The sequence below is a fragment of the Spinactinospora alkalitolerans genome (assembly GCF_013408795.1).
GTDB classification, from domain to species: Bacteria; Actinomycetota; Actinomycetes; order Streptosporangiales; family Streptosporangiaceae; genus Spinactinospora; species Spinactinospora alkalitolerans.
The window spans coordinates 3,362,378-3,476,947 of record NZ_JACCCC010000001.1 but is presented as its reverse complement, the minus strand read 5'-3'; the positions used below and the strand labels follow the sequence as shown (position 1 = coordinate 3,476,947).

Genomic DNA, 114,570 nt, shown 5'->3' with positions numbered 1-114,570 from the left:
AGGCGGCCGCCCCTTCGGTGGGGACACGTGAGTGGGAGTCCAGGCAGCTGCGCCAGCACCTGGCCAACTACCTCCCGGACAGCTTGATTCCGCGACTCTTCGTTCCCGTGAGCGAACTCCCGCGGACCATCAGCGGAAAGATCGACCGCCGGGCTCTCCCGGCGCCTTCACCCGCATTAGAGAGTCCCGTCCGTGAGCACACGGCACCGCGATCCTGGACGGAGAAGGCACTGGCGGAGATCTGGAGCGGACTCCTTCCCGAGCAAACCTTCGGTGTGCACGACGACTTCTTCGAATTGGGAGGATACTCGTTGCTCGTCATGCAGCTTCTGTCGAGAGTGCGCGGTGAACTGGGTGCCCCTATCCACCTGCGTGATTTCCTCGTCTCACCTACCATCGAATCGCTCGCCGGGCAGGTTGATCGGGCTTTGGAAAGCCAATAAGGATAGCAGGGGTCGGGAAATGCCGAATCCGGTCAAAAAATCGAAACTCGCGTCCCCGCCCTCAGAGAAGGCCCGTGAAGTCCGGGCTTCCCGGAGGAGGAGGTATGGTTGCCAGTCGCGTTCTCGGTGGGGAGATTACCCCCCTCCGTCGCACCTGGTCAGGCAGCGAACGCGAGGTGGAGCGGGGAGCTCGCCCAGGACTCCTGGCGCACGGTGCGGTGAAAACACAGAATCCCCATTTCCACAACGCATCCGCGGAACAGCGGGTCTCCTCCTGAACGAGGAACCAAACCGAACAGGACGGTGCCTGCCCGGCCGGATCGGCACCGGTCGAACCGGTCCTCGGATTTTCTAATGGCAGGCCCGGACGAGGAGAGTACGCGCGAGCCGCGCGTCGACCGCCTGGGCGGCGTATTCTACCGCTTCTGGAGCGCCGCAACCTCCAGCAACCTCGCCGACGGCATGCTGCTCACCGCGATGCCCCTGGTTGGCGCACTCCTTACCGACGATCCGCTCCTGATCTCCGGGCTGGTGGCGGCTCGTTTCCTGCCGTGGCTCCTGTTCGGCCCGTTGTCCGGAGTGCTGGTGGACCGGGTGGACCGGGCCCAGGCGATGACGGCCGCCGCCGCGCTGCGGGCCACGACCATGGGCACGCTCGCCGTGCTTGTCGCCATGGACCTCGCCACCATCTGGGTTCTCTACGCGGCCATGTTTCTCATCATGTCCGGCGAGACGGTCTACGACATCGGCGCCCGCTCGCTACTTCCGCGGCTGGTGCGCGCACACCAGCTGGACCGCGCGAACAGCAGGCTGGAGGGAGGGCGTGTGGTCACAGAGGACTGCGCCGGCGCACCGCTGGCTGGGTTGCTGTTCGCCACGGCCGCCGCGCTTCCGCTGGCCTCCGCTGCCGGTGCCTACGCTGTGGCCGCGCTACTGCTGCTCGGTATCCCACTGTCCATGCGGCGCCCGCCGGCCCCCGAAGGCACCACCGATGGGCCACCGCCCGTGTCCCGCCGAAGCGTGGGGCAGAGCCTCCTCGACGGAATCCGGTACGTACTCGGCACGCCGATCCTGCGCGGCCTCCTGATGTTGAACGTGACCATAATGCTCAGCCTGCAGATGGGAATCGCCGTGCTGGTCCTCTTCGCCCAGCAGCGGCTTGGGGTGCCGGCCTCGCTCTACGGGGTGTTTCTCGCCGCGATGGCCATGGGCGCCTTCCTCGGCGCGACATGTGTATCCCGGCTGGTCGCAACATTGGGCCGGGCCGCGGTGATCCGCAGCGCGCTTCTGGGGATGGCGGGGGCCATGCTCGCATTCGGCCTGGCCCCGAACGCCTACGCCGGAGCACTGTGCCTGGGGCTGTTCGGGTTTGCCATCACCACCACCAACGTGGCAAACACGGTGATCCTGCAGACCATGATCCCGGACGAGCTGCGCGGACGGACCATTGGCGCGTACCGGATGCTGGGATGGGGCCTCGCCCCGATTGGGGCACTGACGGGGGGACTGCTCGGCCGCCTGGACTTGAGTCTGCCCTATGTGGCGGGCGCGTCGCTCGCACTGCTCGCGGTGCTGACGCTGTGGTCGCTCATCGGCCGCGCGGCGCACCTGGCCAACGAGATGGGCACGGCACGCCCGGCGGGCGATGCGGCCTGACCGGGAACTCTGTGACGAAGCCTGAGCGACCCGCAGGTGTAGTGAGAACTGGGGCGGCTGATCAAGAGAACCAGGAAGAATCATGGAATTCGGAGAGTTCGTGCCCGCGTGGCGCCGGCTCGGGCTGAACGCGAAGGCAGTTGGAGTAGCGGAAATTCCCACGGATCTTATTGGAGTATGCAGTGGGTACGTGGGGTGTGGAACTTTTTGATGGTGACACCGCGCTTGACCTTCTGGACGGGCTCGGGCCGCCGGCGGCCGCGGAGCGGCTGGAACACGTGGTGCGGACGCTGGAACCGGCCCTGGTGAATGCGCGACCGGAGCCGGTGAGGACTCTCCCTGAGGAGGTGGTCGCCGCTGCGGCGGCGATCGCGGCGAACACGCTCTCGGAGGAGCGGTTCTCGTGGAACGAGGAGGCGTCGGGGGTCACGGAGTGGCTGGCGAGGCCGGTGCCGCTCCAGGTGCGGAGCCTGGCGGTCGAAGCGCTCGATGCGGCCCTTCCCGCCGATGGCTGGTGGTGGCGGAGTTGGGGCGATGACGTGGACAGGGAGCAGGCGAGAGCGGCGCTTGAGAAAGTCAGGGCTGCTCTGCGGAAGCAGTGATGCTCTGTGGAAAGTTCTCCGTTCGTACTGCGGATGAAGCGTCCGAATCCGAAAGCGGATTGACCGGTCGAACCGGTTTCCCTTGAGAGGTGGGAACCTGCTTACCGCGGTGAGTGGTCCGAAGAGATCCCGTCGAGGGTGGCGGCGGCTGCCGGGATTGCGGGTGTGCAGCAGATTGAGGACGCCGACGATACCGCGGTACTCGATGGTGCGGCCTGTCGGGAGCGGGCGGAAGCCGCGGGTCTCGCTCCGTGCAGCGGTGTGGCCTGGGGGGTGTGGGGTTATGCGGTGGTGAGGCCTGTCTGCCGGAGCCGGTCCTGGGCGTGCACGTATCCCTGGGCGGTGAACAGGCCCTCGGCGGTGTCGGCGTAGAGCTGGGGGATGCCGTGGGAATCGCGGTACACCGTCACCGGGGCGCTGAGCCCGGGCAGCGCCAGTTCCCCGTCGTAGTCGGGAAACGGTCGCTGAACAGTGAAGACAGCGACTCCGGCTGCGACGAGGACCAGGACGGCGAGTCCGGCGAGCAGGCCCGGCGCCCAGCGCTTGGGGCGGGATCGAGGAGTGGACATGGGATGACCTTAGGGGCGCCCGGCCACGGTAGAACCCGTTGCAGATACCGCTTCCGCAACACCGGCCGGTCCCGGACGCTTCCGGCGGGTTCCCGGACACATGCCGGCGAATGCCGCAGGGCCGGGCCGGTAGGGGAGTAAGCCCTCCCGGGAGCTGTCCGGCCGTCACCGAGGGCCGTTCAAGGGCTTGGTGGTGAACGAACGTCGTAGCGGGTTTATGGCTGTGTTTTGATGCTTGGCTATGTCTGTGCGTCGCTGGAGTTCTCAGATGGCATGGAGGCCAGAGCGTCGAGTAGGAGTCCGGAAATTACCTGCCCGGCGTGCAGGATGTCGGGCCGCTGACCGATGACGCTGCGCAGAAGCCGGGCGGAGGCCACGGTGGCCACTACGGCGCCGCGCTGGTTCAGGCGCGCGTGGAGTTGCTGGTAGAGCCCATCGAGGTTCGCAATGGCCTCGATGAGGGTGTCGCGGTCGGGATGGCCGGCTTCCCCGACCATGTCAACGATCTCACGGGCCTGCTGAATGCACTGGGGAACCGTTCGAAGGGCCAGTGCGCATTAGTGTCGGCCAGGTGCTTGATGTGGAGTTCGATTGACGGGGACTCGCTTTCCGCCAAAGGCGGGTAGGTGATCTCTGGTTCGGTGCGGGTCGGGAAGCTGTGCGGGGTGCGGAGACCAGAGGGGCGGGGCGCAGCCGCCGCGGGGCGGCTGGTGGTCATCGTGTCCATGTCCAGGATCGCGTGGAAGACCGTCCTGGTGAGCGCGGGCACCCCGCCGACGAGGTGCGCTTCGTCCGGGATCTGACGGTTGACGGAACCGGCCGGCCAGCCGATCGATGAGTTCCGGGTCGTGCGGAGGTCTACAGCCTGCAGGACCGCTGGCAGACTGACACGCTCGTACTCGAAGGAGACGCATGGCAAAGCTCATCTACTCGATGGTCACCTCGCTCGACGGCTACGCCGAGGCGGCGGAGGGCGACCTCGGCACCGGGGCCGAGGACCAAGAGGTGCATATCTTCATCAACGATCTCTTCCGCCCCGTCGGCACGTACCTCTACGGCCGACGGATGTACGAGACGATGGTCTACTGGGAGACCGCGCACACCGAGCCCGACCAGCCGCCGCACATCCTGCAGTACGCCCGCGACTGGCAGGCCGCGGAGAAGATCGTGTACTCCACGACGCTTGAGTCGGTGTCCAGCGCGAAGACCAGGATCGAGCGGACCTTCGACCTGGACGCGGTGCGCAAGCTCAAGGCCGAGGCTGATCACGACCTCACCGTCGACGGCCCGAACCTCGCGGCCCAGGCGATCGCGGCCGGCCTGGTGGACGAGTACCACCTGTTCATCACCACGAGCGTGGTCGGCGGCGGCAAGCGGTTCTTCCCCGACGGCGTGCGCCTTGATCTCGAGCTGGTCGAGGAGCGTGCCTTCGACAGCGGACTGATCTACGCGCGCTACCGGACCCGCTGAGCCGCACCGGTTGGTCTCACCTGCCGGCGGCCGGGCCGGGGCAGGTGAGACCGAGCCGCAGGCGAGGAGCGGGGCGCCAGCGCGTTAGGCGTGTCCTGTAAGTCGGTGCGCAAGCCACAACACGACGGCCGCGATGATGATCTCCGACCGGTAGGAGGCCACTCGCTTCGCGTAGCGGGTGGCCAGGGCGCGGAACTGCTTGAGCCGGTCGAAACAACGTTCGACGACGTTGCGCTCCGCGTAGATCTCAGCGTCGAAGCGTGGTGGGCGGCCGCTCCGGGAGCCCTTCGCGCGGCGGCGAGCGATCTGATCGCTCTTCTCCGGGCTGGTGAACGCGATCCCGCGCTCGCGCATCGCCGCGCGGGTCGAGGGATGGGAGTAGGCCTTGTCTGCCAGCACCCGCTCAGGTCGCTTTCGAGGCCGCCCGGGCCCGTCACGGCCGACCGCGATCTGGTCGAGCAGTGGCAGCAGTTGTGGGTTGTCCCCGGCCTGGCCCGGGGTGAGGATGATCGACATCGGCAGGCCGCGGCCGTCGACAGCAAGGTGGATCTTGCTGGTCAGCCCGCTGCGGGACCGTCCGAGGGCTTCTCCGTCGACGGCGAGTTCCTCGACCCACTCGGTGGCGCAGTCCCCTTTTTCCGGGCCCCGGCGGAGTGCTGGTGGGCCCGGACTGAGGCCGAGTCGATACTGAAGGTCCACTCCACGTTGCCGACGGAGTCGTCCTTGACGATGACCTGGTCGAGGATGCGTTCCCAAGTGCCGTCCGCGGTCCAGATCCGCAGCCGTTCGTGCCCGGTCTTCCAGGGTCCGTAGCGCTCAGGTAGATCTCGCCACGGGGCGCCGGTGCGGAGTTTCCACAGGATCGCGTTGATCACCTGGCGGTGATCACGCCACCTGCGGCCTCCGCTTTCCCGCGGAGGCAGCAGCGGCTCGATCTGTGCCCAGGCCTTGTCTGTCAGCTCACCGCGCCCTACCACTCGGCCATGATCACTGACCCCAGGTCGGAACCCTTACAGGACGCGCCCTAGGACCAGGCATCTGCCCGGGTGCCTGCCGTCTCAGCGCCCGCGGGGCGGCTTGAAGTGCGCCGAGGCCGGGTCGCACCCGGCGACCAGGTCCGGTAGTCCTCGATCTCGTCCTCGCGGCCCAGCTGCAGGCAGGAGTGGACGACGTGCAGGGTGAACAGAGGTCGCGTCCGGGTCGGCGGCGCAGCTCATGGGCCGCGTGGTGCACGCCGTAGGCGCTGAACCGGGCCGACATGCGCCCAGAGCGGCCGAAGACCAGCGCCGGTTCCGAGTGGTGGAAGAACGTCCAGCTCCTACCGGCGCGGGACCCGCCGAGCTCGGCGGCGTATCCGTGGAAGACGCGGTGGTCGTCGCCGCGGCGTGCTCGGACCGGTGACGCCGACAGTTCGGTCACGGTGCCGGGAGAGGGTCGGCCGGGGCCACGCACGAGGTGCGGATCGCTCCCCGCCACTTCCACTTTATATCTGATTCGCGCGTCTCATGAGGAGCTGAAAATTGCTCCATACTTGCTGCTTTGCGAATCGACTCGACGAACGACGGGGAAACGGAATTGCGCTACGTGCTGGGTTTCGAGCATATCGACGCGACGAATGTCGCAGACGTCGGTGGGAAGGGGGCGTTTCTGGGCGAGCTCTCGCGGATCGCCGGTATCCGCGTGCCGGACGGCTTCTGCGTCACGACGGGCGCCTTCCGGCGGATCGTTGCCGAGGTACCGTCGATCGATACTCGGTTCGACCTGCTGTCGCGCGTGGAACCGGACGACCGCGCGGCGATCCGTACCCTGAGCGCCGATATACGCCGCAGCGTCGAAGGCGTCGCGGTGCCCGACGACCTTGCGGCGGCGATCAGCGAAGCGCTCACCCGGCTCGGGGAGCACGCCTCCTACGCGGTGCGGTCCAGCGCGACCGCCGAGGACCTGCCGACTGCGTCCTTCGCCGGCCAGCAGGACTCGTACCTGAACATCACGGGTCCGGCGGCGATCCTTCGGCACGTCCGGCGGTGCTGGGCCTCGCTGTTCACCGAGCGGGCGGTGACCTACCGTATCCGCAACGGCTTCGACCACCGGAAGATAGGTATGGCCGTGGTCGTACAGCAAATGGTGTTCCCGGACGCGGCCGGGACCCTGTTCACCGCGGACCCGGTGACCTCGAACCGCAAGACCGTCACCGTGGAAGCCGGTTGGGGGCTCGGCGAGGCGCTCGTCTCCGGTCTGGTCTCCGGTGACGTCTACACGGTGCGCGACGACCAGGTCGTCTCCACAGCGATCGCCACCAAGCCCCGGTTCGCGCAGGCGTCGCCGGGAGGCGGTACCCATGACGCACCGATCGAGCCGAAGCGGCAGACGCAGTCGACTCTGACAGAATCACAGGTCGTGCGCCTGGTGCGGCTGGGTCGGCGCATCGAAGCGCACTTCGGCCGGCCCCAGGACATCGAATGGTGTCGGGTCGGCGATGACTTCCACATCGTCCAGAGTCGGCCGATCACCACCCTGTTCCCCGTCCCCACGACCGATGACCAAGAGAACCACGTCTACGTCTCTGTCGGTCACCAGCAGATGATGACCGACGCGATGAAGCCGCTGGGGCTCTCCCTGTGGCAGCTGACGACCCCACGGCCGATGCACGAGGCGGGCGGACGGTTGTTCGTCGACGTCGCCCCCGCCCTGGCGACGCCCGCAGGCCGCGCGAGCCTCGTGGAGACCCTGGGGAGCTCCGACCCGCTGCTCGGGGACGCGCTGCAGACCGTCCTCGACCGCGGCGACTTCCTGCGCACGCTGCCGGAAGAAGATTCCATCGCCGCACCCGCCGGTGACGCACCCGCCCCGATCGCGGCCGATCCCGACGTCGTCAGCGAGCTGATCCGACGCAATGAGGCCTCCGTCGCCGCCCTGCAGCGCGAGATCCGGAATCTGTCCGGGCCGGCGCTGCTCGACTTCATCCGGGCCGACATCGCAGAGCTGAAGCGCATCCTTTTCGATCCGCAGAGCCTTCAGGTGATCATGGCGGCGATGGAGGCGAGCCGGTGGCTCAATGAGCACTTGGAGGCGTGGCTGGGCGAGAAGAACGCGGCCGATGTGCTCACGCGATCCGTCCCCCGCAACGTCACCTCGGAGATGGGGCTGGCGCTTCTCGACGTGGCGGACACCATCCGGCCGCACGCGGACGTCGTGGTGTTCCTGCACCGTGTCGTGGACGAAGGCCGGGAGGGCGACGGCTTTTTGAACGAGATGGCCGGGCTGGTCGGCGGACCGGAGGCACGTGACGCCATCCGAAGCTACCTCGACACGTACGGAATGCGCTGCGTGGGCGAGATCGACATCACCAGAATGCGCTGGAGCGAGCAGCCCGCCGCACTCGTGCCCGCCATCCTCGGCAACATCAAGAACTTCGAGCCGGGCGAAGGCGAGCGGCGCTTCGAACGGGGGCTCCGGGAGTCACGACGGAAGGAACAGGAACTGATGGCGCGCTTGCGCGCCCTTCCCGACGGCGAGGGCAAGGCCGAGGAGACCAAGCGGATGATCGACCGCGTCCGCACCTTCGCCGGATACCGGGAGTACCCCAAGTACGGCATGGTCAGCCGCTACTTCGTCTACAAGCAGGCGTTGCTGCGGGAAGCCGACCGCCTCGCCCGGTCCGGCGCCCTGCGTGAGGACGAGGACATCTTCTTCCTCCGGTTCCAGGAGCTGGAAGAAGCCGTGCGAACCAACGACGTGGACGCCGAACTCATTCTGGAAAGGAGGGAGACGTTCCGGTCGTACGAGGCGCTCACCCCGCCCCGGCTCCTCACATCGGACGGCGAGGCCGTCACCGGCCGGTATCGGCGTGACGACGCCCCGCCCGGCGCGCTGGCCGGCCTCCCGGTCTCGGCCGGGGCCGTCGAAGGCCGTGTCCGTGTCGTCACGGATATGGCGCAGGCCGACCTTGAGGCGGGCGACATCCTGGTCACCGCCTACACCGACCCCAGCTGGACCCCCCTGTTCGTCACCGTCGCCGGACTGGTGACGGAGGTAGGCGGACTTATGACGCACGGGGCGGTGATCGCGCGGGAGTACGGTCTGCCGGCTGTCGTGGGTGTGGAGCAGGCCACCCGGAGAATCCGGGACGGGCAGCGGATCCGCGTTCACGGAACCGACGGGTACGTCCAGATCCTCGCCTGAACCGCCGCATCGGCCCCGGGACCGCCGGACAGGGCGCGAATCGCAATCGGTGACGGAGGTGTTCTCCCGAACGCGGCCCAGTCGCACGGCGGAGTGATACGTCTACTGGTCGAAGACGCGTTCGACGACAGCGGCGTTCTCCTTCGACCCGGCGCGGCCGATGGCGAGGACGGCCCGGGTGATGCCGGAGTCGGTGAGGGCGACGCGCTGACCGGTCCACACCGGGCCGGCCTCCAGCATCGCCGCGTAGGCGGGGTGGGGGGCGTTGCGGGTGAAGCGGCGCAGGATCGCCTCGGTGGAGGCGGTGCCCGACCGGATCGCGGTGGCGTACTTGACCATCTGATCGGGGTAGTCGCTGGCCTGCCCGATCAGTGCGCTCATCCGCTCCAGAGCATCGGGGCCGATCCGATCGGCTACCCGGGCCGTCATCTCCTCCTCGGCCCGGCTCAACCCGGCCCGCACGGTCCGCTCGATGCGGGACTTCTCCGGCGGCTTGATGCGCTCGGAGGGGGCGGTACCGGAGCATCCGCTCACGGACTCGCTCGAAGGAGCGCTCCTCGGCCCACACGTCCTCGGCCGGCAACAGCGTGATCTTGTCCGCGTCGGCCACCGAGCACTCCCGAAAACCGGTGGCCGGTGGCCCGGCGGATCTCGGAGCGATTGCGCTTGCCCGACCGGCCCTGCCAGTCGTAGAAGGCGACCTCGGAGGCCCCGCCCCCGACCTGGAAGGCCACGTGCGCCACGGCGTTGTCGGGCACCTCGCCCCGCCCGCGGGGAACCGGCCGCGCCAGAGCAGGAACCGCAGCACCACGGCGAAGACGAGCCGGGTGGGCCCGCTCTTGTTGCGCAGCAGCGCCAGGCCGTCGGTGTCCAGGGCGAACGCGTCCAGCAGCTCGTCCAGGTCCAGATCACGCGCCACCCGAACCGCCCTTTACGCCGCCATCCCCGCAATCGGGTCGTGCACGTGGCCATCGTGGCGGCGGCAGGGGCCGGGTGTCCGGAGAACCTCTGAGTTACCCGCGGGTCAGTTGGTACCTGGTGACACGCTCCTTACCGGCACCCCGGTTCCTGGGAGGCTTTGGCGTGTTGGGCGCTGCTGGAACTCATCGATAAGTGCTCTCCTCAGACACCGACATAGCCATTCGGTTCTGTTCGTGTGAAGTGACGTCGTTTGTCGGCGAACGGTGACGGCAGCCGCATCGTGGCGGATCGGTGCCGGTGAATTTCGACGTCACGTGGTTGCTTGTGGTGGGGGCCGGGGCGTGCTCTGTATGAGGGAGCGCCGATGTCACCCATGTCCAAGGTCGAGCTGTATGCCGCGATCCGCGACCTCGGAGAGCGTGATCTACCTCGCGATGAGCCCGACCCTGCTGCGCCGCCTGACCCACCCCTCGCTCTGACCCTTTTCAGACGTCCTCTACTGAGCTTTTCGTTAGTTCTGTGGGCGCGAAGTATGGATCTTCAGGCCGGTGTGGGCCAGGAACGACCAGGCAAGCCGCTCCTCCTCACACACCCGGTTGATCCCGGCCTCGGCGGCATCGGCAACGTCGGCCAGATGTTCCCCGGCCACATTGGCCAGCTCCCGTGCCTTGATGGCCGACCACAGCATCTCCACCGGGTTGAGCTGGGGAGCATAGGCGGGCAGCCGCTCCAGGGTCAGCCAGTCCTGCCGCGCCGCCCAGTCCCGCATCGCATGGCTCCAGTGCGCCCCGAGCCCGTCCCAGACCAGTACCACCGGCTCACCCCGGTAGAACCGCTTGAGTTGTTCGAGCACCTCGATCAACGCGACGGTGTCATAGGTCCCCGGGCGCAGGTCGAAGCACAAGCGCGCTCCGCGGCATGCATCGGCGGCGTGGTAGCCCAGCGCGGCGGCCATGCCGGCACGTTTCCAGTTCAGCCGGTGCCTCAGCGCGGGCGTGCGTCCGCGGGGAGCATAGGTTCGGCGCACGACCGGCAGCAGCGACACGCCCGATTCGTCAAAGAACACGATCCATGCCCGGTTTTCTACGGCCCCCTTTTAATGCGCGGCCACTCGTGGGCGACCCACCGGGCGATCTCGGACTCATCGCGTTCGGCCGCCACGCGCTGGGGACGCTGCAGGCTCCAGCCCAGCCGCACGGTGAGCAGCCGCCAGACCGAGGCCCGCGCCAGCGCCACGCCGGTAGTGCGCTCCACGACACGCCCTACCCGCTCCAGGGTCCAAAGTTCCGATTCGAATCCGTGGGCCACAGCGCCCTGCTCCAGCACGGCGCGCACCTGTTCTACCTGCGCATCGGCCAGCTTGGGTGGCCGCCCGGTGGCCGGGCGGCGGCGCAGCGCCGCGGTTCCGCCTTGTTCCCATCGGCGCTTCCAGCGCCGCACGCTTTCCGGTGTCACGCCGAGTATCCGGGCGATCTCAGTTTGAGGGCGGCCTTGTTCCAGCAGTTCGGCGGCGCGGACGCGCCGGGCCTCGGCCAGTTGCGGGCGCCTCAGCGCCGGGACGGCTTCTGCGGGGGTGCCGGATCTGGTAGCGAGGGGCATGGCTTCAGGGTCCTACGATCGCCTTCTTCGCGCCCACAGAACTAACGAAAAGCTCAGTAGTAGGCGGGGCGACAGCGCTATCGACCGACGTCCGAGCGAGCCGCCGCGCTGGTCAGCGTGGAGGACTCGCGCCGGCTGATGATGCCGTCGGAGCGGAGGGTCTTGGCCGCATCGGCCACGTGACTGACGAATTCGCCGTGATTCGACCAGTCACCATCACCCAGGATCCGGTGGTTGATGGTGCACGAGCCTGCGACAGTGCGGTTCTCGACGCCGCTGTCCACGTCACCGAAAACGACGGTTGCCGGCTGTGGATCGACGCAGACGTCGCTGACATCGTCGGCCACCACGAAGCGCCATTTCCCCGAGCCGACCTTGTAAACCGCGTAGCCGTCACGCGCATCGACGAAGTCGGCCTCGGGGGACGCCGCGACATGCTCGGCGCTTCGACCGAGGAGAGGCACATGTATCTCACCGGTTGCGTTGGGCGGAACGACAACCTCCAGGTCCAGGCCGCCTTCACCGTCGCGGCGCCAATTTGAGGCGACCTCGCCCCGCACTGTCTGAGTGCTGGCCTCGGCATGGTTCAGCCCACTGGGAATGTGCGGCTTGATCCTCGCTGTCGCATACCCCGGTTCAGCGGCGGTGATCCCGGCCAGGTCGGCGAACATCCAATGGCCGATGGAACCGAAAAAGTGGTGGTTCAGGGATCGGGTGTCGGCATGCCAGTGTTCCTGGAGTGACGTGCGTCCGAGTTCGATCCAGTAGCCCCAGCTCGGCTCCTCGGTCTGCGTCGCCACCGCGTAGGCCACGTCGATCTCACCGTGGTGAGTGAGGACGGGCAGCAGATAGCGGGTGCCGACGACACCCGTGTCGAGCCGGTTGCCGCGGTCCCGGATGTCGGCGACGAGGTTGTCGGCGACCTCGTCGACGTGTTTCTCGGGAACGAGCCCGAAGGCCAGCGGCAGGATGTTCGACGTCTGCCGGTACTCACTCACACCGGGTGTCTGATACAGCCCGCCCTCTTTGTCGAGGAACGCCGTGTTGAAGGCGTCGCGGATCTCGCCTGCACGGGTCCGGTATGCCGTTGCCTGCTCGGTGTCGTTGAGGATCTCCGCGGTATCGGCCAGCCAGCTCGCCATGCGGTAGGCGTGGGCCGTCGAGCTCAGCACCGGGCCCTCCGGCGGGTTTCCGCCGGGAGCGAGCCAGTCGCCCAGGCCGACAGGGTACAGGCCGTCGGCGTCGGCCCGGGACTCCAGCCACGAGAAGTAGCGCTGCATCCCGCCGTAGTGGCGTTCGAGGACTCCGACGTCGCCTTCCATTTCGTACAGGTTGCGCGACAGCACGAACAGGGCCACGTCCCACGCCGGGGTGGGGCCTTGGACGGCCGGCCACCCGGGGGCGCCTTCGTAGCTCCAGCCGGGAGTCGGCACGATCGTGGGAAGTTCCCCCGAGGGGCGCTGCGCGTCCAGCATGTCGTCCAGGAATTTCCTGTGGAACCGGCTCGTGTCGAACTCGTAGCTCATGGTCGTGGCCGTCAGTTGCGCGTCGCCCGTCCATCCGGCCTTCTCGTAAACGGGGGTGTCCGTGGGGACGTGCTGGTGGTTGTTGAGCAGGGCGCGGCGTGTGTTGCCGCGGATGGTGTTGAGCAGCTCGGAGCCGCTGTCGAAGTGGCCGATGGACTCGAAGTCGTTGTGTGTCCGCCGACCCTGGACGGTCTCCGTCGTGGGTTCGGACGGCAGGCCGCGGACCTCCACGAACCTGAACCCCTTGTAGGTGTAGGAGGGTTCCCAGACTTCCGGGCCACCGCCTCCGCCGAGAACATAGGTGTCGGTCTGGGCGCGCGGAACGTCGTGGAAGTTGCCGTACTGCGGGACCGTTACGAGACCGTCGTCCCCGAGCCGCTCCCCGTAGCGCATGGTGACCTCGGTTCCGGGCTCTCCGTGGACCTTCAGCCGGGCCCACCCCGCGATCTGGACTCCGAGGTCGAACACGTGCACGCCGGACTCGGGCTCGGTGATCTCGACGGGGGTGAGTGTCTCGGTGACACGGATCGGCTCGTGCGGCCGGGCTCGCAGACTGCCCGCAGGGCCGTCCGACGGCTCCGCCGACTCCCACGCGTCTACGCCGTCGTAGTCCGGTCCGCTCCAACCGGGCTGTTCGCGCCGTGCGTCGTAGGTCTCGCCGACGAAGACCTCGTCATACCTGGTCGGCCCGTCGTCGCTCGTCTGCCACTCCTCGTTCGACGTGATCGTGGTGGTCGAGCCGTCGGGGTGGGTGATGACCAGCAGGGCGCGGAGTTCGGGATCGGACCACCAGGGCGCGCTGTTCCAGTTCCAGGAGTTCTCGGTGCTGATGCCGTAGAATCCGCGGCCGAGCTCGACCCCGATCGCGTTCTCGCCCTTGTTCAGGAGCTTGGTGACATCGTGGGCCACGTAGAAGGCGGTGTCGCTGTAGTCGGTCTGCCCGGGATCGAGTACCGATGTTCCCACGCGCCGGCCGTTGATGTGCGCGACCGAGTATCCGAGGCCGCTGAGGTAGAGGCGGGCCTTGGCGATCGGTCCGTTCGAGTCGAACTCGTGCCGAAAGCGCGGCGCGGGCGGGTGGTCGGCGTCGGGACCTTGGTTGGTCAGGTCGCGGCTGATCCAGTCGGCGCCCTTCCAGGCGGCGTCGTCGAACAGCCCTGTCTCCCACCAGCTGGGGGAGCTCCATTCGGTCTTGGCGCCGGTCGCGTCCCACACGCGGACTCGCCAGTGGTAGCGCGTGGCGGAGTCCAGGTTCGGTCCGGCGTAGGGGATCTGCGCAGAGGCGTTCTTCTTGACCTTGCCGGAGTCCCATATGTCCGCGTCGCCGTCGACCAGGGCCGATTTCGAGCTGGCCACCTGCACCTGGTACGCGGTCTGTCGGACGCCGCGCTGCTCGGACTTCAGACGCCACGACAGTCGTGGCTGCGCGGCGTCGATACCCAGGGGTTTCGGGGCGTCCTCCACTCTCAGGTCGATCGGTGACACCTTGGTCGCCGCTGCGATGACCGGGGCAGCGTTCATGGGGGCCACGAAGAGTCCCAGCGTCAGCACGAGTGCGAGCGTCATCGGTAGCGGTGGGCGTTTCAACATCGGCCTCTCCCGAATGGGGGTGGGGGACGCCGTCGGCTGGCGGTGCACTGGCGGGCACCGGTTCTCCGACGGCACTGCGGTGAGGTCGGTCGTGGGAGTGAGGGCGGGTGATCTCAAGCCCGGCGGTTGTTGGCAGTCGTGGTGGCCGACGTCGCCGATGTGACTCAGGAACGCGGCGATGTCGGGGGCAGCTGCGCACGGTTGCTGAGTGGCGGTGAGGTGCGTGGAGGAGTTGAAACGTTTTATATTTTGGCGAAAACTTAATATCGATCACATTGCGGCGTCAACCCCTGCGTAACGGTCGTCCCCTCGGCGAAGGTGCAGGGAATGAGGTGCGTCTCGAATGAACGCCAGTGTGGGGGCAGTGACGCGCGGTCGCGGTCCACCTTGGCTCGGGTCGGTACTCCCTCCTAGAGTTGGCGTCAAAACAACTTGAAACGCTTCGATTTCCCGGGAAGGGTGAGAGCCATGGCAGCACCGAGGAATTACCCGATGAGCTGCGCGAACGTGCGACCCGGATGCACGCGGACGACTACTGTCGGGTTGGATCGCGCTTGATGCCTCACGCCTCCAGGCAGCTCAGCGCCTGCATGGCCTCGCGCTCCATGCGCGAAAGATCGCAGAGGACCGTTCCGGCCTGTACGAGGCATTGCGCCTCGCCTGATTCACCGGCCTTCTTGATCAGTGCTGCCACTTCCGTCCACAGGGTGGCTGCCTCGGTGTACAGCGTGTGGCCGGTGCGCAGGTGGCTGCTGTCGAGCAGCTCGGTGCATTCGGCGAGGAAGTCGCGGTAGAGGTTGCGGAACAGGGCGCCACCTGTGCCGGCCTCCTCCATCAAGAGGGCGGCCTGCGGCAGGTCCCGCTGCGGGGTGTCGGTGCGCTGGAGCCATGTGCGTACCAGCTTGCCGGTCTTCTCGATGCCTCGGTGGCCCAGGTTGGCGATGGGCGGGTTGAGGAAGGCGTCGGCGCAGGCGGTGATGGCGGGAACGATCTGACCCTGTGGGGAGGGCGGGTTCCTTGGAGTGGTGAGGGTGAAGGAGCGGTGCTTGGCGGCCATCGGGCCGCGTGCGGCTCTGGCCTGGGCGAGGCTGGTCAGGCTGGTGGTTACCGCTCCACCTTGCCGGTCGGTGTCCACCAGGTAAGCGTCGTACTCGTCGTAGCCGCACATGGCGACGACATGGCCGCCGAAGTGCACCTTCGACCCGAAGTAGTCCAGGTAGTAGCTGTCGAGCTGCAGCCCGACCGGGTGCCCGGCGTCGATGGGAACCGTCACGTTCTCCCATGCCCTGCGGGGCGAGGTGGTCTCCTGGACCAGTAGTTCCAACCCGAGTATGGCGGCCAGGTTTCTGGTGAGGTCGAAGGGCTTGACTCGCCCCCCGAGGAAGGGGAAGCCCATGTTCTTGCTGTCCCAGTAGATGAAGGACAGGCCGGAGCCGAGACCGAAGAGCATGGGCTCGGACAGATCGAGTCCTTCGTGCCGCAGCAGCACCCCCAGTGCTGTCGTCTCGCAGTGCTGTGTACCGCGGGCATCGATGTCTTCTACCGTGATCATGCCGCGTTCTCCTCGAGAGGGGGACCAGCCGGGTCATCAGTTCCTCTTGCGGTGCCTCTGCCGGTCCGACGAGGTATGCCTCACGTACGGGCGCCTGCGGGCGCAGTCCACGCTCGTGGATGGCGGCGAAGAGGGCATTGTAGGCCAAGGGCGGCTGGGTGTAGGTCCCGATGTGCACGGTCTCGGCCACGGGTCCGCCGGGCAGCACCTCAAACTCCAGGCCGGGCGTGCCTTCCCCCTGCGGTGTCTGCGCCCCGACGGCGATTTCAATGCGACTACTCCATTGATCACCATGCTGGTCGCAGCCCTGGCCTTGACCAGCGAGCGGCTGACCCGGCATCGCAGTCTCGGCTTGGGCCTGGGATTTCTCGGGGTGGTCACCATCATCGGACCGTGGAACGGCCTCGGAGCAGGGCACAGCCTGACTGCGCAATTCGCCTGTTTGGGCGCGACCAACGCAGCCGCTGTCACTCACCTGTCTCCGGTCGTCGGGGCCGTCCTCGGAATTGTGCTGCTCGGCGAACCCCTTAGGTGGTATCAACCTCTCGGCGCGGTGCTGGTCATCCTCGGGATCATGGCAGCGCACGGACGCCTTCCCTGGACGCGTTCACGCCCATCCCGCCGCCAGCCCTCGACCAAGGACCAAGACATGATCGCGTCGTAACCGCTGGTCCGGGTCCACAGCGATCTGGAACGCCGCATCGGCATGAGCCCGTGCCCGCATCTGCTCCGCGCCAAGGCGCCTCTGGAGCAGATCCTGCGCGCATCGATGAGGGGTCGACCGTCGACGAGCAGCGGATGCGGAACGAGGAGGTCGAGCAGATCGCCCCCGGAACGCTTCGGCGTGCGGCTGCAGGTCCAATCCATCGAGTCCGTGCGGCCGAGTCCGTAGCCGTGCGGCTCATTCTCCAGCCGGTTGGTCGGGCTGACTCGTGTGCCACAGCACCTCGAAGAGGTTGCGCTGGGTGTCGGCGTACTCCTGGCTCTCGATCATCATGGCGAAGTTCTCGCCGCGGGAGGAGAGGGCCGCCACCGTCCGCTCCCCGATGATCATGGTCATGGTGAACACCATCCCCGGAGGGGCGAACCGGGTCTCCCGCAGGTCGACCGCGCTGGAGTGCCAGTCGTCGGCCAGGTCCTTTTCCGGCGAGCGCACCACCTTCAGCCACAGGCCACGCTCTCGTCGACCGGCGATGTACTCCTCCATCGCCCGATGCCCCGGCACGGTGAACAGGTCCCGCATCGACAGGATGCCGAGCAGCGGGTTGGACCAGTCGAGGGTCTCGAACAGCGCCCTGCGGATCCCGGAGGCTCCTTCCAGATAACGTGCCCGGGGATGGGCGCTGCTCTTGGCCCGCATCGCCTGCAGCCGAGGCATCAACGCATCCAGGGCCCGCTTGCGCTGCTGCCATTCGTCCAGCAGCACCTGCGGGTCGTTGGCCGTGAGCACGGTCCGCGTGCGTCGGCCTCCCCCGGCGCGGTCCCCTGTCTCGGTGACGGTGATGAACCCTCGCCGGGCCAGGCGCTTGGCGATGTCGTAGCCGTTGGTGCGCGTAAGGTCCGCCGACTGGGCCGCTTCGGCGACGGTGGGTCGGTCGAGATTGAGTACGGCCAGGTAGAAGCGAGCCTCCTTCGGGTCCAGACCGATCTGCTCCAACTCCTCCAGCATGCCCGGACCCTTCCGTCGACGATCCTCGACAACATAAAACCATATCTCCAAAACACAACATATTGACCATCGTGGCCTGGATATTTATGGTGTTCGCCAGTCGTAAAGGCGAAAGAATTGTTGTCGAGATTCGTCGACAATAACGTTTTCGGCGTTGTTTTGTCGATGCCACATCTCCGGTTCTCTTGAGAAGGGCAGGGAAGCCATGGCCGACAGGGGTCTACCCGCGCTCACGGTGGCCGCGGTGCAGGCGGCTCCGCAGTTCCTCGACGTCGAGGGAACGCTGGACAAGCTCGACCATCTCGTGGGGGAGGCGGCGGGCAACGGGGCCGAGCTCGTCGCCTTCGGGGAGAGCTTCGTCGCGGGCTTTCCCGTCTGGGGAGGAGTGCTGCCGCCCATCGAGCAGCACGGCCTGCACGAACGGCTCGTCGCCTCGTCTATCACCGTGCCCGGTAGCGAGGTGGCGCGCCTCGGCCAGATCGCGACCCGTCACTCGGTGTTGCTGTCGGTGGGCGTGAACGAGCGGGCGCCGCACTCCCTGGGACAGCTCTTCAACAGCAACCTGATCTTCGATCGGGAGGGACGCCTGGTCAACCACCGGCGCAAGCTCGTTGCCACCTACTACGAGCGCCTCACCTGGTCCCACGGCGACGCACACGACCTGCGACCGGTGGAGTTGGACGGCTGGAACGTCGGCGCCCTGATCTGCGGGGAGAACACCAACACCCTCGCCCGCTACACCCTGCTCGCCCAGGGGGAACGGGTGCACGTGGCCTCCTACCCTCCGTCATGGCCCTTCGACCAGCGCGAGGGACAGGCCGACTACGACCTGCAGGACGCCATCCGCATTCGCAGCGCCGCCCACGCCTTCGAGGGAAAGGTGTTCAGCGTCGTAGCGGCCACCGCCCTGGGCGACGATGCCGTGGCCGCCGTCGCCGAAGGCGACAGCCGCGTGGAACAGCTCCTTCGCTCCGCGCCCACCGCCTCCCTCATCGTCGGCCCTCGCGGCGAGGTCCTGGCCGGACCCCTCGTGGGCGGTGAGGGCATTCTCTACGCCGACGTCGACCTCCAGGACGAGGTCGTGCTCAAGCGCATCCACGACATCGTCGGCACCTACCAGCGCACCGACCTCTTCCAACTCCGTGTCGACACCAGCCGTCCCGCGGCCGTGACGCTCGTCGACGACACCCCCGCACGACCCGAGCCCCAAGGCGAGGAGAACGAGCCCAATGACTGACACAGCCCAGTCAGCCCCCGGCCAGCGCGCCAAGCGACGCCGTGCCCTGGGTGGGGCGATGTTCGGCTTCTTTGTCGACATGTACGACATCTACCTGCCGGTGATCGCCCTGACCCCGGCGATGGCGTACTTCACCGCCACCGGCTCCTCCGACGTCGACGTGGCCGTCTTCTCGGCGTTGATCTTCGTTGCCTCGATCGTCGGGCGCCCGCTGGGGTCCCTCATCTTCGGCCCCATGGGAGACCGGCTGGGGCGTCGGCGTACGACCCTGATCGCCGCCGGAGGGTCGGCGGTGTGCACCGGCATCATGACGGTGATGCCGGGGTTCCACACCATCGGGGTGGCGGCCTTGGTCCTGCTGGTGGTCCTGCGGCTCCTCGACGGGGTGTTCCTCGGCGGCGAGTACACCGCGGCCAACCCACTGGCGATGGAGTACGCCCCCCGCAACCGGCGGGGGGTCTTCGGGTCGCTGATCAACATGGGCTACCCGGCCGCCCTCGGGTTCATCACCATCGTCACCATGCTCACCCTCGCGCTGTTCCCGACCGGAGGGCCGGACGCGCCCTACTCGGTGTGGGGGTGGCGCGTCCCGTTCGCCGTCGGGTTCGTGTTCTGCGTCGCGCTGTTCGTCCTCTACTGGCGGTCGGTGCCCGAGTCGGAGCTGTGGACGGAGGTGCCCGAGGCCGGCAACCCCCTGAAGGTGCTTTTCTCCGGCCGGAACCTGGCGTCGTTCGGCGTCGCGTTCATCGTCGGCTCGGGATGCTGGCTCACCCTCAACGGCACGGTCGGCGTGTTCTCCAGCCACTTCGGCGGGCTCGGGGTGGACGTCTCCCGGATCAACCTGATCATCCTGGTGTCGGCGGCCATCGGCATGGTCCTGTTCCCGTTCGTGGGACACCTGGGGCAGCGCTTCGGCCGGCGGCAGGTCATCATGGTCCTGGGCGGGGTCAACCTTGTGGTGGGCCCGGTCGCGCTCGGTCTCGCGGTGAGCCAGAGCGACGCCCTCGCGGTGATCCCCTTCACGGTCGTGGCGATCATCGGCGGCCTGTTCGTCTGGGCGATGATCACCGCGTTCCTGATGGAGCTGTTCCCGACCGAGGTCCGCGCCTCGGGCTACGGCATCGCCTACAGCCTGCCCAGCATGATCCCGGCGTTCTACGCCTACTACATGGTGTGGCTGGGCGACGTCATGCCCTACGACTACACCCCGGTGGTCGTCCTCGCCGCGGGAGGCGCGCTGTTGCTGGTCGGCGGCTACCTCGCCAAGGATCGCCGCCACATGGAGCTCGCCGAGGTGTGACCGGCGCGCGGTGACCATCCCGGGGTGGGCTGGTCACCGCAGTCACCATGCAGGCGCGCCGGCAGCGCCACACAGCTCCATGTCGCAGCCGAGCTGCGGCAGTCCGCCTGCGCCAGCGCCTGTGGGGCGCGGTGTGGGAAGAGCCGCAGGCTCCGCTGCTGTCCGGCACCGCCGAACTCGTCGATGAGCTCCATCGGCGGGGTGTGGCCGCTGCGGCGGTGGAGGCCGTGGACGGTTCGCTTGAGGCCGGCCCGCACATGGCCGAGGCTCGTCGGCGGCTCCTCGCCGGCGAGGAGTCCGAGTGGTCCGGCGAGGAGGAGGCCGAGCCCGTAGAAGAGCAGGCCGAGCGGCTCTCGGAGGTTCTGGCTGAGTACGCCCGCGTGCTGACCGCGCACTTGCCGCAGCTCCGCTCTGCGTGTCCGGCTTAGGCCCCGGCTCGGGGGGAGACGGGGCCTAAGCCGGGGCGAAGGTTCTTTTCGCGCTTGTGGTGCTCCTCATGCCGGGAACCCCGGACACCGCACCGGTTCGCTTCTCAACTCTGCTTGCGCTCGGCCGCGAGTCTGTTGAGGATGGCGGTTTCGGCCTGCTGCTGGGCAGGAAGGAGTGCCAGCGTCTCCTCCACCTCGTCGGCGGGCACCACGATGATGCCGTCGTCGTCGCCGATGACCGCATCACCGGGGTTGCACACCATGTTTCCGCAGGCCACCGGCGCGCCTACGGTGCCAGGGCCGTTCTTGGAGGGGCCTGCGGGGCTGACCGCCCGGGCGAAGACCGGAAGTCCCAGGCGGGCCGTCTCCTCCAGGTCCCGCACGGCTCCGTCGACGATCACGCCCTTGACACCGTGGGCGAGGCAGATTTCGGCCAGGATGCCGCCGAAGACAGACCTACCGGTGACGGAATTGCCCGCGACGACCAGCACGTCACCCGGTTGGGCTTCGTCCAGGCCGCGGTGGATGGCCAGATTGTCTCCTTCCCAGATCTGGATGGGCAGGATGGAGCCGGCCAGCCTGAGACCCGGCGTCAGACAACGGATTTCCGATGACATCAGGCCCATGCGTCTGCGGACGTCGCCTATGAGCGCCGTCGGATAGGCGGCGAGACCGTTGACGAGATCTGCGGTTGGGCGCGCCCAGGGTCGGGACACCCGGATGTTGTCGGCGGCGGCATCGATGTACATTGCGCTCCTTCAATCAGTTCTTCTCGAGGTGTTGATGGCCCGGACGGGGGTCGGGGCTGCTGGAACCGCGCCGCCGACTCCGGTGGCGGCGAGCTCCGTCAGGCTTCGGCCGCCATTCGGCCTCCCCTTGGCTGCACCGCGTGCGGCGGGGTCCTGTCGGCCAGGGCCGCCTGTACCGCCTCCCAGGCCATGTGTCCGGCTTGGCGGAACGCCTCGGTGGTTTGGCCGGCCACATGAGGGGTGACCCCGAGAGCGGGTGTGGTGCCCAGCGGGAGCGCGTTGTGGCGCAGCGGGTCCTTCATGTCGGCTGCCTCGGCCTCGAGGACGTCCAGGACCGCGCCACCCAGTCGGCCGGACCGCAGCGCGTCGGCCAGGGCGTTCTCATCGACCAGCCCGCCCCGGGACGTGTTGACCAGGATGCTGCCGGGTTTCATCCGAGCGATCTCGTCGGCGCCGAGCAGATTGCGGGTGGACGGCAGCAGGGGCACGTGGACGGTGACCACGTCGGAGGCGGCGAGCAACTCTCTCAGCTCGACCGGCCCCGCACCGGCTCCCGCGATGTCGGCGGGTTCCACGGCGGGGTCGTAAGCCAGGACGCGCATTCGGAATCCGGTGGCGATCCGCGTCACCGCCCTGCCGATGGAGCCGAAGCCCAGGACGCCGATGGTGCGGCCGCCGAGTTCGAAGCCGACGAGGTCGGACTTGCCCTCGGACCAGCGTTCACCGCGTACGCGCTCCATCGCCTGGGGCACTTTCCTGGCGGCCGAGAGCAGTAGGGCGAAGACGTATTCGGCCACGGCGTTGCTGTTGGCTCCCGGGGTGGTGGTGACCCACACGCAGTGTTCGGCGGCGGCGTGGAGGTCCACGTTGTCCGTGCCCACCCCGTGGCGGGCGATGATTCTCAGGTTGGGCGATGCCTCGATCACGGCTCGGCTGAAGGTCTCCGCGCGGAGGATCACGGCGTCGACCGCCGGAGCCACCCGGGCGTAGTCGACCGCGTCGTCCCCCCAGCCCAAATGGACCCGCGCTGACTCGCCGATGGTGGCGAGGACGTCGGGGTGGATGGCATCGGATACGTAAATCTCGGTCACGGTGTGTGCTTCCTAGCGGTAGAGGTGATTGCCCGGGTCGCTGTTGGGCTTGACCGCGACACCCACCACGAGCAGTCCGACGATTCCCGCACCCACCAGCATGAAGGCGGGCATGAACGTGTTGTCGGTCGCCGAGATCAGCCAGGTGGCCAGATACGGCCCCAGCCCACCGCCGAGCACGGCGCCGACGCTGTGGCCCACGGCGACGCCGGTGTGCCGAACGCGCGTCGGGTAGAGCTCGGACATGGTGGCGTACGTTCCCGCCTGGCACAGGGCGTAGGGCAGGATGCCGAGCATGAGCCCGGCCAGGGCGAGGCCGACGGAGCCCTGGTTCATGAGCGCGAAGGACGGCAGCGTCAGCGCCACGTAGGCCAGATACGAGCAGAGCAGCACCCGCTTACCGCCGATCCGGTTGCCCACCTGCCCCGCCACCGGGATGAGGAAGGCGGCGAAGAGCACGGCGATCAGCACGATGGTCGAGGCGTCGCCCTTGCTGAAGCCGAGCACCTCGCTGAAGTACACCGCCACGAATACCGTGCCGATGTAGGTGCCCAGGTTCTGCACCAAGGAGATGGAGGTGACCTTGGCCAGGGCCTTCGGGTAGCGGGTGAGGACTTCGGTGAACGGCTTCTCGGTCTTGTCTCCCTTGGCCTCGATGGACTGGAACTCAGGGCTGTCCTCGACCTTCAGGCGCAGGTAGAGGCAGAGGGCCCCCAACGGCAGCGCCAGCAGGAACGGGATTCGCCACCCCCAGTCCGCCAAGGCGTCCGCCGGCAGCGCGGCTGCGATCAGTGCGGCCAGGCCGGCGGCGAGCCCTTTGCCCACCTGCGCCACACCGGGGATGAAGGAGACGTAGAGGGAGCGGTGCCTGGGCGCCGCCCACTCGCGGATGTAGGCGGCCGCACCGCCGATCTCACCGCCGGTGGAGAAGCCCTGCAGCATGCGCAGCAGTACCAGGAGGATGGGGGCGAGGATGCCGATCTGCGCGTAACCCGGAAGAAGCCCGGTCAGTGTGGCGGCCGCCCCCATACAGGTGATGCTGGCGACCAGGCTGTACCGACGTCCGCGCTGGTCCCCGAGGCGTCCGAAGAAAACGGCGCCGAGCGGCCGGACCACGAAGGCTGAACCGAAGACCAGCAGCGTGTTGAGCAGGCCGACGGTCGGGTCGTCGCTGGGAAAGAAGACGAGCGCCAGGGTCGCGGCCACATAGCCGTAGACGCTGAAGTCGTAGTACTCGATGAAGGTTCCGAAAACCGCGACGCCGGTCGCCTTCTTGGCGCGGCGCCGATGATCGGTCTCCTCCATGCGGGTGTCCGGCATCGGAGAACCTCTTTCAGAAAAATGAGACGGTGTCCCACTAAGGGGGTAATCAGGTTCACATCGACGTTCCTCCTTGTCAAGGCGCATTGGGGGGCGGCAGTGCAAGCGAGGCGTCTGCCATACTTGGGCGATGGCTACCTCCGACCAGCAGGCCCACGGGGGCGCGATCGAGGTACTGGCCATCATGAACGCCCTGGTCAGCCGGGCACCGCAGGGCTGGGGCGTGCGCGAACTCGCTGATCACTTGGGCTCCAGCCGGAGCACGGTCAACCGCGCGCTGGCGAGCTTGGCCGAGCACCGCCTGGCCGGACAGGCATCCGGCGGCCTGTACACGGTGGGCCCTCGTCTCCGCGTGCTCAGCGCGGCACTGCGCCACAGGCATCCACTCTTCGCCGCCGCCGGTCCGCTTCTGGACGGGCTCCGAGACGCCACACAGGCCACCGCCGTCCTCTCGGTCTCCACACCCGACCCCAGCCGATGCACGGTGCTGCTGTGCCGGGAACCTATGGTCCCGGTGCGGTACACGCTGCGGCCGGGCACCCAACTGCCCAGCTATGCCGGTGCTGCGGGTCTGGCGATCCTCACCCGACTAGGAACGGCTGCGCTGCCGCCCAAGCTCGATCCGCCCACGCCGTCGTCGCCGAGAACCCCGGACGGTGTTGCCGAACTGTTGACGGCAGCCGAACGGCGGGGCGGTGTTGTGAGCATCGGCAAGCACATTCCCGATGCGGCCGGAGTCGCGCAGGGATTCCGCGTCAACCAGGGCATGGCCGGCTCCATCTCCGTCTCCCGCCCTCGAGTCGAGTTCGACGACGCCCAGGTGGACGACACACTTGCCCTTATCTCGCAGACGATCGGAGAACTCACCGCGGCTCTGGCTCACGGGAGACGACAGGCTCGCGCCCTGGTGCCCTTCCACTCGGGGCCGGAACCCACGCTGATCGGCAGGATCACGCGCCTCATCACCTGTCTGTGCGCGGTGCCGACGGCCGTGACGACAGCGGCGGATCTGGCCGCCGCGGTGGGCGCACGCTCCGTCGCCACCGAGCGGCTCGTCCGTGCGGCGGAGGCCTCCGGTCTGCTCTCGTGGGATGACGATGCCGCCCTCGCTGCCGGTCCCTTGCTGCTGGGCTGGGCCGCGGCACTGGCCGCTGGGGCCGAAGCCGAACTCGATCTCGCTGATCTGGCCGCGGAGGAGCTGGCCCGGCTGGCGGCGGACACCGGTGAGACGGTGGGCCTTGCGACCTTTGACGGAAGCCGCGCGCGTCTAGTGGCCACCGTGCCTGGAAGAGAGGCCATCAGGTACGTCCTGGAGACCGGCGTGGAGGTTCCGCTCCACGCGGGGGCCATCGGCAAATCCATCCTGGCGTATGTCCCGGAGTTGCTGGAGTCGATCGAGCTGGTTCCGCTTACCGAGCGCACCCAAGTGGACAAGGCCGGCCTGCGCGCGGAACTGGCGCGGATCGCGGCGCGGGGATGGGCCATCGGCGAGGGCGAGCGGATCTCCGAGGCATACGGAATCGCCGCGCCGTTCTTCATCGACCGGCGGATCAGGGGAGCGGTGACCGTGACGGTTCCCAGGCATCGGATGGACCCGGATCGTTCCGATCAGACAGCCCGCGTTGTCCGTCAGGCCGCGTCCAGGCTGACCAGCTTGTTCTCAACCGAGCCCGTTGCACATGTGCGCTGACGGCTGCGCAAGGACGACCACTGCCGCGGTGCGGTATGTCGGCTCGGTGACCAGGCGCGTGTACAGATCGCTGACCCAGCCGGGGTGCAATCCGGCGCCGTCGGCGTGGTGAGGTGGAAATGCTTCACTCGGAACACGCCCCAGCACGGTCTCGGTGGACTGTCCCCCGATGAGTACGAGGAGGCCTACGACATCCCACGTGACCAACACGATGTCGATAGGCTCCCGCCGACCCCGGTCGGAGCCGGGTAACCGAGTCTCCGGCAAAGCGGGGGAACCTCAGACGCGGTCGCCGCGGCCGAACCGTGCGGTCTGCACCACCTCTACGTGGCCCTGACCCGCGCGGTGAGCAGCCTGCACATCGTCCACGTCCAGCCGCTTCCCACAGCCCTGCGCGCATTGCGCGGTTGAGGCCGCCGCCCGAGGACGAACAGTCCCGGAGCGCTGGACCGAGTGAGACGCTCCGCCCCGCGGCGCCGATCGCTGGACGGGCACACCAGGGGAACGGTGCCTCCTGTCCGGTCACCGCTCCGCGACCATCGACTCCGCGCCCGGCAAAACCTCCATACCGAGATCCCTCGCTTTTCTCCGTCCGGTCTCTTCGAAGAGCTGGAGGAACACCGAGCGCGCCGCGTCCGCGGAGAAGACCAGCCCGCGTTGCTTCACGACCTCGTCGAGATGCTCGTAGCGAACGAGCGGAAGCGACGGCCAGAGCGTCGCCGCGACGCGCCGCTCACCCAGCACCTTCAGCGCGGCGAGACGGTGATTGCCCTCCAGGACGACGAAGCGGTAGCGGCTTCCGCGCACCAGGAAATAGCCGTGGACATACCCGTCCTCCACGTGCTCGGGCCGGTAGCCGGTCGAGCGCACGCTCTCGTAGATCCTCACGATCCTGCCGAACTCGCGTCGCACCCAGTCAGCGGACACCGGACCGTAATGCGGATTCCCCCTGGGAGTGAGGTTCTCGGGGGCGGTCGCGAGCAGGCTGTCGACACGGTCCTTGTCGAGTTCCCAGATCCGCTTGCAGAAATCCAGCGGCAGCGGAGGCAACCGGTCGAACGGCGCGATCGGCGTCGAGGCCGGGCTGAAAAGCGCCTCGTGCAGGGTCGTAGGAACGAACGATGCGAAGAAGCGGGCCAGTGTGGAACCGCTGTGGTCGATGTCGTTGTCCCGCTGGTACTCCGCGAGGGCGGCCCAGTGCGGGTGCCAGCCGTCGTCGACATAGGAGAAGGCACAGCGCGTCGTTACCTGCTCCAGGTCCACCCAGAACGGCTTCCCGCGCAGGGTGGGCGGGACGCCGTCGGGTGCGGAACCCCACTCGTGCGCGGCGTGGACACCGCTCAGCGCGTCAAGGACACTGTTCGACGAGAGCATGCCGGTCCTTTCCTTTCTGTGGGCCGGTCGAGGGTACTCGGTGATGTCCGGGAGGGGCGGAGCGCGGGTATGTGCACTACGGGGAGCCGTGCACGCCGAGAATCCTCGATCGGAGCCGCGACCTCCGGATCCGGAAATTCGCTGTGTATGCCAGGAAGACGGGCGACTCCCATTCAGGCTGGCCGCCGCTCGCCGCGTCGGCCGGAACCTCGTAGTGTCCCCCGGACTGCCGCAGGATGAACATGCCCGCCGCGACGTCCCACGGATGGATGTCGAGCCCCACCTGCACGTCCGCCCGGCCACTCGCGACATAGGCGAGCTCCAGGGCGCATGACCCGATGCGCCGCACCGCTCTGAACTCGCGCAGGCAGTCGATCAGGATCTCTTGGTGCGTCGGCGGGTACTCGGGCCCCTCGTCCGGGCCGTCGATGAGGACCACGCTCTCGCACGGCAGCTCGGAACCGTGTGAGCGCAGAGGTTCACCGTTGAGGAAGGCGCCGCCCAACGACGCGGAGTAGAGATCGTCGTGGACCGGGTCGTACACCGCCGCCGCAACCATGGAGCCGCGGTAGGCCGCTCCCACCGAGACGCAGAAGAGCGGCAGCCCGGACGCGAAGTTCTTGGTTCCGTCGATGGGATCGACGAACCACACCAGGTCGCCGTCGCCCGACTGCCCGGCCTCCTCCCCGAGCACGGCCGCCTCCGGGTGCTCGGTGAGCAGGTACTCGGTGATCGCCTCCTCGGAGAGCCGGTCGTATCGGGTGACGATGTCGTAGTCGCTGCCCTTGCCGACGACCCTCACCTGTTTGCGGAACCCCTCCAGTGCGATACCGCCCCCGCGCAGCGCCGCAGCTTTCGCGTCGGCCGCCAGCGCGACCGACGCCTGTGCGCTGATCCGGCCGTCCGACAGTGGGTGCACGGCGGTCATCGTGCGCCTTTCAGGATCGGGGCCGGCTCAGCGAAATGGCACGCCGATGCGTGACCGGTTCGAGGGCGGACGCGCAGCTCCGGCTGCTCCACGGCGCAGCGCTCGACCGCCTTCCAGCAGCGGGTCCGGAACCTGCATCCCGAGGGAGGATCGAGCGGACTCGGTACGTCGCCCTCCAGGATGATGCGGCGCGCGGTGGATTCCTCCCGGCCGCGTTCGCTGTCGGGGACCGCGGAGATCAGGGCCTGGGTGTAGGGGTGGAAGGGGGCGTCATAGACCTGGTCGACGTCACCGATCTCCACGATCTTGCCCAGGTACATCACGGCGACGCGGTCGGCGATGTGCCTGACGACCGAGAGGTCGTGGGAGATGAACACGTAGCTCAACCCGAGGCGCTTTTGGATGTCCTGGAGCAGGTTGACCACCTGGGCCTGGACGGAAACGTCCAGGGCGCTGACCGGTTCGTCGCAGACGATCAGTTTCGGTTCGACCGCCAGCGCCCGGGCGATACCGATTCGCTGGCGCTGGCCTCCGGAGAACTGGTGCGGAAAGCGGTCCTTGTCCCCGGCGTTCAGACCCACCTGGTGCAGCAGCTCGGAGACGCGCTCCTCCCGTCGGTCCGCCGGGACGGTGTCGGGGAAGATCTCCCAGGGCTCGCTGATGATCCTCGACACCTTCATGCGGGGATTGAGCGATGTGAAGGGGTCCTGGAAGATGACTTGGATGTCCCTGCGCAGCGAACGCATCCTCTTGTGGGACAGGTCCGTCAGGCTGGTCCCCTCGAAGGTGATGCTCCCCGAGGATGCGGGGACGAGGCGGAGCAGCGTCTTGGCCAGGCTGGACTTCCCGCACCCCGACTCGCCGACGAGGCCGAGGGTCTCCCCGCGCCCCAGGTCGAAGGACACATCGTCAACGGCGCGCAGCGGCTTCCTGCGCTGAATGAGGCCCGCTCCTGTCCGTACCGTGTACTCGGTGACCAGGTTCCGGACCCTGAGGACCGGCGCGTCGTCCATGGGGTTATCCGGCATTGTCGATCTCCTCATGGCGGATGCACGCGGTCGAGTGCTCACTGGAAACGGTCCTCAGCCGGGGGACGGAGTGCGTGCACTCGTCGACACGCAACGGGCAGCGGGGGTGGAACGCGCAGCCGTTCGGAATGTGGGTGAGCACGGGCGGCTGGCCCGCGATCGGCTGGAGCGAGCCCTCTTTCCGGCGGATACCGGGAACGCATCTCATCAGGCCCGCGGTGTAGGGGTGGCGCGGGCGGTCGTAGATCTCGCGCAGCGTCCCGGTCTCGACCACGCGCCCCGCGTACATGACCGTGACCCGGTCCGCCACCTCCGCCAGCACATGGAGGTCGTGGGTGATGAGGATCAGGCCCATGCCGGTCTCCTCCTGCAGCTGCTTGAGCAGGGCCATGATCTGAGCCTGAACCGTCACATCGAGTGCGGTCGTCGGCTCGTCGGCGATGACCACGGCCGGTCTGAGCGCCAACGCGGTGGCGATCATGATGCGCTGGCTCATGCCACCGGAGAACTGATGGGGGTAGTGGCCCGCACGGACCTCGGGCGAGGGGATCCCCACTCGTTCTATCATCTCGACGGCCCGGCGCAGGGACTCGCGGCGGGAGGCTCCCTCGTGCAGGCGGAACATCTCCGCGATCTGCCGGCCGACGGTGAAACCGGGATTGAGCGAGCTGATCGAGTCCTGGAATACCATCGCTATCTCTTTGCCGCGGACTCTACGCAGCTTCCTCCCGGATGCCCCCAGGAGGTTCTGTCCCTTGAAGTAGACGCCGTTCCCCGAGACCTCGCCCGGGGGGCTGGGAACGAGGCCCATGATCGCCTGGGCGGTGATGCTCTTCCCCGATCCGGATTCACCGAGGATGCCCAACGTCTCGCCGGGATTCAGCGTGAGATCGACACCGTTGACCGCGTTCACGGTGCCGAACGGGCTCTGGAACCGCACCCTGAGTCCGTCGACGCGCAGCAGCGGTTCGTTCCGCTTGGCGTGTCTCGGCTTGGGCCGAGCCACGGTTTCGACCGCCGATGCGCTGTCGGCGGAGGGGGTGCGGCCGGTTGCCGCGGCAGAGGAATGGGTGTCGGTGGAGTCCATTGCCGTATCTCCTCAAGAAGTCGAACGGGTGGCGGTCCCCGCGGAGTCCGCGGTCCGCGACGACGGTTTGTTCTTCATCCACCGCCACCGCTGTGCCGGATCGGCCATGGTGCGCGCCCACGACGAGAGCAGGTTCAGGCCGAGCGCGGTGAAGAAGATGATCAGTCCGGGGATCGTCACCAGCCACCAGGCCTCGCCGATGTAGTCGCGCCCCTGCGTGATCATCAGACCCCAGGAGCTCAGCGGGCGCTGGATTCCGAACCCGAGGAAGCTGAGCGATGCCTCGGTCAGGATGAGGTAGGAGACCTCCAGTGTCGCCAAGACCAGGAGCGGCGAGGCCATGTTGGGCAGCAGGTGGCGGACCAGGATCCGCGGCGTCGGCGCGCCGATGGCGTGCGCGGCGTCGACGAACGCCGATTCGCGGTAGGACAGAGCCTGCGCGCGGGCGATCCGGGCATAGATCATCCACCTGAGCAGGGCGAAGACCAGGACGACGTTGAGGAATCCACCGCCGATGATGAACAGCACGAAAAGGGCGAGGAGCAGACTGGGGATGGACATCATCCCGTCCACGATGCGCATGACGACCGCGTCGAAGCGTCCGCCGTAGTAGCCTGCCAGCAGTCCGATGGTCACGCCGAGCAGCCCGGAGGCCAGGGTCCCCAGCAGGGCGACCGTCACTGACACGCGACCGCCGAACAACAGCATGCTCAGCACGTCCCGGCCGTTCTGGTCCGTTCCCAGCAGGTGGAACCCCCCGTCCGGGTTGTGTGTCAGGGGCGGAAGGAGTCGGCGGGCGATGTCCTGGTCGGCGGCGTCGTAGGGCGCGAAGAACGCCGCGCCCAGTCCGGTTACGACGACCAGGACCAGCCACGACAGGCTGATGAGGGTGATGGGGTCTCGGACGAGTGCGGCCACGAAGTGGGACGCGCGCACCCTTTCCAGACGCTCTTCCCCTGACGGCGCTGCCGTGTCGTGGCCGTTCTCCTGAGGATCCGCTCCAGGCATCGGGCATCTCCTTTCACATCGGGATTTCAAGCGTGGAGCCGCACCTTCGGATTCAGATACTTGTAGCTGAGATCCACCGCGAGGTTGATGAGGATCACCATGATCGCGATGACGAAGATGGACGCTTCGATGAGCGGAAGGTCGCGGATCGAGAGTGCGCTCACCACGAGTGCTCCGATCCCCGGCCATCCGAACACCACCTCGACCACGATCGCCCCCGTCATGACGTTGGCCAGCTCGTCACCGAGCATGGTCATGATCGGTATCGCCGCGTTCTTCAGCCCGTGGCCGAAGACCAGCCGCATCTCGGAGGCGCCCTTGGCCCGGGCGGCGGCGATGTAGGGCTTCGAGAGTTCGTCGAGCATGGATGAACGGACGATCTGCGCCAGTCGGCCGATGGGTCGGGCGGCCAGTGTCAGCGCCGGCAGGATGGCATAGGCGAGACCCCCGGATCCGTATCCGGATGTGGGCAGCCAGCCGAGCTGGACCGCGAAGATGAGGATCAGCATCAGGCCGAGCCAGAACTGGACAAGCGACACTCCAGCGAGGGACACGACCGTCACGGCCCGGTCGATCGCGGAGCCGGGGCGCATCGCGGCGAAGCACCCCAGCGGAACAGCGATCGCGACAGCGAGCAGGATGGCCAGAAAGGCCAGTGAGAGGGTGGCTGGTAGGCGCTCCAGGACCAGCGGCAGGACCGCCTGCCCCTGTGCCTCCGGCCCCGTCGTCATCGTGTGGGCGTATCCGTAGCGCATCGATTCGCCGAAGTCACCCCTGATGATGTTCGTCAGGAAACCGACGTACTGCTCCCACAGCGGCGCTTCGAGACCCAGGCTCCTGCGCAGTTGCCGGACCTGTTCCTCGGTCGCCTGACCGCCGAGCATCAGGGACGCGGGGTCGCCGATCTGCCGGCCGCCGACGAAGACGGCGCTCATGATGACGAAGAGCAGGATCAGCGACTGTACTGAGCGCTTCAGGATGTACTGTGCCAACGTTTCCTCCGAGGGATTCGGCTCTGGAGCCGGTTCCGTTCAGCGACCGAGCCGTCAGCTGGCGGGGGTCATGTAGATGGCCTGGAGGCGGTGGCCAAGGCCGAACTCCCAGTCGGCGATGCCGTCGTTGACCAGGTAGGAGCGCTCCAACTGGCTCAGCGGATAGATGACGTACTCGCCGTGGATGTCGGCGGCGAGCTGCTCGAAGGCGGCGGCGCGCTCTGTCCCGGAGAGCGTGAGCGCGTTCTCAAGCTCCGCGTCGAACCCGTCGTCGCACCACACCACCGCGCGTGATGCGCAGTAGTAGTTGGATTCGAGCACGAGACCCAGGTCCTGGAACGGGTTCTGCCTGACGTGCACCTGGACGTAGGCGCGGTCCTGTGTCGGCTTCGTGTTGATGATCTCGTTGGCGACCGCGGGTTCCTGGAGACCGAACTGCGCGTTGAAGCCCGTGTCGTTCACCATGCCGCCGATCGCCTCGACGATCGATCCGATGCCCGGTGTCGCCCCGGTGCGGCCCCGGACCTCCAGCGGGATGCCCGCGACGTCAACGCCGTCCGACTCGGCTTCGCCGAGCAGTCCGGCGGCACGGTCCGGATCGTAGGGGTAGGGGTCCAACTCCGGATTGAAACCGGTGACCCCGTCCCAGGAGAGCTGGCCCTGCAGGGGCGTGCCGAATTCGATGACGTGCTCGTTCAGGCTCTGTGCGTCGATCGACAGGAAGAACGCCTCCCTGATCCGCTTGTCACCGAGGCGCGGATCCGCGCCGGCGCTGGGGTGGTCGAGGCGCGCGTACAGGTAAGTGTCGGACGGGCCCGCCAGGCAGGTGTAGGTGTTCACGTGCTCGGCCTCGTTGCAGTCGGCCGCAGCGGGGAACATCGCGATGTGGGCCTCACCGCTCTTTGCCATCGCCGTGCGGACGCCCTCCTCGGGGCGGAACTCGAACCGCAACCTCTCGAACGGCGGCTCGGTCGTTCCCGGGGCGTCGTCCGCCTCATAGCCCCACCAGCCGTCCCACCGTTCGGCACTCCAGTACGACCCGCGCTGCCACTCGACGAATCTGTACGGTCCGGTTCCGATGGGCTCCTGACTGTGCGCGCTCGCATCCTCCTCGATCTGCTTGCGCGAGGTGATCCCGTGGAGGGTGAGGCGGTGCAGCAGCGTCGGATCGGGCTCGTCGGTGGTGACCTCCATCTCGTAGTCGCCGATGGCGCGAGCGCTGATCTGCGGACCGCCGTACTCCTGGATCGTGAAGTTGTTGTCCTTGTCCCACACGAACTCGGTCATGTAGGCGGCCGTCTCCGCGTCGAGGGCCGTGCCGTCGTGGAAGGTGACGCCCTCACGGATCTTGAGCCGCACCGTATGCGAGTCGACGACCTCCCAGCTCTCGGCCAGGACGCCCTCGATCTCGCCGGTTTCCGGACTGATCTGCAACAGGGTCTCGACCACGTTGCGCAGCCCGACGGCGTTGACCTCCTTGTAGGCGCCCTGGGCGGCGAGGTCCTGGGGCTCCATGTTCGCGGCGACGACGAGTTCGGCACCGAGGTCCTCAGGGGATGCGTGCCCGCCGAGGGCACAGCCGGCGGCCAGCGTCGGGACAGCGGCCAGTACGGCGGCCCAGCGGAGTGGCACGCGGTGTCTGCGTTGGCGGTGGCGCATCGTGGACTTCTCCTTGCACGTTGTTCGGGGGGGCGTGCGACTGCGGCGGATGGTGATCGCGCGGGTGACGAGGGGGGATTGGCCGCCGGAGTGGTCGTCCTTGTCGGAGGGAAGGGCGGCTCGCCTGAATTGGACGAATCATGGACCGATCCAATTGCTAGCAACTGTGATATGTGCCACGCAGATCTGTCAAGGCCCCGTCAAGAAATCCACAAAGGAAAGGAATGGCACTCCACTGATCTGCGGTCTTGGCGGATCCGCCTTGCAGGGGTTGACAGGAAGAAATGACTCCGCGACAGTCAGGGGTGGATGGACCGGTCCAATTAGAGTTCACGGGACGTGGAGGAGATGGCCACATGACGAGTATCCCGCCCGAGCAGGGCGAGGTGCGGCGGCCGACGATCCGCGATGTCGCCAAGCATGCCGGCGTCTCCAAGTCACTGGTGTCACTGGTACTGCAGGGCTCGGACCAGGTGAGCCCTGCTCGGCGCGGCGCAGTGTTGCAGGCGATGGAGCAGATTGGGTACCGACCGAACGCGGCGGCGCGCAGCCTCAGCGCGCGGCGTACCGGGACGATCGGTGTGCTGCTCAGCCATCTGCGCAACCCGTGGATCGTCGATCTGCTGGACGGGCTGCACCCGATACTCCACGAACACGGCCTGCGGATGCTGTTTGGCGACGGCCGACTCAACCAGCGGACAGATGAGAGCCTGATCCAGACATTCCTCGAAATGCGCGTCGACGGGCTGGTGCTCGTCGGGACCATCCCGATCTCACCGGCGATCGCGCAGATCGCGGGAGAGGTCCCGACAGTGATAGCGAGCAGCCGGGACATCGACCTGCCCAGCGTCGACACCATCGCCGCCGATGACTGGAGGGGGGCCGAAAGCGCCACTCGCCACCTCATCGAACTCGGCCACACCAGGATCGCCCACATCTCCGGCCGCGGAGTGGTGGGCGCGATCCGCCGACAGGCGTATGAGGAGACGATGCGCGCATGCGGGCTTGAGGACGACATCGCGGTCGAGGCGGGCGACGGCGGAGAAGAGGGCGCGTACCGCGCGGCGGTCAAGCTGCTGAGCGGCGGAAAGCGGCCCACGGCCATCTTTGCGTCGAACGACATGTCATGCATCGGCGCGCTGTCGGCCGCGGACGACGTCGGCGTCAGAACACCGGAGGAGCTGTCCCTGGTCGGCTATGACAACACCTACCTGGCGCGCCTGCGCCATCTGTGGCTGACGAGTGTCGATCCGGCCAACGAGGAGGTCGGCCGCCGGGCGGGGCGTGCGCTGCTTGCCCGGATCGACGATCCGCTCCGGCAGGCGCATGTGGACCTGGTCGAGCCCTCGCTCCAGGTCCGCGGATCAACGGTGCCGATTCCCGGGGCATCCTCCCCGACCACCTGATCGTCGGGCCGGGCCCGGCGGTGGAAGATCGATGCGGACCGACAAGGTGAAGGTATGGACACGGATCAGATGACGGCCGGACAGCCGTGCAGGATCGCCGGCGCACCGATCTCCTGGGTGTGTGCGAGGTGCCCGGCTGGGGACACCAGATGCGGCCTGAGCGCGTACTCCGGGAGATGCGCGAGGTCGGGTTGACCGCGACCGAGTTCGGGCCCGAGGGATTCCTGCCCAAAGAGCCCGAGGTCGCGGCAAGGGTTTTGGACCACCACGGGCTGGGGGCGGTCGGCGGATTCCTCTTCCGTTGACTTGCAAGGATTCGAGCGTCGAGATCGGATCCGAAGTAGGAGCGCCCTGCTGGCGAAGGACACTCCATGCTGGAATCAGGGCCCCTCAGGTCTCCTGCCGAGTCAACTTTTGGCGTGGTGGCCCGGCCTTGGCCCAGCATCCGCTGTGAGCCGCGGCTTCTTTGGCTACGGCCTCGGAGAGGTCGTGCCACAGGTGCCAGCGGTCGGCCACCTGGAGGGCGTCGGGAAGCGCCCGGCGCACGGCCTCGGGATAGGAGGCCGCCCCGTCGCGGACGGCGACTTCGACGCCGGGATGGTCGCGCAGCCACGCCGCGGACGTGTCGGCGCTGCGGTCGGCCAAGACATCGACGCGGACGTTGGTCGCCGCGTCGGTGAGCACGGTGGCATACCGGTGGCTCTTGCGCAGGGCGAAGTCGTCCACCTCCGGCACCCGCGGCATCGGCCGCACCGGCAGCGCCAAGCGCTTCAGCGCGCGCAGGCGGTGTTCTCCGATGTCTGCATGGCCAGGGCGGACATCACTCTCGCGCCCGCCCGACCGGCCAACTCCCTCACGACCGCGCCGATCTGAGCGGCCAGCCGGGGCGTGCGCCGCTGGTAGCGCTCCAGCACGCCGGGAAGCTGCTCCCGGAAGGTCTGTCGCTCACAGCCGAGAATGGGGCACACCAGGCGGCGCACCCGCACCACCACGGCCACGCGCCGGCAGTCCACCGGCGCATCGGCCACGGTGCGCTCGGAAGGCGTGCACCCGAGCGGAACGAGTCCCGCACACTGGGCAGGGCGCCGGCCTCTCGGGAGTGCGCGCCCGGATCCGGATCATCCCGTCCTCGCTGCTGACATCCTCAGTATCCAGGGGAAACAGGCCCGCGGACACGAGCTGCACAAGCTCGTTGACAGCACGCATAGCCGTGCGTGACACAACGCTGCTCTAGGTCATCACCGAAAGCGGGACAGAGCCGAAAGTGAGCCGGACCGGCGTGGACGCCGGAAGGCGGTCAGGCAGTGGGTGCACCGACCGCGGCGACCCGGTGGCGGAAGGCCGCCAGCGCCGCGGCGCCGACCGCCTTGTCCTGGTCGCCGTTGCCGCCGCTGACACCGACGGCGCCGATCACCTGCTCCTCGTACACGATGGGGAACCCGCCGACGAAGACGGCGAAGCGTCCCGGGTGCATGTGGCTGATCCCAAACGCCTCGTTGCCGGGGAGGGCGGGGCCGTCCGGCGGTTCATTGAATTTATGCGTGTCACGCTGGTGGCCGGCAGCTGTGAATGCCTTGGCCATGGCGATTTCGACTCCGGTCAATCGCGCCCCGGTCATCCTGTGCAATGCGATGGGATGGGCACCGTCATCTGCGATGCAGATGGTCTGCCGAACTCCGATCCTCTCGGCTTCCTGCTCGGCTGCGCGCAGTACCACCAGGGCGTCTTCGAGGGTCAATCGGTACACCGTGTGCATACCCACTCCTTCAAGAGGAAGGTGCCATTACTTTGTTGCCTCCGTGTTGTGGTGGAACCGGAGATTGATTTCGAGGTGCAAAACCGGTCACCCGCTATTGAAAATACTTCTCCTGTGATTGAAGCTGTTGTCTATTCGGAGGCCGATCGCCGGATCTCTGAATGGAAAACCGTCGATCGATATCGCTCATAGCTTCATATGGAATGCTATTGTCCGGCAATGTACACTTTGCCGAAAACGAGTACCGGGATGTGGGCACATGGCACATGACCGCAGCGGCCCCGAAGGCCGTGTCAGCGTCGAGGACCTGCTCGCCGAGCCGCTGTTGCGCTCCGCCCTCGTTCTCGAAGGCGACATCGGCCGGACGCAGGTGGCGTGGTGCCTGCCCTGGTCGGAGATCAACGTGGGAGGGGCGCGCTCGAAGAACGACCTCGCCGGAGTCGCCGTCCACGTGTCCACCACCGCCATCCGGGATCCCAGTGGCGCCTGCTCCGTGGTCGGGGAGGTGGCAGATCGCGCCGGATCGGCCCTGCTGGCGTGGCCGCCGGATAGCGATCCCATGGAACTCGCCGCGGCATCCTCTGCGGCGAGGGAGCGGGGCCTGCCCTTGGTCGTGCTCCCGTGCGCCGCCGACTATCCGGCGGTCAGCCGACTGGTCGGGCAGAAGGCGCTGGCACAGACCGCGCACGTCCTCGAATACAGCATGAGGGTGCACCGCACGCTGGCCGAAGTGCTCTCCCGGGGGGCGGGGATCCCGGCTATGGCCCAGGCCATCACGGGCCTGGCGCGGAGTCCGGTCCTGGTGCTCGGTGCGGCCGGCGAGGTCATCGCCTCGGCGGTGCCGCCCGGAGCGTGGAACGCTGATCCGTCGTCGATCGCGGTCCCCTTGGCCGAGCGCCTCGGTGAGATCCCCCTTGAAGGCGACGAGCAGGGACACGGCCCTCCCACGCACGGCATCGTGTTGGAGAGCGGCGGGGGCGAGGAATGGACCCCTGCTCACGTTCTCAGCGCTCCGATTATGGTCGCGGGAGAGGTTTACGGGTGGCTCGCGGTGGCGGAGGGACACCGGCCGCCCGAGCGCCACGATCTCGCCCAGCACCGGATCATCGTCGAGCACGGGGCGACCCTCATCGGATCGGAGATGCTGCGCCAGTGGTCCATGCGCACCGCCGAGGAACGGACGCGCGGTGACTTCATCTACGCGCTCGTGCACGGTCGGTTCGCCGACGAGCACGAACTCCGAGCGCGTGCACGGCACCAGGAGTTCGACATCGAGGGCCGCTACGCCGTCCACATCGTGGCCTCCTCCGCACTGATTCCATCGGACCGGTCCACCATGCAGCGGGGAGCCTCCATGGCACGGATCGCCCAGACCCTGGATCCCCCCGGTGACAGGCCGCGCCTTGCCACGGTGATGGGGACGATGCTGGTGGTGATCGACCCGCTGCCTTCAGGACCGGACTCGTTGCAGGGCGACGAGGAGGACAAGACCATCACCCGGTTCGCGCAGCGGTTGCACCGGGCTTTCAGTCGCCGTCTGGGATCCGAGGTCAGGGTCTCCTACGGGCGTTGCGGGCTGGGGGCGGCCGGGGTGTCGACGAGCTACTACGAAGCCCGGGTCGCCATGGGGCTGGCCCGCCGCCTGGAGGCCGATCCGGTCTGCGGCTATTCCGAACTCCGCGTGTTCGCGGTGCTCAGGGATCTGGGTGGGAGCCGTCGGGGGCGGGCCTTCGTCGATGAAGTGCTGACACCGCTGCGGGACGTCCACAGCCAGACGGGCGACTTGGAGCAGGTCGTCCTCGCCTATATCAGATCGGGGGGCAACCTCAATGCGGCGGCGCGGTCGATGCGACTGCACCGCAACACCATGCTCTACAAACTGGAGCGCGCCTCTCGGGTGCTGGGTCGGGACCTGCGTTCGGCGGATACCCAGTTCATGGTGTGGCTGGCGCACCACATCGACACCCTGGGCTCCATCGCCTCCGCCATCGAACAGGAACTCGCGCCGCCCGCCAATGATGTGTTCCCGCACTGACCGGCCGCCCGGTGCCGCCACGCCCCTCAGTTCCGAGGCGCCGGGCGCGTATCGGGGCCGGGGTCCCGACCCGCGAACGCGCCGACGAGCCCGATGACCGCGACCCCTGCGCAGACGGCGAAGGCCGATCCGAACATCGGCGACCGGTCCACCGCCAGTGCGACCCATGCCGCCCCCAGCCCCGAACCGCCGAAGCGCACCAGGTTGAACAGCCCGAGTCCGGTCCCGTGCCGGCCCAGGCGCGAACGCGACGCCCCGGTCGCCGCGGGGGTCTGCACGGACGCCATGCCGGCACCCGCGGCGATCAGGGCGGTGATGAGCAAGGGACCCACTCCCGAATCGAGAGCCACCGCGGCCACGGTCAGGAGCTGACCGATGATGAGCAAGACGAGCCCGAACCGCAGGGCGTGGCGGGCGCCCCAGCGATCGCTGAGGGCACCGACCACCGGAGCGAGCAGCGCCATCGTCACGGGGATGCTCAGCAGGACCAGGCCCGAGGCCAGGGGGGTGGCGCCTTTCTGGCCGGTGAGGTAGAGGGGGATCCCGATCAGCAGAGCTCCCAGGCAGAACATCTGTGCCAATGCGGCCAGGCACGAGCGGAGGTAGCGCGTTTCCAGCAGCAGGTGCAGATGCAGGAACGGGTCCGCCCGTCCCCGTTCCACCAGCAGAAACGCGCACGTCGCGGCGATCCCGGCGAAAGCGCTCCCCCAGACGAGGGGGGATGCCGGTCCGAGCGGGGCGGTCGCCGCCGCCGAGCCCATCATCAGGGCGGCGGCCAGGGTGAGCATCAGGGCGCCGCCCCAGTCCAGGCGCAGCGGCCGGGGCGCGTCCCGGGGGAGCAGCCACAGCGCTCCGGCCAGGGCGAGCAGCGCCAGCGCGACGATTGGCCAGAACACCGCGCGCCAGCCGAACCAGGTGGCCAGGGCCCCGCCCAGCGCCGGCCCGGCCGCCTGGCCCAGGCCGTTCGCCGCCGCCCACAGTCCGAGCGTCCGGCTTCGGCGCCGCTCTCCCGAGGAGGTCACCAGCAGCGCCATGACGGTGGGAAGAACGGCCGCGCACGCGGCTCCCTGCGCGGCCCTGCACAGCACGAGGATCCCGAGATCGGGCGCGAACGCGGCCCCAGCGGAGGAGCCCGCCATGGCCCCCATCGCGCAGACGAACACTCTGCGGCGCCCCCAGCGGTCCGCGAGCCACCCTGTGACGGGCATCAGCGAGGCCAGAACCGCGGCGAAGGCCACGACGATCAGCGACCCCGCCGCGACCGTGACGCCGAGGTCGGCCACGATCAGGGCGAGCGGGACGTTGACGATGCTGTTCGCCACTGTCCCGGTGAACGTCGCGAGGAGCAGGGGCAGCAGTGCCCAGCGGTTGCGCCGCCCCTCGCCGGCCGGTTCTCTTCGATTCACTCGGTGCTCCCCGCGGTCCGGTCCCCGGTGGCTGCTTCGCCGGTCACCTCCGCTCCGGCCTCGCCGACCTCACTACGTGCTCAGCCGCCGCTTGGGCCGTTCCGTGCGCTGGGTCTCGGCAGGGAGGGCGACGTAGACCTGGCCGTCCTCCTCCTTGGCCTCGAACACGCGCACGGGCCGAGTCGCCGGTGGGGTGATGGGTTCCCCGGAATCGAAGTCGAAGACGCTGCCGTGGCACGAGCAGAGCAACCCGTCGTCGGTCACCCTGCCGGAGGACAGCAGGCAGTCCAGGTGTGTGCAGTAGTTGGACATGACGTGCACCGCTCCCTCTTCGGAGCGGGCAACGGCGAGTTCCACGCCGTTGACGAAGAAGCGGCGGACGATCCCCTCGGGGATCTGTCCGGAGCGGGCGACCCGAACGAACTCCATGGAATGTCTCCTCCACGCGGGCCGGGGTCCGGCCGCTGGGATCGGGTGGGACCGTGGTCCCACATCGGGAAGGAACGCGACGTGCGTGAGGGCTTATGCGGTCGTGAGCAGATCGGCGAGGTCGTGGTCCTCGTCGCGCAGCGCGTCGACGTCCGGCCTGACCTGCTGGGTGATGAGCGCCCCGGCAAGGGGCACGTCGCCGCCGCGCTCCACGGTGAACGCCGCCCGGAGCACCCCCTCCTCCAGGTAGAAGGCGGTGAAGTCGAAGGCGTCGAGCCGGCCGCGGATGACGATGTCGTCGGCGTTGGAGGTGCGCCCGATGCACTGCAGATTGAGACCGAACTGGTCCGACCAGAACCAGTGCGGATCCGTGTAGGCCGTCGGTCTGCCCAGGATGTTCTTGGCGGCCGTCATACCCTGCTTGCTGGCGTTGTCGAAGTGCTCCACGCGCATGCGCCGGCCGAACAGCGGGTGATGGTGGCGGGCCACATCGCCTGCTGCGAAGACGTTCGCCGCGGAGGTCCGGCAGTACTCGTCCACCAGGACGCCGTCGTCGGTCGCGATCCCGGAATCGCGGGCGAGCTCGGCATTGGGCAGCATTCCGACGCCGGCTACCACGATGTCTCCCTCGATCACCGCTCCGGATCCGGTGCGCACGAACGTTCCGGCGGAGGTGCGACCGACCTCGGTGACCGTCGTCGCTGTGCGCAGGTCCACTCCGTGTTCCCGTTGCGCCGCGGCGCACACGTCTCCGATCACAGGACCGACGACGTTTCCGAACGGACAGGCGGCCTGTTCCAGCACGGTCACGGCGGCTCCCCGAGTTCGAGCGGAGGAGGCCAGCTCCGAACCGATGAAGCCCGCACCGACCACGATGACGTGTGCGTCGGGGCGGATCAACGTGCGGATCCGGTCGGCGTCGGCGAGGGTGCGCAGGTAGTGCACGTGCTCATCGCCGTCGACGCTCAGCCGCCGAGGGCGGCCTCCCGTGGCCAGCAGCACGGCATCGCCGCTGATCCGCGAACCATCGGACAGCTCGACGCCTCCCCCGCCGGTGTCCACGCGCCGGACTTCCGCTCCGGTGCAGGTCTCGACGCCGTTGTGCTCGCACCACTGCGCCGGCAGCAGGTCCAGTTCGGAGCGGTCCTGCTCACCGAGCAGGTACTCCTTTGACAGCGGCGGGCGCTGGTAGGGCAGATCGGCTTCGGCACCGATGAGGATGATGCGCCCGTCGAAGCCGCGGCGGCGAAGGGTGCGTATCGCGACGGCGGCGGTCTGGCCGGCGCCGACGATCAGGATGGTTTCCAGCATCACGGCTCCTTGGACATTCGCGCTTCCTGCAGCGCCCTGTGCGGGGCGGGGTGGGGTCGGGGATCGAGGTAGACGGTGGAGTCGTCGATCCGCACGTCGTGGGTCGGCTGGCACTCGTCGCGGTCATCGGCTCGGCCGCTTTCGAGGTCGAAGGCCCACTGGTGGCCGGGGCAGATGACCCGGCCGTGCAGGACCGTGCCCTTGGTCAATGACCTCTGCTTGTGGACGCAGGTGTCGGCCAGCGCGTACACCCGGTCATCGACGAGGAAGAGCGCGATCCGGGTGTCGCCGATGATGACGAGCTTGCGCTTGCGTCGGCGGAGTTCCTGGAGCGTGGCGACCTCTACCCATTCGGTCAATCTGCTGTCCCAACTGCGCTCACCGGCCCATGGCGGCGGGCCGGGGGTTTCGGCGGGCGATCGGCGCCGGCGGCGCGTTCCCGGAGGGAGGCGGCGCCGCCGGCCGGACCGTCCTCAGGCGGTCATCAGGTCGGGCTTGACGTAGGTGTCGTAGAGGGCCTGTGTGTAGGAGAAGCGCATTTCCGCGCCCCAGCGGCACATCTGCAGGCAGCGCTGCTGCAGTTCAGGGGTGTCGGCGTGGTCGAGAACGATCTGGTAGCCCCGCTCGCCGTGCACCTCGTCGGAGGTGATGTGCAGGTCGAAGAACTCGATCTCGTCCTCGGTGAACCCGTAGACCTCCCGCAGGGGAACGATCTGCTTGCGGTAGATGCTGGGCACCTGGGACTCCAGCCCCACTACCAGGGCCGCGGTGGCGACCACGAAGTGCTCGCGCATCGCGACGGCGTAGCACCAGGACTGCAGTCCACGCGTGACGGGATTCATGTTGGAGGGATCCTCGATCCGCTCCCGCGTGGTCCCGCAGGCCTCAGCGAACCGGATGAGCAGATCGGTGTGCCGGATGTCGGCCAGCTCCTCCTCGTACATGTTCTGCAGCGTGAAGTCCTTCGCCCCGGTGAAGGCGTCGGGGATGTTGGCGTAGACGTAGGAGAGGTAATCGGCGAAGGGGCCCACGTAGTGGTAGTGGTTCTCAGCCCAGCGAGCGAAGTGCTCGTGCTTGAGCGTCCCTTCGGCCCATGCCTTGCTGAATGACGCGTTCTTGGCCTCCCGGCCCTTGATGGCGTCCTGGAGGGCCTGGCGGAATTCGTCCCGTTGCAACAATTCCTGCATTTTTGGTGCTCCCTTTCCCTGGTGCCCCGGATTTCTGCACGCCTCCACGCTACGGACGCGCCCCATCCGGTCCTATGGTGATTCGGCACAGAGTCCCGCGGAGATCGATGTGCACCGTGCACTGAGCTTTTCCTACGGCTGTAAGCCGTGCAGGCGCGTGATGGCGCACGGCCCGGCGGCGGCGCCGGTTCGGTGGTGGCCGTCGTGATGTGGCGGCGGGGTCGTACGAATGTGGCCGCCGCGCAATTCATCCGGAGTGCGGTGGTCCGCACCGTGCTCTTCCGCCTCCGCGCCCCGACGGGTCAGGAAAGAGCGGAGATGTAAACACTCTTCTCCTGGGTGTAGAACATCATCATCGAATTGCCGGCCTGCTCTTTGAATGTCTGGGTGCTGGATTCCTTGAGGCCGCCGAAGGGGACGGTCATGCCCATTCCCGTGGTCGGTTGGTTGATTTTCACCAGTCCGTTTTTCGAGCTCCGGGCGAATTCCAACGCCCGATTCAGATCGCGGGTGACGATCCCGGCGGCCAGCCCGTAATCGGAGTCGTTGGCGAGGGTGAGCGCCTCCTCGAAGGTGCCGAACCGCTGCACCGCGATGACGGGGCCGAAGATCTCCTCCCGGACGATCCGCATGTCCGTGGTACACCCGGTGAACACCGTCGGCCGGACGAAGAACCCCCGGTCCGTGCCGGGGCCGGCGGGGCGCTGCGCCCCGGCCACCGGTTCGGCGCCTTCCTTGCACCCGATCGCGACGTAGTCGAGCGTCTTGCGCAACTGGAAGTCGGCGGCGAGCGGCCCCATGTCGACGCCGTCGCCGAGGCCGGGCCCTACCGTCAGCGAGTCCGCGGCCGCCGCGAGGAGTTCCACCAGTCGGTCGTGCACCGATTCGTGCACCAGGACCCGGCTGGTCCCGGTGCAGGCCTGTCCGCTGAGGCCGAAGGCGCCCTTGACGATCAGCGCGGTCGCGCGGTCCAGGTCGGCATCGGGCAGGACCAGCACCGGGTTCTTGCCGCCCATCTCCAGTTGGCAGCGCCGCGAGGGTCCGACGGCGCTGTGGATCCGGCGGCCCGTCTCGGTCGACCCGGTGAACGTGACCGCGCCCACCCGATGGTCGCCCACCACGGCGGCCCCGGCCTCCGCGCCGCCCTGCACCAGCGCGATCGCCCCCGGTGCGAGCCCCGCCTCCAGCAGTGCCTCCACCAGCCGCTGCCCCAACAGCGGCGAGACCGGAGAGGGCTTGTACACCACGCCGTTGCCCGCGGCCAGCGCCGGGCCGAGCTTGCGCGAGGGGATGTTGAGCGGGAAGTTCCACGGGGTCACCGCGCCCACCACACCCACGGGTTCGCGCGTGGTGTAGACCGCGCCCTGTCCCTCGGAGGGGAAGGAGTCACCGGCGATCCGCAGCGCCTCACCGGCGTAGAAGCGCAGATTCTGCGGTGTCCGGCGGGTCTCCGCGGTGGCTTCGGCGAGGGTCTTGCCCTCCTCCCGGACCAGTTCGACGGCGAGCTCGTCGGCTCGGCGCTCCAAGATGTCGGCGGCGCGTTGCAGGACCAGCGCCCGCTCGGGCGCCGGGACTCGGCCCCAGGCAGGTGCCGCGTCGGCCACGGCGGACACCGCATCGGCTGAGTCCGCGGCGGTGGAATCGGGGAAGACGCCGACCAGGTCGTCCTGGTCGGCGGGGTTGCGGCGGTCGAAGGTCCGGCCCGAGGCCGAGGCGACCCACTCGCCTGCGATGTAGTTGCGTCCCTCATGCGTCGGTGTCACGGTTCCCCCTGGGGTCAATGGTTCGCGGAATCGGTCGCCGCCTGTGTCCCCGGCCGTACCGGAGACGGCGGACGGTCGGTGGAGAGGGTCCGAAGGACCCGGTCGGCGTCGGTGTCGACGGTCAGATCGGCGCCGGGGACGGCACGTCCCCGCCCGGAGAACGCGGGCACCGCGATGACCAGGCCGGCGCCCTGGACGGCGTCCAGGTCCCGCGGTTCGGCGCCCAGGCAGAGCGCGACCGACGGAAAGACGCACAGCCGTTCCACGCTGATCTCCATCTGTGGCGGGACCAGCCCCGCCTGCACCGCCTGCGGGGAACCGCCGACCGTCCACCCGCGCGCGTCCGCGATCCGGTGGGCGGCCTCGGCCGTGTCGGCGGACACCCCGGCGCCCAGGTGCACCACCACCGCCGCCTGTTCGACGTGCCGCCGGGCCAATCGGTCCTCCCAGCGGTCCAGTTCGGTGATTCGCCCGTCGGGCACACCGATCCCCGGACGCAGCATCCGGAGCTCGGGCGGTGCGGGCTCGCTCGGGGACCGGGGGTGGGGGCGGCAGCCCGGACGCAGCGCGGCCACCGCGCACGCGGCGCGGGTGACCAGGTGAAGGTGCTCCCGGTCGGCGCCGGCCGCCCGCGTCCACACGAAAGCGGCGGGACCTGCCTGCGGTGGCGCGTCCACGCGTGCGTTCACGACGTCGCCGATCAGGTCCGTGTTCAGCCGGACGGCCAGCCGGGCCAGGTACTCCCGGCCGTCCGCGGTACCGGCGCCGATCACCGCCAGTGGGGCCTCCTCCGCCGCGGCGCAGGAGAGCGCCCGGGCGTATCCGGCCGGGGAACGGCTCTCCAGGCCGTCGGCGACCAGGGCGAGCACCTGCTCGGCCCCGCACCGGCCGAGTTCCGGGGCCAGTGCCCGGGCCTGCTCCGGGGCCGCGCAGGGGACCACGGCGACCGCTGCCAGAGCCGGGTGCAGGCGCGCGGCCAGGTCCAGGCCTTCGAGCGAGGCCGGATGGCAGAGGCCGTCCCGGTACTGGACGGGCACCCAGACCTGGCGGCGTGCGCCGATCGGGCGCCGCGGCCGGGGGAGGGGCGAGGTGCGGGCCTGCGCGGCCGCGAGGTGGCGGACGGCCGTGCGGGGGTCGCCGGTGCGCATGCCGGCCCGGGGCGTCGGCGCCGAGGAGGAGTGGAGGATGCGGGAGGGCGGAGGGGACTCTGCGGTGCCGCGGGCGGAGCCCGGCCGGTCCGATCCGAGCAGTTCGGCCGCGTCGAGCACGCGTACCTCGGCGTCGTTGCGGCCCTCGGGATCCGGGCGGGGATCGGGCCCCCTGGAGACGCCGATGACGCACGGGAGGTCCACGCGCATCTCCTGCCAGCCGTGCTCGACCTCCCGCAGCGCGACCAAGGAACGCTGCTCCGGGGCCAGCCGCACGACCGAGGTCGCTGCGGGCAGCAGCGCCAGTTCGGAGGCCCGGGCCGCGAGTTCCACGGCTTCGCGCCCGTCGGAGCCGGCGGCGCACAGCACCACGTCGGGACGGACCCGGCGGGCCAACCGGGTGAGCGTCCGGGCCGCGCGCAGCGAGTCGACGGGGGTGTCCGGGGTCGCGCGGACCAGCAGCACCTGATCGGCCACCGGGTGCTCGCACACCCATCCGTCGGCTCCCTCTCCTCCGGGGGAGCCCTCGGCCTCGATGAGCGCGGCGAGGACGACAGCGGCATTCCCGCCTTGGGCGCGGATCCCCGCGCGCAGGGCGACCGCGTGGTCGAGGGCGTCGACGACGCCCTTCGACGGCCCCTGTGCTCCGGGAGCGGCGAATACCATGATCTTCACGGTTGTCTCCTCCGTGCGGGGTTCTCGGTCACGGCCGCGGCCATCAGTTCCACCTCGACCGGAGCGCCGTCGGGGAGCGCGCGGACGCCGATCGCGCTGCGGGCGGGCAGCGCCTCGGCCCCGTGCATCTCGGCGAGTGCCGCGGAGGCGCCGTCCGCGACCGCCGACAGGGCGGTGAAGTCGTCGGTGCAGGCCACGTACACGGTCATCCGCAACAGACGGCCGATCCCGTCCGGGCCGCCGGCGATGCCGGCGAGCGCCGCCAGCGCGTTGCGGGCGGCGATCCGGGCCGCACCGGCCGCGGCTACGGTGTCCAGCTCCGCACCGGCCCTGCCGCGTAGCACCAACTCGCCCCCGGCCCGCGGCGTCATGCCGGCGCTGACGAGCAGGCCCGCTCCGGCGACGGCGGTCACGTAGCGCCCCTGGGGGCGCGGTGCGGCGGCGGGGGAGAACTCGGCCTCAGACACCGATCGCCACCCCGTCCTGGCGGGGATCGGAGCCGCCGAGCAGGGCGCCGGTGGCGGCGTCGAGACTCACCACCTGCGCACTGCCTCCGGCCCCCCATGCGCCCACCCGACGCACCGGGTGTCCGAGGTCGTGCAGCCGCCGCAGCACAGAGGGGTCCAAACGGGATTCGCACCGCAGCTCCGGGGCCTGTTCGAGGACGTCGGCGTCGCTGCCGGGGAAGACGGTGAAACGCGGGGCGCTGACCGCTGTGTACGGATCGGTACCGTGATCGATCAGGTGCGAGAGCAGCTGGGTGTTCCACTGGACCTGGCCGTCACCGCCGGGGACGTTGCCGATGTGTCGCAGTTCCCCCACGTCATCGGTGACGAGCCAGGCGTTCAGCGTGTGCAGCGGCCTGCGGCGCGGGGCCACCGCGTTGGGGTGCCCTTCGGCGAGGTAGGCCCCGCGTCCCAACCGGTTGTTCAGCATGATCCCGGTGCCGGGGACCGAAAGCCGGGCGCCGAAGGTGTGGGCCAGCGAATGGATCAGGCCGACGGCGCGTCCGGCACCGTCCACCGCGACCATTGAGGTGGTGTCGCCGTCGATGTCCATCGCACCGGGCCGGGGCGCCGTCCCGTTCTCGATGCGCTCCCGGCGCACCCGCAAGGACTCCGGTTCGAGCAGAGTTCGCCAGAAGGGGGTGTCGGACCCCGCTCGCGCGCGGTCGGCGAAGGAGGTGCGCGCCGCGCTCGCGAGCCAGTGCACGGCGTCGGATCCGAGCCAGGGCAGTGAGCCGAGCCGGTCTGCGCATATTCCGGCCTGCTGCAGGACCATCCACCCCGGGGTGGGCGGCGGCGTCTGGTGCACCAGTAGGCCCCCGTACTCCGCGGTGATCGAGGGTTCGCCCGAGACGTCGGCGCCCGCCTCCCACTCGGCCCCGGAGAAGGGGGCGCCCGCGGCGGTGAGCAGCGCTACCGCGCGTTCGCCGAGCTCCCCCCGGTACAGGCAGGCCGGATCGTCGGCCAGCCGGCGCAGCGTCTGCGCCAGGGCGGGATGCAGTACCCGCTGTCCCGTCCGGACCGGGCGCCCACCGGGGAGGAAGGCGCGGGCGGCATCGGGGTCGCGAGCGAGCGACTCGGCATGCTGGGAGACGTCGTCGTGGGTCTTGGCGGTGCAGGGCACGCCCGTCTCCGCCATGGTGGCGACCGGTGCCCACAGCTCCGCGAGAGGTCGGGAGGCGCCCGCACGGTGCAGCGCGGCGATGGCCGCGACCGCGCCGGGAACCGCCACGGCCAGTGCTCCGCTGAGAGGGATCGCCGTAAGCCCCAGCTCGCGGTAGAAACCGGTGCCGGCGCCATCTGGGCCGTAGCCGCTCCCGCCGAACGAGGTCACGCGGCCGTCAGGGCCGCGATACAGGGCGAAGGCGTCGCCTCCGATACCGCACTGGCCGGGGAGCACCAGCCAGGAGACCGCGGCCATGACGAGGACGGCGTCGACGGCGTTGCCGCCATCGGCGAGCACGCGCGCGCCCGCCATGCTCACGGAGGGGTGGCCGGCGGCGACCATACCGCCATGGGAGACCGCGGGGCCCCGCGGTGGGATCTGGACATCGCGTGGTGCCGTATTCACACGGCTCAGTGTCCGGCGGGTCGATGCCGACCTTCTATGGACACAGTGCCGTGGAAACCGACGCGGATTCAGGCACAGTGCACAGACGTGCGCGGCCGCGAACGGGCGGTCCCTCCGCGGCGCGGTGCACTGAACCGCAGCTCATCAGTGGTATGACGACACCTATTGCGCAGGTTGCACAAAGCTCTGCGAAGGTAATGTGCAGTTTCCCGCTTGTTCATCCGAGTGGGCGGTCAGGAAAATTTCCGCATATCGCCTTCCCTCGTTCCCGCACGGCTTGTACCCTGCTTGGAGGGGCCATGGTCCTGACTTCCGCGCACTGGATCTATTTGGCTGGAATAGTGGTCATCATTTTCGTGATGTCCACCAAGAAGAATGTCGTGATCCCCGCGGTCGTGGCGACTTTTCTGACCGCATGGGCATTTACCGGAAGCTTCGCAGCAGGCCTGCAGTCCATCTTTAAAGCAAGCCTTACCGCGGCGGCGGAGCTGTTCAACATCTTCCTCATCATCGCCTTCGTCACCGCATTGCTGGGGGCACTACGGGCGCTCGGGGCGGACCGGCGGATGATCGAGCCGTTCCGCTACGTCATGAACAACGGGCACACCTCCTTCTGGGTCATCGCGCTGGTGTCCTTCATCATCAGTCTCTTCTTCTGGCCCACTCCCGCCGTTCCGCTGATCGGGGCCATCCTGTTCCCCGCTGCCGTCCGCGCCGGGTTGTCGCCGCTGGCGGCCGCCCTGTCCATGGCGATCGCCGGCCAGGGGATGGCCCTCTCCAGCGACTACGTCATCCAGGTCGCCCCAGGACTGTCAGCGACCGCGGCGGGCACGGACGCGAGCCGCGTCGCGGACTACGCGCTGGTGCTCTCCTCGATCACCGGACTCACCGCTCTGCTGCTGGGCTACCTGATGATTCGGCGCACCATCGTGCGCCCCGATCCGAAACTGCTGGAGCGCTGGGAGGCCAGGACCGATGCCGTGATCGGCAGGAAGGCCGCCGCGGCATCGGCGAAACCGGCTCCTGAGCCGGCGGCGGGACCCGCGCGCGCCCCGGAGCCGGCCGAGGTCGGAGCGGGGAACAGCGGTCCGGCTGGGGCCGGTGCGACGAGCGGCTCCGGAGGCGGGGCGGGGACCGGGGCCGCGCCGTCGAATCCCGGGTCCCCGGTGCCCACGCAGCGCATCGGAGACCCGGAGCCCGCGCCGGTGACCGCCGACGATGCCGGGGGAGGCCGGGAACGGGCCGAGGACACGGCGGAGGCGGCGCGCACGCCCGTGCTCCGCTCCAAGTCATTCGCTGTAGCGGTCCCGCTCGTACTCATCGGGCTGGTCGTCTACATGATGCTGGGGAAGTTCACCGACCTGGTTCCCGAGCTCCTCGGCAACGACGCGGCGGCGCTGGTCGGAGGGGTCGTCGCGCTGATTCTGCTCATGGCGTCGATATCGCTGGACGGACACCGGGCACTGGAGAGCTGTGCCGCCCACATCGTTGACGGGCTCATATTCTCGGTCAAGGCGATGGGGGTGGTCATCCCGATCGCCGGCTTCTTCTTCATCGGCAATTCCGACTTCGCCGGGTCCATCATGGGCCTCACCGAAGGGACGCCCGCCCCCAGCTTCCTGTTCGAGCTGGTCACAGCGGCGCAAGGGGCCATTCCCAGCAATCCGTTCGTGGTCGGATTCAGCCTTCTGATCATTGGAATGATCACCGGTCTCGATGGCTCGGGGTTCTCCGGACTCCCGCTCACCGGAGCCTTGGCCGGCAGCCTCGGCCCCGCGGTGGGCTTCGATCCGGCGCTGCTCGCGGCGATCGGTCAGATGGGCTCCATCTGGACCGGCGGCGGGGTGCTCATCGCCTGGTCCTCGCTTCTCGCGGTGGCCGGTTTCGCCCGGATCTCCGTCATCGACCTGGTTCGCATCGCGTTCTTTCCCGTGGTCGCAGGACTGATCATCTCCACCACGGTCGCGATCGCCGTTTTCTAGGCGGGGAATCGCCGCCGCCGTCAATCGCGAGGCCGACTACCGCGGCTCATATGGCTCCGCTGAGTCCTCCTCGTATGGACCCGGGGCATCGAGGCGCTGCACCACATCAGGGACGTCGCCTTCGGCGAGGACGCCTCCCGGGTCCGGACCGACCACGGGTCCCGGAACTACGGCCATGCTGGGCAACCCCGCCGTCCCGTTACCCGCATCACCGGCGGACCTCGCCCACATCCCCGAAGCGGTCCGCCGGGTTTCCTACGCGGCGTCCGCCCGCCCTCTCGACCTCATCCGACACCGGCACGGAAGCGACCTGGCACGCTGCACAATCTGGCGATTCACTCTTGTGCGCTTTCATTCTTGATCATTTCACCGCTATAGGTGAGATTTCTGGCAATGCCCATGTCACCGGCGTTCCCCCGACGCCGGGAGAAAGGCGGCGCCATGGAACTCACCCCCGCTCACTGGATCTACCTCGGCGGTATCGCCACCGTCATCGCCTTGGTGGTGGCGAAGAAGAATATCGTCGCCCCCGCGATCATCGCCACATTCCTCACCGCCCTAGCCTTCAGCGGCAGCGTTCTGACCGGCCTACAGGCGATCTTCTCCGCATTCCTCACCGCGGCCACCGAGCTGTTCACAATCTTCATGATCATCGCGATCGTGCTGGCGCTGCTGCGAACACTGCAGACGCTGGGCGCCGACCAACTGATGGTGCGTCCCTTCCAGGGACTGATGCGCACTGGAGCCGCCGCCTACATCGTGCTGGCCGCGGTGACCTTCGGCCTTTCCAGCGTATTCTGGCCGACCCCGATGCTGCCGCTGATCGCCGCCATCCTCATCCCCGCCGCCCTGCGAGTGGGGCTGTCCCCACTCGGATGCGCCATCGCGATCGCGATCGCGGGTCAGGGCATGGCCCTGTCCACCGACTACATCATGGGCGTGGCACCCGGCCTCTCCGCCAGCGGCGCGGGCGTGGACGCGGCACGGATCGCTGACCGCGCGCTGCTGATAGCCGTGATCACCGGAGTCGTCGCACTCTCCCTGTCCTACCTGATGTACATACGCCGCGACCTGAGGGCAGTGGCGGCCTCGGACGCGGGGTGGATCGCGTTGCGGCCGCGCTCGCGGCCAGCCGCCGGTGCGGCGCGGGCGGCGGCAACGGGAGACGGCGACACGTCCTCTCACACGGCCGACTTCGCCGGTGCGGACACCGAGGCGGTCGAGTCTCAAGACGGGCAGCCTCCTCCCGGCCGCCGTGCCCAGTTTCTGGCCGTCCTCGTTCCCGGCTGCTTCGGTGTCCTGCTGGCGTACCTGCTACTGGGCAAGCTCACCTCGCTGGTGCCGCCGGTGGACAGCGGACTGGGCGCTCCACTCGTCGGCGGGACGGCTGGCGTGCTGCTGCTGGTCAGCGCTCTCATCAGTGACCGCCGGGAATGGCTGGAGGTATGCGCGGACAATTTCGTCTCCGGTATTTCGGAGGCCTTCCGAATGATGGGAGTCGTCATTCCGGTGGCGGGCTTCGTCTTCATCGGCCTGTCGGACTTCTCCGGCCCGATCCTCGGTCTCGATGAAGGCGCACAAGGGCCGGCTTTCCTGCTCGACGCGGTGATGAGCGTGCAAGGCTACATTCCGCAGAGCCCGTTCTTCGTCCTCTTCGCCATGCTGATCATCGGCATGCTGGTCGGACTGGATGGCTCGGGCTGGCCGGCCCTGCCGTTCACCGGCACGCTCGCCAGCGCGCTCGGCCCGGAAGTGGGGTTGGACGTCGCCACGCTCGCGGCCGTCGCGCAGAACGGCTCCACCTGGACCGGAGGAGGGACGCTCGTGGTGTGGAGTTCCCTGGTGGCCGTTGCCGCGGTCACGAACGTCTCAGTGATCGACCTGGCGCGCAAGCTCTTCCTCCCCGTGGTCACCGGCCTAGTCGTCGCCACGGCGCTCGTGGGAGGACTGTCATGACGGGCCTCGAGCGGAATGCGGAAGCGGAGGCGGCACTCGACGGCGCCGCGGTACTGGCCGAGCGGGTGCGCTCGCGGAAGGTCCCGGCCACGGAGGTCGTGGCGCGGACACTGGCGGCCATCAGGCAGGTCAATCCCTGCCTTGGCGCGTTCGTGCACGTCGACGAGGAGGGCGCGGCGGCCGGGGCGGCGGAGATCGACGCCCGGATCGCGGCTGGAGACGACCCCGGGCCGCTGGCCGGCGTCCCCTTGGGAGTCAAGGAGATCCAGCCGGTCCGGGGATGGCCGCTGACCATGGCGAGCATGGCGTTCGCCGACACGATCGCCACCAGTACCGCCACCATGGTCGAGCGGGCCCGCGCCGCTGGGGCCGTCCCGATCGGGCTCACCGCCTCGCCCGAGATGGGGCGAGCCTCCTTCACCGCGTCGGCGCTGCACGGCGTCTGCCGCAACCCGTGGAACCCGGAACGCACGCCCGGCGGGTCCAGCGGCGGGTCGGCGGCTGCCGTGGCGGCCGGGCTGGTCCCCCTGGCGACCGGCACCGACAGCGCGGGATCGCTGCGCATCCCGGCCGCGTTCACCGGGCTCGTGGGATTCAAACCGACGTTCGGGCGCGTCCCGAGAGGTCCCGACTACGGCGGTATGGCCCATACCGAGAACTACGGCGCGCTCACCCGCACCGTACGCGACACCGCCCTGTTCCTGGACTGCGTCATGGGAGTGGACGAATGGGATCCCGGCTCCCCGCCACGTCCGGAACCGGGGCTGATCGACACTCTTGGCCGGCTCGACCTGGAGGGCTCCGCCGTGCTCTGGAGCGGTGACCTCGGCTTCACGGTGTGCGATGGCCGAGTGGTCGATATGGCGTCCGACGCCGCACGCGACCTGGTGCGCGCGATCGGCGCGCGCCCGGTCGACTTCCCGGTGCGGCTGGGGCCCGACTGCGGCAGGACGTACCAGACGTTCGTCGCTTTGGACGTCTATCAAGCGCTGCGCCGCCTGCCCGAGGCGCGGCTCGCCGAGATGGACGGCACGGCACGGCAGTACGTGGAAGCGGCGAGGAAACTCGACGCCGACGCCCTTGTGGACGCGCAAGAGGGGCGGCACCGGATCGTCGCGACGCTGGCGGAGGTCTTCCGAGAGGCCGACTTCCTGGTCACACCGACCACGCAGACCCCGGCGTTCGCCGCGGAGGGGCCCATGCCGAGCGAGATAGCGGGGCGGCCGGTGAACCACTGGGGAAGCATCAGTCTGACGTTCCCGTTCAACCTGTCCGGACATCCCGCCGTCTCGGTACCGGCGGGGATGGTCGACGGAGTACCGGTCGGCCTGCAGATCGTCGGCCGCAGGCACGAGGACGCCCGGGTTTTGGCGGCGGCCGCCCGCCTGGAGGCGGCGCGGCCCTGGCCGCTGGCCGCTCCCATGGCCTGAGCGCTCGGGTGCCGGCGTCCGCGTCCGGATGCCGGCCCCCTGCCCGCCGCTCCTGCCAAAGGCCGAGGCACCCGTGGGTCACACGTCGTAGTAGTGCATAGACAGCGTGCCGGCCTGCGCATACGTGCCTCACCCGTTGACCGGGCGCACATGGGGCGCACTTGCGGCCTCCGAAGGAGCTGCCCACGCGCGGTCGATCGCGACGCGTATCTTCGCTTCGCTGTTCGGCATCGTGTGCGCATACACCCGCAGCGTGAATCCAGGGTCGGTGTGTCCGAGGTATTCGGCCAGCGCCCGGATGGATACGCCAGCGTCCAAGAGCACCAACGCGAAACCGTGTCTCAACGCGTGGTAGCCGTCCTCACGGCTGGGGGCGGACCTTCTTACCCGGCTTCCGCTCCGCCGCGCAGGCGCTGTGGACACCAGGAAGCGCAGCGCCCTACCCAGGCGGAAGCCGTGTCGGCCTGCCGGCGGCCGCCCGAACGTGCCATCTCCCGGCAAACCGCTCGTCATCGGATTGACATCCAGGTCGACAGTCCTTATGGTGCGAGTCACAGGGTAAGACGAAAGACCGCCTGTCGGCCTTCGTCGTGCCCTTTTTTGGTGTTGACCCCTTTCTTTCAGCCGGCAGGAAATCTCCCGGCTGTGAGTGTGGGGAATGACTGAAACCCGGACCCGAGCGCATGTGATCGCGTCGGTCAGCGACGTCGTCTCATACATCGACTCCCGCCCCTCGATCAAGGGGCGTGCGATGGTCATCTGGTGGCTCGCACTGGCCGGCCTCTTCCTGGACGCCTACGCCAACTCCGCGCTCAGCGCGGGACTGGCCGCGCTGAACGAGGACCTCGGGCTGGCAGCGAGCCAGACCGCCCTTCTCACCGCGTCGGCATCGGTCGTGGCCCTGGTGTTCAACCCGATCGGCGGCTGGCTGGCCGACCGCTATGGCCGGATTCCCCCGTTGATCGCGGCGAAGGTCCTCGCCCTGGCGGGCGCCGCGATCGCCGCGTTCGCCCCCGTCTTCGAGATCGTCGTGCTGGGTCGGGTCTTCGTCGGCGCCGCCTACGGGATCGACTTCGCCATCGCGATGGCGGTGCTCGCCGAGATGACGCCGGCCAGGTTCAAGAACCGCCTCAACGTGTGGCAGGGCGTCTGGTACACGGCGGTGTCCTTCAACCTGCTGCTGGCCATAGGCTTCCACGAGCTCGGCGCGGGCCTGGCCATCTGGCGTTTCTCGCTGGGCTCGGCCGGTGTGATCGCCGCGGCGCTGCTCGTGCTCCAGCTGGCCTTCATGGTGGAGAGCCCCTGCTGGCTCGCTCGCAAGGGGCGGCTCTCCGAGGCCGCCGAGCGCATGCGGCGCATCTACGGAGAGGCCTTCACCGGTGCCGACAGCGCCGACACCAGCGGGACCCCGGCCACCGCCAACCGCGGTATCGCCAACGTCGCGCTACTGGTCCGCGGCACCTACCTGCCGCGCGCGGTGCTGGCCTCGACCATCCAGATCGGCCAGGCCATCCAGTACTTCGCCGTGGGCTGGTACCTGCCCATCATCAGTCTCCAGCTGTTCGGGGCGGACTTCCTCTTCGCCACTCTGGGGACCCTGGTGTTCAACCTCTTCGGCATCGTCGGCGGGTTCGCCGCGCCGGCCGTGGCCAAGCGGCTCGGCCTGCGCATGGCGTCCGCCATCGGCTTCGGGGTCGTCTTCGTGATCCTGCTGGTCATGGGGCTGACCTTCGAGCAGCTGCCGCTGTGGGCGGCGTTCCTGCTGCCGTCGGTGTTCATCCTGTCCCACTCTGCGGGCCCCGGCGCCAACGGTAAGAGCATGTCCGCACTGTCGTTCCGCAGTGAGGTGCGCGCGACCGCGAACGGCGTCATCGGCGCGTTGGGGAGCTTCGGCACTGTGCTCGGTCTCTACCTCTTCCCGTTGGTGAAGGACGCGATCGGGCTGCCCAAGACGTTCCTGCTGGTGTCGCTGGTGCCGCTGGCCTGCTGCGTCATCTGCTCCGTCATCAAGTGGGAGCCGACCCGCGCCGCGATCAGTCCCGACGAGGAGCTCGACGCTCCGCAGTTCGCCAAGTGAGAAGGGAGGGGCACGTATGGACGGCAGGGTGATCCTCGCGGTCGACGAAGGCACCACCGGCACCCGCGCCGCCCTGGTCTCCGAGGCGGGCGAGGTCTCCGGTCTCGCGTACCGGCGGCTGGGCGTGGACAGTCCCCACCCCGGTGTGGTCGAGCAGGACGCCGATGAGATCTGGGAACGCACTCTCGATGTGTGCCGGGCCGCGGTGGCCGCCGGAGGCGGGGCCGCTCCGGCCGCGGTCGCCGTCACCACCCAGCGTGCGACGAGCGTGCTCTGGGACACCCGGACCGGGCGCTCCCTTGTGCCCGCCATGGTGTGGCAGGACACCCGATACGCCGGCGAGCTGGCGGACTACGCCGGAGTGTGGGACGCGCGGCTGGTCGCGCAGACCGGACGGCCCGTGGGTGTGCGGTCCCCGTACCTGTGGGCGGCCCGCCACATCGAGGGCACCCCCGAGGTCCGAGAGGCCTACCGGACGGGCGCGCTGCGGTTCGGCACCATCGACACGTGGCTGCTCTGGAACCTCACCGGCGGCGCGGTCTACGCGGTGACCCCGACCAACGTCTGCTCGTCCGGCGCCTACACGCTGGCCGAGCACGCCTACCAGCGCGACTGGATCGACGCACTGGGTTTCCCCGGCGAGCTGCTGCCGGAGCTCAGGGAGGACGGCGACGAACTGGGCACGGTCCTCCCCGGCCTGCTGGGCAACGGAGTGGACGGCGTCCCGGTGCTGGCGGTTCTCGGCGATCAGCACGCCGCCACGATCGGGCTGGGCTGTCTCGACGCCGGCCAGGCGATGTGCGTGCACGGGACCGGGAGCTTCGTCGACGTGGTGGCCGGAACCGAGGTGCCGCCCAACACCGGCGAAGTCGCCGGCGCCCTCACCCTGATCGGATGGCGCACCGGTGGCCGCTCGGTGTACACCGTCGAGTCGTTCTCCTCCACCACCGGATCGGCGCTGGACTGGATGTGCAACACCTTCGCCGGGTTCTCCTCCGCCCGCGACGTCAGCGAGCTCGCCGCCAGTGTTCCCGATGCCGGCGGCACCGTGTTCCTGCCGACCCTGGCCGGACTGCGCACCCCGGTGACAGAACCCCGGCTGGGCGCCGGATTGTCCGGGATGACCATGTCCACCACTCGCGCCCACGTCGCGCACGCGGTCCTCGAAGGCATCGCCCACGCGGTCGCGGACAGCGCCGCCGGGGTCTCCCGGGTGGTGGCGGCACCGATCACGTCCATGCAGGTCGGCGGCGGCCTCTCGGCGAGCGCCCCGCTGATGCGGATGCAGGCCGACCTGATCGGCGTGCCGATGGCCCGGGTGCGCGACGCGGACACCGCGAGCCTGCGCGGTGCGGCCTACCTGGCGGGATCACGCGGACTGTTCTGGGAGACCCTGGCCGAGGCGGCGTCGACACGCGGCTCGGAAGACGTCTTCGAGCCCGCGATCAGCAGTGATGAGCGGTCCGAGCGCAGAGCGGCCTGGAACCGACGTATCCGGGCCGAGCTGGAACTGCTGGACCGCTCCCAGATTGGACGATGAAGCACGATGTTCTCCCTTCCCGCCCGCAAACCCAAGGCGCAGGCCAAGCGGCTCTCCTATGATCGCCCGCTCCGCCTCGACCGGGCCGACCAGGTCGCAGCCCTGCAGGAGACGGTCTACGACGTCGTCGTGATCGGCGGCGGCGTCACCGGCGCCTACACCGCGCTGGACGCGGCCACCCGCGGCCTGCGCACCGCCCTGCTGGAGAAGGACGACTTCGCCTCGGGCACCTCCTCGAAGTCCTCCAAGATGGTCCACGGAGGCCTGCGCTACATCGAGCAGGGCAATCTTCCGCTGGTCCGGCACTCCCTGCTGGAGCGGCAGCGGCTCCGTGGCAACGCGAGCCATCTGGTGCAGCGGCTGCCGTTCCTGTTCCCCGTGCTGGAGAAGAACGGGATCTTCGACAAACGACTCGCGGCCGGCTTCGAGAGCCTGCTGTGGACCTATGACCTGGCCGGCGGCTGGCGCGAGGGTGTGCTGCACCAGAAGCTGTCGAAGAACGAGGTGTTGGCGCACTGCCCCACCTTCAAACCCGAGGAGGTGCGCGGTGGGTTCATGTATTACGACGCGCGCGCCGACGACGCCCGGCTGACCATGAACATCGCCCGCACCGCTGCCTTCTACGGCGCGACCGTGCTCAACGGCGTCAAGGCCACCGAAGTGACGCGTTCCGGCGGCCGTGTCTCCGGAGTGGTGGTCCAGATCGGCGACCAGGAGGTGAACGTCCGCGCCACGTCGGTCGTCAACGCCACCGGGGTCTGGCTGCGGGACTGGTCGGGGGCCGGCGCAGGCACCGCGGTGCCCTCCATCCGGCCCGCCAAGGGTGTGCACGTCGTCGTCCCCTGGTCCAAGATCCGCAACGACTGCACGGTCACCATCCCGGTGCCCGGGCGCACCCGGCGCGCCACCATCACCCGCTGGGGCAACGTGTCCTACCTGGGGACCACGGACGAGGACTACCGGGGCGACCTGGACGACGTGCACTGTACCCGCGAGGAACTGGACTTCCTGCTGGAAGGGGCGCGTTCCGCACTCGACACCGACCTGGAGGCCGACGACGTCGTCGGCAGCTACGCCGGCCTGCGACCGCTGGTGGCGCCGCCCGGAGGCAAGAGCGTCGAGGTCAAGCGCAACCACGAGATCCGGGTGGGCCGCGACGGGCTGGTGACCGTCGTCGGCGGCAAGCTCACCACGTCGCGGCACATGGCGGAGCAGACCGTGGACAAGGTCGAGCGGGTGCTGGGCCGCAAGGGCCGCTGCCGCACCAAGAACCTCAAGCTGCTCGGCGCGGCCGGCTACGACGCCGAGGCCGTGGTGGCCTCCGGTGGCCTCGCCGCCCATCTCGGCGAGCGGTACGGCACCGAGGCCCGCTTCATCACCGACCTCGTCATCGAGGACCCGCCGCTGGGCGAGCCGGTCGTGGAGGGCCTTCCCTACCTCAAGGCCGAGGTCGTCTACGCGGTGCGGCACGAGATGGCCCGCAGCGTCGACGACGTCATGTCCCGGCGCACCCGCGCCCGTCTGATGGCCCGCGACGCCTCGGCCGAGGCCGCCGCGGAGGTGGGCCGGCTCGTCCAGCAGGAGCTGGGCCTCAGCGATGAGCAGACCACCGCACAGGTGGAGCAGTACACGTCAGCGGTCGCGCACGAGCGCCGCATCCTGATGGGAGAGTGACCGAGCACATGCTCAGCAGAGACGCAGCGACCCGCCCGTTCAACCGCGGCGACTACGTCGTGGGGGCGCCCACCCCGCCCCGCTATGGGCGCACCACCGAACCCGCTCAGGGCGAGGCGTACTTCCAGACCGACCCGGTCGCGGTGCCCGCCGCGGTGCTGGAGGAGCTGAAGGCCTCCGGGGCCGAGGTGCTCACCGACCACGACGACGTGGTGCGGGGCACCCGCGACTGGTGGGCCGGCAGCATGATCGGCGAGACCGCCGGGCGGCCGGCCACCCCCACCGCCGTCGTCGTCAGGGCCGCCGACGCGGACCAGGTCGGCGCCGTCATGCGGATCGCCGACGAGCACCGTATACCGGTCACCCCCTCGGCCGGGCGCAGCAACGTCACCGGCGCGGCCCTTCCGACCAAGGGCGGCATCGTGCTCGATGTGTGCGCCCTGAACCGCATTCTCGACTATGACGAGAAGTCGCAGGTCGTCGAGGTCGAAGCGGGCATGTTCGGCGACGTCTTCGAGGCCGGGATCCAACAGCGCTACGGCGTCACCCTCGGTCACTGGCCGTCCTCCTACGCGATCAGCACCATCGGCGGCTGGATCGCGTGCCGCGGCGCCGGCCAGCTGTCCACCCGCTACGGCAAGATCGAAGACATGGTCCTGGGCATGGACGTCGTCCTGCCCGGTGGTGAGGAGATCTCCGTCGGCGGCCACGCCCGTGCCGCGATCGGCCCCGACCTGCAGAGCCTGTTCATCGGCTCCGAGGGCACCCTCGGTGTCATCACCCGTGCCCGGCTCAAGGCGCACAAGCTGCCCGACTACAGCCGCGCACTGGCCTACGGATTCCCCACCTTCGCAGACGGACTGGAGGCCTGCCGCCGCATCCTGCAGTCCGGGGCGAACCCCGCCGCGCTGCGCCTCTACGACGAGCTGGAGAGCGGGGTCCAGTTCGACCACCCCGACACCAACGTGTTGCTCATCGCCGACGAGGGCTTCCCCGAGTTCGTCGACGCCAACATGGCCGTCACCGAACGTGTCTGCAGCGAGTCGGGCGCTGCCCTGGACGGCGAGGCCTGCCTGCAGCGCTGGCTGGAGACCCGCTACCTGACCGGCAAGAGCGGCGAGGGCTTCACGCCCAGCCCCGGCTTCGTCGCCGACACCCTGGAGATGGTCGGCCGCTGGCGAGACCTGCCGCAGATCTACGACGACGTCGTCGCGGCCGTCAACTCCGTGCCCGGCACGCTCGCGGCCTCGGCGCACCAGTCGCACGCCTATGTCGACGGGGCCTGCCTGTACTTCTCGCTGCGCGGCGACGTGCAGCCCGAGGAACGGGCCGACTGGTACCGCGCGGCCTGGGACGCGGCCAACGACGTACTGTTGAAGGCGGGTGCGGGACTCAGCCACCACCATGGCGTGGGCCTGCTGCGCGCCCCTTACATGGCCGACGCCCTGGGCGGCGGTTTCGAGGTCCTCCGCTCGGTGAAGCGCGCCGTCGACCCCAACAACATCCTCAATCCGGGCAAGCTCGGCCTGGCCTGAGAATGACGAGGAAGAGAACCCATGTCCGAAACCCCTGAACGCCAGAACCGGATCGCCCACCTGAACCGGCTCCGGGAGGCGTTCGAGAAGAGCGCCGTGGTGGCCTCGGTCGTCGGCCGCGGACCCGTCTCGGCGTTCCACGCGTCGCGGGCCCAGATCGCGGTGGTCGCCTCCATCGAGCTCAAGGACATGGCCGACGTCGTAGCCGAGCTGCGCGACGGCGGCAAGTTCTTCTTCCTCAACATCGACTCGTGCCGGGGGCTCGCCCAGGACAAGGGCGCCCTGGAGTACCTGCGCTCCCTGCGGGTCCCCGGCGTCGTCAGCACTCGCACCGCCCTGGTGGAGCGGGCCAAGGCACTGGGGCAGGCGACCATGCAGAAAGTATTCGTCACCGACCGTTCCAACCTGCCGCGCAGCGTCACCTCCACTGCGATGAGCAAGCCCGACCTGTTGGAGCTCATGCCCTGGCCGGTGGTGCCGAGGATCGAGAAGGGCGTCCGCGCTGAGCTGTCCCCGTTCGTCGCGGCCGGTTTCGTACAGCGCCGGACCGACGTCAGTCTGGCGCTGGCCCTCGGTGCGAAGGCCGCGGCAACCAGTGACCAGGCCTTGTGGGACGCCCCTGCGGAGGAGCTCCGGGCCGCCGCGCGGGCGGCCCGCGCCGCGCAGCAGGACTAGGGCGCGCCGCGCGGACACGCAGAACAGACAGGAGAGCCGTCCCATGAGCCACGCGGTAGGCCACTACCTGGTGCTGGCCGAGTACTTCCCCCGAGAAGGGCGGGCCGAACAGGTGATCTCCCTGCTGAGGGAGCTCGCCGAAGCGTCCCGGTCCGAGTCGGGCAACCTGGGCTACCGGTTCCACCAAGACCTCGAACGGCCGGACCGGATCCTCATCGAGGAACGCTACACCGACGCCGCCGCCTTCCAGGCGCACCGCGACAGCGAGCACTTCCAGCGGATCGGCGTCGGATGCATCATCCCGCTCCTCGCGGACCGGGTGATCACCGCATACGTCGGCCCCGCCTGACCGGGCCGCGCCGGTCGGCGAGGCAGCGGGAGAGCGGGACAGCGAAGTCGAAGGCAGAAGAGGGCAGAAATGAGCACCACCAGCGTCGGCGCGCCCGAACGCACCGTGCGGGCCGCCGTACTGGAGACCATCGGGGCCGAAGGGCCCTACGAGCGATCGCGGCCGATCAGCGTCCGCGAGGTCGGGCTGCGCGCCCCCGGCCCTGGAGAGCTGCTGGTGCGAGTGCGCGCCGCGGGCCTGTGCCACTCCGACCTGTCCGTGGTCGACGGCGCGCGGCCGCGTCCGGTCCCCATGGTGCTGGGGCACGAGGCCGCCGGCGAGGTCGCGGCTCTCGGCCCGGGGACGGATGCGCGCTTCGCCGAAGGCGATCGCGTGGTGCTGTTCTTCGTCGCGCCGTGCGGCGTGTGCGCCCGGTGTCTGGAGGGCCGCGCGGCACTGTGCGAGCGGGCCGCCGCTGCGAACGGGGCCGGCGACCTGGTCGGCGGCGGGCGCCGCTGGGTGGACCCATCCGGCGATGAGCCTGCGCACCACCTGGGCGTGTCAGCGTTTTCTGAGTACACCGTGGTCTCTGCCGACTCCGCGGTCCGGGTCGACCCGGACCTGCCGTTCGAGACGGCCGCGCTGTTCGGCTGCGCCGTGCTGACCGGTGTCGGGGCGGCACTGAAGTCGGCGGACGTGCGCCCGGGGGAGCGGGTCGCGGTGTTCGGGCTCGGCGGTGTCGGCCTCTCCTCTCTGCTCGGGACCAAGGTCGCCGGGGCGGCGCAGATCATCGGCGTCGACCCGGTGCTGGGCAAGCGGGAACTGGCCGGCCGCCTCGGTGCGACCGAGACACTGGTCGGCGGCGACGACGTGGTCGAGGCGGTCAAGGAGCTCACCGGCGGCGGCGCCGACAAGGTCGTCGACACCACCGGCAACGCCGGAGTGCTGGCGCAGGCCTACACGGCGACCCGCCCGGGAGGGACGACGGTCACCGTCGGCCTGCCGCACCCGGACCGGATGCTGGCGATCCCCGCGGTGAGCCTGGTCGCCCAAGAGCGCACCCTGCGCGGCAGCTACCTCGGGTCGGGCGTGCCCGCCCGCGACATCCCCTCCTACATCTCGCTTTATAAGCAGGGATTGCTGCCGGTCACAGAGCTGCTGTCCGGCCGCCTGGCGCTGGACGGGATCAACGAGGGGTTCGACCGCCTCGCCTCCGGAGAGGCGGTGCGCCAGGTCGTCCTGATGTAGCGGGCCGAGCTGGTGGTTCTGGCGGCTGCGGCACCACGGCGATGCCCGCGGATGGCCGGTGGTGTCGTGGCCCTCTGCTGGTTTCCGCGGACATGCGGCGAGACCGGATGGCAGCAGACGCTGAAAGCGGTGCGCTGCGCTGCGCCGACCGGCCGGGCTGCCCGTATCGATGGGTTGTCCGGCCCGGCCGGTCGCGACGGACGGTGCGGGTCGGCTACTCCCGCCAGGGAGAGTCCTGGATCACCTCGACGAAGTCGCCACGGACGAAGCCGGGGGCGAAATGCTGCAGGACGTCGGCCTTGACGTTGCCGAAGGTGGTTTCAGGCTTGGGGGCGATGCCCTCGGTGAACGCCCGCAGGATGCGCCGCTTGAAATCGGGACGGGGGTGCAGAGCGGTGATCTCGGCGCGGTCGGCGTCGCTGATGTCGTGGTAGCCGATGCCCAGGACGTCGTACTCGACGCCGGCGGTGACCAGCGCGACCTCCGGCTCCATGAACGCGGGGATGCCGGGGGTGGTGTGCAGGGCGATGGCCGTCCACACCCGGCGGATGCTGTCCTCGGGCACCCCGCGGCTCTGCAGGAAGCGCCGGGCCTCGTCGGCGCTGTCCACCTCGAAGCGCCGGCCGCTGTCGTGGAACCTCTTGTCCAGGCCCAGGTCGTGGAACATCGCACCGATGTAGAGCAGTTCCGAATCGAAGCTCAGGTCCCGGTTGCGGCCTTGCAGGCTGCCGAACCAGAAGACCCGCCGGGAGTGGTTGTAGATCAGCTCACTGGTCGTGTCGCGGATGAGTTCGGTGGCCTCGGCGGCGAGCTTGGTGTTCGGTGCGCCCACCCCGGCGGCGAAGGATTCATGAACGGTCATGACGGTGGTCTCCTCGGTGTGAAAGGCCGGTCTCAGCCCTGATACCCCTTCACACTGCATCGGGACGCCGCCTGGTGGCCATGTCTGCGAAGACAGAAAAACCACGAATACGGACATGTCTGCTGTGCGACGGCACGGTCGGCCGCTGCCGCTACCGTGAGGGCATGCCCCACCGACCGGCCGGGCCCGGCCCCCAGCACGTGACCGTCTTCGCCTTCGAGGGCGTACGGCTGATGGACTTGTCCGCTCCCTTGGAGGTCTTCACCACCGCGGCCCAGGGCTCAGGCTCCTACACCGTACAGGTGTGCACCCCCGACGGGCAGGCCATCCGCACCTCCGCCGGGCTGCGCATCGAGGCCGATCTCCCCGCCGACCGGGTGGAGCGGACGGATCTCCTCGTCGTGCCCGGCCCCGCTCACGTCAGCACCCTCGCGCAGCATCCCGCCCTCACCGATCACGTCGCCCGGCTGGCCGCCAGGTCCCGGCGGGTGGCGTCCGTGTGCACGGGGGCCTTCCTCCTCGCCGCCGCGGGGCTCCTGTGCGGCCGCAGGGCGACAACCCACTGGGAGCACGCCTCGGATCTCGCCCGCCGCTACCCCGACACCGCCGTCACCCCCGACGCCATCTACATTCAGGATGGGCCGGTCTTCACCTCTGCCGGCGTCACCGCCGGCATCGACCTGTGCCTGGCTCTGGTGGAAGGAGACCACGGCGCGCGAGAGGCCCGCCGCGTCGCCCGTGACCTGGTGGTCTTTCTCCAACGGCCCGGTGGCCAGTCCCAGTTCTCCGCCGCCTCCCGTACTCCCGTCACACGCCACCCCGCCCTGCGTCCGGTCCTGGACCGGATCGCGGCCGATCCGGCAGCCGACCACAGCCCGCACACCCTCGCCAAACAGGCCGGCCTCAGCCCGCGGCACCTGACCAGACTCTTCAAGGACCAGGCCGGCACCACCCCCGCCGCCTACGTGGAGACCATCCGCCTGGAGGCCGCCCGCATCCTGCTCGAACGGGGTGAGACCGTCACCGCCGCAGCGCGGCAAAGCGGCCTGGGCAGCGACGAGACCCTACGCAGGGCGTTCGCGCGCCACCTGGGCACCACGCCTTCCGCGTACCTGGCCCGTTTCCGCACCGCCCGGACAGGTGCCGACTTCGGTGTAGGGACTGAGAAACTAAGGGTCTAGCTGTTGCGGGGCAGGAGGTTGATGACATGCTCCTGGTCGCCCTCGCGGTCAAGCACGAGAATGTGACAATGCGACGGTGGAGTTGCGTCGGGCATGTCGCGCCGCGGGCATCGGCGTAGTAGCCGTCAGCGAACACGATGGTCAGGCTCGGCTGCATCGGGCCGTCCCGGCACTGTCAGCTCGATTGGTTGTGAGCCTGGATGGCCCGATCGAGGTTCGATACGACGCAGAGGTCCAGCATGTCGAGGCGCTTGTCGCGGGGTTGATGCGACCGGGGGTCGCGACTGCGGCCACGACTCTGCGCTCACAGCAGCCGGTGGCCTATGCCGAGTTGTCGCCAGCCGCGTTGCAACGTCTGACCGGGGTGCCGCTGAGAGAGTTCGACGCGGGCGGTGTCAGCGCCGATGCGGTTCTTCCTTGGGTGAACTCGCTGTCTGAGGAACTGGCGGACCATCCGGTCGCTCAGCGAGAGGCTGTCTTGCGCGTCAGGCTTCTCGAGCAGATGCACAGGGCTGACCACGACGACATTGGCTCTGAAGACGTCCTCCGAACACTGGACCTGATCAGAGCCCGGAGAGGCACTGTATCGGTTGAGGAACTGGCGCATGAGGCGCACCTGAGCCCCCGGCGATTGCGATATGTAGTGCGACGATCACTGGGAATCACCCCGAAGTTCGCCTCTCGCGTGGCGCGTCTGGGCTCTGCGGTGAGCCGTGCTGGCGCAGGAGCGGCCTCGTGGGCCGAAGTGGCAGCCGAGTCGGGGTACCACGACCAGAGTCATCTTGTGCGTGACTTCCGAGACCTCATGGACACGTCTCCATCCGCGTGGCTCGATGAAGAGGGCCGAAATCTACAAGGCTGGCGGCGCCCCGCCCCATGACCCTGGGGGCATGAACATCCAACTGATTCCCAAGCTGCTGGTCTCCGATGCCGACGCAGCGATCACGTTCTACACCCAGGCACTCGAAGCCCAGGTGAATCTCCGAGTCGCCGATGACCGCGGCGTGGTGAACCACGCCGAGCTCGCGCTCGACTCCGTCGCCTTTGCCCTGGCCCAGAGCGTGGAGGAATGGGGGTGGAACGATCCACGGTCGGTGGGCGGGTCGCCGGTCCTGATCATGCTCACAGTGCAGAACCCCGACGCGACAGCGGACCGCATGGTGCAGCACGGGGCTGAGCTCGTGATCCCGGTCGAAGACCGCCCTTACGGCAAGCGGCAAGGCAGGGTGAGGGACCCGTTCGGCCATCTCTGGGTCATCGGCGGCGAACTTCGAGACCAGCGGCCCCGATGAGTCACCAGAATGCCCCGCTGTCATTCGAGGGCCGACGACGACTCGTCGAGCGCAGCCGCACGCGACCAATCGCCCACGTTGCCGCAGAGATGGGGATCTCCCGCGCCTGTGCATCGAAGCGGGTAAACCGCTGGCGTCGGCACGGCGATGCTGGGCTGCACGATCGCCCCTCGGCGCCCCGCCGCAGTCCGAACGCGACACCGGCATGGATCATCGAGCAGATCGAGTCCTGGCGCCGAACACACAAGTGGTCCGCCCATCGGATCACCGAAGAGCTCGCCGACCTCGGCCTCACTATCGACCGGCGCACTGTCACCCGGCACCTGAGCAGGCTCGGCCTTGGCCAACGACGCTTCATCGACCCGGGCGGCGAAAACAACCGTAAGCCAGGGAAGATCATCGCCCGCTGGCCCGGACACATGGGGCACCTGGACGTGAAGAAGGTCGGCCGTATAAACGGATGGCCGAACAGTGACGTCACAGCGTCGTCCAACCTCTGGATCCCCGCCCCGGGCAGCGCGCGGGCCGCGGCCTCCCCACTGTCGGGGAGCGTCGCGGCCTGCGGGTCCGCTCGGGCCGGCTACTTCGGCATCTGGCGGGCCATCACCGTGCGCTGGGTCTGGTCGGTTTCCTCGCAGATCTGGGTGCCGGTCGGGATCCCAAGTACTGACCTGCGGTTTTTCACTCTGTTCGCCGATGTTTCCAAGGAGTGTTCCTGGAGGCTTCACGCCTTGCCCGGCTGCTCTGCGGTGTGAGGCTGAACAGGGGTGTAACCGGTCCTTGGCGGCCCGCCTTGTCCGTATCGGCGGTCAGCCGGTGGGGACGGTGCCGGCGATGTAGTGCCCCTTCATCGTGGCGGCCATCCGCTGCTGCCATTCGGCCATGTCAGCGCGCAGCTCGGCCTCGGTTCGGTCGCCCGTGCGCAGATCGGCCATGAATGCGTCGTATTCATCGAAGGCCCAGTCCTCGATGCCGAACGTGTATTCCTGGATACCGCCTTCGCCGTAGTACCCGCCGGGCCCGACCAGTGCGTCGAGGTCTATGCTGTGGTCGACGTTGCGTCCACAGCTGTATCCGCACGAATCATCCTCGGTGTAGTCGTACACCTGATGACGCTTGTCGTTGCTGGCCAGGTACATGTCGGTCAGTTCATCCGGGATCTCTCCCGCATACGGGAAGATCGGTACGAAGACGCTGACCGACGGCTCGCCGAGTGCGACCCAAATCGTGGCGAGCTTGCCGTCGTACGGATCATCGGCCTTCGAACCGACGCTGACGAAACCGAACGTCGAGACGAACCGGCTGGCGTGCCACCCCGTCGGCTTCTCGGCCTGGCCCGAACCATTCTCGTACGGCAGGTTTCCTATGCTCCGCGACAGCGTCTCGATCGAATGCTCGGTCGGAACGCCGTGCGATTCGACCTCCTGCTGCATGAAGTACCGGTAGTTCTTATCATGCGGGTCGTCCATACGGATGCCGACACGAGTGTGCCGATAGACGGCACTCGATGAGTATGACCAATCGTGAATACCGTCCGGTTCGCTGCCCTCGTTGACGACGTTTCCGTCTCCGTCGACGGTCGTGAGCTGCTCGTCGACGAAATACGGGAAACCGCTCGGTTTGGTCCAGTCCACCTTGCTGAAGTTCGTCCGCCAGTCGAACCCGCTGTATTCACCGTCCGGCGGGTTCGGCCCGTCCTTGTCGTCGTCGTGCGGTGAGGTGTAACGGCCGTCGCCGTCCGGCAGGTGTTCCTCGGTGACGTTGTCCCGGGTGAAGCTGTCACCATCGATCTCGAACGTCGCGGCATTGCCCCAACGGTCGAACACGCTGATGATCGTTGAGGTGTTGCGAGCCGTGCTGCCGTTGAACCCACCACCGTCATTGGTGTCCCGCAGAATCCGTTCGACCTCGTCCACGTGCTCGGCGCGCGAGAGCAGCACGTGGTTCATGTAACCACCGGTCATGCCCTTGTCCAGGTCCTGTGAGACTGGGTAGCCGTGCTGATCAGCGAAGCTCGAGGTCAAGGTGTGCCCCGCCACTTGGACGAAGCCGAGCCCGCGGTCGTTGCTGCCCGCCCACGGGATTCGGTCGCCGGTGATCGAATCCCGTCCCGACTCGCCAAGCGCCGTGATTCCCGTGTAGTCGAATCGGGACCCGAACGAATCACCGGAGCCGAACGACGAGCCGTCGGCCTCGTAGGTGTACGGGACGACCTTCCAGCCGTCAGGGGTCGACCAGTGGTCGCGGTTCTTCCAGATCACGGGCCGTCCGTCTGCGGTGGAATCACCCGTCGCGACCGCCGTGCTGGAGGCGTACGCAGGGATGATGGCCAAACTCATCACCATGGCCGCCGCCGTCGTCAGTACGAGCATTCTTCGTGGCATCGCGTTCACAAGGTCGCTCCGACCCACTCGGGGTTGCGAATGCGTTCGAGCAGGTCGGCGAACAGGGCCTTCGACAGCACGTCGTCGGGGAGCTCTTCTGGGTGCCATTGCACGGCGATGACCTGCCGGTCCACGGTCTCGATGCCCTCAATCACGCCATCGTTGGCGATCGCCGTCACGATCAGGTCGTCTCCGAGTCGCTTGACCGCCTGACGATGGATGCTGTTGACCCATGCCTCGCCCGGACCGAAGAGCTCGAAAAGCCGGCCGCTGCACGCTCGTACGGAATGAGCGAGATGATCGCGGTCTTCGGCGGGCCGGTGGGACCCGCGGTACGACGTATGAGCCAGCTCCTGGTACAGACTGCCCCCGTAGTACACGTTGACGACCTGCAGACCACGGCAGATTCCCAGGACGGGCAGGCCGCGCTCGAGTGCCTGGTCCAGCATCGACCATTCCAGCTCGTCCCGCGGCGGGTCCATGGTCGGGGTGACGCCGGGCTCGATGCCGGAGCCGTAGCGGGCAGGTTCGACCGAGGCGCCGCCGGCGAGGATCAGGCCTGCCGTCCCCTCCGGCAGCTCCAGCGGTGTGCCGTCCGGCACCCGTACGAGCGGACGCGCCCCGGCTCGTTCGACTACCCGTTCGTACGGTTCGGACGGCGTTTTGCGCCCGGTGGTGACGACTACAAGCGGTCTTGACATCGAGCTCGATCTCCTTTCATTTAAGTCCGGTCATGGTGATGCCCTTGACCAGGCGGCGTTGGAACAAGATGAACAGTACGAAAAGTGGCAGTAGTGAAATCAGTGACATCGCCGACATGGGTCCGAGTTCGGATCCGGCGGTGGCGTCGAGGAACATCCGCAGCCCGACCGAAAGCGTGTATTTATCGGTGCTGTTCAGGTAGATCAGCTGCGGCATGTAATCGTTCCACGTCCAGATGAACGTGAAAATTGCGGTCGTGGCGATCGCCGGACGGATCAGCGGAAGTGTGATGTGCCACAGACGGCGCCAAGGTCCGCATCCGTCGAGGACGGCCGCCTCGTCCAGCTCCCGGGGCAGTCCCCGCATAAACTGGACCGTGAGGAAAACGAAGAAGGCGTCCAAGGCAAGGAAATGTGGCACGATGAGCGGCAGGAAACTGTCGGTCCAGCCGAGTCTGTGAAAGATCGTGTATTGCGGTATCAGCAGCACCTCTTTCGGCAGAAAGAGGATTCCGATCACGATCCCGAACAGTGCCGCTCTTCCGGGGAAGGACAGCCTGCCGAACGCGTAAGCCGCCAGTGTGCAGGTGATCGCATTGCCGATGACACAGGCGGTGGCGATGATGGCCGAGTTGATGAAGAAGACACCGAACGATCCGGCTCCTGCGCCGCCCCACCCCTGGACGAAGTTGTCGAGCGTCCAGGTCTCCGGAATCAGCGACGTGCCGGAGATGATCTCGTCGGTCGGCTTCAGCGAGGTCAAGACCATCCATAGCACGGGATAGAGCAGCACTATGAGGCACAGTCCCGCCACCGCGTGTGGCCATAGTCTGCCGACGCGCGGCCGCCGTACGTCAGTTGCCATAGTGCACCCACCGTCGCGAGGACCAGAACAGGAGTCCGGCGACCACCGCCAACACGGCGAGCATTCCCCAGGCGATCGCCGAGGCGTATCCCATTCGCTGATACTCGAATGCCTGTATATAGAGATTCACCGCGTAGAACAGCGTGGAGTCGGCCGGTCCGCCGCGCCCGTCGCCGACGAGCTGCGCGGGCGTGAACGTCTGGAACGCTTGAATGGTGCCGAGCACCAGATTGAAGAAGATGATCGGGCTGAGCATCGGCACCGTGATGTGGATGAACTTGGTGACCGCGCCTGAACCGTCGATGGAGGCCGCTTCGTAGAGCTCCCTCGGGATCTGCTGCAGGCCGGCGATGAAGATGACCATCGGGGCACCGAAGCGCCAGATCTCCAATGCGATGATCACCCAGAGCACCGTGGACGGATCGTTCACCCACGATCTTTCCTCGATGCCGAACGTGCCGAGGAAGCTGTTCACGCCGCCGCCGTAATCGAACAGCGCCCGCCAGGTGATCGACACGGCGACGCTGGCGCCGAGCAGGGAGGGCAGATAGAACAGCGCGCGATAGAACCCCTGGCCCCGTCGAGCCGGTGCGAGCAGCAGCGCGGCCGCCAGTGCCGTGATGAGCTGCAGCGGCACCGAGATCACGGCGTAGCCCAGCGTGAGCTTCATCGAATGGAGGTAGCGGTCGTCACCGAACAATTCCCGGTAGTTGCCGAATCCGATCCACTCGGGCGATCCGAGCAGGTCGTAGTCGGTGAACGACAGATACAGCGAGAACGCCAACGGAGCGACCACGAGTCCGGCGACGCCGACGAACCACGGCGAGAGGAAGAGAAAGCCCGTCGATGTCCGGGTGAAGTCGTGCACGTGCCGAGATCGCTGTCGCCGTGGCGGCGGCGGTGTGGCCTCTTGTCCCGTACGGGCGACTTCGGGGTTTCTCTCCGAACGGGAAAGCGTGTGCTGTGTTGTCATGGCCGGCCGTTGGAGTCCAGGAGCTGCTCGGCCTCGGTCATGAACGCCTCGGCCGCTTGTTCCGGACTACTGCGGGCGAACAGCACTTCCTGGGCATGCCGGTCGAACATCTCCGAGCGGATGTTGCGTGTGCCCGCCGGGTCGGGCGCGGGGGCCGGACGGCTGTTGCCCTGCTCTCCGAGGTAGTCGACGTAGTCGGCGATCTGCCGTTCCTTGTCGTCCAGCTCCTTGTAGACGTCCGCGGCGATGTCCTGGTTCGGGGGCACTCCCCGGACCATCCCTTGAATGGCGCCGGCGTCGAGGTCGTTGACGAGGAAGTCGACCAGCTCGACGGCCTCATCCGGGTGCTCGGTCTCCGCGTTGACCGCCCATGCCACCGACCGCATCAGGTAGGCGCCGGGGTTGTCGGCCTCGTTGGGCAGCGGCCCGTACGCCCAATCGTCGCTTGGCAGCGTGATGCTCGTGCCGTAGACGCTCATGGCGACGGTGCCCTTTCCGACCGGGGACTCGGTCACATCACCGCCCGCAGCGGCGACCGTCACGTCCGCGGGCGGTGTGGCACCGGCGTCCCGCAGGTCGGCCCAGTACCGCCACCAGTCCACGAGGTCGTCCCGCGCGAAACCCAGGCCGCCGTCCTCGTCGAACCAGTCCAGCCCGCGCTGGCGCAGGAAGACCTGGAAGTGGTTGTGCTGCGAGCTGCTGTCCGCGAGTGCCCAGGTGCCCTTGTCGAGGGCCTGTTGCACGTCCTCGGCCGAGTCGGCGAGTTCCTCCCACGTCGTCTCGGCTGTGGGTATCTCGACACCGGCATCCTCGAGCATGCCCGGACGCAGCACCATCGCCATCGGGCTGGCCCCGGCCGGCGCCTCATAGAGCTCTCCGTCGATCTTGGCCTGCTCGAGGAATCCGTCGTCGATCGCCGAGGTGTCCAGGGTGTCGGGGTATTCACCCAGATTCAGCAGGAGCCCCTTGTCGGCGTACGTCGTTACCTGGTCGTTCTGGAAGATATCGGGTGCCGCATTCGACGCGAACTGGGTGTTGAGCTTGTCGTAGTAGCCGGAGAACGACGCCGGGATGACCTCGACCGTGATGTTCGGATTCTGTTCCTCAAACGTCTTGACGGCCTCCTGCGTGGCCTCGTTCCGGTCCGGGTTGCCCCACCAGGTGATCTCCAGCGTGACCTGACCCGAATTCTCGCTCGGGGTCCCGCAAGCGGTGAGCGCGGTAGCGGCGAACGTTGTACCGGCTACGAGTAATATCGAGGTGGGTCTACACTTCATAAGCCTTTCTCCGTTCTTCAACGTGGAGGCGTTGAAATTCGAGCATCAGCTCACGGTCCGACTCGAGTGTCCGGACCAACTGGTCGAGCGATTTCTCTTGCGGCACATGCCGGAGTTCGACGAGGGTGTGGTGGGACCCGGCCAGCCGGCCGACGACCCCGGCCGTTTCCGATGTGTGGAGAACAACCGCCGTCCGCTCCAGCAGGGCGGCGATCGCGTCTTCGTCGGCGGCGTCGGCGAATGGCAGATCGGCTAGGTCGGGGCGCTGGGCGGTCAGCAGGTCGACGTAGATCGGGCGGGTCGACGGGCGCGCCACCAGCACCGGGCGTGAGGTGGACCCCGCATCAGGCACGTCGGCGAGCAGTCCCGCGTCGAGTCGGGACATCACCGTCAGCACCCGGATCGGTCGGTCGCTGACGAGCTGCTCGACCTCCCGCAGGTGGAAGGGGAGGCTCAACGCGTACGTGGCGCCGCCGAAGTCGACAGCCTCAGGCGTATTGCGGAGTTCTTCGAGGTTGATCGCGTGAACCCGGCCGAACTCCGAGGGTATGTACTGCGAAATCAGTTCGGCGTAGCGAGCCGACGACGCCGCGACACCGATGAAGGCCACATCGATGCCGAGGTGGAGCAGCGCAAGCCGCTGCGCCATGGCCTTGGCCGCTTGGTGTGGAGCCACCCCGGTCCGGATCAGATCCACGAGCGCACGGTCCGCGCGAGCCCAGTCGGTGTTCGTGCTCGCGACCTCACCGCCATCGGTGTCAGGCAGCGTGGTGAACGTTCCCGCGCCCCGGTGCGTCACCACCAGGCCCGCCTTGCCGAGTTCCTCATACGCCTGACGGACCGTGTCGACGGCGACGCCCAGGTGCTTCGACAACGCACGCACCGACGGCAAACGTGTTCCCGTCGGCACGGCACCGGTTGCGACGACATATTCCACCTGGGTCTTCAACTGCACCCAGATCGGAACTCCGGAGTCGTGATCAGCCTGGAGCCGCCGCCATGGCTCCGACACGACGTATTTTGTCATGCTGTTATAGTACAGTCAAACAGTTTTACTCGTAAAGCCCCCTGCCAGGGGCCTTTCACGAGAGAGAACCGGGCGGGTGGTGGTGGCCGATGCCGGAAGCGGCCAGGTCCACGCCTTCCGCGACGGGCCGGCCCAGCGCAGCCTGGACTACTCGGTGGGCGGGGTGGCCTGTCGGGGTGTGGTGCCAGTGGGGTGGAGGCCACCATTCACGCAGTCGGTGTTCTCCCCCAGGCGGACCGAGGATTGATCACCGGTTCGTCCCGGCCCACCGGGCTCGGACCGGCGCGTGCGCAATGCCGAGTCGAGCCGCGTCCTCGCGGAAAGAGCCGACATGGGTCCAGGGGCAGGAGGGCGATCGGATCAGCGCGCCAGCAGCTCCTTGATGGCGTCGTCGATGAACCGCACATCCTCCGGGTTGGTGCCGTGTCCGGCGAAGTGGCCCCAGGTGCTGGGGATCACGCGCAGCTCGGCGTTGGGGATGTGCTCGGCCGTCCACTTCTCGTCCTCGGGCGGGAAGTAGAGGTCCTTGCCTCCCGGGAGGATCAGTGTCTTCGCCTTGATCGAGTTCAGCGCGTGCACCGTGTCTCCGTTGAATCCGGGAGTTCGGCCGACATCGCCGTTCTGCCAGGTCCACAGCATGGTCAGCAGGTTGTTGGCGTCCCGGTCGAGGAAGAATCCCTCCCAGAACCCCACGAGAAAGTCCTCGAGCGAGGAGAATCCGAGTCTGGTGTACTCCTGGTTCCAGTAGAAGGCCTGGGAGAAGCCCCACCCGGCGTAGACGCGGGCCATTGCGCGAAGCCCGGTGGTCGGCTGCGTCGCATACCAGCCGTTGTTCCAGGCGGCATCAGCGGTGAGCGCCGCCTTGATCCCCTCAAGGAACACTTTGTTGTGCACGCTGGTCACCGACGACCCGCAAAACGGCACGATGCGTTCGACCGTTTCCGGGTAGGCGACCGCCCACTGGTAGCTCTGGCCGGCCCCCATCGACCAGCCGGTGACCAGCGCCAGCCGCTCGATTCCGAAACGCTCGGTGACCAGGCGGTGCTGCAACGCCACGTTGTCGTAGAAGGTGACGTTCGGGAAACGGCCCCGGTCATAGGGCGGCGGGGTGTTGCTCGGCGATGTGGACAGGCCGTTGCCGAGCATGTTGGGCACAATGATGAAGTAGGTGTCCGGATCGAGGGCCATGCCCTCGCCGATCATCCATTCGTTGTCCCAATGCCGACCGGAATACCATGTCGGGCAGACGATCGCGTTGCTCTTGTCGGCGTTAAGCCTGCCGTAGGTCTTGTAGGCCAGTCGCGCATCGCGCAGTGTCGCCCCGCCCTGCAGCACCACATCACCGGCGGCAAAGACCTCGTAGTCGTTCTCCCTGCCCATGGCTCCCCCGTGTACCAACGTGCCGGCGAAAGACCGTTGTCGCCCTACCCGGCCAAAGCAGCACCCATACCCAGCAGTTCTCCAAGGAACGTTCATATGCCCGCCGGCGAGGACCGCGGCGGCGTTCAGGAAGTGGTCGCCACCTGTCCGCGGTCAGCCTTCGCCGGCCCCTCCGCGCCTGGACGGACGTCGAAATCGAAGATCTCCGTCGGTAGATACAGTGAGCAGCAGGCGTTCGGGATGTCGACGATACCGCTGATACGGCCCTCGAGCGGCGCCGATCCGAGCAGCAAGTACGCCTGCTCGCCCGTGTATCCGAACTGCTTGAGATAGTCGATCGCGTTGAGGCACGCGTTCCGGTAGGCGACCGTCGCGTCCATGTAGTAGTTGGTGTTGGACTCGTGGTCCACCGAAACACCGATGAACGACATGAACTCCGAGTACCTCGGCTCGACGTTACCCGGCATGAATACCGGGTTCCTGGTGATCCCGTACTTCTCCATGCCGCCTTTGACGAGGTCGACCGCGAAGTCGATGTATCCCCCCATCTCGATGGCGCCGCAGAAGGTGATTTCACCGTCGCCCTGACTGAAGTGGAGATCGCCTCCTGAGAGATTGCCTCCGGGCACGAAGACGGGGTAGAAGACTCGACTTCCCCGCGTGAAGTTCTTGATGTCGTGGTTCCCGCCCTGCTCGCGGGCGGGAACGGTACGCGCCCCCTCGTTCGCGACCCTGTCGAATTCCGATGACCCCTGTCTCAACCGTCCGGCCAGGACCTCGTTGGTGTTGGGCGGCAGGGCCAGCGGCGGTACGCGATCCGGGTTCGTGGAGATGAGCGCGCGTTCCCTCTCGTTCCATCTCGCCAGGAGCTCGGCGGACGGCGCTGTCCCGAACAGGCCGGGGTGGGTGATCCCGGTGTACCTGATTCCGGGCAGGTGGCGCGACGTCGCCTGCTGGCCGTGGAAGTCCCAGATCGCCTTGAGCGCGTTGGGGAAGGAGTCGGTGAGGAATCCTCCCCCGTTGTCCTTGGCGAAGACTCCGGTGTACCCCCACCCCTGGCCCGCCGCGGGCCCCACTTCTTGGGGGACGGCGCCCAGGTCCAGAATGTCGACCACGAGCAGGTCGCCGGGTTCGGCCCCTTCGACCGCGATGGGGCCGCTGAGCACGTGGCACCGGTCGAGGACCACGTCACGGACGTCGTTGGCGGAGTCAGAGTTCTTGATCTGCCCGTCCGTCCACTCGCGGCATTCAACCCTGAACTCGTCGCCCGGCCGGACTTGGGCCACAGCAGGAATGTCGGGATGCCAGCGATTGTGCCCGGGGGCCTCCTGATGCCACATCGATTTCGATTGGTCGACTTTGAATACCACGTCAGGCATTGCTTCTCCAACGAGCAGTGAGAATATTCCCGGCCGCCGGTGCGACCTATAACCCGTTCACCTGGACGGGGCTGCCGGATGCCGCGTTTCCCTGAGCTTTGTCCAGGCTTTTTCCCCGACTAGCTTCTTGGCGTCCGGGCTTACCGCGGACCGTTGTTCCTCCTGGCTGCCGCCGGAGGGTTCTCGCCTGATCACCTCCGGCTCGTAAGCGCTCTTGTGCGCCCGGTCAAGCGCCGCCGCGACCGGACGTGGCGTGTGGTTGAGATAGGGCGGCGAAAACACTCTCCGCGCTTCTCCTCCGCACGTAGGACATTGATCTGTCTCCGGAGCGGAACCGATGGGATACCGAATCTCAAGAAGGGCGCATCGGGTACATCGATATTCGTACACGGGCATACGGCCCCCCACTTCGGCTCGTGTATGCGCCGAAAATTCGGCGTTTCGCTGCTACGTTGACCTCTCTGTCCTGAGAAGATTTATGCATTTCCACGAGAAGTTACTTCGAATGGTGATGAATGTCAACGAGGCGCAAAGGCGGCAATGTGAAACAGCACGTAAAGGATTGTGAATCCTGAGGTGAAATATGGTCGCCCAGGGGGACTCAGGTCGACTTCGGCGCCTGTGCGGTCACCCATCGGGGCCGCGACGCGGACCGGTGCCGCCCGGCCGCATTCACGGTTGGTCCATAGCTATGCCGTCGGCGCTGCGCGCACTGCGACAGCCGGCCCCCTGCGCGAACCCGATCGTCAAGCATCAGTCAGGGTCCGAGATCAAAGATTGGGCGCGGCGATCTGGGCGGCCATGTGGCCGCCGCCGTAGCCGTTATCGATGTTGACCACCGCGACGCCGGGTGCGCACGCGTTCAACATGGTCAGCAGCGGGGCCAAACCGCCGAAGGCCGCGCCGTATCCGACCGATGTCGGTACGGCGACCACGGGTGCGGAGACCAGGCCTGCGACCACTCCGGGCAGCGCGCCGTCCATCCCAGCGACCACCACGATCGCCCGTGCCCGGCGCAGCAACTTGAGATGCGCCAGCATGCGGTGCAGTCCTGCGACGCCGACGTCGACGACCAACTCACACGCCCTGCCGAGATACTCGGCCGTCATGGCTGCCTCGCGTGCGACCGGCCGGTCCGACGTACCCGCCGCGAGGACGACCACGAGCCCGCCAGTGGGTTCGGGTGGTTCACCGGGCCACGCGATGATCCGCGCGTCGGTCACGTGCCGGGCGCCGGGCAGTTCCGCGAGTAGTGGTTCCACCTGCTCGGGCAGCACACGGGTGAACAACGTGCGGGCTCTGCGCGTGCGGATGTCAGCAGCGATGGTTCGAACCTGTTCAGTGGCCTTGCCCTCGCAGAACACCGCCTCGGGAAAACCGCGCCGCACGGCCCGGTCGTAATCGAGGTCGGCGAACGCCGAGAGCGGTTCGGTCGGCACCCACTCCTCAGTCACCGGCGGCGCCCGCCAACGGGAGGGTGAAGGCACCGGACTGGATGCCCGCGAGATCAAGGGCGACGAACCGGAATCCCGCCGAGCGCACGGCCCGCAGCACCTTCTCGCGTAGCGGGTCGCCGGCCACGGCTACGATGTTGGCGATCGGCACCTCCAGCCGGGCGACATCGCCATGGTGGCGTACCCGAAGGTCCTCCAGGCCGAGGCGGCGCAACTCGGCCTCAGCCGTCTCTACCTGGGCGAGCTTCTCCGGCGTGACGTCGGAGAAGTGTGGGATCCGTGAGGCCAGGCAGGGCGCGGCGGGCTTGTCTGCGCACGGCAGCGCGAGGGCCCGTGCGATGCGCCTGACCGCCGCCTTGTCGATTCCGGCGTCGGCGAGCGGGCGGAGCACCGCGTGGTCCGTGGCGGCCCGCGCGCCCGGTCGGTCGGGGCGCCGGGCATCGTCGGCGTTCTCGCCGTAGGCGACCGCTGTCAGCCCGTGCTCTGCGACGACCTCGTGCGAAATCCGCGTGAACAGCTCATCCTTGCAGTGAAAGCAGCGGTCGGGGCCGTTGCGCCGGTAGTCGAGACGCTCCTGCTCCCGGGTCTCCACCTCGATCAGCGGCACCCCCACGAAGTGCGCGACATCGCGGGCTTGCCTCCACTCCTCGGCGGCAAGGCTGGGGGAGACGCCGAGGACGGCGACGGTCCGTGCGCGGCCGAGCGCGTACACCGCCAGTGCGAGCAGTACGGAGGAGTCGACACCTCCGGAGAAGGCCACGCCGATCCGTCCCGAGCCGGCGGAGCCGCTCCCGAGGTCCGCGGCGAGCCGCTCGACCATGCGCCGATCCGCCGTCGGCAACGATGCCAAGGACATCATGTTCACTGCTTCTCCTCTGTCCGGTCCGCCGGCCATGATGTGCGGAAGAATCCCTCCCCGCGATCGATCCGGCCGTAGGTGTGGGCGCCGAAGAGGCCACGAGTCCGTCAGCGACTCCGCGGGCACGAACCCGTTCTTCTCCGCGATTATCCGGGATGCGGGGGAAGCGGCGGCCGCAGCCGGAGGAGGACCTCTCCTGCCTGGGGCACGACGAGCGCCTCGGGATCCGTCTCCCATGCGGCGACGTCGACGGATGCCGGATCCAGGTAGCCGAGGTCCACGGCCCGGACGACCTCTTCGGGGATCCCGGTCGCAAGAGTGACGTCGACCCGGCAGCGTTCGCCGTGCGCCTCGTCGTAGGTTCCCGCTCCGCGCAGGTGGGTCGAGTGCGCGAGTACGCCCCAGTGCACACTTGAGAACCGGTTCCACTGCTTCACGAAGTAGTCCCGGCAGTGATAGCCGATCTCATGGATCTCCGGATGGGTCTGGCTGATCTCGGTGATATGGGGCGCGTAGAGCACGACCTCGCCTCCGTCGGCGACGATCGGTTCGACCTTGTAGAACCCCTTGGCTGCGGTCCAGATGTCGAGATAGCGCTCGGGGATGATGGACAGGACGCGGCGCACCGGCTCGGTCAGGTACCGCACGTGCACTTCGGCTGAGACGTCTGACGCGGCGGCCCAGGCGTCGAGCGGGTGTCCGAAGGCGATCGAGTGCAGCGCGCCGGTGCCGGACCGCGCCACGACGCACAGCGCGAGCAACCGTCCGGGCACGTGCGCCGCGGCCTCGTTGATCAGAGCGCGCACGGGGGTGGTGCCGCGAGTGCCGATGATCTCCGCGCTCGTGATCAGCGCGCCGAGCCAATGCGAGACGTCGATGATCTCCTGGCCTGCGATCCCCGGGAACAGGTACTTGGTGCCCCCGGAGAAACCGACCACCTCGTGCGGGAACACCGGCCCGAGGATCAGAGTCACGTCGTGGTCGACGACGACGCGGTTGATCTTGACCTCGATCTCACGCCGGAGTAGCCCGCCGGAGAGCTCGGCGAGGCGATCGGCGCCGATCGTGCCGAGCGTTTCGAACGTGGCCGGATCCCACCACTCGTGGTTGACGATCGTGGCACCGGGATACCGATCCGCCAGCCCGCCGGGGGCCACCCCGAGATGGCGCTCGATCTCGGTGTCGGACATCGCCGCGTGGGTGCCCAGTGCGATCACCACGGTGATCCGCGAGGCACGCCCGTGCAGCGCGTCGTGCACCGCGCCGAGCAGGAGCGGTAGCGGGCAGCTGCGGGTCGCGTCGGGAACGATCACGGCGACGCTCCGCCCGGTGAGGTCCGCACCCTGGAGCCGGGTCGTGACGAAGTCGCGGACGTGCTCGGCGTCCAGCGTGACGTCGGGTCCGCCGAGGATGTCGGCCGCCGCGGCCGTTCCGGTCACGTCGGAGGCTGCGGCGCCGCTGCTCGAGGTGTCCATCCGGCCACTGTGCCTTTCCTGCTGTGATCCGGGCAACACCGCGCGGCAAGTGGTGGCAACCGATTGGCCTCAGCCGGTCGTTCCGCGAGCATGGCGGATTATGGACCCCACGCCGAACTCGTCGGGCCTTTCGTCGTCAGCGTTGAGCAGTGCGCACCCCCTGTGACGCGACTCACTTTCTGGTCGAGGCAATTGGTGGCAATCAGTTGCCTCTCATCGTGGCGCGCTGCCTCAATGTGACTCGTCTCGCTCCTGGCGCGGCATCGTGTGGACACATCAGCGAAGATTCCGTGTGTTGTGCGACAACCGGTCGGCAGAGAAGTCGGTCCGGTCCGACCGGCGCACCGGGGATCCTCACCCCGCTATTCATGGATCACTCGGCCACCGCAGCGGTCTGGCCGGGTGCACAACAGAACATCGGTACGGGCTCCTCCGGAGTGAAACGCAGGTTCGCCCGGATGAGTGGAACCAGACGGCTCACGCGGTGAGCAGGAGAGGGATCACCATGAGGCACAACCATGATAGGGCCCTTTCGATCGCGGCAGTGGTCGGTGCGACGGCACTGGCGCTGACCGGGTGCGGCGGTGGCAGCGGAGCCGCCGGTGGTGGAGGCACGCTGCGACTGGCATTGAACCAGACCGAGGAACACCCCTCCTTCATCGCGCTGGAAGACTTCGGAAACCGGCTGACCGAGGGCACCGACGGACGGTGGGGCATCGAGGTCTACGCCAACGAGACGCTCGGCGCCCAGCAGGAGGCCCTCCAGTTGGTCGGCGCGGACACCGTCGACATGGCCATCGTCGCCGGCCCCCAGCTTGAGAACCTCAATGAGGAGTTCGTCGCCTTCAACCTCCCCCTGGTCTTCGACTCCATCGACCATCAGATGAACGTCATCAACAACCCGGATATCACCGGCGATCTCTACTCCTCACTCGAGGACCAGAACATCTCGGTGCTCGGCGGCTTAACGGCCGGAACCCGAAACATCTACACGTCCGAAGGGCCGATCACCGAGCCCGCGGATCTGGACGGGATGAAGATCCGGGTGCAGGAGAGCCCCATCCACACCGAGATGATCGAGCGGATGGGCGGTTCGGCCACTCCCATGGCCTACGGCGAGGTCTACACGGCCCTGCAGTCCGGGGTCCTCGACGGCGCGGAGAACAACGAAGTCTCCTACATGACCCAGAAGCACTACGAGGTTGCCGGATACTTCGCCCGGACGGAGCATCTGATCGTCCCCGACTACCTGGTGATGAGCACTGAACGGCTGGCGGACATGTCAGAGGCGGATCGCGCCGTCTTCGATGCGGAGTGGAGCGCCGCAATCGGCGAGCACACAGAGCTTTGGACCGGGGCGACCGACGAGGCGATCGCGGAGGCTGAGGCCGCCGGCGTGCAGTTCAACGATGTGGACGATGAGACGTTCCGTGCGGCCGTCGAGCCGCTCGTCGACCAGTCGCTGACCAGCGACACCATCCGCGAACTGTACGAGACCACCCGGGCCGCCGCTGAATGAACAGACCACAGGTGTCAAGGTCAGGAGGTCGGACATGCGTGCGGTGAAGGAGGCCCTTGACAAGATCCTCGCAGCAGCCTGTGTGGTCCTCTTCACGGTTCTCGTCCTGACGGTCTCGTGGCAGGTGTTCACCAGGCAGGTCCTCAACGCTCCCAGCGGCTGGTCCGAGGAACTCTCCAGGTACGTGTTCGTCTGGCTCGGACTGTTCGGTGCCGCGCTCGTATTCTCGGAGCGGGGGCACATCGCAGTGGACTTCATCGTCCGCAAGCTCGCCGAAGGCGTGCAGCGTGTGATCGCCGTCGTCGTCCAGTTGGCCATCACCGCGTTCGCCGTGGTGGTGCTGGTCTGGGGTGGGTGGCGTGCCTCGCGACTCGCCTGGGAAACCGACCTCACGAGCCTGCCCGTCCAGGTCGGCCCGCTCTACCTGGTCATGCCGATCACCGGGATGATCATCACGTTCTACGCCGTCTATCACGTGGTATTGGTACTGCGCCGTAAAGAACCCGCGATCGGAGGGCACGACACCCCGGGAGCTCTGGAGTAATGGATCCGGCAACGCTCGCAGGGCTCATCCTGCTCATCGGAATCGTCGTTCTCCTCGCTCTCGGCGTGCCGATCGCCGTCGCCATCGGGCTTCCCTCCGCCGTGGCGACGATCGCGATCCTGGGCGCCGAAAACGCCTCGCTCACGACCTCCCAGCGCGTATTCACCGGCATCAACTCGTTCACGCTCCTGGCGATCCCCTTCTTCGTCCTGGCGGGCGTGCTGATGAACAACGGAGGTATCGCCGGCCGACTCGTCGACGCCGCCAAGGTGCTCGTGGGCCGGATGCCGGGCTCACTGGCCCAGACCAACGTGATGGCCAACGCCATGTTCGGATCGGTCAGCGGGGCGGCGGTGGCTTCGGCAGCGGCCGTCGGCAGCGCCATGGCGCCGCGACAGGAGCAGGAGGGGTACGAACGGGACTTCTCCGCGGCGGTCAACGTCGCTTCGGCACCCTCGGGCATGCTGATTCCACCGAGCAACACGTTCATCGTCTACTCGCTGGTCAGCAGCACCTCGGTTGCAGCCCTGTTCCTGGCCGGGTACGGACCGGGCATTCTCTGGACACTGGCCTGCATGACCATGGTGTACCTGCACGCCAGGAAGCGGCCCGAACTCAGGGCCGTCGGCCGCGTGACGTTCGCACAGGCGTTGCTGACCATCTGGAGGGCCGTCCCGTCCCTGCTGATGATCGTCATCGTCGTCGGCGGCATCCTGGCCGGCGTCTTCACACCGACGGAATCGGCCGCGATCGCGGTGCTCTACTGCCTGGTGCTGGGATTCGCCTACCGGATGCTCAAGGTGAAGGACCTACCTGGCATCCTCCTGGAGGCCACCAGGACAACGGCGATCGTCATGCTCCTGGTCGGCGTCTCCTCAGCGATGTCCTGGGTGATGTCCTTCGCGCGGATCCCCAACCTCATCTCCGACCTGCTCCTGGGGCTGACCGACAACCCCACGACCGTCCTGATCCTCATGATGGTGATCCTGCTGGTGGTGGGAACCTTCATGGACCCGACACCGGCGATCCTGATCTTCACCCCGATCTTCCTGCCGATCGCCGTCGATTTCGGGATCGACCCGATCCATTTCGGAACCGTGATCGTGTTCAACCTGTGCGTCGGCACGATCACCCCGCCGGTGGGCAACGTGCTCTTCATCGGCGCCCGGGTCGCGGAACTGCGGATCGAGAGCGTCGTTCGCAGGCTCGTGCCGTTCTTCGCCGCCTTGCTCGTGATGCTGTTCATCGTGGTCTTCGTCCCGGAGGTCTCCATGTGGCTGCCCACGGTGCTCGGCCTGGTGGACGGGGGCGGATAACCCTCTCCTGAATCCCGTCGATCTGGGGGAGCAGCACAGGAACCGCGTGCCGGGGCCGCCCGGGGAAGGCAGGGGCGGCCCCGGCATCGCCGGGCGAAGAGTGAACCGGTGCGGCGCGGGCCCGTCCCCGCTGCAGTGGAGTTCGGGGAACCCCTCAGAGGACAGGCACAGCGCCTTGGCCAGGTATCAGACGGGAAGACCGCTGGAACCGACGGTGAGCCAAGCCGACGGCAGCGCCGGGCGCGTTCACCGCGGGGCGATTTCGCAAGCCTGCACGGTGACCGCGTTGACCACGGCGCTGTCGGCGGCCAGGGCGGGATCCAGCGCACCGAGTACCGTGCGCACGGCGTCGGTCAGAGGGCCGGCGGTCAGCGGTCCGATATCGGCGGACCGTACATCGTTGACCGAGCCCCCGCTCCCGCGCAGGTGGCACACCCAGGCGGCCAACGCGCGGGTGGTCCCCAGCGGCACCCGGCCCGCGGCCCGCTCCAGGCGCAGCACCGGCAGCAGGCGGACCGGCAGTTTCTGTGAACCGTCGGTGGCGATCTGGTCCAGCCGGTGGCGCATCCGTGGATTCGCGAACCGGTCGATCAGCGCCGCGCGGTAGGCGGCGATGTCGGTGTCGGGCAGGTTCAGGTGCCTGGACGCCTCGTTCCACCACTGCTCGAGCCACGCGCGGCACGTCTCATCGGTCATCGCGTCGGACACGGTGACGTGCCCGCGGAGCGAAGCGGTGTAGGCGAGCAGTGAGTGGGCTCCGTTGAGCAACCACAGCTTGCGCTCCTCGAAGGGGCCGATGTCGTGGACGAAGGCTGCGCCGGCGTCCTCCCACTGAGGCCGACCGGCCGCGAAATCGCCGCTGAGCACCCATTCGGTGAAGGGCTCGGTGACCACAGGAGCATGGTCGTCGGCCCCGGTGGCGGCCCCGACGGCGGCCACGTCCGCGGCGATGGGCCTGGGCGTGATCCGGTCGACCACCGTCGTCACGTAAGAAACGCTCTCCTCGAGCCGGCCGGGCAGTCCCGGGTCGACGAACTGTGCGAACTCACGCACGATCCGGGCGGTGACGGCACCGTTGCCGGGCAGGTTGTCGCACGGCACCAGTGTCAGCGGCCCCGCATCGGCGCGGCAGCGGGCGGCGAGTCCGGCCACCAGCTTGGCCGGTGCCGTGCGCACCGGGCTGGAGGGAGCGGTACGGAGCGCGTCCACGTCCGCGCGAACCTCGGGCCGGTCGACATCGAGACCGCCGTCGGCGCCGCGCAGGTAACCGGCCTCGGTGACGGTCATGGTGACGACCCGGACCCGGGGATCCTTCAGGTACCCCAGCCATGCCGCGTGGTCACTCGCGGGAAACACCCGTGCGATGCTGTCGACGACCTCGAACCCGTCGCCGTCGCCGGACCGGGTGACCAGGGTGTACAGGCCGTCCTGCGCGGTGAGCGCGTCCACGAGGCCGGGCGTGCGGCCGGTGAAGGCGGCGATGCCCCACTGCGTTGCGTCCGGCGCGCGGCTGGTGTACCAGGCCTGGTGGGCGCGGAAGAAGTTTCCCAGACCCAGGTGTACGTGGCGCACGGTGGGTGCAGCCCCGCGCCTGCTGAGTCCGCTCACAGTTTGAACACCTCCCGGGGGCGCCCGTTGACGAGGTCGGTGATCGTTTCGAGGGCCTCGTCCTCGTCGAGTCGGTACTCGGCGACCAGTTGCGCGAGGTAGCCGCTGTCCAGACGGCGGGACATGTCATGGCGGGCCGGGATGGAGCAGAACGCCCGGGTGTCGTCGATGAAGCCCGAAGTCCGTGAGAACCCGGTGGTCTCGGAGATCGCGGAGCGGTAGCGGCGAATCGCATCAGGGGCGTCAAGGAACCACCACGGCGCCCCGACGTAGACCGACGGATAGAAACCGGACAGCGGTGCCAGTTCCCTGGAGAAGACCGTCTCATCGACGGTGAACAGCACCAGATGCAGGTTGGGATGGGTACCGAACCGCTCCAGCAGCGGCCGTAGCGGATCGGTGAAGTCGCCGCGCAACGGGATGTCGTGACCCGTGTCGGACCCGTACGCCTCCAGCGTGGGCCGGTGGTGTCCGCGCCGCACACCCGGGTGCAGCGTCATCACCAGGCCGTCCTCGGTGGACATCCGAGCCATCTCGAGCAGCATGTGCCGTCGCAACGCCACGGATTCGGCCCGCGTCGCGGTACCCGCCAGCGCGGCGCGGTGGATCCGGTCGGCTTCGCCGGAATCGAGCGGATCGGTGCGCACGTCCTCGTGGCTGTGATCCGCCGAAGTGGCGCCGTGCTCGATGAAATACCGGCGCCGCAGCTCCATGGCGGTGACCCAACCCGGGTAGGTGCCGGTGTCCACATCCGCGACGTCACCCAGGCGGGCAACGGCCCCGGCCCATCCGGGCCGGACGACTTCGAGGTAGCGGTCCGGACGGAACGTGGGGATGACCCGGCCGGACCAGGCCGGGTCCGCCGCCAGTCCGGTGTGTGCCGACAGGTCGTCGCAGGGGTCATCGGTCGTGGCGAGCACCGAGATCCGGAATCGGTCGAACAGCGCGCGCGGATGGTAGGCGTCATGGACCAACCGCTCGGCGAGGTGGTCGTAGATGGCATCGGCGCTGTGAGCCGAGGGGCGGACCGCGACGTCGAAGATCTCGGCGAGTTCGGACTCCAGCCAGTACCTCACCGGCGTTCCGCGGAAAACGTCCCAGTGCGAGCACAGCTGACGCCACGCCTCCCGTGCCGAGTCCTCGGAGAGTGGGCCCCGGCCGACCCCCAGGACATCCAGTGGTACTCCGGAGGCGTGCAGCAGACGAGTCACGTAGTGGTCGGGGGTCACAAACAGCGCGGCCGGATCGCTGAACGGCACATTGTCGAGCAGCATCCGGGGATCGACATGCCCGTGCGGAGAGATGATCGGGAGATCGCGCACTGCGCCATAGAGCCGACGGGCGATCGCAAGGACACCCGGATCCGCGGGCAGCAGCCGGTCGGGGTGCAGGGCGAGCGGAGCGTGGTGGACTGACATGGCAACGAGTTTGGTGGCGACGCCGGCGCGGCAGCCATCGATTGCCGTGAGTTGCCGCGACTCGGTGCGTTGCGGGTTGATCAGCGACCGGCGCGCCGGCGCCCGCGCGCTGAAGGCCTACGCGGGTTCCGCGCCCATCACGCGGGCCTCGGGGCGCAGCCACGTCGTCATGCACCGCCGCGTGAAGAACCAGCGACCGGCCGCGGTCGGCTACGTCTGGGCGTTCGCCGGTCTGCACTCACCCGGCACCCGAGCGCACCATGATCGCCGCCGCGAAGCCGGGGACCGCCACTCCAGCATCCTGCGCAACCTCTTCAATCGCCTGCTCGGCTACCTGCGCCACTGCCTCACCGCACGCACGACCTTCGACGAAGCCCCGCGTTGCCCGCCCCGAGGCCCCGACTTCACGCGATCGCTTGATGCCTTAGGCAGATCGGATGTCTCTCGGGACAGGGCAACTAGGCGGGGTTCTCGCCCGGCGTCGCGGGCCACGGCGCGCCCGGCTCGATGCCGGCGGCCGGCGCCGCGGCCTGGGCCACGAGGAGGACGTCGGCGACCGGTTCGCCGCGCTCGGCCGCCAGCGCGACCACGTCGGCGAACTCGGGCATGACCTGCAGCACGCGGCCGTCGCGGTGGCCGACCTTGATCCGCACGGTCCCGCCGGCCACGGCAAGCGGCGTCCACGCCCGTTCGAGGACGTCCTTGGTGACGGCCGTGCGGCGCAGCCCGAGCGTGCTGGTGTGCGCCATGACCGCGTCCCCCAGAGCCGCGGCCGCCTCCGGTTCGGCCAGGACGTGCAGGGTGTGGGCCGGGCGGCCCTTCTTCATCAGGATCGGGGTCAGCCAGGCGTCGGAGGCCCCTGAGGCCATGAGGTGCGCAAGGACCTCGGGCCAGACCCGGGGGTCCAGATCGTCGATGTTGGCCTCAAGCAGCACCGCGTCCCCGATGCGCCGACCCGCGTACTCCTGCGCGACCCCGTGGACCTGCGGGCCGGCGCAGGGTGGGCCGGCCGCGATCCGGACGACGTTCGCGCGTTCGGGGGCGTCCCGTGTTCCGGCGCCGATGCCGGTGACCTCGACGCGCATCGCGGGAAACGGAGCCGAGCCGGACGCGAGGGACGTCACCAGCGCCAGGCCCGTGGGCGTCGCCAACTCGCCGGACCCGCCCGCGGCCACGTCCCAGCCGCGCGACAGCTCCAGGGCGGCGGGCGCCGGCACCGGCAGAACGCCGTGGTGCGCCTCGATCGTGCCCGAGCCGAGCGCGATAGGGGAGCACAGCGCCGCGCTCACCCCGAGCGCGTGCACCCCGGCGCAGGCCGCGACGACGTCGGCGATCGCGTCCAGCGCCCCGACCTCGTGGAAGTGCACCTGCTCGGGGGAGATCCCGTGCACCCGTCCCTCGGCGCCGGCCAGGCGCGCGAAGGCCGCCGCGGCCGCGGCGCGAACCGGCTCGTCGAGTCTGGCACCGTCGATGAGGGCGCGAATCGCCGTCCAGGTGCGGTGGGGCGGGTCGGCCACCAGCACGTCCACGTCGACCTTGGTGGCCCGCAGCCCGGCGCGGGTGACCTGCGCGGCGCGCAGCCGCACGGAACCGGGGATCACCGAATCCACGGCGGCCTGGAGGACGTCGAGCCCCACGCCCGCGTCGACGAGCGCGCCGAGCAGCATGTCGCCGGCGACCCCGGCGGAGGCGTCGATCCACAACATCCGGCTCGACGTCATCGTTGCGTTCACCACTTCTCGCAGACTCACTCACACCAGGATCGCGATACGGGTCCGAATATTAGGGCGATTCTCCGTCCACGGCCATGGCGCAGGGCAACTCATGGCAATGCGTTGTCCCGCATCGCGGGTCGCGGAGATGGTGATGCTCCCGAACAAGCCGGTGAGGCAGATCACAGTCGGATGGGGGGTTGTGGGCCCGTGGAACCCTCATGGCCCCGGAGACGCGTGTCTCCGCAGACCCGGCGCTGCACCGGCTCCCCCGTGTTCGAAGGGAGAACAGGAAGATGAGTCAAGGTTCAAGGCGCGTGCGCAGACGGGGCGTTGTCCTTCTCGCCGCAGCCGCGCCGCTCTCGGTGCTCCTCACCGGCCCGGCGGCCGCCGCACCGGACTTCTCCAACGCCGGCGGCAACCAGCCCCCGGCTCACTCCCATGCCCCGCACAAGGCTCCTGAGGTCGAGTCGCGGGTGAAGGGCATCATCAAGGACAAAGGACGGGAGTTCAGGGACCTCAACGACAACGGCAGGCTGGACCCGTACGAGGACTGGCGGCTGCCGACCGAGGAGCGCGCTGCGGACCTGGTTTCGCGGATGACGCTCGAGGAGAAGGCCGGCATGATGCTGATCTCCTCCCTCGATGACGAGCGCAGCCGGGGAGGTCTCCAGGAGGACGATCTGCGCTACTTCATCATTCGGGACAATCCGGAGGCCGGCGAGCTGGCGATCCGCAACAACGATTTCCAGGAGCTCGCCGAGGCATCGAGGCTGGGCATCCCGGTGGTCATGACCTCTAACCCGCGCAACCACGTCAACCCCGACCAGGAGTTCGGGATCAGCGAGGCGACCGGCCAGTTCTCGGTCTGGCCGGGTGAGCTCGGCCTGGCGGCGACGCGCGACCCCGCTCTGGTCAAGGAGTTCGCGGAGATCGCGGCCGAGGAGTGGCGCGCCTCCGGAATCCAGAAGGGCTACATGTACATGGCGGACGTCGCCACGGACCCTCGCTGGACCCGAACCGACGGCACCTTCGGCGAGGACCCCGACCTGGCGGCGGACATGATCACCTCGATCGTCGAGGGCTTCCAGGGCGAGGAGCTCGGTGCGGGCAGCGTCTCGTTGACCACCAAGCACTTCACCGGTGGCGGCGCGCGCCTCGACGGCACCGACCCTCATCACGAGTGGGGGCAGGACCAGGTTTTCCCGACCGAGGGCAGCATGGACGACTACCACATGGCGCCGTTCGAGGCCGCGATCGAAGCGGGAACGACCTCGATCATGCCCTACTACGCCAAGCCCGTGAACGAGGGCAGCGCGGTGCAGTTGCCGGAAGAGCTGTGGTACACCGAGGACCAGCAGTTCGAGGAGGTCGCCTTCGCCTACAACGAGTCCATCCTGCGGGGGTTGCTGCGCGAGGAGATGGGCTTCACCGGCTACATCAACAGTGACACCGGCATCATCGGCAGCCGGCCGTGGGGCGTGGAGGACCTGACCGAACCCGAGCGCTACGCCAAGGCCATCGAGGCGGGCACCAACCTCTTCTCCGGCGGTTCCGACCCGGCGCCCCTGATCGAGGCCGTTGAGGCCGGCCTGGTCGAGGAGTCTGACCTCGACGAGTCGATCACCTTCCTGATCTCGGAGATGATCGACCTCGGCCTGTTCGAGAATCCCTACGTGGACCCGGAACTGGCCCAGGAGATCGCCGACGATCCCGAGTCCCAGGCGCTCGCCGACGAGGCGAACCGCAGGTCCATCGTGCTCATGCGCAACGATCAGAACGCGCTGCCGATCACCGACGACGCCGTCGATGACGTCAGGCTCTACGTCGAGGTCTTCAAGGAGGAGGACGCGGCGCAGGCGAGCGCCGACCTGGCCGAGAGCATCGCCGAGTACGACCCGTCGGTCACGCTCGTGGACGATCCGGAAGAGGCCACCCACAGCTATCTCTGGGTGCAGCCGAGCCTGAGCTGGGGCGAGGACGACACGGAGGGCGACCCGCCCTCGGTCGAGCTCAGCAAGGACAGCGACACCGGTATCGACGCCGAGCGGATCCTGGCCCTGCAGGACCAGGTCGACACCACGATCCTGGGCATCAACATGACCAACCCGTGGCTGATCGGCGAGATCGAGCCGGGTGCCGATGCGGTACTGGCGACTTTCAACGTCACGCCGGAAGCGGTTGTCGACGTCGTTCGGGGCGAGCACAACCCGACCGGCAGGCTGCCACTGACCGTGCCGGTCGACCAGGAGGCGGTCGACAGCAACGCGATCGACGTCCCGGGCTACGCCGAGGGCCCCGGCTACGCCTATGTGAACGGCATCGGCGACACCTATGAGTACGGTTTCGGCCTGAGTTATCGGGACTAGACGAGTCTTTCCGAATACGGTCAGTGGTCCCTACGTCTTTGGTGTGGGTGATGCGAGCCAGTCGTAGGGTCCAAGCACCCAGGGTGCCGGGTGTGGCTTTTAGCGGCCTGCCGTCGATGGCTTCTTAGGACTGGCCGCCCGGTGCCCGCGACGCCCCGACCACTGATTGAGATGTGCGAGTTGATCGCTGTGTAGGGAATCGCTGGCGAGGTCGTCTGCTGGGCCGGGAAGGCGAGACCGCTGGAGGTGCCTATGACCACGATCTGGGCGCTCTCGAACCGGTGTCGACACCGGGCTGGGACGGTCATTGGGCTTCCGGCGCTCTGCGCGGAAGCCCAATGGCATTCCCGCCGTCACCGGGGCGATCGGTCGGTCGACGCGGCCAGGTCCTCTTCCGGCTGCGCCGAGCGGTCGAGCCACGGACGACGAGGCGGGTTGGCAGCACCACCGGCAAGCCGGTCTGCGACCGGGCGCCGCCGACCACGGCGAGCAGGTTACGCACCGCAGTGGTGCCTAGAACACGCAACGGCGCAGCCACGGTGGTCAGGGCCGGGGTTACCAGGTCGGCACTGAAGATGTTGTCGAAACCGACCACGCTGACGTCCTCGGGAATCCTGATCCTCATCGTCTGCAGTCCGCGCATGAGCCCGATGGCCACCAGATCGTTGTAGGTGACGACAGCGGAGGTCTGCTGGCGGGCGAGGTCCTCGGCCGCGCGCATGCCACCGGCCACAGTCGGCAGGTAGGGGCCGATTCTGCGCACCGACAGGTCCAGCTCATGGCCGGCCTCGCGAATGGACCTCCAGCGCATCCCGTCGGCCCAGGACGCCTCAGGCCCCGCGACGTAGGTGATGGCCCTGTGGTCGAGTTCTGCCAGGTGCTCGACCGCGCGGCGCGCGCCACGAGGGTTGTCCGTGACCACGCTCGGTACATCCGCCATGGCCCGGTTGAGGACGATCACCGGCTTCTGCTTGGCGATCATCCGGACCGCCGTGCCCGACATCCTGGAGCCGGCCATGACGATGCCCTCGACGGTGGACAGAGTGCGCTCGAGCGCTTCCCGCTCCAAACGGTACGACTCCTGCGCGTCGGCGAGCAGCATCGTATACCCGGCCTCGGAGGCCGCTGCCTCGGCACCCCGGATGATCTCGAAGTGAAAGGGGTTGGTGATATCGGAGAGGATCAGCGCGATCATCGACGTCCGTGTCGTGGAGAGCGCCCGGGCGAGCGGGTTGGTGCGGTATCCCAGTTCCGTGGCGACCATGCGGATTCGCTCCGCTGTCTCGGCCTTGACCCGACCCGGACGGGAGAACGCCCGGGAAACGGTCGAGGGCGCCACCCCGGCGGCGCGCGCCACATCATAGATCGTCGGCGTCGCAGACCGGCTCGGCGTCCGGTCCTGCGCCATCGCGCCCTCCCATCGGCCCGTTCCCTCCCGGTACCGCTGTCATGCTAGGTATCGCGGTGACCCATAACAACCGATTGTCGTCACAAAGGCGATGGAGTAACCGAATCGGAATCCTCCGGGCCCCAATCAGAATGGCCCGGGTGCAGAGCGTCCTGTGAGCGGTTTACCGCCCGAGCTTCCGCCTCGGAGTACAGGATCTGGACTTCGAGGCGGGGTGATCCGGGTGTGCCGCCAGATCAAGAAACTCGGGCCCCACTACGTGTTCGCGCTTCCGAAGAACGGTAAGACCCGCACCGTGCCGATGCCCGACTGGGTGGCCACCGCGCTGCAGGAGCACATCCGCGCCCGCTCGCACTCACGTCCGTGATGTCGCGTCGGGCGCCCCAATGCGCCGCCCGCAGCACCCCGTCGGGCGAGGGCAGCGCGAACGAGACCGCATCGACCGCCTGTTCCACCGCTTCGGCCAGCAGGCCCGCCGAAGCCCACGCCGGAGGAGCCACCACCGCCGACCGGTCACCGGCATCCACGCCGTCCAGGCGCAGCACCACATGCAGATGCACCAGGCCCCGCTTCTGGAACTCGGCGACCTTCACATAGGAGACCTTGAGCAGGTCCCGCGCCCCGGCCACCGTCACCCGGCACCCCAGCACCGCCGAGGCCAGCGGGGCGAGCGCCCGATCAACCGCGATCCGCGTCCGCCGCCACAGCTCCCCGGCATGGGCATTCCACAGCACCGCGCCCGCTCCACCTGCCGTTGCCACCGGCGGTAATCCCCACGCCCCACCCGCGCCCACAGTTCCCGCTGAACCGGCGACTCCACGCCCACACCACCCCGCACAGCCCGTCGAACCCCCGTCCTACGAACAAGCCTGAGGCAAAACAGCCCATCCGCACGGCTGATCTCCGGCCCTATCGGAGCTCCGCAGGTGCCCCACATCCAGCAACCGAACAGAACACCAGGTCAGTCCGGCACCCAACCAAATACGGACAGCACACCAACCACCAAACCGGCCGAAACGCACCCGCCCAGCGCACAAAAGACCCCCTCTCAAGCCGAGAGGGGGTCACAGTGCGCCCGTAGAGCTACAGCCGGTCCGCCTTCACATCCCGAAGGAGGGAAGCCCACTCGGTAGCAGAGAAGCCAAGGTGCCCGAGGCTGCGGTTCTGGGTGTCACGAACATCAACCGTGGCTGGGGAGAGGGAGCGGCACTCCACGCAGTTGTCCGCACCACCCTTGGAGTAGGAGGACTTCTCCCACGTCTTGCCAATCATCGAGCTCGCTCCTGATCCTTTCCATCAGCTCACGCGAGGTCCAGGGGGACAACGCGGCACCACACAGCTCCCCGAAGACCCGAGCGTACTCAGCCGCTCCGTCGTGGTCGTCCACCGGGTAGCCAGCAATCCGGGTCTCCGTGTACAGCAGTTGTCCTTGATCAGGCACTGTGAACAGGTGGAATGTTCCGTCAAGGCCAGGATGGCTTGACGTTCGAGCCGCCCGTCCGCGCGGAAAACCCCGCACACGCCGCCGCACCGGCCGGTCCCCGGACGGCGCCACCCGGCCCCGGAGCCGACCGGCCCAGCGCGCTCTCGACGCCGCACCGCAATTGTCCGCTCGGCTTTAACGCACAGGTGGATCGGGGGCGGGGTCGGGTCCGGTGGTGATCTGGGTGAGGATCCCGGCGGCGAGGTCGCGGAGTTTGACGTTGCGGTTCTGGGAGGCCCGGCTCAGAAAGGCGAAGGCTTCGTCGGCGCCGCAGCGCTGCTGAGCCATGATGACGCCGATGGCCTGGTCGATCCCGGCCCGTGAGTCCAAAGCCGCGCGCAGATTGGCTTCCTTGCTCTCCTGGAGCTCGCGTTCCAGTTGGACGGTGCGCATCGCCGAGAGCCGCAGCTCCAATCCGTCCATCACCATCGCGGCCAAGTCCCGCAAGATGCCGCGCTCCCTGTCGGTGGCCTTGCGGGGGCGGGTGTCGATGGCGTTGACCGTGCCCAAGCGGAAGCCGTCAGCGGTGGTGATCGGCGCCGCCGCGTAGAACCGCAGCCCCAATTCACCGCGAACCAGCGGGTTGGTGAGGGCTTGGGAGTCCCGCAGCGCATCAGGCACCACATAGGATTCGCCATGCAGGATGGCCGAGGCGCACAACCCCGGCTCCCGGCTCGTCTCGCAGACCCCCTGGGGCAGGCCCTGAGCGGCCTTGAACCAGATCCGGTCCTCGTCCACGATCGTCACCGTGGCGATCGGCACACGCAATGTCTGTGCCACCAGCGCCGCCACCCGGTCGTATGTCCCATCCGGTGGGGTGTCGAGGATGTCGTAGCGACGCACCGCAGCCATGCGTCCCTCCTCATCCGGCGGGACAGCACCACTCTCGGGACCGGCTTCACGCACTGGAGACCTCCCATGTCCGGACATATCTTATGTACCGCACCCCGACTTTTGGCAGCGGGCGCACATCGCCTGCGCGTTCACGGGTCAGGAGTCAGCAACTAGGCCGCCGAGCGGCCGCGCTCAAGGAACGGGTTAGACAGTCAACCCATACCTTCCGCCGCTCGGCGGTCCTTCCGTAGGATTCACCAGGGCAGATTTGGCGGAATGGCCGCGATAGCCGCGGACGCGGTGCTCGGCGACCCGGCGGCGCATGTCTTCGGGGTCTCCCGCGTGGATCGAAGAGATCATGGGCATGGGGTGCGGGTGATCTTCATTCCGCCGCCTCCTGCTCGTCGGGGGCGGCCGAGTTCCGGGAGGCGGGCGGCGGTGGGATGAGGACGAGCTTGCCGGCGTTCTTCTTGGAGAGGAAGTCCTGCTGTGCGCGTGCGATGTCGGCCAGGGGGTAGGTCTTCGAGACGAGAGGGTGGATCTCGCCGCGCTCGATGTAGTCGATGAGGTTGGCGAACACGTCGTCGTCCTGGAAGGTGCATCCCAGCAACCGCAGGTCGTTGAGGTACACGGTGCGCAGGTCGATCTCGACGTTGGGGCCGTCGATGGCTCCGGCGACCGCATAGGATCCGCCGGGGCGCAGCAGTTCCAGCAGCCGCGCCGTCTGGGGGCCGCCCACGATGTCGATCACGGCGTCGACGGATCCGCGGCCGAGGGCGCCGACGAGGTCCGCTCCCCGGTCGAGCGTGTGGTCCGCGCCGTGGGCGAGGACCTGGTCGGCCTTTGCCGGGGAGCAGACCGCGGCCACGGATGCGCCGCGGCGTTCGGCCAACTGCACGGCGGCGAGGCCGACTCCTCCGGATGCGCCGGTCACCAGGACCCGACCGGCACCCACGCCGGCGCGGTGCAGCATGTTCTCGGCCGTGGAGTAGGCGCAGGGCACGGCGGCCAGGGCGGCGTCGCTCCAGTCGCAGTCCACGGCGTGCGTCTCCCGTGCGGGGGCCACCGTGAACTGGGCGAACCCGCCGTCGCATTCGCTGCCCAGCGTCCAGCATTCGAAGGGGCGGTAATCGACGTAGGTGCGCACCATGTTCCGCACCAGAACCCGCTCGCCGATGCGCCCGGCGGACACGCCTTCCCCGACCGCTGCGATCCGTCCGCAGACGTCCGCGCCTTGGATGCGGGGGAGGGTCAGCGCCTGACCGGACCACGTCGCATCGGAGGCGGCGATGCCCGTGAACCCCGCGGCGCCGCCGGCATCGGTTCCGGATGCCACCGTTTTGGAGTACCAGCCGATGCGCGTGTTGATATCGGTGTTGTTGATGGCGGAGGCGGCCACCTCGATGAGCACCTCCCCCCGCTGCGGGTGGGGCACGGGGACGTCGGTGCGGTAGTCGAGCTTGTCCAGACCGCCGTGGCCGGTGAGCACCGCTGCGGCCATCGTGTCGGGCAGCGCCATATCGGGTCCTTCCTTCTGATCGCCTTTGTCGGCCCGCCTGTGTGTTGCGGGTCGGGTCAGGCGGGCCGGTCGCGGGATGGCCGGGTTCAACCGGTCCTCGCCCCTCCGGGGCGTCGTGCGCATGCGCGGTGCGCGACCGCAGGAGCTCCGCACCGCCCTGTCTGAGTCGCGCCGTCGGTGACCGCCTTGAGCCGTCGGTGGAGGACCGCCGTATCCCCGCCCTCGGATGGTCGCGGATCGGAAGAACGGCGGTCCGCTACGGACATCAGGATCCGGCGGTCCACCCAGTGGGATCAGCATTCGCTATGGACGGTCCGCGGCGCTTTCCCACGGGTTCTCGTCTCGCATCGCCGGCCGCGTGGTCGGCCACCCCGCAGCCGCACTGTTCATCAAGTGAACGGCAAGTCCATTTAGTGAACACAGTCTAGGAGGGTGGTCGTCCTGCAGTCAACGCGTCCACCGCAGACCGCCAGAGGGCTGCGCGGCAGGTCGGCCGGTCCGGTCGAGTCGGCCGATGCGCGGGCTCTCGGTGGAGGTCAGGCGAGCGGTCGCAGGGCAGCGAGCGCCTTCGACTCCCGGACGGCGCGTGCGAGGTCGACCAGCGCCGCGCCGTGTGCCGCGGCGAGGTCGGCCGAGGCCGCCGTGAGCCGTTCGCGGTCGACGAATGCGTCGTTCGGCAGGTAGAGGCCGGGCGACAGCACCTGGGCGGCGAAGAACCCGGCGAGGACGCCCCGAAGGTCATCGAGCGCGAGGAAGTGGTGCCAACTCGCGCCCGTGAGGACGAGGGCGCAGGCCTTGCCCTGGAGCGGCGCCGTGGTCTCGCCCCACATGCCGCGCGGCAGTCCGTCCAGGAACGTCTTCAGCGAATGCGCGGCGCGGGCGCGGTAGACCGGCGCCGCGAACACGATCCCGTCCGCACCGTCGACGGCATCGATCACCCGGTCCGGCTCCCCGTCCGAGGCGTCGGCTCCGGCCAGTTCGACGAGGCCGACCTCGGCCCCGGCCGCCTGCGCCCCTTCGAGGACCGCACGCGCCCCGACGGAGGACCGGCCACCGGACTTCGGCGATCCGATGATCGCTAGCACACGCATGTCAGCTCCTTGGATCTCGTTCACCGCGGGCCGCGGCCCTGTGCCGCGGCGGCGGTTCGCGGGTGTGCCCGGCCGCCGTCATCGGCGGCCGGGCCGGTGTCGGTCGGGGAGGCCCCCAGGCTCTTGGCGATGTCGTGCGCGGCCGCGAGCAGCTCGGGCATCGCATCGCGGCATGCGGCGAGACCGAACCGGTGCTTGGGGCCGACGACGGCCAGCGTGGCGACGAGCGCGCCCGCGTCGTCGCGCACGGGCACCGCCCCGGACACGATGCCGTCCTCCAGCTCGTCGTCGATCGTCGCGTACCCCCGCGCGCGGACCTCGGCCAGTTCTGCCTGCAGCCGCGCGTGTCCGGTGATGGTCCGCGACGCGACAGGGGGCGGCTCCTCGCCCAGCAGCCTCCGAACCGCCGACTCGTCGAGTTCGGCCAGCACCACCTTTCCGGTCGCGCTGGCGTGCATGGGCCATCGCTGTCCCACCATGTCGGCCACGGTGAGCCCGACCCGCTGGGCCGACTCCTGGAGGACGACGTCCAGCTCGTCGGTCGGGCGGCGGACACTGAGGGTGACCGTCTCCTCAAGCCGCTGCGCGGCGAGCTCGACGCGGGACCGGACCCGCATGACGAAGCCGGTGCGCTGGTCGGCGAGCGCTCCCAGGCGGGCCAGCTCCCCTCCCAGCACGTACCGGTGGCCCACCCTGTCGAGCAGCCCGTTCTCCTCCAAGGTCGCGAGGAGCCGGAAGGTGGTCGGTCGGGCCAGCGACGTGGCGGCCGCCAGTTCCGAGGCGGAGGCCCCGCCATCGGTCCGGGCGACCATGCGCAGCAGCCGCAGCGCCCGGTCCACGGACCGGTTGGAGTGCTGACCGGTCGCAGCCTCGTCGCGTTGTTCGCTCATCGGCACCGTGCCTCCACACGCGGTTCGGTCCCACCCGGCCCCACGCCGTCGCTCACCACCGCTCAGAACTCGGCGCAGAACACCGCTCGATCGGCATGAGGGCGCATCGGGCGTCAGACGACGTCGAAACGCACGGTCCCCAGACCGTCGAAGCGCCCCTCCACGGCACCGGGCCGGTCCAGGGGGACGGCGCGCAGGCAGCTTCCCGGCATGATGACGTCGCCGGGCCGGAACCGGATGCCGTAGGGGGCGAGCCGGTTCCCCAGCCAGGCGATCGCCGCGACCGGGTTGCCCAGGATCGCGCTGGTGGAGCCGGTGCTGAGCACTTCGCCGTCGATCGCCACCTCCCCGTGCATGTCCTGCAGGTTCAGCGCGTCCAACCGGCGAGGTGCGGCGCCGAGGACGACGCTGCCGGTGGAGCCGTTGTCGGCGATCGTGTCGGGCAGACCGATCCGCCAGTCCGTGATCCGCGAGTCGATGATCTCGATGGCCGGCAGCACGTAGTCGGTTGCGGAGATGACGTCGGCCACCGTCAGGTTCGGGCCCTGCAGGCCGGCGCGGAGCACGAAGGCGGGTTCGAGTTCCACGAACGGGTGGATGTAGTCCTTCCGGTCGACGGTGAGCCCCTCGTAGACGAAGGTGCCGGCCAGCAGGTGCCCGTAGTCGGGCTGGTCCAGGCCGAAGGCGTTCTGCATGGCCTTGGCGATGTTGCCGAGCTTGAAGCCGACCACCCGGTCGCCGGCGGCCACCCGGGCGGCCACGTCGTGCTGCTGGATCCGGAACGCGGTGTCGGCGTCCAGCTCCGGCCACTCCTCGACCAGCGGCGAGGTCGCGCTGGCGCTCCGCCGCGCCTGCGCGAGCGTGAAGGCGGCCTGCTGCACCTGGGTTTCGGTGTCCATTCCGTTTCCTCTCTGTCCAGGACGTGACCACGTCCTCGTTGTCGGCCGGCCACTGCTCCACCCCGGCGTCGGGGTCGTCGGCCTCATTGACCTCGGCCATCAGCGAGATGAGCTGGTCGCCGGTGAACCGAGTGCGCGAGAACCACTCGGTGGCCTGCGGATCGTCTGTTGTGAACTGCTGCGGCACCACCACGGGCTCCCCGGCGTCCGCGCCCTTCTTGAGCTCGGCGAGCATGGCGGGGGTGCCGCCCTCGGCGAGGGGAGGTCCTCCATGTCCGATCCGCCGCTTCTGCCGTTGCGTCCGCTATTTTTCGGCGCGCGAGCCCAGAGCCCAGATGTTCATGGCGGCCAGCAGCTCGCGGGGGTCCCAGACGACCCACTCCTCGGCCAGCAGATCGCCCTCGAACCTGCAGAAGGTCGCGCCGGTGACGGTGACCATCCGGTCCGTGGGCGCCACATTCATGAACTCTCCGGTGTGGGTGCCGCGGCTCTGCCAGCGAATCGCGACCATCGGACCGTCCTCCACGGTTTCGAGGATTTCGGTGTGCAGATCCGGAAACGCCTCCCGGGACGCCTCGATGGCGTCCCTGACCGAATCAAGGCCCTCCGATCCGGTCTTCGTGTGGCGCACGTACCCGTCGGCGAGGATGCGTTCGAACGCCTCAAGGTCGCCGATGCCCCAGGCGGCGCGCCAGGCGTTGAGAAGGGTTCTGCACCTGTCGTCGTTCATTCTCTTCTCCTGATCCGTTTCCGAAAGGCCGTCACGGGATGCCGTCCCGGCGGGGCCGCGCGGCCGGGCGCCGGTCACGGCCCCGAGGTCCGATCGGGCGGGAGCGTTCGGGTGTCGGGGGGCGGCGGCTCGGCTCCGACCGGCGCCCCGTGCCCGTACGCTCTCCTCGTCAGCCCGCCGCCGCGTGGTCCGGCATCCCGGCGTACCGGCCGAATTCCCCGGCCTGGAACAGCAGCGGCTCGCCCTCGGCCGACTCCATCGACATCACGCTGCCCACGACCATGAAGTGATCGCCCACCACCACTTCGGCCTGCACCGCGCAGTCGATCCAGGCGATCGCCCCGTGCAGGTGCGGGGTGCCCAGCGGGCCGGTCGTGTACTGCAGTCCCTGGAACTTCTCGACGCCCTTGCGCGAGAGCGCACGGCACACGTCGGTCTGCGGGCTCGCCAGGACGTTCGCGGTGAAGTTCTGCCGGCGCCGGATCTTCGGCCACGTCGAGGACGTCTCGGCGACGCTGAAGGTCACCAGCGGCGGGGACAGCGACAGCGAAGCGAAGGTCCCGACGATGAAGCCGAGTTCCTCACCGGCCGCGTCCAGTCCGGTGACCGCCACCACTCCGGTGGGAAGCCGCCCCATGACCTTGCGGTAGTGCTGCTGGGAAATGGCGGACTGGCCCGTCAACATGCACGACACCCCCTATCGATACGTACGTGGTGGGAATTCGGAGAACTAGGCACCGGCTGCCTGCGGCCGCTTCGTGCGGTGGCCGGCTCCGGGGTGGTCGTCGCGCAGCCGCGTCGTACCGGGGCCGTAGAGCTTCTCCCGCAGAGTGGACCCGTCGTAGTCGCTCCACACCAGCCCGCGGCGCTGCAGTTCGGGAACGACCAGTTCGACGAAGTCGGCGATGTCCTTGTGCTTGAGGGCGTGGCCGATGTTGAAACCGTCGATGCCGGTCTGCTCCATCCACTCCTGCAGCTGCGCCGCCACCGTGGCCGGCGACCCCACCAGCGTCGGACCCGAGCCGCCCACGCCGATGTACTCCGCGATGTCGCGGGGGGTCCAGTCACGGTCGGGGTCGGCCTTGGAGAAGATGTCGATCATCGTCTGACCGGCGTTGGTCTTGACGTGGCGGAGCGGGACGTCGGGGTCGAACTGCGCCATGTCGAGGCCGGTCCACCCGCTGTAGCGGGCCATCGCGCCGGCATAGCTCACCAGCCGGCGGTACTCCTCGTACCGCTGCCGGGCCTGCTCGTCGGTCGGTGCGCAGATGACGGTGACCATCTGCAGGACACGGACGCTCTCCGGGTCCCGGCCCGCAGCCGCCGCCTGCGCCCTCAGGTCGTCGACCTGGCGCTTCAGCGCCCCCATCGAGGTCGCGTTGGCGAACACCGCCTCCGCGCTCGCCGCCGCCAGGGCGCGCCCCTTCGACGATCCGCCGGCCTGGAAGATCACCGGGGTCCGCTGCGGCGACGGCTCGCACAGGAAGAATCCGGGGACGTTGAAGTACGTGCCGCGGTGGTCGATCGCGTGGACGCGCGACGGGTCCACATACATCCCTGCGCCGCGGTCGCGGCGCACCGCGTCCTCGTCCCAGGAGTACTCCCACAGCTTGTAGCAGACGTCCAGGTACTCCGCGGCCATGTCGTAGCGCTCGTCGTGCGGCACCTGGCGTCCGGTCCCCAGGTTCCGCGCCGCGCTGTCGGCGTAGGAGGTGACCAGGTTCCAGCCGATGCGCCCCGACGTCAGGTGGTCCAGGGTCGCGAACCGCCGGGCCAGCGCGTACGGGTGCTCGTAGGAGGTGGAGGCGGTGATCCCGAAGCCGAGGTTCGTGGTGGCGGCGGCCATCGCCGACACCACCATGGTCGGGTCGTTCGCCGGAATCTGCGCCGCATCCCGCAGGGCCTCGTCGGCGCTCTGCTCGTAGATGTCGTGGTAGCCCACGTTGTCGGCCAGGAACAGGCCGTCGAACCGTCCCTCCTCCAGGAGCTTGGCGTACTCGGTCCAGTACCGCACGTCGGTGTAGCGCGCGCCCTGGTCGTCCTGGTGCCGCCACAGGCCCGCGGACAGATGCGCCGGACCGTGGAAGTCGAACGCGAACAGGCGCATCCGCTGTTGGGACATGCCCCCTCCTCTGTTCAGTAGATGAACGTGACGATCACTTATTGAACGATATGGGGGTACCGTAAGGTCGGCTGTCTCACACCGTCAAGATGTTTCGGGAGAATTTCTGTCGCGTGGCCGATCACGCCTGTGACCTGCGGCGACACACGGGGGTCTTGTCCGGTGGATCTCTGTGCCCGCTGCCCGGGAGCGGGGTGGGCGAGAGTGGGCATCCTCCGTGATCTGGACGCGAACTCCGGATCGCGAACGCTTCAGGAGGGCGCTTGCTTCGGGTGGACACCGGACGTTCGGCATGGCGATGACATGAGCCCGACCACAGGCGTCGCCGGCCGTGTGACCGGGCCCGCAGTGCCGTGGAGCGCTGTCCGGAAGGCGATGTCGGCGAACCCGGTGATGTGCTCCATGCGCAGTCGGCACACCAGCGCGGTGGGTCCCGGATCGCGGCGGCCGTACTCCTCGGCTCGGCCGGGCGGGACGCACCTCCCGGCGAACCGGATGGTCCGGTGAAGAAGGCCGCCCGGGGCCTGTTCGATCCGAACCGGTCCGCGCACGGTGGCGAACGAGTACGGGAACTCCTGGACGTCCACGCTCGGTGCGGCGCGGGGATCGACGCGCAGACGGCGGCCTTTCACTCTGTCGTGGCCGGTGGTGAAGACGGCGTCACCGCCGTCCACGGCGAACCACAGCGGTGCCACGTGCGGCGCCCCGTTCTCCGACGCGGTCGCCGGTTTCCCGGTGCGCGTGCCGACGGCGAGGAACTCCACCGCCTGTCGATCCCGGATCCCGAGCTCGACGACGCTGAACTCGACGGCGCCTCATGGCAGGAAGGCCGCAGCGTCAGGGCGCGGTCTCCCGAGACCGCCTCTAGTCCGGGGTCGAGCCTTCCCAGAGGATGCCGACGATCCGGCCGACCGTCGCCTGCATGTGCTGCAGCGCCTCGGGAATGCGGTCTCGGCTCAAGCGGTAGCGCGGTCCCTCGGCCGTCAGAATGGCGGCCAGCTTCCCCGAAGAGTCGCGCACCGGCCGGGACAGGGAGAGCAGGCCTTCCTCGAACTCGTTGTCGATCACGGAATAGCCCTGTTCGCGGACCTCGGCGAGTTCCTTCAGCAGCGCGCCGCGGTCGGTGATGGTGCGGGAGGCGAACGCTTCGAGGGCGGGCGGCAGAAGCGACTCGATCCTGTCCTTGGGCAGTTCGGCCAACAGGATCTTCCCGGTCGAGCTGGCGTGGAGCGGAAAGTGCCGGCCCACGTTCTTGCCCACCGTGACGCCGACCAGATGCGAGCTGGCCGCCTCCGCGATCAGCTCGAAATCGTCGTCGCCCAACGGGATGGACATGGTCGCCGTCTCATTGAGTTCGGCGGCGAGGTCGTCCAGGACGGGCTGGACCCGCCTGACGAGCCCCGCGTGCGGGTCGGCGATCTTGCCGAGGCGGGCCAGTTCCCAGCCGAGGATGTAGTTGTTGTCGATCCGGTCGACGAAGCCGTTCTGCTCCAGGCTGTAGAGGAGCCGGAACGCCGTGGGGCGGGCGATGCGCGTTGCGGCGGCCAGGGCGGTCGCCGTCGCACCCTGCCGGTGCTTGGCGAGTTCCCGAAGCAGGCGGACGGCCTTGACCACAGACTTGTTGGTCATGTCCGCCGGTTCGGGGGATTCGGCCATGGGTTGAGTCCTCCAACTCCGTCTACGCTCGCCCGCGCCTGTGCGAGCCAAGGGCCTACCTTACCCGCAGGGTCCGGTGCCGACGCGGTGCGTCGGTACCGGACCCGCGGACCGCGCCTGCTACGAGCTTAGAGGGCGCGTGTTACAGGCGATGGAGCACAGAACCGGTGTTCACGAAGCGTGATCAGCTCCATGTCCACCGGTTCCCGGCGTTTTCCACCAGGGCTCATAGGACACCGAGGGGCCGGCCCGGCGAGGGCCGGTCCCGGCAGCGCGGATCTCAGGGCACAGGTGTTGGAGGACCGTGGGCATCTCGGCCGCAGGCGCACTCACGCCCTGCCGGCGTTCCCTCCTTCCTTGAACCGTCCGGCGGGGTTGACGGTCCTGGGAAGGCCAAGAGGGTTCTCCTCCTGCAGCTCTGGGGGAAGCAGGTGGTCCGGGGCGCCCTGATAGGCCAGCGGCCGCAGGAAGCGCTCGATCGCCGCACCGCCGACCGATGTGTGCGCGACGGAGGTGGTGGCGGGGTAGGGGCCGCCGTGCTGCTGGGCCGCCGTCACTGACACGCCCGTGGGCCAGCCGTTGAACACGATGCGGCCGACCTTGGTCCGCGCCGACGCGAGCAGCAGCCGGACGTCGCCGTTCTCCGATTCGCCGGGCTGCGCGGAGGTGTGGACGGTGACGGTGAGGCTTCCAGGGAGCAGCGCCAGGACCTGCCGGAGCTCCTCCTGGGAGGAGTACTCGACGACGGTGGCCGTCGGGCCGAAGCTCTCCTCCAGCAGTGTCGAAGCCTGGGCGGGAAGGTCGCGGGCGTGCACCCGGAGCAGCGTCGCACCGGCGGCGGGCACGCCGTCCGCGGCGGCGTCGAACCGCCCCTCGGTGAGGACCTCGACTCCCGGGGTGGCGGCCAGGTCCTCCAGCCGCAGCCGGTAGGAGTCGGCGATCTTCGTGGTGAGCAGCCGCTGCGGCTGCACCTGCGGCACCAGTGCGGCGATCCGCTGCGCCGTGTCCGTCCCCTCGGGGATCAGCAGCAGACCGGGCTTGGTGCAGAACTGTCCCGCACCGAGGGTGAAGGAATCGACGAAGCCCTTGGCGATCTCCTCGGGGCGCTCCTGGAGCGCCTCCCGGGTGGCGAAGGCCGGATTGATGCTGCCCAGCTCCCCGTAGAAGGGGATCGGGTCGGGGCGGGACGTCGCGATGTCGAACAGGTATCGCCCGGCGGAGACCGAACCGGTGAAGGCCGCCGCGGTGATCTTCGGGTCCTTCAGCGCCCGGACGCCCGCGTCCACACCGGCGATCATCGCGAAGACCCCGTTGTCGACACCGGCGCCCTCCAGCGCCGACCGGACGATGCGGGCGGTCAGCAGCGAGGTCTCCGGGTGCCCGGGATGGGCTTTGAGGACCACGGGGCACCCCGCGGCGAGGGCGGAGGCGGTGTCCCCGCCCGCGACGGAGAAGGCGAACGGGAAGTTGCTCGCCGCGAAGACCAGCACCGGCCCGACGGGGACGAGCATGCGGCGCAGGTCGGGCCGGGCGACCGGGGCGAAGTCGGGGTCGGCGTGGTCGATCGCGATCCGCTGGTGCGCGCCCTCGTCCAGCAAGTCGGCGAACATCCGGAGCTGGACCGAGGTGCGGGCCAGCTCTCCGAAGAGCCGGCCCTCCGGCAGGCCGGTCTCGCGCTCGGCCGCGGAGACCAGGCCGTCCTTCTCGGCGTCGAGCGCGTCGGCGACCGCCGTGAGCGCCCGCGCTCGTTCCCGGGGAGTCGAGGCGCCCCAGGCGGCGGCCGCGAACGCGGCGCTTTGCAGCGTCCGGTCGAGCTCGTCGCCGCTGGTTTCGGTTGCCTGCGTGGTTTCGGTGGTGGTCATGGTGGCGCTGGATCCCTTTCGTCGTCGTGGCCCGGTTCGTCTTCGTCGCCCGATGGGGCCGGCACAGGGGCGAGGCCGGCACGGGGGGCTCGTGGGCCCGTGCCGGCCGGAGGGGGTCAGGCCGCGCTGATCTCCCGGTAGCCGCCGAAACGGCCCCGGTGGAAGACCAGGGGTTCACCGGACTCGGCGGCCAGGTCGCTCACGGAGGCGACGACGATGAGGTGGTCGCCCCCGTCGAGCTCGTGGCGGATCTCGCAGTCGATCCAGGCGAGCGCACCGGTGACGCGGGGGCAGCCGTTGACGGACGCCGTCCAGTCCACGGAGGCGAACTTGTCCTCCTGCTTGCGGGACAGCGCGTGGCAGATGTGGTGCTGGTCCGCGGACAGCACGCCGGCGGTGGACCCTCCGCCGACCCGGATCCTCGGCCAGCTGCCGGAGGCGCGGGCGACGCTGAAGCTGACCAGCGGCGGGTCCAAGGACAGCGACTGGAAGGTCCCCACGACGAGGCCGCCGGGCGGCCGGTCGCGGGATCGACGCCGCCGACCGCGACGACGCCGGTGGGCGGGTGCCCCGTGACGTCGGGGTAGCAGCGGCTGCGGACTTCGTGCTGCATGGCGGTCATGGCGGCGCCTCCTCAACTCACGAATCGCTCACGTACGGTTCGGTGCGGACGTTCAGGACCGGACGTTCAGGACTCGGACGTGTGGGAGCCGGACGGGCGGGACGGCGACCCGGCGGCGGCCGCGACCTCGGCCGCGACCCGCAGGCCGCTCTCGATCGCGCCGTCGATGAAACCGGGCCAGAGGTTGGCGTAGTCGCTCCCGGCGAAGTGCAGGACGCCCTCGCCGCGCTGCTGCTGCTCCAGGTAGCGGGTCACCTGGTCGGGGCGGTGGATGAGCCAGGTCTCGCCGGAGTAGGGGTCGGCCATCCAGTCGTGCCCGGTGACCTCGAGGACCTCCAGGTCGTCCCGCCAGACGCGCAGGGCCTGCTGGACCGCGTCGCGGTCGTCGGGGGAGATCCGCTTGGCGTCGGCCCCGAAGGAGACCAGGACCGCGTCGTCCTCACCGATGAACTCGGTGCGCACGACGGAGAGCGCATGGTGGGCCGAGGAGTAGGCGAAGAACGGGGTGATCGGACCCCGCACCCGGATCCAGACCTTCACCCCCTGGGAGGCGGTCTTCTCCCGGCCGGCCGCGAGCTTGGCCTCCGAGAGCCGGGGGGAGAATCCCAGGTCGGGAAGGATGTTCTGGGGGAGGGTCACGACCACCCGCTCCGCCGCGATCTCAGTGCCGTCGGTGGTGGTGACCACCGCCCCGTCGGCGCCGTGGTCGATGTGCCGCACGGCGGTGGAGGTGCGGATGTCGGCGTCGGTCTCTGCGGCGATCGCCGAGACCAGGGCTCGGGTCCCGCCGGCGAGGCGGAAGATCGCCGAGGCCTCGTGCATCAGGTGCCAGGATCCGGCGGTGGCCGAGGTCCACCGAAGTGCGCTGCTGTAGCCCGCCTCGTCCAGCGGGGCGTTGAGGTGGCCCACCCAGGCCGCCTCGTTGGCGTTGCGCTCCTCCACCGGCAGATCGAGTTCGTCCAGCTTCTCCTGCACCGTGGCGCCGTCGACAGAGGGGAGCCCCGCGGCGGAGGTGGGCATGTCCGGCCGGGGGATCACGTCCATGGTGCCGGCCAGCAGTCGCCGCATGCCCGGGTCGATGAGCTCCATGAAGCCGTCGAGGGTGCCCTTGCGCACCTCGTCTCCGGCCAGCCAGTACGCCTCCTGGGCGCGCGGGCCGCGGGTGACGGACAGCCCGTAGCGGGTGATCTCCGCCCACACGTGCGGCTGCACCCAGTGCATCCATGTGCCGCCGATCTCCAGGGCGCGGCCGAGCCGCTCGTCCGTCCACACGCGCCCGCCCAGCCGGTCACGGGCTTCCAGGACCGTGACGCGCAGCCCGCTTCGGCCCAGTTCGCGTGCGGCGACCAGCCCGGCGACGCCGGCCCCGACGATGACGACGTCGGTCTTCTCCTGCATGCTGTGCCTTCCTTCAGACAGTGGACTCATGCGACGGGGGATCCGGCCGGAGCGGGCGCCTGCACGTCGTAGCCGAAGAGCGTGAACGGACGGTCGGTCATGTGTGCGGATCCCCGGTCGGCAACCCGGAACGGAGGGATGGAGCCGTACCTCGTGCGTTCATATATTGAACGCAATGTTCAGATTATATTGCACGGACTTCCGGCGTCAAGATCCTGTCTGACCAGCGCAGAAGTGGCATGCTTGCGGTGTTTTGCGAGGTGAGTTACCCCTCCCTCTTGACAACGTCGGTGTCACGCGTCACATTAACTGGACGTTACGTTCAGCATAAGAACAGATCTGAATTCGGGTCGCATCACGGGAGAGGGTCATGTCCCTGTCGAGCATCGACAAAGCCGTCGCCACCCTGGCCCGCGGCGGGAGGATCCTCGTCCTCGACGATGAGGACCGGGAGAACGAGGGCGGCCTCATCATGGCGGCGGAGCACGCGGGCACCGACGACGTGGCCTTCTTCCTGGAACACACGTCGGGGTTCCTGTGCATCGCCCTGGACGCGCGGCGCGCCGCCGACCTGGAGATCGACTGATGGTCGCGGCCAACACCGAAAGTCTGCGCACGGCGTTCCTCGTCAGCGTCGACCTCAAGCGCGGCACGACGACGGGGATCAGCGCGGCCGACCGCGCGGCGACCGTCCGCGCGCTCGCCGATCCGCGCCTGGCCCCTGCGGACCTGGCCAGGCCCGGGCACGTCATGCCGCTGCGGGCCGTGGACGGCGGTGTCCACGAGCGCGCGGGCCGCACCGAGGCGGCGGTGGACCTGTGCCGCACGGCGGGGCTGAGCGGCGCGGCGCTGCTGTGCGAGGTCGTGACCCCCGACCGGCGGGACATGATGCGCCGCCCCGCACTCGACGAGTTCGCCCGCCGGAACGGGATCGGGCTCGAAGCCGTTCCCACCCCGCACAACCGGTGCTACCTCACCGCGAAGCGCGACCGCCTGGGGGCACATGCCGCACGGGCTCGCCTGAACGGGGGGCAGGACCGACACCAGCCACGGCGCCCCGGTCACCCATGCCCCGGTGACCGGATGCACCGACCGCCGGTCAGGGAACCCACGACGAAAGGATGCCGCCCTCATGGCGCCTGAAGACCAGTCGGCGACACTCGATCCGCCGACCACACCCGCATCCGCAAGCCGCCGCGCCCCTATGGAATCCCCGCCCGACCGAGGGATCGACCGGGTCGTCCTCGGTACCGCACTGGCCGCGTGCCTCGGCTTCGTGGTGTGGGGCGTGGTCGACGCAGACTCCTTGTCGAGGGCGGCGCAGGCGGCTCTGGACCGCACCCTCAGCTCGACCGGCTGGCTCTACGTGGCGGTGACGACCGGCCTCGTCGTGTTCGCCCTGTTCCTCGCCTTCTCCCGGTACGGGCGCATCCGTCTGGGCCGCGACGACGAACGCCCGGAGTTCTCCACGAAGGCCTGGACCGCGATGCTGTTCGCGGCCGGAATGGGGATCGGTCTGGTCTTCTGGGGGATCGCCGAGCCGCTGTCGCACCTGGCCACCCCGCCCCTGGGCGCCGCCGAACCGCGCTCGGCGGAGGCCTCCCGCCTCGCCATGGAGTACACGATCTTCCACTGGGGGCTGCACCCGTGGGCGCTGTACGCACTCGTCGGGCTCGCACTGGCCTTCGGGATCTTCCGCAGGGGACGGCCCAGCCTGCTGAGCTCGGCCGTGTTCCCGGGCAAGAGCCCGTCCTCCTGGCCGTCCCGCGCCGTCGACGTCTTCGCCGTCTTCCTCACCACGTTCGGCGCGGCGACCTCGCTCGGCCTTGGTGCTCTGCAGATCAACAGCGGCCTGGCCTCGAACTTCGGGATCCCCGCGAACCAGGGGGTCGGCGTCGCGATCGTCGCCGGGCTCATGCTGCTGTTCGTGCTTTCAGCCGTGACCGGGGTCCACCGCGGGATCAAGCACATCTCCACGATCAACGCGGTCCTGGCCGGGCTACTGCTCGCGTTCGTGTTCATCGCCGGCCCGAGCACCCATCTGCTGCAGACGTTCATCGAGGCCCTCGGCGGGTACACGGCACGCATCGTCCCCATGGCCACGCAGACCGGAGCCTACGGCGGCGAGGAGTGGGTCGCCGGCTGGACCGTCTTCTACTGGGCGTGGTGGATGGCCTATTGCCCCTTCGTCGGCACCTTCATCGCGCGCATCTCCCGCGGGCGTACCGTCCGCGAGTTCATCGTCGGCGTCCTCGTGGTCCCGACGGTGGTGAGCCTGGCGTGGTTCGCCGTCATGGGCGGAACGGCGATGCGACTCGAACTCTCCGGCCAGGCCCCGCTCTCCCAAGCGCTGGCGGACTCCGGCGAAGAAGGCGTTCTCTTCGCGATGTTCGACCACCTGCCGCTGCCGATGGTCACCTCCGTCATCGTGATGGCGCTGATCGCGCTGTTCTTCGTGAGCAGCGCCGACTCCGCATCGGTCGTCCTCGGTATGTTCTGCCAGCGCGGCGCGCTCGCCCCGCACCGCTCGCTCATCGTCGTCTGGGGTATCGCGATCGCACTGACCGCGGCCGTTCTACTGCTGACGGGCGGCCTGTCCGCGATCCAGACGGCGTCCATCGTCCTGGCCCTACCGTTCTTGCTGCTGATCGTCGTCATCTGCATCGCCTTCTTCCGCGAGCTGCGGAAGGAGGCCGGATCCGCCCCCGCGGCCTTCTCCGCCCATGAGGACCTCCCCTGAGAAGGAGGCCCGGCCGCGGCCGCCGCCACGGGCTCGGCGTCACCGCCGAGCCCGGCCCGCGGCGCCGAACGCGGCGGACCGATACCACCGCGGCGGCGGCCACCGGCACCAGGAGGGCGGCCGCCGCGGTGACCCATGTCGTCGCGGTCGCCAGCGGTGTCGCGAGCGTGATCAGGCCGATGGCGATCGCCGGGAGCCCGGCGCCCAGGTAGAAGGCGAGGTAGAGGGCGCCGGTGACGGCGCCGCGCCGGTCCTCGGGCACCGCCTCCTCGACGGCGGCCGCCGCACCGCCGTAGGCCAGTCCGTGCCCGGCGCCGGCCACGACCGCCGCGGCCAGGGTGAGCGCCATCGAGCCCCCGGCGGAGAGCGCCAGCAGGACGAGGCTGGCGAAGACCGCGGCGAGCCCGGCGAGCTGGGCGTTCCACGCGCCCAGCGCGGTCACCGGGCGCTGGGTGATGACCGAGCAGATCAGGACGGTGCCGAGCACGCCCCCGATGACCGCCGGATTGCTCTGGTCCGCGTGGCCGTGGTCCGCGCGGTCCAGCAGCGCCGGGATGACCGAGAGGAACAGCCCGGCCGCCGTCCACGCGAGAAAGCCGGTCAGGGCGGCGGCGGTGAAGTGCGGCCGGATGGCGGCGGGGATCTGCGGGCGGGTGGGTCTCCACCGCCGCATCCGGGACCCGGGGGTTCCGGCGAGGGCCGAGACGCGGCGCCACCCGACCCACAGCAGGGCCAGGTGCAGGGCGAACGGCAGGGTGTGCGGTGCCGGCGCGTACTCGGCCAGCAGACCGGCGGCGATCGGACCGGCGGCGGTCCCGGCCACGAACGCGGTGCTGGCCAGCACGGTCGCCTGCCGACCGCCCGAGGCGGATCCCCGCGCGCTGATCAGGGCGCCGGCCGCACCGGTCGCCGCTCCCAGCGCCAGCCCTTGTGCGGCCCGGCCGGCGATCAGCCAGACGGGCCCGGACGCGAGTGCGAAGCAGGCCGAGCCGACGGCGGCGACCGCGACGCTCATCCGCAGCACCGGCACGGGCCCCAGCGCGTCCGACGCGGGGCCGAAGAGCAGCAGTGCCGGTGCGCTGACCAGAGCGAACGTGGCGTAGGTGAGCGTCATGACCAGGTCGTCGGCGCCGAACGCCTGCTGGTATCCGGGGTAGAGCGGGCTCGGCAGGTAGGCGCCCGCGGTGAGGACGACCAGGACGTAGACCCCGGTTGCGACCTCGCGGGAGCGCTCGGCGGCGCGGGGGCGGTCGGAAGGGGCGTGGGTGTCGGTGGCGCTCCAATGCTTCGCAAACATCACGGGAGTAGTCTGACTAAGAGAATCGCCGAAGAGAAGCGAACGTTTTTCGCCTCAATCGTGCAAAATGTTTGCATGATCGATCCGAAGCTCAAGGTGCTGCAGATGGTCGCCCGCTACGGGACGGTCACCGCCGCGGCCGAGGCGATGCACTACACGCCCTCGGCGGTCTCCTACCGCCTGCGCCAGCTGGCCGAGGAGCTCGGCGTGGAGTTGCTGGCCCAGTCCGGGCGGGGCGTCACGCTGACCGCCGCCGCCCGCATCGTGCTGCGCCACACCGAGGCGCTCAACGCCCAGGCCGAGCGTGCCTACGCCGAACTCGCCTCGGCGACGGAGGAGCCCACGGGGCTGTTCACGCTGTGCGGCTTCTCCACCGCGGCCACCCACCTGCTCCCTCCGGCGGCGGCCGCCCTGCGGGAGCGCTACCCCCGGGTGCGCATCCGGGTGATGGAGGCCGAGCCGGCGCCCTGCTTCGACCTGCTGCTGTCCGGGGACGCCGACCTCGCGCTGGTGACCAACACCGCCGACACGCCCTCCACCGGCGACGAGCGCTTCGACCAGCAGCCCCTGCTCGACGACCCCTTGGACCTGGTGGTACCGGGCGAACACCGGCTGACGCGGTCGTCCAAGGTCACCCTCGCCGACGCCGCCGAGGAGCCGTGGATCGTCGGCAACGCCGGGAGCACCTACCACCAACTGGTGATGACCGCGTGCATGACCGCGGGGTTCACCCCGAACATCGCCCACTACGCCGACGAGTGGGACACGGGAACGGCGCTGGTGGCGCACGGCTTCGGCATCATCCTGGTGCCCCGGCTCGCGCGGATCAACGACTGGGCGGTCGTGCGGATACCGCTCCATGGCGAGCCCGCCCCCGCCCGGCGCGTCGTGGCGGCCACACGTATGGGACACCGCGACCACCCGGTGGTCGCGTCCGCGCTGGAGGCGATCAGTTCGACCGCGACGACGCTCCAGGCCTCGCGGCAGCGGGCGGAGGACGGCACGTGAACCGCTCGGCGGGTACCACGGATTCGGGCCGTTGAAGATCGCGATGTGCCTGCAGCGCTACCACGACGTGCAGAGCGGAAACTGTTTCCGAGTAGGTGCACGATGCAGGTCTGGACCACGGTCTGGGGCCGACGCGGATGCGACGATTCCGGCGGGTTCCCGGACACATGGCCGAAGACCGCGAGGGGGCGTCATCGAACTCGGCCTCGGGATCGGGATCGGGGAAGGCCGTGGCGATGGAGGTCCCCAAGGCCGGCTGGGACCAGTCGGCTGGTTCCGGCGGAGCCTGGGCCGCTCCTTCGCTCACGCATCCGCCTCGAAGTCGTGCCGCTCAAGGAGCCGGGAGACCGCCGTTCCCGCGACGATGCCCCAGAAGGGGGCGCCGATGTTGAGCAGTTGCACATCGGCGACGGTCACCAGGAAGCAGACCAGTGCCCCGAGGGTGTGGCGGGAACCGAAACCGGACACGAACGCGTGCTGCAGCGGGCGGAGCATCGCCACGCCGCCGAGCGCCGCGACAAACGCCGTCGGTGCCGCAAGCATGAGGTCGACGAAGACGGAGGCGAAGAGCCCGACACCGAGGGAGAGCACGCCGAGGAAGAGTGCGGCCGTGTAGTGGCGCCGGCGTTCACCGGAGGCGACGAGCAGGGCGTTGGTGGGACCGGTGAGGCATGTGGGCACGGCGCCGATGGCGGCGACACCGATCGACCAGACTCCGCAGGCGATCGCCGAGGCGTTCACCGGCGGATGGTGTCCCTTGGCCCGTAGCACGGCGATGCCCTGGCCGTTCTGCACGACCAGAACGGTGATGGCCACGGGGACCACCAGTTCGGTGAGCGCTCGCAGGGTGAACTCGGGCGCCTGGAGCTGCGGCGCCGCCAGCAGGGCGGTCGTGCCGGGTCTGTCCTCCAGTCCACCGGTGAGCGCCACGGCGACCACACCGACCAGTAGCGCGCCGAGGACCGGGGGGATCCAGGCGGCGATTCGTTCACGGCATCCCAGCAGGACGAAGGCCGCCGCCATCGGCGCGGCCACGGCGGGATGCGCCCCGATCGCGTCGACGAGCCCGAGCCCGAAGTCGAGGAAGATCCCGGTCACCATGGCCATGACGATCGGCATGGGCAGTACGCTCATGAAACGCCGCACCCAGCCGCTGAGTCCCAGCACCAGGATCAGGACACCGGTGACCAAGAGGGCCCCGAGGACCTCGCTCCATCGCAGGGTGGTCAGCGCGTCGCCGACCACCACGGTTCCCGGGATGGTCCAGAAGAACGCCAGCGGGGTGCGGAAGTACCAACTGGCCACGATGGTCAGGATGCCGTTGCAGAAGAACACGCCGAAGATCCAGGACGACATCTGAGCAGCGCTCAGGCCCCCTGCGAGCCGGCGGCGAGTATCACCGCCACGGGTCCGGTGGCGGAGAAGACCAGGGCGATGACGGCGTTGGCCGCGTACCGGGCACCGAAGTCACGCCGGATCTCATGCGGTGTCGGTTGCCGGTGCTCAGGCCGTTCGACCAGGCGCACGCTCTCGGCCTCCCGTGGACCTGCCGTCATGGGATGCTCTTCCTCCACTTCACGACTCGGCGAATTTCGCGGCCAGTTCGCTGCGTGAACGGATGCCGAGCTTCGAGTAGATGCGGGTGAGGTGGTACTGCACGGTCTTGACGGACACGCACAGCCGCCCTGCGGCCTCCCGGTTGCTCAGCCCGCCGGCCACCAGTTCGGCGACGACCCGCTCTTGGGACGTGAGTCTCGTCGGGTCCTCCGAGCGCGGTCGGTTGAGTCCCCCGGCACGACGTTCGCGGTCGCACCGTTCGACGTAGACCGTCGCACCGAGGGAGGAGTAGATCTGCCGGGCGGATTCGAAAGCGGCGTCGGCCTCGCGTCGCTTGCCCGCGCGGCGCAGCGTCTGCCCGTAACCGAAGTAGATCCTGGCCCGGTAGTACGGCAGGGGAAGGTCCTCGATGAGGGCGAGGGACCTCTCGAAGGTGTTGCGGCACCGGCGGATGTCGCCCCGGGCGGCGTGGATGCGGCCTCGGGCGGAGCCCAGCTTGGCCTGCATGGACCGATGCCCGGTGCGGGTGGCGTTCTCCTCGTGCGGGCGGAG

General features: G+C 68.7%; 99 protein-coding genes and 6 pseudogenes (2 of these 105 only partly in view). 35 read left to right on the top strand and 70 right to left on the bottom strand.

Going from position 1 to position 114,570, the window contains the following annotated elements:
• The 3 genes from HDA32_RS15500 to HDA32_RS15490 form a co-directional block, all read left to right on the top strand.
• Positions 1-443 carry the 3' portion of a non-ribosomal peptide synthetase gene (locus tag HDA32_RS15500; RefSeq protein ID WP_179643868.1) on the top strand. 1,384 nt of this gene lie to the left of the window's left edge, so the window shows 443 of its 1,827 coding nt (coding positions 1,385-1,827); the start codon falls outside the window, past its left edge; it ends in the stop codon at positions 441-443.
• 354 nt (positions 444-797) lie between these two features.
• A complete protein-coding gene (locus tag HDA32_RS15495) occupies positions 798-2,099 on the top strand; it encodes an MFS transporter (RefSeq protein WP_179643867.1) in 1,302 nt (433 codons plus the stop codon).
• A 170-nt stretch (positions 2,100-2,269) separates the two neighbouring features.
• Complete coding sequence (locus HDA32_RS15490; RefSeq protein ID WP_179643866.1) at positions 2,270-2,701, top strand: DUF4259 domain-containing protein; 432 nt, start codon at positions 2,270-2,272, stop codon at positions 2,699-2,701.
• A gap of 281 nt (positions 2,702-2,982) precedes the next feature.
• Here the strand turns inward: HDA32_RS15490 and HDA32_RS15485 are convergent, their stop codons facing one another.
• Positions 2,983-3,270, bottom strand: a complete 288-nt coding sequence (locus tag HDA32_RS15485) for a penicillin acylase family protein (protein WP_179643865.1) — start codon at positions 3,268-3,270, stop codon at positions 2,983-2,985.
• A gap of 239 nt (positions 3,271-3,509) precedes the next feature.
• Positions 3,510-3,767, bottom strand: coding sequence for a hypothetical protein (locus HDA32_RS15480; protein ID WP_179643864.1), 258 nt, complete (start codon positions 3,765-3,767; stop codon positions 3,510-3,512).
• Positions 3,768-4,182: 415 nt separating this feature from the next.
• On the opposite strand from HDA32_RS15480, the gene HDA32_RS15475 reads away from it, so the two are divergent.
• A complete protein-coding gene (locus tag HDA32_RS15475) occupies positions 4,183-4,740 on the top strand; it encodes a dihydrofolate reductase family protein (RefSeq protein WP_179643863.1) in 558 nt (185 codons plus the stop codon).
• A gap of 84 nt (positions 4,741-4,824) precedes the next feature.
• Here HDA32_RS15475 and HDA32_RS15470 read toward each other — a convergent pair.
• Positions 4,825-5,717, bottom strand: a pseudogene (locus HDA32_RS15470) (IS5 family transposase).
• Between the two features lie 562 nt (positions 5,718-6,279).
• On the opposite strand from HDA32_RS15470, the gene rph reads away from it, so the two are divergent.
• Positions 6,280-8,922: a rifamycin-inactivating phosphotransferase gene (rph, locus tag HDA32_RS15465; RefSeq protein WP_246334366.1), complete on the top strand. Its 2,643-nt coding sequence runs from the start codon at positions 6,280-6,282 to the stop codon at positions 8,920-8,922.
• Positions 8,923-9,147: 225 nt separating this feature from the next.
• Here rph and HDA32_RS32090 read toward each other — a convergent pair.
• The 6 genes and pseudogenes from HDA32_RS32090 to HDA32_RS32085 form a co-directional block, all read right to left on the bottom strand.
• A pseudogene (locus HDA32_RS32090) lies at positions 9,148-9,267 on the bottom strand (Tn3 family transposase); the annotation flags it as partial.
• Positions 9,268-10,354: 1,087 nt separating this feature from the next.
• Positions 10,355-10,909 carry a transposase gene (locus HDA32_RS15455; RefSeq protein ID WP_179643861.1) on the bottom strand — a complete coding sequence of 185 codons (555 nt, stop codon included), beginning with the start codon at positions 10,907-10,909 and terminating at the stop codon, positions 10,355-10,357.
• A 17-nt stretch (positions 10,910-10,926) separates the two neighbouring features.
• The gene (locus tag HDA32_RS15450) at positions 10,927-11,442 is read right to left on the bottom strand and encodes an IS630 family transposase (protein ID WP_179643860.1); all 516 of its coding nucleotides are present in this window, start codon (positions 11,440-11,442) and stop codon (positions 10,927-10,929) included.
• Between the two features lie 77 nt (positions 11,443-11,519).
• Positions 11,520-14,534 carry a family 78 glycoside hydrolase catalytic domain gene (locus HDA32_RS15445; protein ID WP_179643859.1) on the bottom strand — a complete coding sequence of 1,005 codons (3,015 nt, stop codon included), beginning with the start codon at positions 14,532-14,534 and terminating at the stop codon, positions 11,520-11,522.
• A 586-nt stretch (positions 14,535-15,120) separates the two neighbouring features.
• Entirely contained in the window at positions 15,121-16,110 is a 990-nt protein-coding gene (locus HDA32_RS15440; RefSeq protein WP_179643858.1) for a BtrH N-terminal domain-containing protein, read from the bottom strand.
• 37 nt (positions 16,111-16,147) lie between these two features.
• Positions 16,148-16,450, bottom strand: a pseudogene (locus HDA32_RS32085) (GyrI-like domain-containing protein); the annotation flags it as partial.
• Here HDA32_RS32085 and HDA32_RS30235 point away from each other — a divergent pair.
• Entirely contained in the window at positions 16,403-16,774 is a 372-nt protein-coding gene (locus tag HDA32_RS30235; protein ID WP_218882481.1) for a DMT family transporter, read from the top strand. The pseudogene HDA32_RS32085 and the gene HDA32_RS30235 overlap by 48 nt on opposite strands.
• Positions 16,775-17,011: 237 nt before the next feature.
• Here HDA32_RS30235 and HDA32_RS15430 read toward each other — a convergent pair whose 3' ends face one another.
• Entirely contained in the window at positions 17,012-17,779 is a 768-nt protein-coding gene (locus HDA32_RS15430; RefSeq protein ID WP_179643856.1) for a TrmB family transcriptional regulator, read from the bottom strand.
• Positions 17,780-17,984: 205 nt separating this feature from the next.
• Between HDA32_RS15430 and HDA32_RS15425 the strand changes: the two genes are divergently transcribed.
• From HDA32_RS15425 to HDA32_RS15415, 3 genes are all read left to right on the top strand, one after another.
• A complete protein-coding gene (locus HDA32_RS15425) occupies positions 17,985-19,016 on the top strand; it encodes a carbon-nitrogen hydrolase family protein (protein ID WP_179643855.1) in 1,032 nt (343 codons plus the stop codon).
• A complete protein-coding gene (locus tag HDA32_RS15420; RefSeq protein WP_179643854.1) occupies positions 19,009-20,316 on the top strand; it encodes an MFS transporter in 1,308 nt (435 codons plus the stop codon). The genes HDA32_RS15425 and HDA32_RS15420 overlap by 8 nt, the downstream gene beginning before the upstream one ends.
• Positions 20,317-20,447: 131 nt before the next feature.
• Positions 20,448-20,744: a hypothetical protein gene (locus tag HDA32_RS15415; RefSeq protein ID WP_179643853.1), complete on the top strand. Its 297-nt coding sequence runs from the start codon at positions 20,448-20,450 to the stop codon at positions 20,742-20,744.
• Positions 20,745-20,848: 104 nt separating this feature from the next.
• Here the strand turns inward: HDA32_RS15415 and HDA32_RS15410 are convergent, their stop codons facing one another.
• From HDA32_RS15410 to HDA32_RS15400, 3 genes are all read right to left on the bottom strand, one after another.
• Complete coding sequence (locus HDA32_RS15410) at positions 20,849-21,493, bottom strand: RraA family protein (RefSeq protein WP_179643852.1); 645 nt, start codon at positions 21,491-21,493, stop codon at positions 20,849-20,851.
• A 98-nt stretch (positions 21,494-21,591) separates the two neighbouring features.
• Complete coding sequence (locus tag HDA32_RS15405; RefSeq protein ID WP_179643851.1) at positions 21,592-22,584, bottom strand: hydroxyacid dehydrogenase; 993 nt, start codon at positions 22,582-22,584, stop codon at positions 21,592-21,594.
• A gap of 12 nt (positions 22,585-22,596) precedes the next feature.
• Complete coding sequence (locus HDA32_RS15400; protein ID WP_179643850.1) at positions 22,597-23,904, bottom strand: MFS transporter; 1,308 nt, start codon at positions 23,902-23,904, stop codon at positions 22,597-22,599.
• A gap of 130 nt (positions 23,905-24,034) precedes the next feature.
• Between HDA32_RS15400 and HDA32_RS15395 the strand changes: the two genes are divergently transcribed.
• Entirely contained in the window at positions 24,035-25,594 is a 1,560-nt protein-coding gene (locus HDA32_RS15395) for an IclR family transcriptional regulator (RefSeq protein ID WP_179643849.1), read from the top strand.
• A 522-nt stretch (positions 25,595-26,116) separates the two neighbouring features.
• Here HDA32_RS15395 and HDA32_RS15390 read toward each other — a convergent pair.
• The 7 genes from HDA32_RS15390 to HDA32_RS15360 all read right to left on the bottom strand — a co-directional run bounded on the left by HDA32_RS15390 (position 26,117) and on the right by HDA32_RS15360 (position 33,670).
• Entirely contained in the window at positions 26,117-26,968 is an 852-nt protein-coding gene (locus HDA32_RS15390; RefSeq protein WP_179643848.1) for a hypothetical protein, read from the bottom strand.
• Between the two features lie 76 nt (positions 26,969-27,044).
• Positions 27,045-27,887 carry an inositol monophosphatase family protein gene (locus HDA32_RS15385; RefSeq protein ID WP_179643847.1) on the bottom strand — a complete coding sequence of 281 codons (843 nt, stop codon included), beginning with the start codon at positions 27,885-27,887 and terminating at the stop codon, positions 27,045-27,047.
• A gap of 5 nt (positions 27,888-27,892) precedes the next feature.
• Positions 27,893-28,924, bottom strand: a complete 1,032-nt coding sequence (locus HDA32_RS15380) for an ABC transporter ATP-binding protein (RefSeq protein ID WP_246334365.1) — start codon at positions 28,922-28,924, stop codon at positions 27,893-27,895.
• Positions 28,914-30,011, bottom strand: a complete 1,098-nt coding sequence (locus HDA32_RS15375; RefSeq protein ID WP_179643846.1) for an ABC transporter ATP-binding protein — start codon at positions 30,009-30,011, stop codon at positions 28,914-28,916. Before HDA32_RS15375 ends, HDA32_RS15380 begins: the two co-directional genes overlap by 11 nt.
• A 12-nt stretch (positions 30,012-30,023) precedes the next feature.
• Positions 30,024-31,019: an ABC transporter permease gene (locus HDA32_RS15370; RefSeq protein WP_179643845.1), complete on the bottom strand. Its 996-nt coding sequence runs from the start codon at positions 31,017-31,019 to the stop codon at positions 30,024-30,026.
• A 26-nt stretch (positions 31,020-31,045) separates the two neighbouring features.
• Positions 31,046-32,011, bottom strand: coding sequence for an ABC transporter permease (locus tag HDA32_RS15365; protein ID WP_179643844.1), 966 nt, complete (start codon positions 32,009-32,011; stop codon positions 31,046-31,048).
• Positions 32,012-32,065: 54 nt separating this feature from the next.
• Positions 32,066-33,670, bottom strand: coding sequence for an ABC transporter substrate-binding protein (locus tag HDA32_RS15360; RefSeq protein WP_179643843.1), 1,605 nt, complete (start codon positions 33,668-33,670; stop codon positions 32,066-32,068).
• Between the two features lie 356 nt (positions 33,671-34,026).
• Here HDA32_RS15360 and HDA32_RS15355 point away from each other — a divergent pair, with 356 nt between their 5' ends.
• The gene (locus HDA32_RS15355) at positions 34,027-35,076 is read left to right on the top strand and encodes a LacI family DNA-binding transcriptional regulator (RefSeq protein WP_218882480.1); all 1,050 of its coding nucleotides are present in this window, start codon (positions 34,027-34,029) and stop codon (positions 35,074-35,076) included.
• A gap of 435 nt (positions 35,077-35,511) precedes the next feature.
• On the opposite strand, the pseudogene HDA32_RS30755 reads toward HDA32_RS15355, so the two are convergent.
• Together HDA32_RS30755 and HDA32_RS15340 are read right to left on the bottom strand one after the other, a co-directional pair.
• A pseudogene (locus HDA32_RS30755) lies at positions 35,512-36,282 on the bottom strand (ISL3 family transposase); the annotation flags it as partial.
• 91 nt (positions 36,283-36,373) lie between these two features.
• Positions 36,374-36,832, bottom strand: coding sequence for a GlcG/HbpS family heme-binding protein (locus HDA32_RS15340; RefSeq protein WP_179643840.1), 459 nt, complete (start codon positions 36,830-36,832; stop codon positions 36,374-36,376).
• A gap of 259 nt (positions 36,833-37,091) precedes the next feature.
• Between HDA32_RS15340 and HDA32_RS15335 the strand changes: the two genes are divergently transcribed.
• The gene (locus HDA32_RS15335) at positions 37,092-38,867 is read left to right on the top strand and encodes a PucR family transcriptional regulator (protein WP_179643839.1); all 1,776 of its coding nucleotides are present in this window, start codon (positions 37,092-37,094) and stop codon (positions 38,865-38,867) included.
• A gap of 26 nt (positions 38,868-38,893) precedes the next feature.
• Here HDA32_RS15335 and HDA32_RS15330 read toward each other — a convergent pair whose 3' ends face one another.
• From HDA32_RS15330 to HDA32_RS15290, 9 genes are all read right to left on the bottom strand, one after another.
• Positions 38,894-40,273: an MFS transporter gene (locus HDA32_RS15330; RefSeq protein ID WP_179643838.1), complete on the bottom strand. Its 1,380-nt coding sequence runs from the start codon at positions 40,271-40,273 to the stop codon at positions 38,894-38,896.
• Between the two features lie 72 nt (positions 40,274-40,345).
• On the bottom strand, positions 40,346-40,702 hold the full coding sequence (locus HDA32_RS15325) for a Rieske (2Fe-2S) protein (RefSeq protein WP_179643837.1): 357 nt from the start codon (positions 40,700-40,702) through the stop codon (positions 40,346-40,348).
• 93 nt (positions 40,703-40,795) lie between these two features.
• Entirely contained in the window at positions 40,796-42,013 is a 1,218-nt protein-coding gene (locus HDA32_RS15320) for an NAD(P)/FAD-dependent oxidoreductase (protein ID WP_218882479.1), read from the bottom strand.
• Complete coding sequence (locus tag HDA32_RS15315; protein ID WP_179643835.1) at positions 42,013-42,372, bottom strand: Rieske (2Fe-2S) protein; 360 nt, start codon at positions 42,370-42,372, stop codon at positions 42,013-42,015. Before HDA32_RS15315 ends, HDA32_RS15320 begins: the two co-directional genes overlap by 1 nt.
• Positions 42,373-42,486: 114 nt before the next feature.
• Positions 42,487-43,200 carry an iron-containing redox enzyme family protein gene (locus tag HDA32_RS15310; protein WP_179643834.1) on the bottom strand — a complete coding sequence of 238 codons (714 nt, stop codon included), beginning with the start codon at positions 43,198-43,200 and terminating at the stop codon, positions 42,487-42,489.
• A gap of 302 nt (positions 43,201-43,502) precedes the next feature.
• Positions 43,503-44,963: an aldehyde dehydrogenase family protein gene (locus HDA32_RS15305; protein ID WP_179643833.1), complete on the bottom strand. Its 1,461-nt coding sequence runs from the start codon at positions 44,961-44,963 to the stop codon at positions 43,503-43,505.
• Positions 44,964-44,977: 14 nt separating this feature from the next.
• The gene (locus tag HDA32_RS15300) at positions 44,978-46,777 is read right to left on the bottom strand and encodes a hypothetical protein (RefSeq protein WP_246334992.1); all 1,800 of its coding nucleotides are present in this window, start codon (positions 46,775-46,777) and stop codon (positions 44,978-44,980) included.
• Positions 46,778-46,782: 5 nt separating this feature from the next.
• Positions 46,783-47,253: a RidA family protein gene (locus HDA32_RS15295; RefSeq protein ID WP_179643831.1), complete on the bottom strand. Its 471-nt coding sequence runs from the start codon at positions 47,251-47,253 to the stop codon at positions 46,783-46,785.
• The gene (locus tag HDA32_RS15290; RefSeq protein ID WP_179643830.1) at positions 47,246-48,799 is read right to left on the bottom strand and encodes a gamma-glutamyltransferase family protein; all 1,554 of its coding nucleotides are present in this window, start codon (positions 48,797-48,799) and stop codon (positions 47,246-47,248) included. The genes HDA32_RS15295 and HDA32_RS15290 overlap by 8 nt, the downstream gene beginning before the upstream one ends.
• Before the next feature lie 215 nt (positions 48,800-49,014).
• On the opposite strand from HDA32_RS15290, the gene HDA32_RS15285 reads away from it, so the two are divergent.
• The 3 genes from HDA32_RS15285 (at position 49,015) to HDA32_RS15275 (ending at position 54,230) form a co-directional block, all read left to right on the top strand.
• Positions 49,015-50,844 (top strand): hypothetical protein, encoded by a 1,830-nt coding sequence (locus HDA32_RS15285; RefSeq protein ID WP_218882478.1) that lies wholly within the window; start codon positions 49,015-49,017, stop codon positions 50,842-50,844.
• Between the two features lie 441 nt (positions 50,845-51,285).
• Positions 51,286-52,800, top strand: coding sequence for a phosphatidylglycerol lysyltransferase domain-containing protein (locus HDA32_RS15280; protein WP_179643829.1), 1,515 nt, complete (start codon positions 51,286-51,288; stop codon positions 52,798-52,800).
• The gene (locus HDA32_RS15275; protein ID WP_179643828.1) at positions 52,797-54,230 is read left to right on the top strand and encodes an amidase; all 1,434 of its coding nucleotides are present in this window, start codon (positions 52,797-52,799) and stop codon (positions 54,228-54,230) included. Before HDA32_RS15280 ends, HDA32_RS15275 begins: the two co-directional genes overlap by 4 nt.
• Positions 54,231-54,359: 129 nt before the next feature.
• Here HDA32_RS15275 and HDA32_RS30750 read toward each other — a convergent pair whose 3' ends face one another.
• Positions 54,360-54,743 carry a tyrosine-type recombinase/integrase gene (locus HDA32_RS30750; protein ID WP_246334988.1) on the bottom strand — a complete coding sequence of 128 codons (384 nt, stop codon included), beginning with the start codon at positions 54,741-54,743 and terminating at the stop codon, positions 54,360-54,362.
• 145 nt (positions 54,744-54,888) lie between these two features.
• On the opposite strand from HDA32_RS30750, the gene HDA32_RS15265 reads away from it, so the two are divergent.
• The 7 genes from HDA32_RS15265 (at position 54,889) to HDA32_RS15235 (ending at position 63,307) form a co-directional block, all read left to right on the top strand.
• Positions 54,889-56,307 carry an MFS transporter gene (locus HDA32_RS15265; RefSeq protein WP_179643826.1) on the top strand — a complete coding sequence of 473 codons (1,419 nt, stop codon included), beginning with the start codon at positions 54,889-54,891 and terminating at the stop codon, positions 56,305-56,307.
• Positions 56,308-56,323: 16 nt separating this feature from the next.
• Positions 56,324-57,847: an FGGY family carbohydrate kinase gene (locus HDA32_RS15260; protein ID WP_179643825.1), complete on the top strand. Its 1,524-nt coding sequence runs from the start codon at positions 56,324-56,326 to the stop codon at positions 57,845-57,847.
• A gap of 6 nt (positions 57,848-57,853) precedes the next feature.
• A complete protein-coding gene (locus tag HDA32_RS15255; protein ID WP_179643824.1) occupies positions 57,854-59,521 on the top strand; it encodes a glycerol-3-phosphate dehydrogenase/oxidase in 1,668 nt (555 codons plus the stop codon).
• Between the two features lie 8 nt (positions 59,522-59,529).
• The gene (locus HDA32_RS15250; RefSeq protein ID WP_179643823.1) at positions 59,530-61,056 is read left to right on the top strand and encodes an FAD-binding oxidoreductase; all 1,527 of its coding nucleotides are present in this window, start codon (positions 59,530-59,532) and stop codon (positions 61,054-61,056) included.
• Positions 61,057-61,077: 21 nt separating this feature from the next.
• Complete coding sequence (locus HDA32_RS15245) at positions 61,078-61,731, top strand: glycerol-3-phosphate responsive antiterminator (protein WP_179643822.1); 654 nt, start codon at positions 61,078-61,080, stop codon at positions 61,729-61,731.
• Positions 61,732-61,774: 43 nt separating this feature from the next.
• On the top strand, positions 61,775-62,080 hold the full coding sequence (locus HDA32_RS15240; RefSeq protein WP_179643821.1) for a putative quinol monooxygenase: 306 nt from the start codon (positions 61,775-61,777) through the stop codon (positions 62,078-62,080).
• 69 nt (positions 62,081-62,149) lie between these two features.
• On the top strand, positions 62,150-63,307 hold the full coding sequence (locus tag HDA32_RS15235; RefSeq protein WP_179643820.1) for a zinc-binding dehydrogenase: 1,158 nt from the start codon (positions 62,150-62,152) through the stop codon (positions 63,305-63,307).
• A gap of 214 nt (positions 63,308-63,521) precedes the next feature.
• Here the strand turns inward: HDA32_RS15235 and HDA32_RS15230 are convergent, their stop codons facing one another.
• Positions 63,522-64,169, bottom strand: a complete 648-nt coding sequence (locus HDA32_RS15230) for an HD domain-containing protein (protein ID WP_179643819.1) — start codon at positions 64,167-64,169, stop codon at positions 63,522-63,524.
• A 164-nt stretch (positions 64,170-64,333) separates the two neighbouring features.
• Between HDA32_RS15230 and HDA32_RS15225 the strand changes: the two genes are divergently transcribed.
• Positions 64,334-65,350: a GlxA family transcriptional regulator gene (locus tag HDA32_RS15225; RefSeq protein ID WP_179643818.1), complete on the top strand. Its 1,017-nt coding sequence runs from the start codon at positions 64,334-64,336 to the stop codon at positions 65,348-65,350.
• Between the two features lie 304 nt (positions 65,351-65,654).
• Here HDA32_RS15225 and HDA32_RS30745 read toward each other — a convergent pair whose 3' ends face one another.
• Entirely contained in the window at positions 65,655-65,957 is a 303-nt protein-coding gene (locus tag HDA32_RS30745) for a hypothetical protein (RefSeq protein WP_246334362.1), read from the bottom strand.
• On the opposite strand from HDA32_RS30745, the gene HDA32_RS32080 reads away from it, so the two are divergent.
• From HDA32_RS32080 to HDA32_RS30740, 3 genes and pseudogenes are all read left to right on the top strand, one after another.
• The gene (locus HDA32_RS32080; protein ID WP_376767017.1) at positions 65,853-66,230 is read left to right on the top strand and encodes a helix-turn-helix domain-containing protein; all 378 of its coding nucleotides are present in this window, start codon (positions 65,853-65,855) and stop codon (positions 66,228-66,230) included. The genes HDA32_RS30745 and HDA32_RS32080 overlap by 105 nt on opposite strands.
• Positions 66,231-66,240: 10 nt before the next feature.
• On the top strand, positions 66,241-66,642 hold the full coding sequence (locus HDA32_RS15215) for a VOC family protein (protein WP_179643816.1): 402 nt from the start codon (positions 66,241-66,243) through the stop codon (positions 66,640-66,642).
• Positions 66,639-67,106: pseudogene (locus HDA32_RS30740) on the top strand (helix-turn-helix domain-containing protein); the annotation flags it as partial. The gene HDA32_RS15215 and the pseudogene HDA32_RS30740, both read left to right, overlap by 4 nt.
• A 345-nt stretch (positions 67,107-67,451) precedes the next feature.
• Here the strand turns inward: HDA32_RS30740 and HDA32_RS15205 are convergent.
• The 12 genes from HDA32_RS15205 to HDA32_RS15150 form a co-directional block, all read right to left on the bottom strand.
• The gene (locus HDA32_RS15205) at positions 67,452-69,014 is read right to left on the bottom strand and encodes a C45 family peptidase (protein WP_179643815.1); all 1,563 of its coding nucleotides are present in this window, start codon (positions 69,012-69,014) and stop codon (positions 67,452-67,454) included.
• A 17-nt stretch (positions 69,015-69,031) separates the two neighbouring features.
• Entirely contained in the window at positions 69,032-69,727 is a 696-nt protein-coding gene (locus tag HDA32_RS15200; protein WP_179643814.1) for a gamma-glutamyl-gamma-aminobutyrate hydrolase family protein, read from the bottom strand.
• Between the two features lie 16 nt (positions 69,728-69,743).
• Positions 69,744-70,520 (bottom strand): carbohydrate ABC transporter permease, encoded by a 777-nt coding sequence (locus HDA32_RS15195; protein ID WP_218882476.1) that lies wholly within the window; start codon positions 70,518-70,520, stop codon positions 69,744-69,746.
• 61 nt (positions 70,521-70,581) lie between these two features.
• Positions 70,582-71,460, bottom strand: a complete 879-nt coding sequence (locus HDA32_RS15190; RefSeq protein ID WP_179643812.1) for a carbohydrate ABC transporter permease — start codon at positions 71,458-71,460, stop codon at positions 70,582-70,584.
• A 101-nt stretch (positions 71,461-71,561) separates the two neighbouring features.
• Complete coding sequence (locus HDA32_RS15185; protein WP_179643811.1) at positions 71,562-72,842, bottom strand: ABC transporter substrate-binding protein; 1,281 nt, start codon at positions 72,840-72,842, stop codon at positions 71,562-71,564.
• Entirely contained in the window at positions 72,832-73,869 is a 1,038-nt protein-coding gene (locus HDA32_RS15180; RefSeq protein WP_179643810.1) for a GntR family transcriptional regulator, read from the bottom strand. The genes HDA32_RS15185 and HDA32_RS15180 overlap by 11 nt, the downstream gene beginning before the upstream one ends.
• A gap of 360 nt (positions 73,870-74,229) precedes the next feature.
• A complete protein-coding gene (locus HDA32_RS15175) occupies positions 74,230-75,249 on the bottom strand; it encodes an alpha/beta fold hydrolase (RefSeq protein ID WP_179643809.1) in 1,020 nt (339 codons plus the stop codon).
• Positions 75,250-75,374: 125 nt separating this feature from the next.
• Positions 75,375-76,628 (bottom strand): formamidase, encoded by a 1,254-nt coding sequence (gene fmdA / locus HDA32_RS15170; protein ID WP_179643808.1) that lies wholly within the window; start codon positions 76,626-76,628, stop codon positions 75,375-75,377.
• Positions 76,629-76,685: 57 nt separating this feature from the next.
• Positions 76,686-77,024: an FmdB family zinc ribbon protein gene (locus HDA32_RS32075; RefSeq protein ID WP_179643807.1), complete on the bottom strand. Its 339-nt coding sequence runs from the start codon at positions 77,022-77,024 to the stop codon at positions 76,686-76,688.
• 374 nt (positions 77,025-77,398) lie between these two features.
• A complete protein-coding gene (gene larB / locus HDA32_RS15160) occupies positions 77,399-78,067 on the bottom strand; it encodes a nickel pincer cofactor biosynthesis protein LarB (protein WP_218882474.1) in 669 nt (222 codons plus the stop codon).
• A 7-nt stretch (positions 78,068-78,074) separates the two neighbouring features.
• Positions 78,075-78,941 (bottom strand): ATP-dependent sacrificial sulfur transferase LarE, encoded by an 867-nt coding sequence (larE, locus tag HDA32_RS15155; protein WP_246334985.1) that lies wholly within the window; start codon positions 78,939-78,941, stop codon positions 78,075-78,077.
• 146 nt (positions 78,942-79,087) lie between these two features.
• A complete protein-coding gene (locus HDA32_RS15150; protein WP_179643805.1) occupies positions 79,088-80,416 on the bottom strand; it encodes a lactate racemase domain-containing protein in 1,329 nt (442 codons plus the stop codon).
• 505 nt (positions 80,417-80,921) lie between these two features.
• On the opposite strand from HDA32_RS15150, the gene HDA32_RS15145 reads away from it, so the two are divergent.
• Genes HDA32_RS15145 through HDA32_RS15135 form a run of 3 tightly spaced genes read left to right on the top strand, consistent with a single transcriptional unit; the run spans position 80,922 to position 83,795 of the window.
• Positions 80,922-81,935 carry a TRAP transporter substrate-binding protein gene (locus HDA32_RS15145; RefSeq protein ID WP_179643804.1) on the top strand — a complete coding sequence of 338 codons (1,014 nt, stop codon included), beginning with the start codon at positions 80,922-80,924 and terminating at the stop codon, positions 81,933-81,935.
• 34 nt (positions 81,936-81,969) lie between these two features.
• Complete coding sequence (locus HDA32_RS15140) at positions 81,970-82,479, top strand: TRAP transporter small permease (RefSeq protein WP_179643803.1); 510 nt, start codon at positions 81,970-81,972, stop codon at positions 82,477-82,479.
• Entirely contained in the window at positions 82,479-83,795 is a 1,317-nt protein-coding gene (locus tag HDA32_RS15135) for a TRAP transporter large permease (protein ID WP_179643802.1), read from the top strand. Before HDA32_RS15140 ends, HDA32_RS15135 begins: the two co-directional genes overlap by 1 nt.
• 246 nt (positions 83,796-84,041) lie before the next feature.
• Here the strand turns inward: HDA32_RS15135 and HDA32_RS15130 are convergent, their stop codons facing one another.
• A complete protein-coding gene (locus HDA32_RS15130) occupies positions 84,042-85,403 on the bottom strand; it encodes a mannitol dehydrogenase family protein (protein WP_312863198.1) in 1,362 nt (453 codons plus the stop codon).
• On the bottom strand, positions 85,400-86,821 hold the full coding sequence (gene uxaC, locus HDA32_RS15125) for a glucuronate isomerase (protein WP_179643801.1): 1,422 nt from the start codon (positions 86,819-86,821) through the stop codon (positions 85,400-85,402). Before uxaC ends, HDA32_RS15130 begins: the two co-directional genes overlap by 4 nt.
• An 88-nt stretch (positions 86,822-86,909) precedes the next feature.
• On the opposite strand from uxaC, the pseudogene HDA32_RS30735 reads away from it, so the two are divergent.
• Positions 86,910-87,194: pseudogene (locus tag HDA32_RS30735) on the top strand (IS110 family transposase); the annotation flags it as partial.
• A gap of 85 nt (positions 87,195-87,279) precedes the next feature.
• Here the strand turns inward: HDA32_RS30735 and larC are convergent.
• On the bottom strand, positions 87,280-88,572 hold the full coding sequence (gene larC, locus HDA32_RS15120; protein ID WP_218882472.1) for a nickel pincer cofactor biosynthesis protein LarC: 1,293 nt from the start codon (positions 88,570-88,572) through the stop codon (positions 87,280-87,282).
• A gap of 278 nt (positions 88,573-88,850) precedes the next feature.
• Here larC and HDA32_RS15115 point away from each other — a divergent pair, with 278 nt between their 5' ends.
• On the top strand, positions 88,851-90,902 hold the full coding sequence (locus HDA32_RS15115; RefSeq protein ID WP_218882471.1) for a glycoside hydrolase family 3 protein: 2,052 nt from the start codon (positions 88,851-88,853) through the stop codon (positions 90,900-90,902).
• 304 nt (positions 90,903-91,206) lie between these two features.
• Here the strand turns inward: HDA32_RS15115 and HDA32_RS15110 are convergent, their stop codons facing one another.
• The 17 genes from HDA32_RS15110 to HDA32_RS15035 form a co-directional block, all read right to left on the bottom strand.
• Positions 91,207-92,310 carry a LacI family DNA-binding transcriptional regulator gene (locus HDA32_RS15110; protein WP_179643799.1) on the bottom strand — a complete coding sequence of 368 codons (1,104 nt, stop codon included), beginning with the start codon at positions 92,308-92,310 and terminating at the stop codon, positions 91,207-91,209.
• Positions 92,311-92,546: 236 nt separating this feature from the next.
• Complete coding sequence (locus tag HDA32_RS15105; RefSeq protein WP_179643798.1) at positions 92,547-93,044, bottom strand: replication initiator; 498 nt, start codon at positions 93,042-93,044, stop codon at positions 92,547-92,549.
• Positions 93,045-93,393: 349 nt separating this feature from the next.
• The gene (locus HDA32_RS15100; protein WP_179643797.1) at positions 93,394-93,582 is read right to left on the bottom strand and encodes a DUF397 domain-containing protein; all 189 of its coding nucleotides are present in this window, start codon (positions 93,580-93,582) and stop codon (positions 93,394-93,396) included.
• Entirely contained in the window at positions 93,491-93,829 is a 339-nt protein-coding gene (locus HDA32_RS30730) for a Scr1 family TA system antitoxin-like transcriptional regulator (protein WP_312863423.1), read from the bottom strand. The genes HDA32_RS15100 and HDA32_RS30730 overlap by 92 nt, the downstream gene beginning before the upstream one ends.
• A gap of 99 nt (positions 93,830-93,928) precedes the next feature.
• A complete protein-coding gene (locus HDA32_RS15095) occupies positions 93,929-94,645 on the bottom strand; it encodes a GAF and ANTAR domain-containing protein (RefSeq protein ID WP_218882470.1) in 717 nt (238 codons plus the stop codon).
• Positions 94,646-95,009: 364 nt separating this feature from the next.
• Complete coding sequence (locus tag HDA32_RS15090; RefSeq protein WP_179643795.1) at positions 95,010-96,146, bottom strand: alcohol dehydrogenase family protein; 1,137 nt, start codon at positions 96,144-96,146, stop codon at positions 95,010-95,012.
• A 536-nt stretch (positions 96,147-96,682) separates the two neighbouring features.
• Positions 96,683-97,237: an NADPH-dependent FMN reductase gene (locus HDA32_RS15085; RefSeq protein WP_179643794.1), complete on the bottom strand. Its 555-nt coding sequence runs from the start codon at positions 97,235-97,237 to the stop codon at positions 96,683-96,685.
• A 20-nt stretch (positions 97,238-97,257) separates the two neighbouring features.
• Positions 97,258-98,127, bottom strand: coding sequence for an IclR family transcriptional regulator (locus tag HDA32_RS15080; protein ID WP_179643793.1), 870 nt, complete (start codon positions 98,125-98,127; stop codon positions 97,258-97,260).
• A gap of 113 nt (positions 98,128-98,240) precedes the next feature.
• The gene (locus HDA32_RS15075; protein ID WP_179643792.1) at positions 98,241-99,026 is read right to left on the bottom strand and encodes a 2-keto-4-pentenoate hydratase; all 786 of its coding nucleotides are present in this window, start codon (positions 99,024-99,026) and stop codon (positions 98,241-98,243) included.
• A 304-nt stretch (positions 99,027-99,330) separates the two neighbouring features.
• Positions 99,331-99,834, bottom strand: coding sequence for an ester cyclase (locus HDA32_RS15070; protein ID WP_312863197.1), 504 nt, complete (start codon positions 99,832-99,834; stop codon positions 99,331-99,333).
• Positions 99,835-99,925: 91 nt separating this feature from the next.
• Positions 99,926-100,441 carry a flavin reductase family protein gene (locus HDA32_RS15065; protein WP_179643791.1) on the bottom strand — a complete coding sequence of 172 codons (516 nt, stop codon included), beginning with the start codon at positions 100,439-100,441 and terminating at the stop codon, positions 99,926-99,928.
• A 45-nt stretch (positions 100,442-100,486) separates the two neighbouring features.
• A complete protein-coding gene (locus HDA32_RS15060) occupies positions 100,487-101,878 on the bottom strand; it encodes an LLM class flavin-dependent oxidoreductase (RefSeq protein WP_179643790.1) in 1,392 nt (463 codons plus the stop codon).
• A 251-nt stretch (positions 101,879-102,129) separates the two neighbouring features.
• Positions 102,130-102,642, bottom strand: a complete 513-nt coding sequence (locus HDA32_RS15055; RefSeq protein ID WP_179643789.1) for a PPOX class F420-dependent oxidoreductase — start codon at positions 102,640-102,642, stop codon at positions 102,130-102,132.
• Between the two features lie 100 nt (positions 102,643-102,742).
• Positions 102,743-103,534 carry an IclR family transcriptional regulator gene (locus tag HDA32_RS15050; RefSeq protein ID WP_179643788.1) on the bottom strand — a complete coding sequence of 264 codons (792 nt, stop codon included), beginning with the start codon at positions 103,532-103,534 and terminating at the stop codon, positions 102,743-102,745.
• 329 nt (positions 103,535-103,863) lie between these two features.
• Complete coding sequence (locus HDA32_RS15045; protein WP_179643787.1) at positions 103,864-105,396, bottom strand: aldehyde dehydrogenase (NADP(+)); 1,533 nt, start codon at positions 105,394-105,396, stop codon at positions 103,864-103,866.
• A gap of 116 nt (positions 105,397-105,512) precedes the next feature.
• Positions 105,513-106,034 carry a flavin reductase family protein gene (locus HDA32_RS15040; RefSeq protein WP_281370389.1) on the bottom strand — a complete coding sequence of 174 codons (522 nt, stop codon included), beginning with the start codon at positions 106,032-106,034 and terminating at the stop codon, positions 105,513-105,515.
• A 50-nt stretch (positions 106,035-106,084) separates the two neighbouring features.
• On the bottom strand, positions 106,085-107,416 hold the full coding sequence (locus tag HDA32_RS15035; RefSeq protein ID WP_179643786.1) for a flavin monoamine oxidase family protein: 1,332 nt from the start codon (positions 107,414-107,416) through the stop codon (positions 106,085-106,087).
• A 370-nt stretch (positions 107,417-107,786) separates the two neighbouring features.
• Between HDA32_RS15035 and HDA32_RS31450 the strand changes: the two genes are divergently transcribed.
• The 3 genes from HDA32_RS31450 to HDA32_RS15025 all read left to right on the top strand — a co-directional run bounded on the left by HDA32_RS31450 (position 107,787) and on the right by HDA32_RS15025 (position 110,156).
• Positions 107,787-108,002, top strand: coding sequence for a 3,4-dihydroxy-2-butanone-4-phosphate synthase (locus tag HDA32_RS31450; protein ID WP_218882468.1), 216 nt, complete (start codon positions 107,787-107,789; stop codon positions 108,000-108,002).
• A complete protein-coding gene (locus tag HDA32_RS15030; protein WP_218882467.1) occupies positions 108,002-108,559 on the top strand; it encodes a 3,4-dihydroxy-2-butanone-4-phosphate synthase in 558 nt (185 codons plus the stop codon). The genes HDA32_RS31450 and HDA32_RS15030 overlap by 1 nt, the downstream gene beginning before the upstream one ends.
• 61 nt (positions 108,560-108,620) lie before the next feature.
• Positions 108,621-110,156 carry a BCCT family transporter gene (locus HDA32_RS15025; RefSeq protein ID WP_246334358.1) on the top strand — a complete coding sequence of 512 codons (1,536 nt, stop codon included), beginning with the start codon at positions 108,621-108,623 and terminating at the stop codon, positions 110,154-110,156.
• Here HDA32_RS15025 and HDA32_RS15020 read toward each other — a convergent pair.
• Entirely contained in the window at positions 110,071-111,453 is a 1,383-nt protein-coding gene (locus HDA32_RS15020) for an MFS transporter (RefSeq protein WP_179646710.1), read from the bottom strand. The two genes, HDA32_RS15025 and HDA32_RS15020, sit on opposite strands and share 86 nt — an antisense overlap.
• Before the next feature lie 75 nt (positions 111,454-111,528).
• Between HDA32_RS15020 and HDA32_RS15015 the strand changes: the two genes are divergently transcribed.
• Positions 111,529-112,461 (top strand): LysR family transcriptional regulator, encoded by a 933-nt coding sequence (locus HDA32_RS15015; protein ID WP_179643784.1) that lies wholly within the window; start codon positions 111,529-111,531, stop codon positions 112,459-112,461.
• A 303-nt stretch (positions 112,462-112,764) separates the two neighbouring features.
• On the opposite strand, the gene HDA32_RS15010 is transcribed toward HDA32_RS15015, so the two are convergent.
• The 3 genes in view from HDA32_RS15010 to HDA32_RS31815 are tightly spaced (at most 19 nt apart) and all read right to left on the bottom strand, a layout consistent with a single transcriptional unit that may run on beyond the window.
• Positions 112,765-113,817: a benzoate/H(+) symporter BenE family transporter gene (locus HDA32_RS15010; protein ID WP_218882466.1), complete on the bottom strand. Its 1,053-nt coding sequence runs from the start codon at positions 113,815-113,817 to the stop codon at positions 112,765-112,767.
• 11 nt (positions 113,818-113,828) lie between these two features.
• Positions 113,829-114,017, bottom strand: a complete 189-nt coding sequence (locus HDA32_RS30220; RefSeq protein WP_218882465.1) for a hypothetical protein — start codon at positions 114,015-114,017, stop codon at positions 113,829-113,831.
• 19 nt (positions 114,018-114,036) lie between these two features.
• Positions 114,037-114,570 carry the 3' portion of a helix-turn-helix transcriptional regulator gene (locus HDA32_RS31815; protein WP_344731596.1) on the bottom strand. Its footprint extends 2,151 nt past the window's final position, so the window shows 534 of its 2,685 coding nt (coding positions 2,152-2,685); the start codon falls outside the window, past its right edge; the stop codon is at positions 114,037-114,039.

What these genes read in the sequence shown, in the direction of transcription:
- HDA32_RS15200 (WP_179643814.1), bottom strand. Translation starts at nt 69,727, where the DNA reads ATGTCAAGACCGCTTGTAGTCGTCACCACCGGGCGCAAAACGCCGTCC.
- HDA32_RS15075 (WP_179643792.1), bottom strand. Translation starts at nt 99,026, where the DNA reads ATGGACACCGAAACCCAGGTGCAGCAGGCCGCCTTCACGCTCGCGCAG.
- HDA32_RS15035 (WP_179643786.1), bottom strand. Translation starts at nt 107,416, where the DNA reads ATGCAGGAGAAGACCGACGTCGTCATCGTCGGGGCCGGCGTCGCCGGG.
- HDA32_RS15095 (WP_218882470.1), bottom strand. Translation starts at nt 94,645, where the DNA reads ATGGCTGCGGTGCGTCGCTACGACATCCTCGACACCCCACCGGATGGG.
- HDA32_RS15375 (WP_179643846.1), bottom strand. Translation starts at nt 30,011, where the DNA reads ATGGACTCCACCGACACCCATTCCTCTGCCGCGGCAACCGGCCGCACC.
- HDA32_RS15275 (WP_179643828.1), top strand. Translation starts at nt 52,797, where the DNA reads ATGACGGGCCTCGAGCGGAATGCGGAAGCGGAGGCGGCACTCGACGGC.
- fmdA (WP_179643808.1), bottom strand. Translation starts at nt 76,628, where the DNA reads ATGCCTGACGTGGTATTCAAAGTCGACCAATCGAAATCGATGTGGCAT.
- HDA32_RS15325 (WP_179643837.1), bottom strand. Translation starts at nt 40,702, where the DNA reads ATGGAGTTCGTTCGGGTCGCCCGCTCCGGACAGATCCCCGAGGGGATC.
- HDA32_RS15175 (WP_179643809.1), bottom strand. Translation starts at nt 75,249, where the DNA reads ATGGGCAGGGAGAACGACTACGAGGTCTTTGCCGCCGGTGATGTGGTG.
- HDA32_RS30220 (WP_218882465.1), bottom strand. Translation starts at nt 114,017, where the DNA reads ATGACGGCAGGTCCACGGGAGGCCGAGAGCGTGCGCCTGGTCGAACGG.
- HDA32_RS15425 (WP_179643855.1), top strand. Translation starts at nt 17,985, where the DNA reads ATGGCCGACAGGGGTCTACCCGCGCTCACGGTGGCCGCGGTGCAGGCG.
- HDA32_RS15390 (WP_179643848.1), bottom strand. Translation starts at nt 26,968, where the DNA reads ATGCTCTCGTCGAACAGTGTCCTTGACGCGCTGAGCGGTGTCCACGCC.
- HDA32_RS15100 (WP_179643797.1), bottom strand. Translation starts at nt 93,582, where the DNA reads ATGATTGGCAAGACGTGGGAGAAGTCCTCCTACTCCAAGGGTGGTGCG.
- HDA32_RS15380 (WP_246334365.1), bottom strand. Translation starts at nt 28,924, where the DNA reads ATGCCGGATAACCCCATGGACGACGCGCCGGTCCTCAGGGTCCGGAAC.
- HDA32_RS15480 (WP_179643864.1), bottom strand. Translation starts at nt 3,767, where the DNA reads ATGGTCGGGGAAGCCGGCCATCCCGACCGCGACACCCTCATCGAGGCC.
- HDA32_RS15045 (WP_179643787.1), bottom strand. Translation starts at nt 105,396, where the DNA reads ATGACCACCACCGAAACCACGCAGGCAACCGAAACCAGCGGCGACGAG.
- HDA32_RS15060 (WP_179643790.1), bottom strand. Translation starts at nt 101,878, where the DNA reads ATGTCCCAACAGCGGATGCGCCTGTTCGCGTTCGACTTCCACGGTCCG.
- HDA32_RS15300 (WP_246334992.1), bottom strand. Translation starts at nt 46,777, where the DNA reads ATGGTATTCGCCGCTCCCGGAGCACAGGGGCCGTCGAAGGGCGTCGTC.
- larE (WP_246334985.1), bottom strand. Translation starts at nt 78,941, where the DNA reads ATGATGTCCTTGGCATCGTTGCCGACGGCGGATCGGCGCATGGTCGAG.
- HDA32_RS30745 (WP_246334362.1), bottom strand. Translation starts at nt 65,957, where the DNA reads ATGCGCCAGTTCCTCAACCGATACAGTGCCTCTCCGGGCTCTGATCAG.
- HDA32_RS15495 (WP_179643867.1), top strand. Translation starts at nt 798, where the DNA reads ATGGCAGGCCCGGACGAGGAGAGTACGCGCGAGCCGCGCGTCGACCGC.
- HDA32_RS15085 (WP_179643794.1), bottom strand. Translation starts at nt 97,237, where the DNA reads ATGCGTGTGCTAGCGATCATCGGATCGCCGAAGTCCGGTGGCCGGTCC.
- HDA32_RS15335 (WP_179643839.1), top strand. Translation starts at nt 37,092, where the DNA reads ATGGCACATGACCGCAGCGGCCCCGAAGGCCGTGTCAGCGTCGAGGAC.
- HDA32_RS15050 (WP_179643788.1), bottom strand. Translation starts at nt 103,534, where the DNA reads ATGGCCGAATCCCCCGAACCGGCGGACATGACCAACAAGTCTGTGGTC.
- HDA32_RS15020 (WP_179646710.1), bottom strand. Translation starts at nt 111,453, where the DNA reads ATGTTTGCGAAGCATTGGAGCGCCACCGACACCCACGCCCCTTCCGAC.
- HDA32_RS15280 (WP_179643829.1), top strand. Translation starts at nt 51,286, where the DNA reads ATGGAACTCACCCCCGCTCACTGGATCTACCTCGGCGGTATCGCCACC.
- HDA32_RS15240 (WP_179643821.1), top strand. Translation starts at nt 61,775, where the DNA reads ATGAGCCACGCGGTAGGCCACTACCTGGTGCTGGCCGAGTACTTCCCC.
- HDA32_RS15310 (WP_179643834.1), bottom strand. Translation starts at nt 43,200, where the DNA reads ATGCAGGAATTGTTGCAACGGGACGAATTCCGCCAGGCCCTCCAGGAC.
- HDA32_RS15450 (WP_179643860.1), bottom strand. Translation starts at nt 11,442, where the DNA reads ATGCCCCTCGCTACCAGATCCGGCACCCCCGCAGAAGCCGTCCCGGCG.
- HDA32_RS32080 (WP_376767017.1), top strand. Translation starts at nt 65,853, where the DNA reads ATGCACAGGGCTGACCACGACGACATTGGCTCTGAAGACGTCCTCCGA.
- HDA32_RS15065 (WP_179643791.1), bottom strand. Translation starts at nt 100,441, where the DNA reads ATGTTGACGGGCCAGTCCGCCATTTCCCAGCAGCACTACCGCAAGGTC.
- HDA32_RS15110 (WP_179643799.1), bottom strand. Translation starts at nt 92,310, where the DNA reads ATGGCGCAGGACCGGACGCCGAGCCGGTCTGCGACGCCGACGATCTAT.
- HDA32_RS15285 (WP_218882478.1), top strand. Translation starts at nt 49,015, where the DNA reads ATGACGACACCTATTGCGCAGGTTGCACAAAGCTCTGCGAAGGTAATG.
- HDA32_RS15010 (WP_218882466.1), bottom strand. Translation starts at nt 113,817, where the DNA reads ATGTCGTCCTGGATCTTCGGCGTGTTCTTCTGCAACGGCATCCTGACC.
- HDA32_RS15320 (WP_218882479.1), bottom strand. Translation starts at nt 42,013, where the DNA reads ATGCTGGAAACCATCCTGATCGTCGGCGCCGGCCAGACCGCCGCCGTC.
- HDA32_RS15395 (WP_179643849.1), top strand. Translation starts at nt 24,035, where the DNA reads ATGGCTACCTCCGACCAGCAGGCCCACGGGGGCGCGATCGAGGTACTG.
- HDA32_RS15230 (WP_179643819.1), bottom strand. Translation starts at nt 64,169, where the DNA reads ATGACCGTTCATGAATCCTTCGCCGCCGGGGTGGGCGCACCGAACACC.
- HDA32_RS30750 (WP_246334988.1), bottom strand. Translation starts at nt 54,743, where the DNA reads ATGACGAGCGGTTTGCCGGGAGATGGCACGTTCGGGCGGCCGCCGGCA.
- HDA32_RS15360 (WP_179643843.1), bottom strand. Translation starts at nt 33,670, where the DNA reads ATGCGCCACCGCCAACGCAGACACCGCGTGCCACTCCGCTGGGCCGCC.
- HDA32_RS15355 (WP_218882480.1), top strand. Translation starts at nt 34,027, where the DNA reads ATGACGAGTATCCCGCCCGAGCAGGGCGAGGTGCGGCGGCCGACGATC.
- HDA32_RS15180 (WP_179643810.1), bottom strand. Translation starts at nt 73,869, where the DNA reads ATGACAAAATACGTCGTGTCGGAGCCATGGCGGCGGCTCCAGGCTGAT.
- HDA32_RS15025 (WP_246334358.1), top strand. Translation starts at nt 108,621, where the DNA reads ATGGAATCCCCGCCCGACCGAGGGATCGACCGGGTCGTCCTCGGTACC.
- HDA32_RS32075 (WP_179643807.1), bottom strand. Translation starts at nt 77,024, where the DNA reads ATGCCCGTGTACGAATATCGATGTACCCGATGCGCCCTTCTTGAGATT.
- HDA32_RS15080 (WP_179643793.1), bottom strand. Translation starts at nt 98,127, where the DNA reads ATGAGCGAACAACGCGACGAGGCTGCGACCGGTCAGCACTCCAACCGG.
- HDA32_RS15215 (WP_179643816.1), top strand. Translation starts at nt 66,241, where the DNA reads ATGAACATCCAACTGATTCCCAAGCTGCTGGTCTCCGATGCCGACGCA.
- HDA32_RS15370 (WP_179643845.1), bottom strand. Translation starts at nt 31,019, where the DNA reads ATGCCTGGAGCGGATCCTCAGGAGAACGGCCACGACACGGCAGCGCCG.
- HDA32_RS15430 (WP_179643856.1), bottom strand. Translation starts at nt 17,779, where the DNA reads ATGCTGGAGGAGTTGGAGCAGATCGGTCTGGACCCGAAGGAGGCTCGC.
- HDA32_RS15245 (WP_179643822.1), top strand. Translation starts at nt 61,078, where the DNA reads ATGTCCGAAACCCCTGAACGCCAGAACCGGATCGCCCACCTGAACCGG.
- HDA32_RS15475 (WP_179643863.1), top strand. Translation starts at nt 4,183, where the DNA reads ATGGCAAAGCTCATCTACTCGATGGTCACCTCGCTCGACGGCTACGCC.
- HDA32_RS15135 (WP_179643802.1), top strand. Translation starts at nt 82,479, where the DNA reads ATGGATCCGGCAACGCTCGCAGGGCTCATCCTGCTCATCGGAATCGTC.
- HDA32_RS15400 (WP_179643850.1), bottom strand. Translation starts at nt 23,904, where the DNA reads ATGCCGGACACCCGCATGGAGGAGACCGATCATCGGCGCCGCGCCAAG.
- HDA32_RS15290 (WP_179643830.1), bottom strand. Translation starts at nt 48,799, where the DNA reads ATGGTCGCCGCCGGCCACCCCTCCGTGAGCATGGCGGGCGCGCGCGTG.
- HDA32_RS15090 (WP_179643795.1), bottom strand. Translation starts at nt 96,146, where the DNA reads ATGGCGCTGCCCGACACGATGGCCGCAGCGGTGCTCACCGGCCACGGC.
- HDA32_RS15030 (WP_218882467.1), top strand. Translation starts at nt 108,002, where the DNA reads ATGGTCGCGGCCAACACCGAAAGTCTGCGCACGGCGTTCCTCGTCAGC.
- HDA32_RS30235 (WP_218882481.1), top strand. Translation starts at nt 16,403, where the DNA reads ATGCTGGTCGCAGCCCTGGCCTTGACCAGCGAGCGGCTGACCCGGCAT.
- HDA32_RS15340 (WP_179643840.1), bottom strand. Translation starts at nt 36,832, where the DNA reads ATGCACACGGTGTACCGATTGACCCTCGAAGACGCCCTGGTGGTACTG.
- HDA32_RS15265 (WP_179643826.1), top strand. Translation starts at nt 54,889, where the DNA reads ATGACTGAAACCCGGACCCGAGCGCATGTGATCGCGTCGGTCAGCGAC.
- HDA32_RS15420 (WP_179643854.1), top strand. Translation starts at nt 19,009, where the DNA reads ATGACTGACACAGCCCAGTCAGCCCCCGGCCAGCGCGCCAAGCGACGC.
- HDA32_RS15150 (WP_179643805.1), bottom strand. Translation starts at nt 80,416, where the DNA reads ATGGACACCTCGAGCAGCGGCGCCGCAGCCTCCGACGTGACCGGAACG.
- HDA32_RS15485 (WP_179643865.1), bottom strand. Translation starts at nt 3,270, where the DNA reads ATGTCCACTCCTCGATCCCGCCCCAAGCGCTGGGCGCCGGGCCTGCTC.
- HDA32_RS15225 (WP_179643818.1), top strand. Translation starts at nt 64,334, where the DNA reads ATGCCCCACCGACCGGCCGGGCCCGGCCCCCAGCACGTGACCGTCTTC.
- HDA32_RS15440 (WP_179643858.1), bottom strand. Translation starts at nt 16,110, where the DNA reads ATGATCACGGTAGAAGACATCGATGCCCGCGGTACACAGCACTGCGAG.
- HDA32_RS15250 (WP_179643823.1), top strand. Translation starts at nt 59,530, where the DNA reads ATGCTCAGCAGAGACGCAGCGACCCGCCCGTTCAACCGCGGCGACTAC.
- HDA32_RS15205 (WP_179643815.1), bottom strand. Translation starts at nt 69,014, where the DNA reads ATGCTCGTACTGACGACGGCGGCGGCCATGGTGATGAGTTTGGCCATC.
- HDA32_RS15410 (WP_179643852.1), bottom strand. Translation starts at nt 21,493, where the DNA reads ATGTACATCGATGCCGCCGCCGACAACATCCGGGTGTCCCGACCCTGG.
- HDA32_RS15145 (WP_179643804.1), top strand. Translation starts at nt 80,922, where the DNA reads ATGAGGCACAACCATGATAGGGCCCTTTCGATCGCGGCAGTGGTCGGT.
- HDA32_RS15255 (WP_179643824.1), top strand. Translation starts at nt 57,854, where the DNA reads ATGTTCTCCCTTCCCGCCCGCAAACCCAAGGCGCAGGCCAAGCGGCTC.
- HDA32_RS15185 (WP_179643811.1), bottom strand. Translation starts at nt 72,842, where the DNA reads ATGAAGTGTAGACCCACCTCGATATTACTCGTAGCCGGTACAACGTTC.
- HDA32_RS15260 (WP_179643825.1), top strand. Translation starts at nt 56,324, where the DNA reads ATGGACGGCAGGGTGATCCTCGCGGTCGACGAAGGCACCACCGGCACC.
- HDA32_RS15445 (WP_179643859.1), bottom strand. Translation starts at nt 14,534, where the DNA reads ATGACGCTCGCACTCGTGCTGACGCTGGGACTCTTCGTGGCCCCCATG.
- HDA32_RS15235 (WP_179643820.1), top strand. Translation starts at nt 62,150, where the DNA reads ATGAGCACCACCAGCGTCGGCGCGCCCGAACGCACCGTGCGGGCCGCC.
- HDA32_RS31450 (WP_218882468.1), top strand. Translation starts at nt 107,787, where the DNA reads ATGTCCCTGTCGAGCATCGACAAAGCCGTCGCCACCCTGGCCCGCGGC.
- uxaC (WP_179643801.1), bottom strand. Translation starts at nt 86,821, where the DNA reads ATGTCAGTCCACCACGCTCCGCTCGCCCTGCACCCCGACCGGCTGCTG.
- HDA32_RS15140 (WP_179643803.1), top strand. Translation starts at nt 81,970, where the DNA reads ATGCGTGCGGTGAAGGAGGCCCTTGACAAGATCCTCGCAGCAGCCTGT.
- HDA32_RS15015 (WP_179643784.1), top strand. Translation starts at nt 111,529, where the DNA reads ATGATCGATCCGAAGCTCAAGGTGCTGCAGATGGTCGCCCGCTACGGG.